We start from the raw sequence: 111399 nt of genomic DNA, 5'->3' as shown, positions 1-111399 counted from the left end.
GTCACCACGACGGTCACTACTCATTCGCATTGGACTGTATCGTCCGCCCACCCACCGGCTTGGACACCTTAGAACGACCACGGCCCACACAACACACCAGACCTTCCCCCTTGGGGAAGGTGGGCTCATAGCTCAGCGGTAGAGTGCCTCCCTTGCAAGGAGGATGCCCTGGGTTCGAATCCCAGTGAGTCCATGTCCGTTCGAAGCGAATCCGTCCCCTTAAGTGGGAGACGCGACTCGGTTCGAACACGACGACCGATGCACCATCCCGGGAAACCGCGGATGGGAAGGGTTCGACGAACGCCCCGTCACACCCGGGGCGATTCAATGACAACCGTGTATACGTGCGATCCAGACGTCCACTGAACTCATCCGAGTTCGTGGAACGTCAGTGAACCATATACAGTCGGGTGACACTATGTCACTTGACACCGTCAGCACTCTCCTCTGGAGAGTTGACTGACACACTACTGGCTACTGTGCCAGCTGGTGAATGGCTCGGCTCGAGAGCCGACGAAGGACGTGCCAAGCTGCGAAAAGCTCATGGGACCCGCATGGAGGGAAAGAACATGAGATTTCCGAATCGGAATCCGTTTTACAATTGCCACGCGCAATAGGGAACTCCCTGAATTGAAACATCTCAGTAAGGGAAGGAAAAGAACGCAACAGCGATGTCGTCAGTAACCGCGAGTAAACGCGACACAGCCCAAACCGAAGGTCTTCGGACCAATGTGGTGTTCGGGTTGACAACCAAATCTCGACACTCTCTCAGAAGTCTCCTGGAACGGAGCGTGAAACAGGGTGACAACCCCGTACGAGAGAACAGTACAGATGGCGTCAATACCAGAGTAGCAGGGGTCGGATATCCTCTGTGAACAGCTCAGGCATCCCCTGAGAAGGCTAAACACTCCTCGAGACCGATAGCGAACAAGTAGCGTGAGCGAACGCTGAAAAGCACCCCGAAAAGGGCGGTGCAATAGGGCCTGAAATCAGCTGGCGATCGAGCGACAGGGCGTACAAGGCGATTCTCAAAACGACAGAGGAGCGATCCTCCAGTAGGAAGAGAGTCGAGCCGGCGTCGTGTCGTGCGTTTTGAAAAACGACCCAGGGAGTGCACTTGATTGGCGAGTCTAACCCGTGAACCGGGGAAGGCGCAGGGAAACCGATACGGCCGCAGCATTGCGAGGGCCACCGTGTTCAAGCGCGGGGAGTCAATCGGGTGCGACCCGAAACCAGGCGATCTACGCGCGAGCAAGGTGAAGCGTGGCGAAAGCCACGTGGAGGCCTGTTAGAGTTGGTATTCTACAATATCCTCTCGTGACTCGTGTGTAGGGGTGAAAGGCCCATCGAGCCTGGCAACAGCTGGTTCCAACCGAAACATGTCGAAGCATGACCTCTTCCGAGGTAGCCCGCGGGGTAGAGCTACCGATTGGATGACCCGCCTCCGAGAGGAGTCGGCCATCCTGTCGAACTCCAAACCCGCAGGCGCCGCAGACGAAGGGAGTCCGGTGCGCGGGGTAAGCCTGTGTACCGTGAGGGGAACAACCCAGAGCCGGGTTAAGGTCCCAAAGTGTAGATTAAGTGCGATTCGAAGGTGGTCTCAAGCCCTAAACAGCCGGGAGGTGAGCTTAGAAGCAGCTACCCGCTAAGAAAAGCGTAACAGCTTACCGGCCGAGGTTTGAGGCGCCCAAAATGATCGGGGCTCAAATCTACCACCGAGACCTGGCCGTGCCCTTGACAGGGGCAACCGCGTAGGTTGGCGTACTGGTCGGACGGAAGCCCGGGCGAGAGCTCGTGTGGACCGTCCAGTAACGACAATCCTGGTCACAGTAGCAGCGATAGTCGGGTGAGAACCTCGACGGCCTGAAGAGCAAGGGTTCCTCGGCACTGCCGTTCAGCCGAGGGTTAGCCGGTCCTAAGGTGTACCACAACTTGACTACACCGACGGGAAGCTGGTTAATATTCCAGCGCCATCGTGCAGTAAACGCCGACGCCGTGTGGAACGCTGAGCCGGGCACTCGCCCGGTCAAATCGTGGAAACTCGTGAACGCCGTCACGGCACGAAGCGAGCGAAACGCGAGATAGCGAAAGTCAGCCGTACATAGGGCCCGTGAAAAGGCAAGCACGATGTCCGTACCGAGATCCGACACAGGTGCTCTGCCAGCGCAAGGCAAGGCCTGTCGGGAGAACCGACGTTAGGGAATTCGGCAAGTTAGTCCCGTACCTTCGGAAGAAGGGATGCCTGCTCTCTGAGGAGCAGGTCGCAGTGACTCGGGCGCTCCGACTGTCTAGTAACAACACAGGTGACCGCAAATCCGCAAGGACTCGTACGGTCACTGAATCCTGCCCAGTGCGGGTATCTGAACACCTCGTACAAGAGGACGAAGGACCCGTCAACGGCGGGGGTAACTATGACCCTCTTAAGGTAGCGTAGTACCTTGCCGCTTCAGTAGCGGCTTGCATGAATGGATAAACGAGAGCGCCACTGTCCCAACGTTGGACCCGGTGAACTGTACGTTCCAGTGCGGAGTCTGGAGACCCCCAAGGGGAAGCGAAGACCCTATAGAGCTTTACTGCAGGCTGTCGCTGAGACGTGGTCGCCGATGTGCAGCATAGGTAGGAGTCGTTACACAGGTACGTGCGCCAGCACGCCACCGAGACAGCATTGAAATACTACCCGTCGGTGACTGCGACTCTCACTCCGGGAGGAGTACACCGGTAGCCGGGCAGTTTGACTGGGGCGGTACGCGCTCGAAAAGATATCGAGCGCGCCCGAAGATCATCTCAGCCGGGTCGGGAATCCGGCGAAGAGCGCAAGAGCAAAAGATGGTCTGACAGTGTTCTTCCCAACGAGGAACGCTGACGCGAAAGCGTGGTCTAGCGAACCTACGAGGTTCCGGAATGGGACCCGTAGATGACAGAAAAGCTACCTTAGGGATAACAGAGTCGTCACTCGCAAGAGCACATATCGACCGAGTGGCTTGCTACCTCGATGTCGGTTCCCTCCATCCTGCCCGTGCAGACGCGGGCAAGGGTGAGGTTGTTCGCCTATTAAAGGAGGTCGTGAGCTGGGTTTAGACCGTCGTGAGACAGGTCGGCTGCTATCTATTGGGGGTGTGAGGTACCTGACGTGAACGAACGTATAGTACGAGAGGAACTACGTTTGGTCGCCACTGGTGTATCGGTTGTCCGGAAGGGCAGATGCCGAGTAGCCACGCGACACGGGGTAAGAGCTGAACGCATCTAAGCTCGAAACCCACATGGAAAAGAGGTACCACAGAGGTCACTCGTAGAAGACGAGTTCGATAGACTCGGGGTGTACGCACCGAGGCAACGAGGTGTTAAGCCCACGAGAACTAACAGACCGAGCCACATTCATTGGCGCTGACGCGTCACGACTCGCATGAGTTCAGGCGGTAACTGGATCGCACGACATACACGGTTGGTATCGAACCAGACCGACACAGGAGTCTCTCAGTAGAGAGTCTCGGTTCGAGTCCGAGAGTCGGCGTAAAGGCGGCCAAAGCGGTGGGGGAACACCCGTACCCATTCCGAACACGGAAGTTAAGCCCACCAGCGTATCGTGAAGTACTGGAGTGAGCGATCCTCTGGGAACCACGAGTCGCCGCCTGCCCACTCATACGGGAGTCAACTCCCATCTAGCCCACGGACAACGCGTCCGTGGGCTTTTTCCATATATAACGGACTGTACGCGCTCACACGCGACCCGTTCGTCCGACAGTAGCGGTCTGCGCTCAATGCGCGATCTGTGAACGGGTCCGCAGATGACTGTCACTATTCGCTGCGGTGCCGACACGCTTCTGCGCCGGACGGAACCTCTCGGCTACTGATCGAGAGCCATATCAGTACTGATACTACTATGCGTAAGTTTATCACTTTTGTCGGTGAAGTCAACTTGTCATGGACGGACCGGAAAACGCCGACGCCACGGCGCGACTGGCTTGCGGGGATCCCCCCGCTGTTCGCGACGAGGTCGCCTCCGAGCGCGTGGTGTCGGTGTTGTTCGGGACGGATGTCGAGACCTGGCGAGCCGGTTGGGGTCGGGCGACGACGGGGGCGCCGAACCGGGAGGCGGTGGTAGACGCGAGCGACATCGCCCGGAGCGGGGCCGCCGCGTCAACGCAGGTGGTGGCGAACGCCGGACTCGCGTACACGGTACTCGGGCGCGCGCCCGAGACCGAACGGATTCTCGACGCCGTTGCCGACCATCTCAACGGCGCCTCGGTGGGGACGGTCGATCTGCTGGTCGATGACCTCGCGCCCGTGGCCGTTCGGGAGGGAGCGGACGCCGCTGTCGCGCTTGTGGGCGGTCTCTTGGACAGGTTCGGGGGGCAAGCGAATCGGATCGCGGTGGGGCTCTCGTTCGAGGGTCCGGCAGAGTTGGTGTCGCGGGTCGGCACTCGGATGGATTCTGTGGTCGGCGGGGACTCGGGGGCGGCAGCGGTCGAGGGACTCTCCGCGGAGGACCCCACGACCTTCGGGTACGTCCGTCGGCACTGGGCCGAGGCCAAGCGGGGGATCGAGGCGTGCGACCGGAACTACCCGCAATCGAAGCAGGTTCACGCCGTGTTGGAGGACCCAGAGACTACGCCGCGAACGTTGGGGGCGACGTTGTCCGGCTTTGTGACGCTCGGCGCGCTTGACACGTGGAGCGAGACCGTCGGACCGACTCGATACGATCTCACCGCCTACCGACCGGAGCGAGCGTGGGCGCTCGGCGTCGCGATCCAGACCAGAACGTCCAGCGACTGAACACCGAGGCGCGTCGGCCTCGTCTCTCGACCTGACCCCTCAGTCGTCCGCCGCTCTGATGCGGTTGAGATCGGTGTCCACCACGGTGCCGTCCGGTTCGATCGTCACGCTACCGAGTGAGGCCGTTTCGCCCGTCTCGTACCGCGCGGCGACGGCCTCCAGCGTCGGGCGTCGGTCGAGCCGCTCCCACACGGTCTCCGTCACGAGCGACTGAAACGCCTCGGGATCGGTCCACCCGGCGTCGATGTCGGAGGGAACGCCGACGACCACCCGGAACTCCGCCTCGGTGACGCGGATACCGACTCCGAACGTGTCCGCACACATGTGTCGCCGTTCGCGCCGGGCCGTCATATCTCCGTCGGCACGCCTATCGGGGTACGAATCCCTCTGCTAATCGACCGGTCGCCTCTCGAAACCGGTAAGCGCCCGCCGCTCGAACGACCGCGAGACTCGATGACCTCGAAGCCGGCGGTGTCACCGAAGGCGGGGCTCGCGGCCGCGGTTACCGCCGTGAGCGCGGGCGCGATTCTCGTGCGCCTGAGCGGCGCGCCCAGTTCGGTCGCCGCCTTCTATCGCGTACTGTTTACGACGCTGCCGCTGGCTTTGGTCGGCGCGTGGCGGTACCGGGGAGAGTTTGTACGGATCCGCTCGCGGGACCTCGGGTTCGCGGTTCTGTCCGGAATCGCGCTCGCGGTCCACTTCGCCGCGTGGTTCGAGAGCCTTCGATGGACGAGCGTCGCCGCAAGCGTGACGCTCGTCCAGGCCCAGCCGGTGTTCGTCGCGCTCGGCGCGTGGCTGGTGCTGCGGGAGCGCGTCACGCGCCGCATGGCCGTGGGTATCGCCGTCGCGGTCGCCGGGATGGCCTCGATGTCGATCGGCGACTTCCTCGGCGGAGTGGCGGTCGGTCCTCGTCCGCTGTACGGGAACGCGCTGGCGCTGTCCGGCGCGATTGCCGCCGCGGGGTACGTGCTGGCCGGGCGCTCGTTGCGCCAGCGAATCTCGCTCGTCCCCTACGTCACGGTCGTGTACGGCGTCTGTGCGTTCGTTCTGCTCGCGTTCGTCCTCGCCGCGGGGCACTCGCTCGGTGGATATCCGCCCCGAGAGTGGCTTCTGTTCGCGGGGCTGGCAGTCGGTCCGGGGCTGCTCGGACACACAGTTCTCAACTGGGCGCTCGCACACCTCGAATCGAGCGTCGTCTCCGTCTCGCTCCTCGGTGAGCCGGTCGGCGCGACGCTGCTCGCGCTCGTGCTGCTGTCGGAGGCGCCGACGCCGGCCACCGTCGGCGGCGGCTGTGTTGTCCTGGTAGGGATCTACGTCACCGCGGCCGCGGACCGGTGATAGCGTTTTCAGCGCCGATATTTTGGGATAAACGTTGAAGCCCGCGGACCGACTTGAACGGATATGGAACGGCGAACGGTCGTCGCGTTCGTGGGCGACGACGCGAGCGCCGGCGAACGCGTATCCCGCGCGGTCGACACCGCCTGGGAGGGACCCGACGGCCCGACGTTTCGCACGCTCGCCCCCGCCGACTTCGGCGCTGATCGTGACGGTGAGGAGTTGCTGAACGCGACCTGCGGTGTGGTCGTCACCGCCGCGGCCGCGACCGACGAGACGGTGAGGGATCGACTCGCGATGCTCCCGTCGAACGTGCCGGTGATCGCCGTCGTCGAAGACGCGACGACGGCGACGGTCCGAACTCTGCTGTCGGCAGGCGTCGACGACGTGGTCGACGCCACGGACGGGGACGGCCCCGCCGACTCTGACCCGCTCGTCGAGCGCCTCGCGAACAGGGTGGATCCCGACCGAGTTCGGCTCGGTGACGACGACGTCGCTCGCCTCGCGGAAGTGCTGCTCGATTCGGGAACGACGCTGATGAGCACGCGCACCGACGAGGTCGGAACGAAGATCGAGTGGACGATGGAGAACGTGGGCGAACACGCCGAACTCGATCGGATCGTCTGCTACCGAGAGCAGGACGGGCGGTTCGTGCCCGCGTACAGTTGGTGTCCCGACGGGTTCGAGCCGGCGTCGAGACCGTTCAAGGAGTTCCCCGACCCGGACCGCCTGTCGACGTTCGGCAACGTCGCGCGTCCGTCCGCTCCCGCGGGGTCTTTCCACGGCGGAAACGGGAGCGCGGTCGAGGCGCCGCCGGCGACGGTTCACGTGCCGCTCGTCGTCGACTGGGAGCTGAGCGGGATCGTCGCGTTCGAGTCCGAGGACCGCCGCGTCTGGACCGACGGCGAGGTGGACCTGTACCGTACGCTGGGTGACTTGATCGCGCACACGATCGCCCGGAACGACCGCCGGGCGGCGCTCCGCCGTCAGGCCGAACAGCTCGAACAGTTCAGCGCGGTCGTCTCACACGACCTCCGGAACCCGCTCAACGTGATTTCGGGGTACCTGTCGCTCTCCGAGGAAGAGCTGTCGCCCGCCCGCCACGAGGCCATGAGCGGTGCGGTCGACCGGATGGAGACGCTGATCGACGACCTCCTCATGCTCGCGCGCCGGGGGGAGGCGATCGGTGACACGGAACTCGTTCCGATCGAGGCTATCGCGGAGGACGCGTGGCAGTCGGTGCGCGCGCCGGACGCGACGCTCACGATCGCGGACGAGGTCGGCCGCGTCGAGGCCGACCCCAGTCGACTTCGTCAGGCGTTCGAGAACCTCTTTCGGAACGCGATCGATCACGGCGGTCGAGACGTCGCGATAGAGATCGGGCCGCTCGGTACCGACGGCACCGACGGCGGGCTGTACGTCGCGGACGACGGGCCGGGGATCCCGGTCGAAATCGTCGACACGGTGTTCGACTCGGGCGTCTCCTCGGCCGACAGCTCCGGGATCGGCCTGGCGATCGTCGACCGGATCGTCGAGGCGCACGAGTGGGACATCGAGGCGCGAAACGACGACGGTGCCGTCTTCGAACTCACGTTCGGAGCGGACGCGACCCGGGCGGCGTCGCCGTAGGTCGACTGATTCCGCGTCCCTCGCTCCGCCGGGCTCAGTTCTCCGAGAACCGCTCGACCGTCCGCCGGTGTCGGTCGCGGAACATCCCCTCGAATCCGATCTTCGCCGGCGGGCCGGCCGCGTCGCCGAGCGGGCCGAGCGGAAGCCGGTAGGCGACCGTGTCGACGAGCAGGGTCTCGTCGCCGTCGGCGTAGAACGCGTGGGTGTGCTCCCAGCGACGGAAGGGACCGCCCTCCATCTCGTCGACGAACCGAGCGGAGCGCTCGGGCGGGGTCACCCCTTCGGGATCGCGTTCGACGATCCGCGAGGTCCACCGCTGTCGCGGTCCGACCCCGAACGGCCTGATCGACATCCCTATCGTCGACCCGGCGACGAGGACCTCGGGATCGGGCGAGCCGTCCGGCCCCTCGACGCCGCTGATCCGGAGGCGCATCCAGTCGGGGGTGAGTTCGCGCAGTCCGTCGACCGTGGAGTGAAACTCCCACACGTCTTCGATCGGGGCCGGCACCCGAGTCGTCCGCCTGTACGTCGGCATATCTCCGATACGGGTCGGGCGGACAAAAAGCCGTCTTCGGCGGCGGTCCGCGACCGAAACCCGCATGTCCGAGCGCGTCCTGACCGAAGACGATGGAACGCGGGGCGATCGACGTCGGCGATCTGGCTGGACCGTTCGACCTTCAGGCGACCCTCGAGAGCGGGCAGAGCTACCTCTGGAACCGCGCTGACGGCGATACGTACGACGAGCTCCACGCGCGCGGCGGCGACGCGTGGTACGAGACGGTCGTCGACCCGGTCCCCGGCGTGACCGAAGACCGGGTCCCGGTCCGAGTTCGACAGGAGGGCGGCGTCCACGACGGGACCCTCCGCTGGGAGTCGTCGATCGACGCCGAGCCGCTGTTGACGCACCTGTTGCGACTCGACGACGACCTCAACGCGGTCTTGGACGCCACGCCAGACCTCCCGCTCCTCGAACGCGCGTACGACGCCTACGAGGGGATGCGGCTGACCCGCGACCCCGTCTTCCCCTGTCTGGTCTCGTTCATCTGCTCGGCACAGATGCGAGTCGCCCGCATCCACGGCATGCAGCGTCGGCTTCGGGAGACGTACGGCGACGCGGTCGCGCTCGACGGCGAGACGTACCGGGCCTTTCCGACGCCCGAGCAACTGGCCGCCCGCACGGAGGACGAACTCCGCGACCTCTCTCTGGGATACCGCGCGCCGTACGTCCGGCGCACGGCCGAGATGGTCGCGAGCGGCGAGGCGGACCCCCTGGAGGCGGCCGACCTGCCGTACGAGGAGGCCCGCGAGTCGCTCACGCGGTTCGTCGGCGTCGGGGAGAAGGTCGCGGACTGCGTGCTGCTGTTCTCTTTAGGCTTCCTCGAGGCGGTGCCGCTCGACACCTGGATTCGAACCACCATCGAAGAGTACTACCCCGACTGCGACCGCGGGAGCTACGCGGCGACCTCCCGGGCGATCCGTGAGCGGTTCGGCGGCGAGTTCGCCGGCTACGCGCAGACGTACGTGTTCTACTACCTCCGCGCCGGCGGCGAGTGAGCGAGGGAGCGCTCCGCGTGGCGACCGCGGCCGAAGTTTGATACTCGTTCGCGTGGTATTCTCGGGCGTGATGGACTGTCGAGTCGTCGTCGAGGCCGCAGTCCCGGTGTACGACGTGGAGACCGCCGACGAGGCGGTCCGGATCGCCATCTCGAAGACCGGAGAGATGCTCAACCCCGACCTCAACTACGTCGAGATCGACACCGGAACCCGAACGTCACCGAGCGGCGAGCAGCTCGATCCGGCGTTCGTCGCGGCCGACGAGGCGCTCGTCGCCTTGGAGCTTCAGATGGACGTGTTCAACGTCGACCGGGGTGAACACGCCAGCCGCGTCGCGCGCAAGGAGATCGGGAAGCGACTCCGAAACATCCCGCTGAAGGTGTTGTCGGTCACCGAAATCGACTCCGAGGAGAGCGACCGCACCGACGGCACGCCGGCCTCCGACCGAGGCTCCGCGTCCGGCGACGACGAGTCGGAACTCCGCGGTGACGGAGAGCCCGTCGGGTCCTGACCGCGGCCGCGACGCTGTCCGGTGATCGGTGCGGGCGGCGAGGAACGGGACGCGGTAAACGGTTCAGTCGGCGGTCGGGGCCAGCGGCTCCGACTCGGACGACTCCATCGGCTCGGTGATTCCCTCGGTCAGCTTGAAAACGGCCGCTTTGTGGTCGGTCTTCGACTTGTGAATCGATGTCGGTTTGACGCCCAGTTCCTCGTAGGCTTCGAGGTCAACGTCGTCGTCCCAGAACTCGCACTGTTTTCGTACCTCCGCGAGGAGACCGTGAAGATGGATGAGCTCCTGCTTCTTCATGAGTACCAGTCCTTTGCTACTGGAGGTATATATTATTATCTTGAGTCACGTTACCATGGTATTCGCGTATTTCGCGAGTAGCGGGGCGGAGAAGTGGTTTCTCGACGAGACGTTCAGGATCGTTGTAGGTACATCCGCGGATACCGGGGCCGGTGAACCACGGGCGACTCACAGCCCGGCGGACTCGACGTGGGGGCGGCGTGGAAGGGGCCGCGGCCACCGAGTCACCGCTGGTTCCGGGTCGCTCTCGGTTACTGAAACTGCCTGACCGCTTCGAGGTCCCGCTCGGTCCGCATGAACTCGGTCAGGCGCCGCGTCGCGTGACACGCCGAACAGCTGAAGTTGGACCGAAGGTCCTGAAGCTCGGCGGGGTTCTCCTGCCACTCCTTGCCGCACTCCGGACAGACCAGTCTGACGAACGCGTCGACCATGTTCTCGCCTACAGCGGGCCGCGTTAAAAACGTGGGTGGCGAACCGGCGCGGGCGTCGGATCAGGCGGACACGTCGCCGCTCGCTTCGAGCAGCTCCTTGTACCGGTTCCGGATAGTGACCTCGGACACGTCGGCCACGTCGGAGACCTGGCTCTGGGTCACCTTCTCGTTTGACAGCAGGGCGGCGGCGTACACCGCGGCGGCGGCGAGTCCCACGGGCGACTTGCCGCTCGTGATCCCCGCGTTCGCGGCGTCGTCGAGCAGTTCGCGGGCCCGGCGCTCGGCCTCGTCCGAGAGGTCGAGCCGCGAGGCGAACCGCGGGACGTAGCTCGTCGGGTCCGCCGGCTTCACCTCCAGCTTCAGCTCGCGGACGACGTAGCGGTACGTCCGCGTGAGTTCCATCTTCTCGACCCGCGAGACCGCCGTGAACTCGTCGAGGCTCCGGGGGTTCCCCACCTGTCTGGCGGCCGCGTACAGCGCCGCGGTCGCGACGCCCTCGATGGAGCGGCCGGGGAGGAGGTTCTCGCTCAGCGCGCGGCGGTAGATGACGCTAGCGGTCTCGCGGACGTTGTCCGGGAGGCCGAGTGCACTGGCCATGCGGTCGATCTCACCGAGCGCCTGCTTGAGGTTGCGCTCCTTGGAGTCGCGGGTGCGGAACCGCTCGTTCCACGTCCGCAGCCGCTGCATCCGGCGCCGCTGCCGCCCGGAGAGCGACTTACCGTAGGCGTCTTTATCCTGCCAACCGATGTTCGTCGAGAGCCCCTTGTCGTGCATCATGTTCGTCGTCGGGGCCCCGACCCGCGACTTGCTGTCCCGCTCGCCGGAGTTGAACGCTCGCCACTCCGGTCCGCGGTCGACCGAGTCCTCCTCGACGACGAGTCCGCAGTCGGTACAGACGGTCTCGCCGTGTTCCGTGTCCGTCGCTAACTGGCCGCCGCACTCGGGACAGGTCGTGCTCCGCTCGCGCTCGCTCGCCGTCTCCTCGGCGTTCGCCGTTTCCTCGGCGCTCGCCGTCTCCTCGGTCGTTGAGTCCGTCGCCCTCGTTCGCGTGCGCTCCCCGCTTCCGGTCTCGTCGGCCGAGTCAGTCAGTCGTTCTCGCTCCGTACCGCCGCCGCTGTAGGTGTCTGTCTCTGTCATGGGTTGGCTCCGACGATCCCCCGACGGAAATACAGCGAGGTCCGCGAATCGCCAGTCTGTTAACGTATAGTTAGTTGCGAGGATATATAAAACTTTCTTCCAGATGCCATCGACGAGAGACAGACGAGACCAGTTCTAACGCGCATTCAGCCCGCGAAACGCCTGACTCCCCTCTACCACAGAAGGACTGGAGAGCGCGACCGCTGATGTGTGACGGTATATATACCTCTCTTTCGAGGTCGCAACGCCGCGGCAGGGACCGGCCGCGACCGGGGCGTACTCAGAACCGGCGGCCGGTCACCGACGCCGACACGGAGCCGATCGATTCGACGGTCGCTCGCACCTCGTCGTCGGGTTCGATCGGCGCCGCGCCCGGAGTTCCGGTGCTGAACAGGTCGCCGGGGCGCAGCGTCGACACCTCGGAGTGGAACGAGACGATCTCCGCGGGCGGGAACAGCATGTTCCGCACCTCGTTTTCGGCCTCGACCTCGCCGTTGACCCGCGTCGTCACCGTCGCGTCCGCGAGATCGACCGGCTCGTCCGGGACCGCGATCGCCGGCCCGACGACGAGGAACGTGTCGTAACTCTTCGCGCGCGTGAGGAACCGGGGGTTCCGCCGGAGCACGTCCTCGGCGGTCATATCGATCACCGGGAGGTAGCCGGCGACGACGTCGTCCACCTCTCGGGTCGCGACCGATCGACACTCTCGACCCAGCAACACCGCCAGTTCCGCCTCTGCGGTCACGCGCTCGCTCTGCTCGCTCGGCGGCAGCCTGATCGGGCCGCCCGGCCCCGTCAGGGCCGTGGACGGCTTGATGAAACTGGCCGGTTCCTCCGGGCGCTCCTCGTCGAGGTCGCCGGCGTGGTCGGCGTAGTTGAGACCGATCCCCCAGAGCTTCCCGAACCGCTCCAGCGGCGGCCCGAAGGTTAAGTCCTCGGCCGGCACGGGCTCGGCGGGCGCGTCCTCGACGCTCGCGAGGTCGCCCGCGGCCGCCAGCGGGAGCGCGTCGCGAACGCTTTCGGCTCGCGGCTCAGCCGCCGCGAGCGGCACGTACCCCTCCTCGTCGCCCAGCAGCGGCCGGCCGCTCGCGGTGCGTGCGAGGTAGTTCACGCGGTAGCCCCTCCGTTCACCGTCGAGTCACTCCTCCCGGTCGGTCCAGAAGTCGAACGAGCGACCGGGCGCGAACACGTCGAGTCCGACCGCCCGCTCGTCGCCGGTGTTCTCGACGCGGTGCGGCTCGCTCGCCTCTAGGTAGACGGAGTCGTTCGGACCGAGCGTGGCCGACGCCCCCTCCTCCGTGACGACGGTCAACTCCCCTTCGAGACAGAGGCACACCTGCTCGTTCTCGTGGTCGTGGAGCGGCGAGGAGTGCCCCGGCGGCTTCTCGAACCACTCGAACGAGAAGCGGTCGCTGCCCGCCATCGACACCCGCCGCCAGCCGTCTTCCGGCTCGTACGTCTCGGCCTCGTCGAACGGGACCGCTCTCATAGGTTCGCGCCGGTCGCGCCGCCGTCTATCGGGAGCGCGGTGCCGTTGATGAACCCGGACTTCGGCGAGGAGAGGAACGCGACGGTGTCGCCCAGCTCCATCGGGTCGCCGATGCGTTCGAGGGGGTTGCCGGCCCACTCGGCGAGCCCCTCCTCGTAGGTGTCGTACTCGCCGCGGTCGACGGCGTCGTTCACCAGCTCTCGAATCCGCGACGTCTCGTGCGGCCCGGGCAACACGGCGTTGGCCCGGATCTCCGGCGCGAACTCCTTCGAGAGCGTCTTCTCTAACCCGATTACGCCCATCCGGACCGAGTTCGACAAGACGAGGCTGTCGAGCGCCTCCTTCACGCTCCGAGAGGTGACGTTCACGATGGTGCCCCCGTCCCCCTCGCGGAGGTGCGGCTCGGCCGCGCGCGCGAGCCGGACGACGCTCATCACGAGCAGTTCGTACGCCTCCTCCCAGTCATCGTCGTCCGTCTCTAGGAACGCCCCCGAAGGCGGACCGCCCGCGCTCGTGACGAGGTGGTCGAGTCCGCCGAACTCGTCGACGGCCGTCTCGACGAGCGCCTCGACGTCGTCCGGCTTGGTGAGGTTGCCGGGCTGAGCGACGACCTCTCCGTCCGCGACCGATTCGACCTCCGACTTGGCGTCCGCCAGTCGGTCCTCGTCGCGGCCGTTTATCACCACGTTCGCCCCCTCGCGGGCGAGCGCCTTGGCCGACGCCTTGCCGAGTCCGCTCGACGACGCAGTGACGAGCGCCGCGTTCCCCGCTATCTCCAGATCCATGTGATCGATGTGCGCGGTCACCGTGGAAAACGTTTCCCCGGAGGCAATCCGCCCGCACTCGAGCAGCGGACCCCACCCCGTCGTCCCGGAATTGTCGGCTCCGGTCCACCGACGCCGACTCGCCCGCTCCGACTCGCCGACGCCGACTCACCGGGTCGGCCCTATCGGCTCCGGCTCACCGGGAACGCCACGCGGTCCGGGTTCTCGTTGAACCGCGCTCGGATCCGCTCGTACAGTCGGTTCTTCACGCGCTGTCCGCGGCGCGGGTGCGTGAGGTACCGGACCCGAAGCTCGACCCACGACTCCTCTTGGCGGACGTTGACGCTCGGGCCGTCGTGGACCTCCAACTCGACCGGCGTCTCCGCGAGCGCGGCGAGTTCTCCTCCCCGTCAGTCATCTATCTCCGCTCGCGACCCGCGCGAGCGACCCGGCGAGCACCTCGGTCGCGGCGGCGCAGTCCGCCCAGTCCGTCCACTCTCGGGGGTTGTGCGAGATCCCGTCCCGCGACGGCGCGAACAGCAGCGACGCGTCCGTGACACGCGCGACCCGCATCGCGTCGTGGGCGGCGCCGGAGTGGAGGTCGATCGCCTCGCGGTCCGCGGCGTCTGCGGCCCCGTGGGCGGCCTCGCGCAGCCGGTCGCTCATCAGCGTCGGCGCGACGTCGAACGGGCGCTCGAACTCGGTCTCGACGCCGCGCTCTCGCTCCAGCCGGTCGAGGGAGCCGCGCGCGGCGTCGACGATGGCCTCCATCGACCCGGCCTCAACGTCGCGAATGTCGACGCTGGCCTCGACGCGCCCGGGCACGACGTTCGTCGCGTTCGGCTCGACCGACAGTGACCCGACGGTCCCGACCGCCGAGGGCGACGAGGAGTCGACGACCTCGTCCGCGGCGCTTTCGACGTCCAACACGAACTCGCTCGCGGCCGCGAGCGCGTCGGTGCGCTCGTCCATCGCGGTCGCGCCCGCGTGGTTCGCCTCCCCGTCGATCGCCGCCTCGCAGTGGGTGATCCCCGTGATCGTCGTTACGATACCGGCGGCCGCGCCCGCCGTCTCCAGCGTCGTGTCCTGCTCGATGTGAAGCTCGTAGAACGCCGCCCACGACGCGGGGTCGAGCGTCGTCGCCGCGCCGTCGTCGTCGGTCGGTGTGGCGGCGTCGAGCGCGCTCCCCCCGCGGTAGCCGATCCGGTCGAGCGCCTCGCCCAGCGTCTCCCCGTCGGCGTTCGCCGGCGCGAGCGCCTCGTCGAGCCCCTGCTCGCCCGTCGCGACCGTCGAGCCGAGCAGCCCGTTCCCGAACGTACCGCCCTCCTCCTCGGTGAAACTGACGACGCCGACCGGCCGCTCGGGTTCGAACCCGTCGTCGCGCATCGCGCGGACCGCCTCCAGCGCGGCGTACACGCCGAGCGGGCCGTCGAAGATACCGCCTTCCGGGACGCTGTCGAGGTGGCTCCCCGAGACGACCGGCGCCGCGTCCGGGTCGGCGCTCTCCGGGGTCCACGTCCCGAGGACGTTGCCCACCGCGTCGACGGTGACGTCGAGTCCGGCGTCGCGGAGGCGCTCGACAAGCCGGTCTCTCGCCCGCCGGTTCGCCTCGGTGCCGGTGCGGTTCGTTCGCGCGTGCGCCTCCGGGTCGTCCGTCTCGACGCGGCCGAACGCCGCGTTCGCCTCGATGTCCGCGCGGAGCCGGTCCGCGTCGACTGGCAGCTTCATACCGGGACCGGGCGCCGCGGGATCAAAACGGTTCGGTCTCCGGCGGTCTCGGGAGCCGTCCGAGTCTCACTCCCCTCGCCGCGTGAGCCAGTACGCCGCCGATCCGATCCCGACTCCGGCCGCGTACGCCCGACTCGCAGCCGAGTCGCCCATCGAACGGTCGACCGCGACGCCCAACGCCCCCCACGCCAGCGCGACGCCGAGGCTCCGTCCCGGCCCGCCCCGGAACCGGCGACAGCCCGCGGCTGCCCGCGCGTGTCGGTAGAGGTAGCCGGCGGCGAACCCGACCGCGAGCGGCCCGGTCCGGACCTCGCCGTCGACGAGCGACGACGCTCCGAGCAGGGCGATGCCGCCGAGACACTCGACTCCGGCGCCGAGCGCGCGCACCGCGTTTCCCATGCGGCGTGTTCGCACTACGCTCGAATATCGGTTTCGGCGGGCTCACCGCGACCGATCCCGAAGACACTTGTTTCCGGCCGCTGTTATCTCGGCCGGCATGTCCCCGTTGCTCCTCCAAGGCGCGGCCGCCGGCGGCATCGCCCTCCTGATCACGCTCGTCTTCTTCGTCGTCCACCTCGCGATGATCGTGTGGACGTACTCGGACGCGCAGTCGCGAAGCGACCACCCGCCGATCCTCTGGGCGCTCATCGTCTTCTTCGCGCCGATCCTCGGGGTGCTGCTGTACCTCATCATCGGTCGGGACTCGTACTGAGCCGTCGTCCTTAGCGGTCACTCGCGGGTGACGGCCGCCCGGACGCCGGCTCACACGCCCCTGAGCACGCTCGTCGCTCCGACCGCCTCGGAGACGACCCACGCGACGAACAGCCCGTAGGCCGCGAGCAACGCGTACGACTCGCGCTCGGTGAGCGCGAGGCTCGTCCGGAGCGTCACGAAGAGCAGGACGGTCGCGGCCGTCAACACCCCGAGCATCGGCACCGCCGTCGAGAGGTTGACGGCCACCTCCCCGACGATCAGCACTCCCAGCGGGATCGCGACGAGCAGGTCGAAGGTGTTCGACCCGAGGACGTTGCCGAGGCTCGTCGCGCCGCGGCCCTGACGCGCGGTCCGAACGCTCACGAGCGCGTCCGGGATGCTCGTCGCGGCCGCGACGATCGTGACGCCGGCGAGGAACTCGGGGATTCCGAAGGTGACCCCGAGCGACTCCACCGACGCGACGAGCCGCTCGACTGTGACGACGATGAGCCCCAACCCGGCCGCCAGCTTCGCCCACTCCCGCCGGACGTCGACCCCGTCGCGCACGCGCTCTATCCCCGCGTCACCGACGTCTTGATACTGGATGAAGAGGTAGAGGCCGTACAGCGCGAGCGGGACGACCGCGAGCGAGCGCGGCAATCTCCCGACGATCGGGTCCGCCGACACGGGGAAGTAGATGACCGCGAGCGCGAACGTCACGACCAGCGCGGAGACCGCGAGCATGTAGAACTGCGCCTCCTTGTACACGATCGTCCGGCTGGCTTCGAGCTCGTCCTCGCCGCCCAGCCCGGCGGCCGCGGGGATCACGAGGACGTTGAAGATGGCCGAGCCGACGAGCGCGCCCACGCCGATGTCGAAGACCCCGGTGACGGCGGTGACGAGCACGCTCACCAGCTCCGGAAAGCTCGACCCGACCGCGACGACGATCGACCCCTGAACCACCGCCGGGAGCCCGTAGTACCCCGAGAGCGTCTCGGCGGCCTCCGCCAACCAGCCGCTGCCGAGCCAGATGAACCCGGTCGCGGCGGCGACGACGAGGGCGTGGACGACCGGCGCGTCGGGGACGATTCCGGCCACGCCTCACCGCACGTGCGTCCCGCCCAGCTCCCACAGCCGGTCCGCGATCGCGTCGTCGAGCGCGTCGCGGCTGACCCGCCACTCCCAGTTGCCCGCCAGCGTGCCCGGCTCGTTGAACCGCGCCTCGCTGCCGAGTCCAAACAGGTCCTGGACCGTCGTCACCGCGAGGATCGCGTCCGAGCTCCACACCTCGTCGATGATCGCCCACTCGGTCGGCTCGTCGGGGTCGGAGCCAACGTTGTACCGGAAGCAGTCGCGCTGCTCGGCCGGGAGGTCCCCGAAGTAGCCGACCCACGTGTCCGTGTCGTGCGTCGAGGTGTAGCCGACGACGTCCTCGCCGTAGTGCATCGGCTGGTACTCGTTCCCCTCCGCGCACCAGTCGGCGTACTGCGGGACGCGCATCCCCGGGAACCCGAACTCGGCCATCAGCTCGTCCATCGCCGGCTCCTCGAAGCCGAGGTCCTCCGCGATGAACGGGGCCTCACCGAGCTCGCGCTCGACCGCCTCGAACAGGTCGCGCCCCGGTCCCTCGCGCCACTCGCCGTCCGCGGGGTCGCCCCCGTCGGCGGGGATCGCCCAGTACTTCACGAACCCGAGGAAGTGGTCGAGCCGCGCCACGTCCGCCAGTTCGAACAGCCGGCGGAAGCGGTCGAGCCACCAGTCGTAGCCGGACTCGGCCAGCCGCTCCCAGTCGTACAGCGGGTTCCCCCAGCGCTGGCCGGAGTCGCCCGCGTTCGGCGGGACGCCCGCCACCGCGGTCGGGCGGTTCCCCTCGTCGAGCTGGAACGCCTCCGGACTCGCCCACACGTCGGCCGAGTCGAGCGCGACGTAGATGGGCACGTCGCCGACGATCGACACCCCCTCCTCGGCCGCGACCGCGCGGAGGTCGCGCCACTGGCGGTCGAACGTCCACTGCACGAACTCGCGGAACCGGACCTCCCGCGCGTGCTCCTCGCGCGCCGACGCGAGCGCCTCGGGGTCGCGCGTCCGCAGCGGCTCGGGCCACTCGGTCCAGACGTCCTCTGGCCGCGCGTCGGAGAGCGCCCGGAACAGCGCGTAGTCGGGGAGCCACGGCTCGCGCTCGCGGAACTCGTCGACGGCCGCCCGGTCGGCGTCGGTCGCCCGCTCCTCAAACCGCTCGAAGGCGGTCCGCAACAGCGGGAGCTTGTACTCCCGAACCGCGTCGTAGTCGACGCGGTCGGCCGGGAACTCGGGGACCGGCTCCAGGTCTCCCTCGTCGAGCCAGCCGTCCGCGACGAGGCCGTCGGGGTCGACGAAAAGCGGGTTGCCGGCGAACGCCGACGGCGACTGGTACGGCGACTCCCCCGCGACGGAGAGCGTCGGACCGATCGGACATATCTGCCAGTGGTCGACGCCGGCGTCGCCGAGGAACGAGAGGAACTCGCGCGCGCCTTGCCCGAGGTCGCCGATCCCGTACGCCCCCGGCAGCGAGGTGACGTGACAGAAGACGCCGTCGGAGCGGTCGAATCGCATACGCCACCCTGCGACCCCCACCGACTCAAGCGTTGCGTCCGGACGGGTCGCGGTCGCGGCCGATCTCGCCCGGCGGGCTGCCGACGGGGCCGCCCACGGAGCCGACCGCCCGGCCGCTCACTCCGACTCGACCCGCACCACGGCCACGTCGTCGACGCGGATCCGCTCGGTGCCCTCGCCGTCCTCGACGACGCACCGCTCGCCGGCGACGAGGTCGCGCTCGCCGTGGTCGACCCCGACCGCGACGCTCGCGTCGGCGGGCGCGAAGTTGAGGACGACGACGAGGTCCTCCTCGCCGTCGGTCCGGCGGAACGCGACCACGTCGTCGGGGTGGACGTCGCCGCTGGCGACGACCGGGCGCTCGGAGAGGTCGCCGCTCGCGACGTGGTAGCCGACGCGGTCGAGGTCGCCCGCGGGACCGAGCGCCGGGTGGTCCCGGCGCGTTTCGAGCAGTCGCTCGTAGCGCTCGCGGACGTCTTCGCGCGCGTGATCCCACGCGATCGCGTCCCGGCGGCCGCGCTGGCCGATCTCCTGACCGGCGTACACCATCGGCACGCCCGGCAGCGTCATGATCGCCGCGCCCGCCGCGGCCGCGGCCGCGTCGCCGCACTCGACGCGGTAGCGGGTCTCGTCGTGGTTCTCGATGTACTGGAGGAACTCGGCGTGGTCGGGGAACCCGATCTCCGCGCGCTGGTCGACCGCGTCGAGGACGGTCGCCGCGGGCTCCGCGCCCCGGCCGACCTGCCGGAGCTGGAAGTACAGCGTCGCGTCGAAGTGCACGTCGAACATCCCCTCGTGGAACCCGGGGATGTACGGGATCGTCTCGTCCATCAGGAGGAACTCCCGGTCGATGTCCTTCACGCGGTCGCGCAGTTCGCGCCAGAACGAGTCGGGCACGGCCCACGCCATGTCGCAGCGGAACCCGTCGACGAGCGGCGCCCACTCGTCTATCACGTCGAGCAGGAACCGCCGCACGTCGAGGTTGGCGTGGTCGAGGTTCGCGATCAGTTCCCAGTCGAAGTAGGTGCCCGGCTCGCCGGAGTCCTGCCACTCGTAGCGGTCGCGGAACGGCGAGTCGGGATTTTGGTAGGCGTCCCGGAACCACTCGTGGTCGCGCGCGGTGTGGTTGGCGACGAAGTCGAACAGCACCCGAATTCCGTGGTCGTGGGCGGTCTCGACGAGCGCCTCGAACTCGTCGCGGTCGCCGAGGTCGTCGGCGGTGTCGAAGAAGTCGACGATGTTGTAGCCGTGCGGCTTCCCGTCGTGGCCGAGGACCGGGGTGAGCCACAGGGTGTCGACGCCGAGGTCCGCGATCTGCGGTATCCGCTCGGCTATCGCGTCGAACGCCGCCCCCTCCTCGGCGTCAGCGAAGGTGCGGACGAACACCTCGTAGACGGAGGCGTCCCGGGTCCACTCGGGCGGCTCGTTGAGCCGCCGCGTCCGGAAGTCGGGCGTCTCCGGCGTCAACACGGCCTCGCCGCCCGCCCCCTCGTCGAGCGCGGCCGCGGCGTCGTCGACCCGCTCGACGGCGGCCGCGTCGGCCACGCTGACCCGCGGGTCCTCGCCCGGGTCGCGCGCGACCGCGACGGCGTGGACCCGGAGCCGGTCCGGCACCGCGTCGAGCGGCACCCGGAGTTCCCGGCCGTCGCCGCTCACGCGGAGCGCGTCCCGGGGGTTCCTGCGCCCCGCGCCGACCGCGGTCTCGACGTCGCGGTCGTCGACGACGAACGTCACGGCCAGGTCGTCCGCGCCGAGCGTCGACTCCGGGTTCGGGGTCGGAACCGCGGTGAACACCGCCTCGCCGGCGCTCTCGTCCGCCGGACTCCCGGTCGCTCGGTCCGTCGACCCGTCTCCGTCGGCCGCGACGTCCGCCTCCACCCGGACCCGGGGTCGACCGACTCCCTCGTGTCGCTCCCGCGCGGCGTAGTCGCTCGGGACCTCCTCCGCGTCGCGGTCGCGTATCGCGGTGCCGCTCCCGCCGGCGACGTCGACTCCCTCGTAGCTCGCGGGGAACGCGCGCACCGTGAGCAGGTGGTCGCCGTCCGGGGCGTCGAGCCCGAGCAGGTAACGGCCCGGCACGTCGGGCGTGAACTCGGTCACCGGGTCGTCGCCCACGGTCGCCTCGCTGTCGGGCGGCGCGTCCGCGACGCGCCACGCGTACGTCGCGTCGGGGTTCGGGTCTCTCGGTGCCAACTCCGTCCGCTCGCCGGTCGCGAGGAAGCGCGGGGGTCCGGGGTGGTACATGTGACGGCCATCGACGCCCGGGGCCTTCGGTGTTGCTCTTGTTTCGGCCCGTTCGACCCGCCCTGCCCGGTCCCGCGTCTCGTTTGGCTCGCCGGCCTCCGGGTCCCGCTCGGGCCGGGGACACTCGACGGCGATCGATACGCCGCCGCGGTCGTCAAGGCTTTTACCCCGGCCGGCGCAGAGCGGGTATGCGACTGCGTACCGCCCTCACGGAACACGAACGTCGGCGCGGGGAGCGCTACCCGGCGGAGCACCCGATGACCGCCGGCGCGTTCACCGGCGACGACGGCCGGCTGGTCCACGTCGGGCCGGACGGGACCGTCCACGACTGTTCGTACTCCCTCTCCGGCGTCGGCGGCGCGGACCGCCTCCGGATGGGGATCACCGCCGGGCGGGGCGTCCGGTGGTTCGACGACCTCGAGACGACCCGCCAGCACTACGACGGCGACACGCCCCTAGTCGAGACCGAGTACGACGCCGGCCGCTACACGATCCACCAGTTCGACCTCGTCGTGAGCGACACGCACCTCACCCACGTCGAACTGCGCGGCTCGCCGCCGGCCGACGCCGAACTCGTCGCCGCCTACGCGTTCTCGCCCGACATGGTCGAGGGCCGCGTCGGCAACATGGTCCACGAGTCCGCCGGTCCCGCCGACGGCGGCGTCGTCGAGGTGTACCACCGGACGGAACACGACTTCCTCACCGCCTCCACGGGGCTCTCGAACGCCCACGGGCAGCGGCTCCGGACGATCCCGGAACTACTCGGGGAGGGGGAGGACGGCTTCCCGCACCGCGGCGAGATCGACCGCCGCGAGGACTCGCGGCTCACCCCCGACGTCGTCGTCCGCGCGCCCTTCGAGCGCGACGGCCGGACCGAGCGCGTCACCCTCGCCGGCCGCGCGGTCGTCGACCGCCGCGAGGCCCGCGACACCGGCGACGACGCGAAGGACGCCCTCACCGACGGGGTCGACCGTCAGCGCCGCATCGAGGCGGTGTCGAACATCGCCACCGCCTACCCCGACGCCGACGACCTCCGCGAGGCCGCGGACGGGCGCGGGCCGAACGTCCCCGAGGACGCGCCGCGCCGGTCGGTGATCGCGAGCGACCTCCGCGCGCTCGACCTGCTCACCGCGGAGTCCGGGGCCCGGATCGCCGCGCCCGAGTTCGACCCGTTCTACTCCACCTCCGGGGGATACGGCTACACCTGGTTCCGCGACGAGGCGACGGTGTCGACCGCGCTGCTCGACGCGAGCGGGGAGCTAGGTCTCGACGCCGACGAGGAACTGCTCGCGACCGCGACCTTCTTCTGTCGCACGCAGGACGCCGACGGCTCGTGGCCCCATCGGGTGTGGGCGGACTCCGGCAAGGTCGCGCCCGGCTGGGCGAACGCCCGGATCGAGGGCGCCAACGGGACGCCCGGCCCGAACGACCAGCTCGACCAGCCCGCGACGGTCGTCGCCTTCCTCGCGGCGCTGCGCCGCGAGGCCGACCTCCCGGCCGAGTGGCGCGACCGGATCGACGAGACGATAGCCGACGCGGTCGACTTCCTCCTCGAAACCACCGAGGACGACGGGCTTCCGCGCCGCTGTCAGAACTGCTGGGAGAACGCTTTGGGCCGGTTCACCCACGCCGGCGCCGAGTACCTCCGGGCGTTCGCCGCGGTGGCGCGCGCGCCGGTCGACGAGGAGCTCCGGGCCGACGCCGCGGCCGCCGCGGACGCCGCGCTGTCGGGGCTCGACGCGCGCTGGAACCCCGAGACGGAGCGGTTCCTCCAGCGCGCGAGCGAGGAGAGTCAGGACGCCCGCGCCGACGCCAGCACCTTCGCGCTCGCGACCGCGGCCGCGGAGTACGCCGCCCTGCTCGACGACGAGTCCGCGACCGCCGCCGGTGACGCGGCCGCCGACGGCGAGACCGACGACGCCGCTGCGACCGACGGCGCCGGGTCGGTCGAGTCCGTCGACGCGAGCGAGTTCGACCGCTTCCTCGACCGCGTCAACACCCACGTCCGGCGGTCGATCGACGCGCTCCGACGCGAGACTTCCTCGGTGGAGGGGCTCGTCAGGTTCACCGGCGACGACTGGCGCACCGCCGAACAGGGCGCCGCGAAGGTGTGGTCCATCGCGACGCTGTGGGGCGCGACCGCGGCGGCGACGCTTGCGGGCGTCGTCGAGGAGCGCGGCGGCGCCGCCGGCCCCCTGTTCGCGGACGCCCGCGATCTGTACGCGCTCTGCGAGCCGGACGGGCACTTCGTCAACGAGGCGGGGCTGTTCGCGGAGCAGGCGTTCGACGACGGCGACCTCGACAGCGCGACCCCCATCGCGTGGTCGCACGCGCTCCGGATCGACGCGACGGTGACGCTGGCGAGCCACGGCGAGCTTCCGGTCCCGCACGACCGCGAGGCGGGTCCCGAGGCGGCCCCCCACTGGACGACCGGGCGGAAGTTCGGGCTCGGTACGCCCGCCGACTACGAGACCGACGACCCGGTTCCGGTGTGGTTCACGCTTACCGAGGGGGCGCTCACCGAGGCGCGGTTCCCCCGGATCGACGTGATGAACGTTCGGACGTTCGACTTCCTCGTCGCGGACCCCGACTCCGAGTACGCGGTCCGGACCTTCGACGAGACCGACCACGTCGCGACGACGGAGACGGTCGAGCGCACGACGGAGCCGGCGGCCGACGACGCGCTCGCGTACGTCCAGACGATCCGCGAGACGGGCGACGGCCACGGCCACACCTGGACGCTCACCGTCGAGTACGCGGTCGACACCGACGGGACCGCGATCCTCGCGGACGTCCGGTTCGAGGGGAGCCGCGAGTACGACGTGTACGCCTTAGTCGACACGACGATCACGAACGTCGGCACGAACGACCGCGCCGAGCGCGTCGACGGCGACGACGGCTACCACCTGCTCGCGCGCAAAGACGACGACGACCGCGATGCGGGCAAGCTCGTCGACGACGACGGCGACCCCTTCGAGGTCGCGCTCGCGCTCGACAGCGCCGGCGGCTTCGACTGGGCGAGCGCGCTCGCGGCGGCCGGCTACGAGATCGACGCGCTGTTCGCCGAGGGAGAACGCGGCGTGGGGATCACGGAGGCGACCGGTAACGTCGTCCTCGCCGGACTCGTCGGGAGCGGGACCGCCGTCTCGGACACGGTCGCGCTCGGGTTCGCTGAAGGGTCCGACACCGCGGCCGCGCTCGGGGCGGCCGAGGGGGCGCTCGCCCGCGGGTTCGACGACGCCGCGGACGCGTACGCCGAGACGTGGCGGTCGTGGCACGCGGACCGCGAGCTCCCGGACTCGGTCGCGGACGACTCCGACCTCGCGGCGCAGTACCGCTTCGCGCTGATGACGCTGGCGGCCGTCGAGGACAAGGCCCACGACGGCGCGGGGATCGCCAGCCCCTCGGTCCCGTGGGGCGAGACCGAGTACGCCGCGGAGGACCGCGGCTACGGCTACAACTTCGTCTGGTCGCGGGACCTCTACCAGGTGTTCACGGCGCTGATCGAGATGGACGAGCTGGAACGCGGCGCCGACGCCCTCGCGTACCTGTACAACACTCAGCAGGACGACGACGGGTTCCTCCCCCAGAACACCTACATCGACGGGCGGACCCGGTGGGGCGGCGAGCAGATGGACAACATCGGGTTCCCCTCGGTGATGGCGTGGCAGCTGTACGAGCGCGGCGTGACGCTCGACGACGCCGACTACACCTACGATCAGGTGCGCCGCTCGCTCGATTACATCGCCCGGCACGGTCCCGAGACCGCTCAGGAGCGCTGGGAGGAGGAGGCCGGCTACTCGCCGTCGAGCATCGCGGCCGAAATCGCCGGGCTGGTCTCCGGCGCGGCGCTCGCGCTCTCGGAGGCCGACCGACGCGAGGACGGGGACCGGAGCGGGGAGACCGAAGCGGCAGGCGGGGAGTCGCCCGACTCGCTCCGCGCCGACGCGCTCGCGTGGCTGGCGCTCGCGGACGACTGGACCGCGCGCGTCGAGGAGTGGTGCGCCACCGCGACCGGCACCGACCGCCACAGGGAGACGCCGTACTACCTCCGGATCACGGCCGACGGCGACCCCGAGGCGGGGCGGCCCCGCACCATCGCCAACGACGGGCCGACGTACGACGAGCGGGAGATAGTCGACGGCGGCTTCCTCGAACTCGTCCGGCTGGGGATCAAGCCCGCCGACGACCCGGTCGTCCGCAACTCCGTCTCCGTCGTCGACGACTCGATCCGAGTGGACACGCCACACGGCGCCGCCTGGTACCGCTACGTCGGCGACGCCTACGGCGAGATCGCGGTCGGAGATCCGGGCGCGCCGTGGGCCGGCACCGGCGACGGCCGCGGACGCCTCTGGCCGATATTCACCGGCGAGCGCGGCGAGTACGAGCTACGCGCCCGCGCCGACGGTCCCGACGCCTTCGGCGGCACCGACGACGAGAAGCTCGAACCGGAGGCGCTCTTGAAGACGATGGCCGGCTTCGGCAACTCCGGGCGCATGCTCCCGGAGCAGGTGTGGGACCGCGAGCACCCGACGAAGTACGGCTGGGAGTTCGGGGAGGGAACCGGGGGGGCGACTCCGCTCGCGTGGTCGATGGCGGGCTTCGTCCGACTGGCGCACGGCGTCGACGCCGGCGAACCGGTCGAGACGCCGGCCGTCGTCCGCGACCGCTACGTGGAGCGCGACCGTCCGGCCCGACCCGATCTGACCGCCACCGCCGAGTTCGTCGAGGACGCGGTCGCCGTCGCGGGCGAGACGGACGCCGAGCGCGTCGCGGTCCACACCCGTGAGACCTCGCGGCTCGTGACGCCGGCCGCCGACGGTACGTTCGAGGTCGACCTCGACGCCGACACCGACGCGGACACCGTCGTGGTCGCGGCCGCGACGGGCGACGACTTCGAGGCTGCCGGCACCGCGGTCGAGCGGCTGCGACTGTAGCCCGAGCAGTTCCGTTTCTCCCGACCGCTTCAGCCGAGCGCGACCACGTCGACCGCGCGGGACTTCCCGTCGACCTCGATTTCGACCGTCGAGCCGACGCGCTCTCGGACGCGCTCGCGCCACGACTCGACCGCCTCGGCGTGTCGCTCCCGCCGGGTCTCGAGGTCGGCGTCCGGGTACTCCGTCGCGGTGTCGTCCGGCTCGGGGTACGGCGGGACGGCTGAGACGAGGTCTCGGGGGTCGACGTGGATCGGTGCGGGCGCGTCGGAGTCGTCGCCGCTCTTCGCGTCTTCGCCGTCAGCCTCTTGCCCGCCAGCGTCGAGCGCGTGGAGGCGAGCGCGCATCCGCCCCGAGAAGGGCGGCGTCGCGCGCAGGACGACCTCGCGGTCGCTCCGGAGGGTGGCTTCGAGGGCGCTCGCCACGTCGTCGCGGTGGACCGCGACCGAGCGGATCCGGTCCGGGCCGGGGTCGCCGCCGTCTCCCTCAGTCATCGTTCCCCGCCCACTCGGCGTCCGAGAGCGTTCGCTGGACCGCCTCCTCCCCGACCGCGCCGGCGAGGTGCTCGAATCCGGCGCGGACGCCCCGGTCGCCCGCGTTCGCGACCAGCCGCGAGACGATGAACTCCGGCGTCGACTTCCCGACCGTCTCGAACCGCGGCTGGTAGTCGACGCGGAGGTCGAGGTCGTTCGTCAGCCCCTCCGCGAAGATGCCGTCGATGCGCGCCGCGCCGGGCAGCGGGCTGAGGTCCTCCGCGAGGTGGGTGACGTAGACCCCGAGCGCGCCGCGGTCGACGGTGAGCGTCACCAGCCCGTTCAGCAGGTCGGCGGCGCGGCCCGGCTCCGTGATCGCCTCGAACTCGTCGACCAGCATGAGCGTGCGACCGTCCGCGACCAGCGGCGGGACGACCGACTTCAGCGTCGACTCCAGCACGCCGGCGTTGAACGAGGCGTGCCGGCGGTGGAAGACGACCCGGTCGAACGTCCCGACCTCGGCCGCGTCGGCGGGCACCGGCAGCCCCATCGAGGCGAGCAGCGCCACCGCACAGAGGGTCTCGAGGAGCGTCGTCTTCCCGCCCGAGTTCGCCCCGGTGAGGACGCTCACGCGGTCGCCGGTCGGCGGCGCGTCGGCGCTCGCGACGCCCGCCTCGTCCGCAAGCGAGTGGGAGCCGACGCCGTAGGAGACGGGCTGGACGTCGCCGTCGAGGAACGGGTTCCGCGCGCCGCGCACCGCGATGCCGTCGTCGACGAGCGTCGGCCGGACGTGGCCGTTCTCGGCCGCGAACCGCCCGAGGGACAGGAGGAACGCGGCGTCGGAGACGGCCGTCGCGGCGCGGGCGACGGTGGTGTCGCCGGCCTCGTCGCTCCCAGCCCCGTCGCTCGCGTCCGCCGCGGGTTCCTCTCCCAATCGCTCGCGGACGTCGGCCGCCACGGCCGCCTCGCGCTCGTCGACCGCCGCTTCGAGTTCGACGACGAGGTCCCGCAGCGTCCCGGAGACGAAGTCGGCCGCGTCCAGCGCCTCGTCGGGGGCCGCGGCCCGCACGGTCGCCGGCTCGACGCCGGTCTCTCGCGCGACGTGCTCTATCGTCGCCGCCTCCAGCGCCTCGAAGTCGCGGAGGCTCCCGTCGCGGACCGATTCGAGCACGTCGAACGCGGAGTCCGCGAGGTCGCGCGCGGCCACCAACTGGTCGCGCAGCTGGTCTAGCTCGTCGTCGGCGCCCGCGGCGATCTCGATGTCGTCGCCGTCGAGTCCGCCGGCGGGGTCGATCGCGCCGCGCACGTCCGCCAGCGCGTCGGCCGCGTCTCGGAGGCGGTCGCCGTCGAGCGCGCCGACACCATCGAAGGGGCCGTCCGTCAGCCCCGCCCCGCGGAGCGCGACGGCCGTCTCGACGGCGGCGAGGTCGGAGCCGTCGGCCTCGTCGTAGGCGGCGAACGCGTCCTCGACCGCCTCGCGCTCGGCGTCGTCGAGCGCGGCCCACGCGTCGCGGGCGGCGACGACCCGGTCCAACCGCTCCTCGACGGCGTCGCGGTCGAGGAGCGGGGTCAACACCCGGATCCGGTCGGCCGCGTGCGCGGTCAGCGCCTCGCCCGCGGCGAGCGCGAGGAGGTCGTCGTACACCGAGCGCGCGTCGCTCGTCGCGAGCACGTCCATCCCCGCCTCGCCGTTCGCTCGGCGGAGGATGCGGGTCGCCCGACCGCGGTGGAGGCCGGCGTCGACGAGCGCTCGGACGTCGGCCGACTCGATCGCCGCGACCGCCCGCTCGGCCCCGAGCGCCTCGGTGAGCCGCTCGCTCGTCTTCGGGCCGATCCCCCAGTAGTCCTCCAGTCGCATACGCCGTGGTGTCGCCCCGGCGTCTTGGCGCTTTCGTCGCGCGCGCCGTCGCCGCCGTCGTCCGCGTCGTCGACGCCACCCGGGCCGTCGGTCCGCTCCCGCCGCCGTCGCGTTCCCCGCCTTCCGCCACGGCAGCGTTCATTCCGCTCCGGGCCGTACGCCTCGGCATGGTGACGGAGATCGCGGACGGCGTCTGGCGGTTCGACACCCGCGGAGTCAACGCGTACCTCGTCTTCGACGACGTGCCGACCCTCGTCGACGCCGGCACGCCGTGGGACGAGGGGGCGATCCGGCGCGGCCTCGACGAGGCGGGCGTCGAGGTCTCCGAGATCGGTCGCGTCCTGCTCACGCACTACGACCTCGACCACGTCGGGACGCTCGCGGCGCTGGCGCCCGACCTCGACGCGCCGGTCCGCGCGTACGGCTTCGACGCGCAGCTGCTCCGCGGAGCGCGGTCGCCGCCGCTCCGGAACCACAAGGGGCTGATCCAGCGGCTCGGCGGACTCGTGACGGACCTCCCAGAACTCGACGTCGTCGGCGTCCGCGACGGCGAGGGGATCGGCTCGTTCACCGCGTATCACACGCCCGGGCACACGCCGGGCCACGTCGCGTACGTCAGCGAGACGCTGGGCGTGGGGGTGCTCGGCGACCTCGTCTCGGAGTCGGACGGCGAACTGGTCCCCTCCGGATGGGTGATAAGCTACGACACCGGCGCGGTCGAGACGAGTGCGCGGGACCTCGCGGCGCGCGCGCCGACTTTCGAGGTCGCCTGCGTCGGGCACGGCGACCCGCTCGCAGTCGGCGGCCACGACGCCCTCCGGCGGCTGGTCGCGACGCTCTAACCCCTCCTGACGGGACAAAAAACGCGCTTCGACCGCTCTCGATACGACCGGTCTCAGCGCGACTGCCGGTAGATGAGGTTCCGCTGGATGTCGTTCGCGCCCTCGTAGATCACCGGGATGCGCACGTCGCGGTAGACGCGGGCGATGCGACGGTCGGTGAAGTTCGACCGGCCGCCGTGGAGCTTCATGCCCTTCTCGGCGCAGTCGGTGGCGACCTCGGTGGACTTCGTCTTCGCGAGGGCCGCCCAGTAGCCGGCGTCCTCGCCGTTCGCGACCTTCTCGCAGGCGCGCCAGTTGAGCGCGCGCGCCGACTCGAACCCGATCCGCATGTCCGAGATCGTGTGCTGGACCGCCTGGAAGTCGTCGATGGTGCGGCCGAACGCCTCGCGGTCGCTGATGAACGCCTCGGCCTCCTCGATGGCCGCCGCCGCCAGCCCCAGCCCGTGGCCGCCGACGACGACGCGGCCGTGGTTGAAGAAGTCCGCGAGGGCGTAGAATCCGCCGCCCTCGCTGCCGACGACGTTCTCCTCGGGCACGAAGCAGTTCTCGAAGACGATGTGGCCCTGCTTGGAGGCGCGCATGCCCATCTTCTCCGGGATGTGCTCGGCCTCGTAGCCGTCCGAGTCGGTCTCGACGATGAACAGCGTGTAGTTCGAGTAGCGGTCGTCGCTCTCGCCCGTCTTCGCGTAGACGGTGAGCCAGTCGGCCTCGACCGCGTTCCCGACCCAGTACTTCTCGCCGGTCAGCTCGTAGCCGCCCTCGACCTTCTCGGCCTTCGTCGTCATGCCCGCGAGGTCGGAACCGGTCTGCGGCTCCGAGACCGCGAGCCCCGATATCTGGTCGTTCTCGGCCACGGGTCGGAGATACTTCTCCTTCTGCTCGTCGGTGCCGTAATCCTCGACCATCTCGGCGCCGAAGCTGGCGAGCTGAAGCGTGAGCGCGATGCCCGCGTCGGCCCGGTAGAACTCCTCCGCGACGGCGAGCATCTGCGCGAGGTCGAACCCCTTCCCGCCGTACTCCTCACCGATGTCCTGGGCGACGAGTCCGGCGTCCATGCCCGCTTCGAGCACTTCCCAGGGGTACTCCCCCGACTCGTAGTACGCCTCGGCGTTCGGGGCGATGTGCTCCTCCGCGAACTCGCGGGCCTCCTGTTTGACGTCTCGCGCACGCTCCGGAACGATGCTGTCGTCGAGTAGCTCCATACGTCACGTGAGGACCCCGCAGTCAAAACCTTCGTGGAACAACGGAGAACGACGGGTGAGTTTACTCGTCGCTCTCGTCGACCGCATCCGCCTCGTCGCCGTCGTCGTTCGACGCCGGAGCGCCCTCGTCGGGCGCTGCCTCGCCTTCGGAAGCGACGTCATCGGGCGCGGCGTCGACGTCCGAGGTCGTCTCGGTTTCTGGCGGCGTGTCGCTTTCGGGCGCCGCGTCGCCGCCGGCGTCGTCGCTGTCTCCCGATTCGGTCGCTCCCTCGCCGGCGTCGTCCCCCGGCGCCGCCGACGCCTCCCCCTCTGGCGGCTCGGTCGGATCGGCCGGCCTGAACCCCGCCGTTTCGAGGTCCGCGTCGACGCTCTCGCGGGGGTCCCCGCCGCGCTCGCGGAGGACGGCGCGCGTCGCCTCCCTGTCGACCGTCCCGGAGACGGTCCGCGGTAGCTCCTCGACGTACGCGACGGTCTTCGGCATCTTGAACCCGGCCAGCCGCTCGCGGACGAACTCGACGAACGCGGCCTCGTCGACGGGAGCGGGACCGATGCCGTCGACGCCGACGGCCGGCTTCTCGACTTCGCTCGCGTCCGACTCGGAACCGTCCGTCTCGGAACCGTCCGTCTCGGAGCCGTCCGTCTCGGAGCCGTTCGCTTCGGAGTCGACTTCCGCGGACTCGTCTCCCGAGGCCGCGTCGTCCCCGGGTGCGTCGGCCGCGGGGGCGTCGTCGGGTGCGACCGGCGGGAACCGGTCTCCGACCGCGAGCAGCGCCGCGACGCGCTCGCCCCACACGTCGTCGTCGAGCCCCACCACGGCCACGTCGTCTACTCCCCCGTACTCGCGGAGCACGTCCGCGACCTCCCCTGGTTCGACGTTCTCGCCGCCGGTGATGATCCGGTCGTCGACGCGGTTGAGCACGTGGAGGTATCCCGACTCGTCGAACCGCCCCACGTCGCCGGTGTGGAGTCCGTACGGGCCGAACTCGGACCGATCGAGGGCCGCGGAGCCGATCCCGTTCACCTCGACCGTCTCGGACGCGGAGGAGCCGTCGCCGTCGGCCGCTGGCGAGTCGCCCCGGTCGCCCGAGTCGGGACCCGACGCGTCGCCCTCGTCTCCGACGAGGTACCCCGGCGTGATCGTCGGTCCGCTGACGACGATTTCGCCGGTCTCGCCGGGCTCGACCGGGTCGCCGTCGCCGTCGACGACCGCCACGTCGGTGCCGAAGAGCGGTCGGCCGACCGTCCCGATCCGGTCTCTGGTGTGTCGGGGCGTCGCGGTCGTGATCTGCGAGGCGGCCTCCGTCATCCCGTACGTCGGGTAGACGGGGACCGAGTAGTCGCGACAGCGCTCCAACAGCTCCCCCGGCGCGGGAGCGCCTCCGAGCAGGACGACGCGGAGCGAGTCCGACAGCGTCCCGCGCCGGTCGAGCATCCGCCTGAGCATCGTCGGGACGAGCGACACGCCGGTCACGTCGTACGTGTCGATGTCGTCCGCCGTGCCGCCCGCGTCGAACCCCTCGCGCAAGACGACCGTGGTCCCGTACAGCACCGACCGGTACACCGGCGCCAGCCCGCCCATGTGGTGAAGCGACAGCGACACCAGCCACCGGTCGTCGGCCTCGACGCCCAAGCGGAACGCGGAGGCGACCGCGGAGCTGTACACGTTGCCGGCGGTCAGCGGCACGGGCTTCGGTTCGCCGGTGGTCCCCGAGGTGAACAGCACGCAGAGCGGGTCCGCGAACGACCACTCCGGCGGGTCGAGCGAGGCCGGGTCGACGTCGTGGATGCCGGTCACGCCCGCGCTCGACGGGTCGTCGACGGAGTAGACCGGAACCCCCTCGATCCGCGACGCGGCGTCGGTCGCGGCCGACTCGGTCGGCTCCGCGCAGACGACCGCGTCGAGGTCGGTCCGCTCGATCCGCGCGGCGATCTCGCGGGCCGTCAGCTCCTGTCCGAGCGGGACGAACGTCGCCCCGATCCGCATCGTCGCGTGAACGAGCCCCACGGTACCCACGTAGGGGGGCGTGAGAACCCCGATCCGGTCGCCCTCGCCCAGCCCGTGCGCGACGAGGCGGCCCGCCGTCTCCGCGACGAGCCGGTCGAGGTCGGTGTAGCTCCACGCCTCGCCGTCCTCGGCGCGGACGAGGGCGGTGTCGTCCGGTGACGAGACCACGCGGTGAGAGAGCCAGTCGCGCATCGGTGTCACCCGCGTTCGCCGGGAGCGGTGGAGCTACTCATCCGCCGGCTGTCGGACGGTCAACACCGGGACCTCAGAGGTGCGGACGACGCGCTCGGTGACGCTCCCCAGCAGGTAGCGGTCGAGCCCCTTCCGGCCGTGGGTCCCCATCACGACGGCGTCGATGCCGTTCTCGTCGACGTAGTCGCGGATCGACCGGTACGCGGTCCCGGACGTGACGGTGGCGACGCACTCCACCCCGGCCTCGGCGGCGGCGTCCGCCACGCGCCCCGTCGCCTCTTCGCCCTCGGACTCGAGCGCGTCGACGACGACCTCCGCGCCGGCCTCGATGCTGGAGTACGCTCCGCCGTCGACGACGTACAGCGCGTGGAGGCGGGCGTCGTACCGGTCCGCGAGGTCGATCGCGTGTTCGATCGCGGCGTCCGACGCCGGGCTGCCGTCGGTCGGAACGAGGATCTCTGAGTACATCTCACTCGGTGGTACAGCGGGTACCGATTAAAAACCCGATCCAACTGCTCGGGGTCGCGTTAAGTTAGAGGATGAGGCGGACGAGTTCTGAGTGTCTATGACAGAATTCGACCGCCTCAGCGAACGTATCGCGTGGATCGACTTGTCGTTTGTGGAGCGGGATCGAACTCCACGCTGGGCGATTGAAATAGGAATCCGCTGTCATTTGTCCGGTATGTCATTACATGAGGTAAGTAAACATGTTGAACTATTTGGGATCAAGCGGAGTCATGTTGCGATCCATAATTGGGTTCATAAATCCGATTTACAGCCGATCTCGACCGTTTCAGAGGATCAACTCCCGGTTGACGAAAAGATGATCCGCCTTCACGGCCAGCAGTTCTGGCTGTACGGCGCGGTTGATCCACAGACGAACGAGATCCTCCACGTGATCCTCTATCCAACCGCAAATAAACAGACGACCCGCTGGTTTCTCACCGAGCTCCACTAGTGCTATCTGCTCGATAACGTCGAATTTCTCGTCGATGACGCAGACTATCTCGGATCAGTACTCGCTGAAGACGGCTATCGATCTCAAGTCATTCGACATGGAAATCGGAACGCCATCGAACGTGTCTTTTAGGAGATAGAACGACGAACACCATCGTTTGCGAATAGTTTCAGCAATGTCGCGTTAGAGACAGCTCAAAACTGGCTCAAAGCCTTCGCCGTCTACCACAATCCACGTCAAACTTAACGCGAGGCTGCTCGGAAGTCGGAGACGGGGCGGGTCACCTCGTCGCGACCGTCGAACCGTCCTACCGGAAGCCCATCGCTTCGATCTGCTCTTGGTACCGGTTGCGGATGGTGACCTCGGTCACCTGCGCGACGTCCGCGACCTCGCGTTGGGTCTTCTTCTCGTTACAGAGCAGCGAGGCCGCGTAGATGGCGGCGGCCGCGAAGCCCGTGGGCGACTTCCCGGAGAGGAGGCCCTGCTCGGCGGAGACATCGATGATCTCGGTCGCCTTCGACTGGACCTCCTCCGAGAGCTGGAGCGAGGACGCGAACCGCGGGACGAACTGCTTGGGGTCGACCGGCTTCAGCTCGAGCCCCAGCTCCTGTGAGATGTACCGATACGTCCGCCCGATCTCCTTTTGCGGCACTCGGGAGACGTCCGCGACCTCGTCGAGGCTCCGGGGGATCCCCTCCTGCCGGCAGGCGGCGTACAGCGCGGCGGTGGAGACGCCCTCGATGGAGCGACCCCGAATCAAGTCCTCGTTGAGCGCGCGTCGGTAGATGACCGAGGCGACCTCGCGTACCGACCGCGGGACGCCGAGCGCCGAGGCCATCCGGTCGATCTCCGAGAGCGCGAACTGGAGGTTGCGCTCGCCCGCATCCTTGGTCCGAATCCGCTCCTGCCACTTGCGCAGGCGGTGCATCTGCGACCGCTTCTCGGAGGAGAGCGACCGCCCGTAGGCGTCCTTGTCCTTCCAGTCGATCGTCGTCGTCAGCCCCTTGTCGTGCATCGTCTCCGTGATCGGGGCGCCGACGCGCGACTTCGACTGCCGCTCGTTGTGGTTGAACGCGCGCCACTCCGGGCCGCGGTCGATGTTCCGCTCGTCTAAGACGAGCCCGCAGTCCTCGCAGACCAGCTCCTGGTCGGCGTCGGTAACGATATTCTCCGAGTCACACTCCGGACAGGAGACCGTCGATTCGTCCGTTTCCTGCTCCGTGTCTTGCTCCTGTTGCCGCTGGCGACTCGGACGTTCCATTAAAAGGTTTCTGGTCATTCGCGTATTTAAATCTTTTCCACCCCCATCAACGACCCTGACAGATCCGAGACCGTTGTGAAATGCGGTAAAACGGTCTTTAGGCGCTTCTAATGCCCGAATGACGGACTCGGGGTTCGGCGTTCGACCGCCCGTCGGCCCGCCGCCGTCGCCGCCGTGACGCACGAAACGTGACCGTACTCGAACGTCGCAATTTCGCTCTCACGTCGCCTTGACGGCTCCGACGCCGACGGTCGGGAGCGCCTCGGCGCCGCGACGCCCGGTCCTTCGCCGCTCCCTGTATATTACCATGAAACATCTATAAAGACTTTTGTATAACTAATACCAATGTACCTGTATGAGCACGACCTCCTCAGCCGGCATCGAACGCGCGCTTCGCGGCTGTCGCCCCGCCGACGTCGACCCCGTGGTCATCGACGCGTCGGACTTAGAGAGCACCGCGCCGGAACACCTCCGGGACCTCAAGCAGGGGCTCGCGGCCCGGGGCTACCAGCCCGCCGCAGTCGCGGCCGAGGCCGCGTTCGACGCCGACGGCACGCTCGAACGCCAGCGCGAGGTCGACCGGCTCCGCGGGCTCGTCCGCGCCGCCTCGTTCCTCGGCGCCGGCCGCATCGAGGTCAGCGTCGACGGGGCGGAGCGCGAGGAGGTCCGCACCGCGCTCGCCGCGCTCTCCGAGCGCGCCGACCGCGAGGGCGTCGAACTCGTCCGCGTCGGCGCCGACGGCGCCGCCTGACCGATGGCGACCAAGCGGTCGCTCGCGACCAAGCTCGGCGTCGTCGCCGGCTTCGAGCGGCCCGACGCCGCCCTCGAACAGTACCCGACCCCGCCCGAACTGGCCGCCCACGTCGTCCACCTCGCGGACCTCCACGGCGACGTCGACGGCCGGACGGTGATCGATCTGGGCGCCGGCACGGGGATGCTCGCGCTCGCCGCCGCGCTTCGCGGCCCCGCCCGCGTCGTCGGCCTCGAACTCGACGGCGACGCCCTCTCGACCGCCCGCGACAACGAGCGCCGCGTCGCCGCCAGCGCCCCGGTCCATTGGGTCCGCGGGGACGCCACGCACCCGCCCCTCGCCGTCGCGGAGCCGGCGACCGTCGTGATGAACCCGCCGTTCGGCGCGCAGGACGGGAACCGCAACGCCGACCGCGAGTTCCTCGCGGTCGCGAGCGACCTCGCGGACGTCTCCTACTCGGTCCACAACGGCGGCAGCCGGGAGTTCGTCGAGGCGTTCGCCGCCGACGAGGGCGGTGAGGTGACCCACGCGTTCGCCGCGGAGTTCCCAATCGACGCGCAGTTCGACCACCACACCGACGAGAGGCGCGACATCGACGCCGAAGTGTACCGGATCGAGTGGCCCTGAGAACGTCCCCGGCCCGCTCCGGCACCGAGCGCGCCGGCCGCGCTACTGCCGCCCCTCGTACCGCTCTCGGTGGGCGATCCGCACGCGCGTCTCGCCGCGCTCCGCGAACACCGCGTCGCCCTCTCGAAGTAGCTCGACGCCGCGGAGCGTCACGGACTCGTTCTCTCCGGGGAGCGGCGCGCTCGCGTTCCCGCCGGGACCCGTGACCCGCAGTTCGAACTCCCCCCGCGTCGCCGCGACGGTGACGTTGCGGCCGTCGATCCGCGGCTCGGCCCGGGCCGGGTCGCTCGCGAACAGCGTCCGTCTGGTCTCGTTCCGGACCGCGTCGACTCGGTAGGTCGGGCCGCCGTTCGCGGCCACCCAGCCGACCCGCTGGACCCACACGGTCTCGCGCCAGCCAGTTCCCCCCACGTCGACAGCGCGGTAGCCCCAGAACGCGAGGTTCCCCTTCGAGACCGCGGTCGTCCATATCTCGCGGTCGGGGTCGCTGACGATCACCCCCGAGGTGTTGACCGACGTCGAGCGCCCGAACGCCTCCACGTCGATGACGCCCACGAGCTGGTCTTCCACGCCCTCCGCGTACGTCACCTGATACCCCTCCACCTCGATCGGGTCGCCCGGGAGGTCGCCGTCGTCGACGGCGACGAGGTTCGGGACGACGCCCGGTCCCGCGACGACCGCCAGCGCCCCGACGAGCAGGAGGAGACCGACCGCCGCCGGCGTCGCGGACCGGATCCCCGCTCGGAGCGTCTCCGGCTCCGGGGTCGCCAGAGCCGGCCACAGGGGCTCGTCGCGCGAGACGGCGGCGACGGCGACGACCGCAGCCAGCAGCGCGAGCAGCCCGACCCCGACCGCGCGGTACAGCTCGTACCGCTCGTTGCCGAGGTACCAGTACACCGCCCACAGCCGCCGCGAGGCGCCGAAAAGGAGCAGGGCGCCGAAGACGACGAGCGCGGAGCGCTCGGTCGCGTCCGCGTCGGAACCGGCGCCTTCCGCGGCCGCACTCGGGTGGTTTCCCCATCTCCCCGGGCTCGCCTCGTCGTCGTGACGCTCGTCGGTCGGGCCGCGACTCCGCCGGCGAAGGAGCACGACCGCGACCAGCGCGCCGCCGATAAGCCCGAGCGCGTGCCCCTGAATCGCGACGTTCGCCCACCCCGGCGCGCCGTACGAGGGGGACGCCTCCGCGAACGCCACCGGGACCCGGACGGCGTCGTAGAGGACGCCGACGAGCGTCGTCCCCGCCATGGCGACGACCGCGGCGACGGGGCGCGCAACGAGCGCGAACCCCCAGTACGCGAACACCACGACGGAGAAGCCGATCACCGGGCCCAGCGCGAACAGCGCGGATGCGAGACCGAACGCGACCGCGGCGCCGGGGACGACCAGGAAGGCCCGGACGTAGGGGTTCGCGCCCGAGAAGTCGACGCCGGCGATTCTGCCCGGAACACGTCGGACCCGCCCCGGGAGGCGCCGCGCCCGACTCGGGAGCCGTCGGAGGCGACCCGGAAGCCGCCGAAGCCGGACGGCGAGCCGGTCCGCGTCGTCGACCTCGCGTCCGTCGGGGAAGTGGCCGTACGCGTACTCCGCGAGGCCGCCGGCGACGAGCGCGGAGAGGAGGTTCCCGGTGATGTGCCCGCGGCTCGAATGGGCGAAGCTGGACCAGAGGAGCCCCTCCGGGTAGAAGTACGACCACGACCGGAACGGGATCACGACCGGTCGGTTCGGGTCGTCGACCCCCGACTGGACGAACAGGTACACCCCGATCACGCCCGCGACGACGACGAGCGTCCCCCACGGAACGCCGAGGAGCAGCCGCGAGCGGAGCGCCCGCGTCCGGTCGCCGGTCGGCCGGTCGACGAGGTACACGGCGGCGAGCGCGGCGGCGACGCCCGCCGCCCCCGCGGCGAGGTGAACGGCGTCCGACGCCAGCGCCTCCGCGATCATATCACGACGGAGGGGTCCGCGCGCACATCAATTCGGGGGTAAGGGAGGGGATCGAGCAAGGGTGTCGGTCGAGACGACTGCGCCGCTCAGATCTTGTTCTCGGCGTCGTCGGCGAGCTCCTCCATGCGCTTGCCGACGCGGCCGGCGGGGGAGAACTCGTCTTCGCTCATCGCGCTCGCTAGGGCGTTACCGAGGACGAACACCGCGTGTTTGTGCTCGCTCTTCGACTTGTGGACGTGGGAGGGGTCGACGTCGAGCTCGTCGTACGGGTCGAAAAGCGAGCCGTCCACGGTCTCCTGCGCGCGGAAGTGCTCCATGATCGTCACCATCTGTTCGTGGAGTTCGAGCAGCTCGTCTTTATGCATACCCTCGGATACGGTCTGTAGGCCCTTTAAGCGTTGTTGAGGCCGATACGCACGGTTCTGCGTTCGCGGCCGGACGAACTCTCGCGGCGTTGGTCAGAAGACGTACTCGTCTTCGTGGCCCATCATTCCCTCGTCCTCGAAGCCGTTGGAGTCGTCGTCGTCTCTCGGGCCGCTCGTCTTGTACGCCTTGATGCCCGTTGACAGCAGCTCCTCGACCGCCTCCTCGCGGTTGAGGAACTCCCCTTCCTCGACCATCTGGGCGATCTGCATCTCCAGATGCTCCGGCACCGTTATCTTCACTCGTGGCATTTGCTGTTCGGCTCTTGTAGCATAGTACATATAAAAGTGGCGTCGTAGATGAGCGTATTGAGAATTTTAGAACTGATCTGTAGAACTCTATTTATTGTAGATAAAACTCATATTTTGATACACCGAACAGCGTCGGCGTCGCTACCGGAGGTGGCAGTCCGCGTGCGGTGTCGCCTCCGAGAGCGACATTCATACGTCGGTCCGGGCCGTATCGGATCTCATGACCGCATCTCGGACCGACTCCGTGGAGGACCTCACGGACCTCTACCGCGAGTACGGCGACGACCGGCTCCCGCCGGGCCAGCGCGAGACGGACGGGTTCCCCGTCCTCTCGAAGAGCGGAACGCCGTCGTGGGGCCCGGAGACGTTCGAAATTGACGTGTGGGGCGCGGTCGAGGAGCCGCTCGCCCTCTCGCTCGACGAGTTCCGCGACCTCCCGGCCGTCACCCAGCGGCAGGACTTCCATTGCGTGACGGGATGGAGCAAGTTCGACTGCGAGTTCACGGGCGTCTCCTTCGTCGAACTCGCGGAGCGGGCCGGCGTCCGCGACGACGCCGAGCACGTCATGTTCCACGCGCTCGACGGCTACACGACCGACCTCCCGCTCGACGAGTGCACGAGGCAGGGCGTCCAGCTCACCTACGGCTACGACGGCGACGACCTCCCCGCCGACCACGGCGGCCCGATACGCGTCGTCACGCCGCACAAGTACGCCTACAAGGGCGCGAAGTGGGTCTCCGGCGTGGAGTTCCTCACCGAGAAGGAGCTCGGATACTGGGAGAAGCGGGGGTACAGCGACACCGCGAACCCTTGGAACGAGGAGCGCTACAGCTGACGAGGCCGCCGTCGCCGCTCGGGCCGCCCCACCGTCGCTGTTCAGGCCGCCTCGCCGCCGACCGACCGCCCTCGACGCGCCACTTCCCCCGTTTCCCCGCCCCGATAGTCAGGATAAAGGGTCCGCGGTCCCGACTCGACACGCATGGAACGGGCGCGCTCTCGGTCGTCGTCGCCGCTGGTCAGCCGGACCACAGGGATCGACGAGCCGGCGTTCGCGGCGGCGTTCGACGCGCTCCCGTCCCCGAGCACGACTTGGAGCGCCCCCGACGACGCGCTGGTGCTCGGCGGCGGCGCGGCCGCGACGCTGACCGCCTCCGGCGGCGACCGGTTTGCGTCGATCCGCGAGGCAGCGACGGAGCTGTTCGAGGCCGGCGACGTCCACGCCGGCACCGAGGCGGCCCGCCCCCGCGTCTTCGGCGGCTTCTCCTTCCACGAGGGCGCGTGCGACGGCGACCCGTGGGAGCCGTTCCCGGAGGCGCGGTTCGTGTTGCCGCGGGTTCAGCTGACGGTCGCTGACAACGGCGCGTGGCTGACGGTCAACGCGGTCGGCGCCGACGCCGACGTCGCGGCCGTCGAGGACCGGTTAGCGCACGAGGTCGACCGGTTCGCCGCGCTGGACTCGGTCGAGACCGCACGCGGGGCCGGCGCTCCCGGCTCGCGTCCGCCTCGACCGGGAATCCGCGAGAGCCACCGGACGACGAGCCCCGAGGCGTGGCGGGAGAGCGTCGCCGCCGCGGTCGACAGGATCCGCGACGGCGACCTTCAGAAGGTGGTGTTGGCGCAGGCGCTTGAGACGGACCTCGCGGCCGACTTCTCGCGCGCGGCGACCCTCGAACGCCTCGCGGAGAAGTACCCCGACTGCCACCGCTACTGGTTCGAGCCCCCGGCCGGCGACAGCGCCTTCTTCGGCGCCACGCCCGAACGGCTGGTCTCGCTCCGCGGTCGGACGGTCGAGACGGACGCGCTCGCCGGGACGACCGGGCGCGGCGAGACGCCGGCCGAGGACGAGTGGCTCGCGCAGGAGCTGCTCGACGACGAGAAGAACGTCCACGAACACGAGCTGGTCGCGGAGACGGTCCGCGACCAGCTGGAGCCGTTCGCGGCGTCGACCTCGGCGGGCGAGCGTCGCGTCCGCCGCCTCGCGACCGTCCAGCACCTCCACACGCCGATCACCGCCGAGCTCGACGCGGACCGCCACGTGCTCGACCTCGTCGAGGCGCTTCACCCGACGCCCGCGGTCGGCGGGCTGCCGCCGGACCGCGCGCTGGCGACGATCCGCGAGACGGAGCCGTTCGACCGCGGCTGGTACGCCGCGCCGGTCGGCTGGATCGACGCCGCGGGCAACGGCGCGTTCGCGGTCGCGATCCGCTCGGCCGTCGCGAGCCGCCGCCGCGCCACGCTGTTCGCGGGCGTCGGCATCGTCTCCGACTCCGACCCCGACCGCGAGTGGGACGAGGTCCAGCTGAAGTATCGGCCGATCCTCGACGAGTTGGAGGACGACGCCGCGGGCGGGTCGTCCGATCGGTAGCGGGGTCGGCCGGGATTCGCTCGCCCGCCGATGGGGCGGCCGGTCGTCGCCCCTATTGGAACATCTTCAGCGGCTCGGCCTGCGAGCTCTCCTCGGTCGCCCGTCGCATCTGTTCCGCGAGCTGCTGTTTCGCGTCCCGGATCTCGCTCGCCTGCTCGACGAGCCCGTCGGTCGGCGTCTCGACCCCGGTGATGGGGTCGATGCCGTCGAGGATGAGCACGCGCGCGGCCTCGGGGTCGGGGAACTGCGGGTCGGACTCGACGACGAGACCGACCGCGTCGCGGTCGTCCTCCAGCGCGGCCGCGAGCATCGCGCCCGTCGGGCCGGAGACGAGCCCGGACTCGGACGGCTCCGACACCTCGGCGCGCCCCAGCGCCTCGCCGCCGTCGCCGGTCGCGATCCCGTACAGCTCCGGGGGCGACTCGTCCTTCTCGCGGCCGAGTCCGGACAGGAACACCGGGAACAGGTCGACCTCGTCGAACCACGAGCCGAGACACGCCGCGACCTCCGTCGCCGCGCCCGGCTTCACGGGCACGTCGCTGCGGAGCGCGACGAGGTCGTTCTCGGGGTCCGCGTACAGCCGCACCGGCGTCGTCGCGGCCGTCTCGGACTCGCGGTAGACCGCCACCGGCGGGAGGGCGTCGCAGTGGACGTTCGCGTAGTGGGTCATCCCGTGGGCGTCGATGAGGTGGTCGGTCGCGATCTTCCCCACGAGCCCGACGCCGGGGAACCCCTCCACCAGCGTCGGCTCCTTCAGCGATACGTCGTTGACGACGGAGATGCGCGCCATGCGCGGCGCTACGCGCGGACCGGACCTAAAGATGGGGCGCGAGGCGAGCGCGCGAGTCCCGAAACCGTCTAACGGCCCGCCGCGAAAGGGGAGCCATGAATCCGCTCGACCGATACGAGTCGCTCGTCGACGACGTCGACGCGTTCCGGGCGGCGTGCGACCGGCCCCTCCCCTCGGTCGTGCGCACGAACCGGATCGCGGCGACTCCCGACCGCGTCCGCGAGGCGTTCGACGAGGCGGGGGTGGCGTACGAGCCGGTCGACTGGCACGACGGGCTCTTCGAGCTCCTCGACGGGAACCCCGGCGGCAACTGGCCGTACGTCCACGGCTGGACCCACGGGCAGGAGGAGGTGTCCGTGCTGCCCGGACTCGCGCTCGACCCCCGGCCGGGCGAGCGCGTCTGGGACGCCTGCGCGGCGCCCGGCAGCAAGACGACCCAGATCGCGGACGCGATGGACGACGAGGGGACCGTCGTCGCCAACGACAACAACCTCGGGCGGCTCTCCGCGCTCCGCCACAACGCGGAGCGGCTCGGGATCACGAACACGATCGTCACGAACCAGGACGCGCGCAACTTCTCGACGAAGCCGCTGGCGTTCGACGAGTTCGACCGCGCCTTAGTCGACGCCCCCTGCTCGTGTGAGGGCACCTGCCGCAAGAACCCGGACGTGCTCGACCAGTGGACGCTCGACCACGTCCACGCGGTCGCGGGCATCCAGAAGGGGATCTTGGTCCGGGCGGTTCAGGCGACTCGCCCCGGCGGGGTCGTCGTCTACTCCACCTGTACGTTCGCGCCCGAGGAGAACGAGGCCGTCCTCGACCACGTCCTCGACGCGGAGGACTGCGAACTCGTGGCCTTCGACCTGCCGCTCGACACCGACCCCGGCGTCACCGAGTGGGAGGGCGAGACGTACGACGAGTCGGTGACGCGCGCGAAGCGCGTCTACCCGCACCGCAACGACACGGGCGGGTTCTTCTGCGCGAAGCTTCGCGTGGGCGGGGAAGGAGAGGAGGGCACGAGCGACGGCGAGGTGGCCGCATGAGCGACGGCGATTCCGGCGGCGACGCCGGCGACGCTCCCACCAACGACGGCCAGCAGTTCGACCGGTTGCCGGAGACGCCGGCCGACCGCGAGGTAGAGGGCCGCGCGAGCCGCGAGGAGGTCCTCGACTGGTGGGACGAACGGTTCGGAATCGGCAGGGAGGTCTTCGCGGAGTACACCTTCTGGGAGAAGGGGGCCGGGAAGATCTGGATCTTCAACGGCGAGGCGACCGACCCGAGCGAGGTGGAGGCGGTCGGGATGACGTTCCTCCGCACGCGACAGGAGCACTGGAAGCCGACCGGGCGGGCGGTCTCACGGTTCGGCGCGCGCGCGACGAAGAACGTGATCGAACTGGGTCCGGAGCAGGCGTCGACCTTCGCGGCGGGCGACGACCAGGACATCCCCGAGTGGGAGGGCGACTGGGGGTACCTGATCGCGACCCACGAGGTCGCGGGTGAGAGCGTGCCGATCGGGGTCGGGCTGTACCTCTACGACGAACTGCGTTCCGTGGTTCCGAAAGGGAGTCGAGCGGACCTGCCGATCGTGGAGTGAGGGATCGTGTTAGCAAGTCGGTTTACTGCTTATAAATAGTCGATAGCTGATCGGCGGTGAACACCTCCAAAGCCCCCAGCCGCTTGCTTATAAACAGTTGCTCGCAGATCGGCGGTGAACACCTCCAAAGCCCCAGCCGTGAGGCGGCCGTACGCTCGCTGCGGTTCTCAGTCGCTCGCTTCGCTCGCTCCTTCCGGTCCTTGCGTCGCCTACGCCCGCCTCACGGCTGCCCCTTTGAGTCCCACCCGACCGTAGGAAGACGGTCCTGCTCGCTCACTCCGTTCGCTGCGCGGGCTGCGACTTCCGTGCTCCCGCTCGCTTCGTCGCCGGCACTGCGCGCCGGCTGCTGGAGGGACCGAAGGTCCCTCTCTGCTCGCGGGAACGCGACCGCACAGCACCTCACACCTCCCCAGCCTCGTCGGTCGGCCTCCGCTTCGCTCCGGCCGCCCGACTCCCTCGCGCGTGCTCCTCGCGGCCGCCGAGGGCGGCCGCTCGCAGGCACGCGCCACCGCGACGGTTTAAATACTCTACCCGGACTTCTCCCGGACCGTCCCGCCGCCGAGTCCCTCCCACTCGACGCGGTAGCCGAGCCGCGAGAGCGCGGCGCTCGCGTCGTCGACGCCGTGCTCGTCGAGGACCGCTTCGGCCTCCGAGAGCGACATCCCGGCCTCGATGTCGGCATCGAGCGCTTCTAATACCGCGGGCCGCACGAGCGTCCGGCCGATCCGCTCGTGGTCGGGGAACGCCTTGTCCGCTATCGCCTCGACGCTCACGCCGCGTTCGTCCGCGAGGTCGTCGAGCCCGATCGCGTCGGCGTCGGGCGAGAGCGAGTCGGGGAGGGCCGCGGCCGCGTCCGCGACGAACTCGGCCTCGTACTCGTCGAGCACGTCGACCACGTCCTTCACCCGGACCGTCCCGGAGTAGGTGACGACGCGGTGGTCGCGCGCGGCTATCTCTTCGCCCACGCCGAGGCTCTCGTCGACGGCGACGAGGAGGTCCACGTCCTCCACGTCCGCGAGCTGGCCGAGCTTCTTTGCGACGTACTCGGGCGTCCAGAAGCCCATCACCTCGAAGAAGAGCCGGAAGTCGGCGTGGTCGTAGTCGAACGCGAAGTCCGGGATCATCACGCTCGCCCCTGTTTCGAGCGGCTCCGGCTCGCGCACCAAGGTCCAGTCGAGGTCGAGTCCGCGGACCCGACCGGCAAAGTCGGCTTCGACCCCGCTGTCGAAGTCGGGCTCCGCGACCGGCTCCACGTCGGGCACGGTCACGTCGCTCTCGGAGAGGCGCATCGTGCGCTCGCGGCCGCGGTCGTCGATCGTCGCCGTCAGCTCCCACTCCGCCGACTCCGCGACCGTCCGGAGCAGTCTGGCGAACGCGGTCCCGTAGCGTCTCGTGCGCGAGAACAGCCGGTCCGGGCCCGTCACGACGAGTTCGCGTCCCTCGGGGGTCTTCTCCACCTCGTACATCAGCCGGAGGCGCTTGACGGCGGAGACGAGCCGCTTGGGGTCGTTCGACCGCGCCCTGACCTCGGTGGCGTCGAACAGCGCGGTCTGGGCCAGAGAGAGGTCGTACTGCTCCAGCAGGGTGTCGGGGTCCCAGCGCACGTCGGCGCCAGCGAGGACCTGCTCGACGTCGCGGTCGGCGTACAGCGACGCCTCCACGTCCGCCGGGTCGATCCCGAACGCGTCGGCCGCGCGGTCGACCGCGTCCTCCCGCTCCGCCTCGCTCGCGACGCCGACCGCCTCCGCGGCCTCGAACGCGGCCCGCCGGACGCGACGCGGCGGGACCGCCGCCCGCGTCTCGAACTCGCACTCGCGCTCGACGAGCGCCGCGAGCCCGCGGACGAGCTTGAAGTCGCCGTTCCGCGCGGCGGCGTCGGCCTCCAGCTCCGCCAGCGCGTCGTCGAGGTCGCCGCGGCGCTCGCCGACGTGCGACTCGAACGTCCCGAGGACCCGCGCCGCGAGCGGGCGGTGTTCGCGCCCCGTGAACTGCGGGCGGTAGCCGTCGCCAGCCCGAGAGACGCGCAGGAGGTCCTTCCGTAACACGGAATGGAGAACGCTGCGGCCGAACTAAAGCGAGCGGGTTTGGTCGTAAAGCCCTGCCGAGCGGTTGCGGCGGCGCGTGCCCGCGAGGCCGCACCGCGGCCGAGTGGCGCGCGCGAGGGAGTCGGCGGCGACCGTCGGGAGCCGCCGACGAGGCTGGGGAGGCGTGAGGTGCGGTGCGGTCGCGTTCCCGCGAGCAGGGAGGGACCTTCGGTCCCTCCAGCAGCCGGCGCTGCGCGCCGGCGACGAAGCGAGCGGGAGCACGGAAGTCGCAGCCCGCGCAGCGAACGGAGTGAGCGAGCAGGACCGTCTTCCTACGGGCGGGTGGGACTCGAAGGGGCAGTCGGGAGGCGGGCGCAGGCGTTCACGAGAGCGGAGCTCTCGTGAGCCAATCAGAACGCTTCGCGTTCTGATGACGACGCAAGGACCGCAACGAGGAAGCGAACGGAGTGAGCGACCGAGTGAGGACCGCGGCGAGCGTGCGCCCGCCTCCAGGCTGGGGCTTCGGTGGTGTCGTCGGCAATTCAGAAGATATAACACCACTATACAGCCGAGCGGCCGAGGACTCTGAGCTCGTGTCGTCGAGGCGGAAAACGCGGCGTTGAGCGATCGAACCCGTGGCGCCGACTCTCACCCTTCTGCGGACACTCACTCCTCTCACGTATCGGTGCGACACGCTTAACCCCGAAACCCGTCGATCGGAGGGTAATGAGTACCGACGCGGCAGGTGACGCGGCCGCCGAAGCGGAGTCCGACGACGCCGACTCCGAGGCGTTCGTCCGCACCTGCGAGCACCTCGTCGACCGCATCCTCGCGGGCGAAATCGAGCGCGACGACCTCGAACGCGCCAAGCTCGACGCCTGCTCGGAGTTCGGCTCCCCGAAGGTGCCGAAGAACACCGAGATACTCGACCACGCGCCCGCCGAGGCCCGCGACGACGTGATCGAGGTGGTCCAGCGCAAGCCGGTCCGGACCGCCTCGGGCGTCTCGCCGGTCGCGATCATGACCTCGCCGGAGCTGTGCCCGCACGGAAAGTGCCTCTACTGCCCCGGCGGCCCGGCCTCGGAGTTCTCCTCGGCGCAGTCGTACACGGGCCACGAGCCGGCCGCCGCCCGCGGCGAGCAGAACGACTACGACCCGTACGGACAGGTCACCCTCCGGCTCGAACAGCTCCGGAAGATCGGCCACCCGGTCGACAAGGTGGAGCTCATCCTGATGGGCGGGACGATGACCGCGCGCTCGCACGACTACCAGGAATGGTTCGTCAAGCGCGCCCTCCAGGCCATGAACGACTACGACCTCAACAAGGAGCCGGAGCCGGCGGAGGGCGAGTCGTTCGCGCCCGCCCCCGAGGAGACTTCGTTCGAGTACCTCGAGGACGTGATCGCGGAAAACGAGACGAACGCGATCCGCAACATCGGCACCACCTTCGAGACGAAGCCGGACTGGTGTGACCCAGAGCAGATCGACCGCATGCTCGACTTGGGCGGGACGAAGGTCGAGGTCGGCGTCCAGACCACCTACGAGCGCATCAACCGCGAGATGCACCGCGGGCACGGCAACGAAGCGAGCCGGAACGCCAACCGCCGCCTCCGCGACGCCGCGTTCAAGGTTGGCTTCCACATGATGCCCGGCCAGCCGGGGATGACCCGGGAGATGTGTCTAGAGGATTTCCGGCAGCTGTTCGACAACCCCGACTGGCGCCCCGACTACCTGAAGATCTACCCCACCCTCGTCGTCGAGGGGACCCGGGTGTACGACCGCTGGCGCCGCGAGGACTTCGATCCGCTGACGAGCGAGGAGGCGGCCGACGTCGTCGCGGAGGTCATGGACCTCATCCCGAAGTACACGCGGCTCCAGCGGGTCCAGCGCGACATCCCCGCGGACTTCATCGACGCCGGCGTCCAGAAGTCGAACCTCCGCCAGCTCGCGGCGCAGCGCGCCGAGGAGAAGGGGATCGTCCAGCGCGACATCCGCGCCCGCGAGGTCGGCCACAACGACGCCGACCCGGACCCGGACGACGTCGAACTCTCGGTCACCACCTACGAGGCCGGCGGCGGCACGGAACATTTCCTCGCCTTCGAGGACCCCGTCCGCGACCTCCTCGTCGGGTTCTGTCGCCTGCGGTTCCCCTCCTTCGCGCCCGACCAGCCCGGCGCGCCGGGCACCGAGAGCGACCCGATCCGTCCGGAACTCGAAGACGCCGCGCTGGTCCGCGAGCTACACGTGTACGGCAACGAGGTCGGCATCGGCGGCGACGGCGACTGGCAGCATCAGGGGTACGGGACTGAGCTCTTAGAACGCGCAGAGGAACTGGCCCGCGAGGCCGGCTACCGGAAGATCGCGGTCATCTCGGGTATCGGCGCCCGCGAGTACTACCGGAACAAGCTCGGCTACCGACAGGACGGGCCGTACGTGTCGAAGCGGATCTGATCGGTCCGAACCGCTCCGGGCGCCGCCCCCGCCGCACCCACAACGACACGCCTTTTCCGGCCCGCCGGTCTCTATCGAGTATGGACCAGAAGCGGGAGCTGTCGAGCATCGACCTCGCCGCGCTCGTCACCGAGCTGAATCGGTACGAGGGCGCGAAGGTCGACAAGGCGTACCTCTACGACGACGACCTGCTCCGGCTGAAGCTGCGCGACTTCGACCGCGGCCGCGTCGAGCTCATGATCGAGGTCGGGGAGATCAAGCGCGCGCACGCCGCCGATCCCGACCACGTCGCGGACGCGCCGGGCCGCCCGCCGAACTTCGCGAAGATGCTCCGCAACCGGATGTCGGGCGCCGACTTCGCGGGCGTCGAGCAGTACGAGTTCGACCGCATCCTCACCTTCGAGTTCGAGCGCGAGGACCAGAACACGACGCTCGTCGCCGAGCTGTTCGGCCAGGGGAACGTCGCCGCGCTCGACGAGACGGGCGAGGTGATCGGGGCGCTGTCGACGGTCCGGCTCAAGTCCCGCACCGTCGCGCCCGGCTCGCAGTACGAGTACCCGGCCTCCCGGCTCAACCCGCTCGACGTGAGCCGCGGCGGGTTCGACCGCCACATGCGCGAGTCGGACAGCGACGTGGTGCGCACGCTCGCGACACAGCTGAACCTCGGCGGCCTGTACGCCGAGGAGGTGTGTACCCGGGCGGGCGTCCCGAAGGAGACCCCCATCGAGGAGGCGACCGACGACCAGCTCGGTGCGCTCCACGACGCGCTCGCTCGGATCGACGAGCGGCTCCGGTCGGGCGACGTCGACCCCCGCGTGTACGAGGAGTCGGTCGACGGCAGCGGGAGCGACGACGACGGGAGCGATGGAGACGACGATGTCGACCCCCGCGTCGTCGACGTGACGCCCTTCCCGCTCGCGGAACACGAGGGGCTGCCGAGCGTCGGGTTCGACTCCTTTAACGCCGCGGTTGACGAGTACTTCCACCGGCTCGGGAGCGAGGACACCGCCGAGGGCGAGGCGCCCGCGGACGCCGGCGCCTCCCGCCCGGAGTTCGAGGAGGAGATCGCCAAACAGGAGCGGATCATCGAACAGCAGCGAGGGGCGATCGAGGGGTTCGAGGAGCAGGCGCAGGCGGAGCGGGAGCGCGCCGAACTGCTGTACGCAAACTACGACCTCGTCGACGAGGTGATCTCGACGGTGCGGGAGGCCCGCGAGAACGAGGTCCCGTGGGACGAGATCGGTGAGACCCTCGACGCGGGAGCGGAGCGAGGAATTCCGGCCGCTGAGGCCGTCGTCGACGTCGACGGCGGCGAGGGGACGGTAACGGTCGAACTCGACGAGGAGGGCGACGACGGCGGCACGACCCGGGTCGAACTCGACGCGAGCGAGGGCGTGGAGGTCAACGCCGACCGCCTGTACCGGGAGGCGAAGCGCGTCGAGGACAAGAAGGAAGGCGCGATGGAAGCGATCGAGTCGACCCGCGAGGAGCTTGAGGCCGTCAAGGAGCGGAAGGCAGAGTGGGAGGAGAAGCAGGCGGCCGACGACGGCGGCGACGGCGAGGGCGACGACGAAGACGAGGAGTACGAGACCGACTGGCTCGCCCGCTCCTCGATCCCGATCCGGAGCCCCGACGACTGGTACGACCGGTTCCGGTGGTTCCACACCTCGACGGGCTACCTCGTCATCGGCGGGCGCAACGCCGACCAGAACGAGGAGCTGGTGAAGAAGTACATGAGCAAACACGACCGGTTCTTCCACACGCAGGCGCACGGGGGGCCGGTGACGATCCTGAAGGCGTCCGGCCCGTCGGAGTCGGCCGACCCGGTCGACTTCTCGGAAGAGACGCTGCGGGAGGCCGCGCAGTTCGCGGTCTCCTACTCGTCGGACTGGAAGGACGGCCGCGGCGCGGGCGACGCGTACATGGTCGAGCCGGATCAGGTGTCGAAGACGCCCGAGAGCGGCGAGTACATCGAAAAGGGGAGCTTCGTGATCCGCGGCGACCGCACGTACTTCGAGGACGTCCCCTGCCGGATCGCGGTCGGCGTCCAGTGTGAACCGATCACCCGCGCCATCGGCGGCCCGCCGTCGGCCATCGTCGACCGCGCGGCCGCGCACGTCACCTTCGAGCCGGGGATGTACGCGCAAAACGACGCCGCGATGATGGCCTACCGGAACCTGAAAGAGCGGTTCAACGACCAGTCGTTCGTGCGGAAGGTCGCGAGCGCGGACCTGCTGCAGGAGTTCCTCCCGCCGGGCGGGTCGGACATCGTGGACTGACCCTGTCGAGGACCGATTTCCCGCCCCCGAGCGCGACGTTTTCAAGCCTCCGCGACCGAGGGGGCGCCATGGCCTTCGAATCGCTGCCGGAGGGGTGGCGGGTGTGGAACGAGGAGCCGAGCGGGCGGGCCATCCTCGTCTACCGCCCCGACGTCTTCGGGACCGGCGACCTCCCCGACGAGTGTCTCCCGACGATCTACCTGACGAACGGCGCCCGAAACGCGCGGCCCGGCTCGGGTCAGTACGCGACCGAGGAGTGGCACGTCGTGCTCTTCTTAGAGCCCGAGATAGAGGCGGTCGCGGAGACGTACGAGAGCCGCGAGGCGGGCGCGGCCGGCGTGGTCGACGCCGCGGAGCGGTTCGTCGCGGGGGAGGTCGACTACCGGGCGGCGTATCAGGTGCCGCGAGAGGACTACTTCGCGCGCCTCGACGAGTTCGTCGGCGGCGAGGGAACCGCGTGACCGCTTTCAGTCGGACCGCGTGACGGCGGGCGGACGCCCGTCGTTTTGTCCACGATTGTGTATAAATAGAGCCAAGAAGCAGAGCGATACGCCACGAACACGAGGATTTTTATCGCCGCCCGCCTCACCCTCGGGTACATGAACGCCGGTGGGGACTACGGCGGCGACGAACCGCGGGAGAAGTGCGGCGTCGTCGGCGTCTCGCTCGAGGACCGGGAGGCCGCGCGACCGCTGTACTACGCGCTGTACGCGCTCCAACACCGCGGCCAGGAGTCGGCCGGGATCGTCACGCACGACGGGTTCCAACAGCACAGCCACGTCGAGCGCGGCCTCGTCGGCGACGCCTTCGAGGAGGGGGACCTCGCGTCGCTGTCGGGCGGCACCGGTATCGGTCACGTTCGCTACCCGACCGCCGGGAGCCTCGACAAGAGCTGCGCGCAGCCCTTTTCGGTCTCCTTCAAGTCCGGCTCGCTCGGGCTCTCGCACAACGGCAACCTCGTCAACGCCGACGAGGTGCGCGAGGAGCTGGCCGCGGCGGGCCACGCATTCACCTCCGACGGCGACACCGAGGTGATCGCTCACGACCTCGCGCGAAACCTCCTCGAAGAGGACCTCGTGCGCGCCGTCAAACACACGATGAACCGCATCCACGGCTCCTACTCGCTGGCTATCACCCACGACGACACCGTGTTAGGCGTGCGGGACCCGCTCGGGAACCGCCCGCTCTGTCTCGGGAAGATAGACGGCGGCTACGTCCTCGCCAGCGAGTCGGCCGCCATCGACACCCTCGACGGGGAGCTGATCCGCGACGTGCGGCCCGGCGAACTCGTCGTCTTAGACCCCGACGGCACCGGCTACGACACGTATCAGCTCGTCGAGCGTGACTCGACCGCCCACTGTTTCTTCGAACACGTCTACTTCGCCCGCCCCGACTCCGTCATCGACGAGAGCCTCGTGTACGAGGTTCGACGGAAGCTCGGCCGGAAGCTCTGGGAAGAGTCCGGCGTCGAGTCCGACGTGGTGATGCCAGTCCCCGACTCCGGGCGCGCGTTCGCCTCCGGGTACGCGGACGCCGCGGGCGAGACGACCGCCGACGGCGAGCCCCGCGAGGCGGACGACGGCGGCGTGGAGTTCGCGGAGGGACTGATGAAGAACCGGTACGTGGGCCGGACGTTCATCATGCCCACGCAGGACGAGCGCGAGCGCGCGGTCCGGCTGAAGCTCAACCCGATCAAGTCGACGGTGGAGGGGAAGTCGGTCACCATCATCGACGACTCCATCGTCCGCGGGACGACCTCGACTCAGCTGGTCGAACTGGTCCGCGAGGCCGGCGCCGAGGAGGTCCACCTCCGGATCGGCGCGCCGCCTATCCTCGCGCCCTGTTACTTCGGCATCGACATGGCGACGCGCGAGGAGCTGATCGCCGCGGACGCCTCGACCGAGGAGATACGGCAGGAGGTGGGCGCCGACTCGCTCTCGTACCTCTCCATCGACGCCGTCGCGGACGCGGTCGGGGAGAGCCGCGCGGACCTGTGTCTCGGCTGCGTCACCGGCGAGTACCCCTTCGACGTCGACGGCGAGGCGACCGACCGCGACGTCGACGCACCGGTCTCGGACCCGGCGCCGGCTGACGATTAGGGTCCCCTCTCGGCGTCGATCCCGCACGCGTTCGTCGCCGGTCCGGCCGCTCGGAACGTATCGGGGGCTTAAATACGCTCACCGTTCGACGTGGGGGTATGACACGGAACGCCGACGCTGCCGCCGAGGGCGACGACGCCGGGTCGATGAGCCGTCGCGGGTTCTTCCGCGCCGGGGCCGCCGGGGCGGCGGTCGCCGCGGGAGTCGCCGCCGGAAGCGGGACCGCGGCCGCCCAGTACGACGGCTGGCTGGAGGGCGTCAGCAACTACGACGGCACCCACGACTACCGCGGGCAAGGCGAGGTCACCGTCGAGGTCGGGGCGGGCGAGAACGGGCTCCTGTTCGGTCCCGCCGCTATCCTCGTCGATCAGGGGACGACCGTGGTGTGGGAGTGGACCGGGCAGGGCGGCGGCCACAACGTCGTCGCGGACGACGGCACCTTCGACAGCGGGTCTGCGGTCGGGGAGGAGGGGACGACCTTCGAGCATACCTTCGAGGACGCGAGCGACGGGGACACGTTCAACTACTACTGCGGCCCGCACCAGTCGGTCGGCATGAAGGGCGTCGTCGCGGTCGGCTCCGTCGACGACGACCTCGTCGACCCGCAGGCGGAGGGCGGCGACGGAGGGGACGGCGGCTCCGGCGGGGGCGGCGCGTCCGGTTACGGCGACTGGTTCGAGGACGTCGGCAACTACGAGGGGACACAGGACCTCCGCGGTCAAGACGAGGTCTCCGTCTCGGTCGGCGCGGGCGAGAACGGCCTGCTGTTCGACCCGCCCGCGATTCTGGTCGATCAGGGGACGACCGTGGTGTGGGAGTGGACCGGGCAGGGCGGCGGCCACAACGTCGTCGAGGAGAACGACGCGTTCTCCAGCGGCGAGCCGGTGGCGGAGGAAGGGGAGACCTTCGAGTACACCTTCGAGGACGCGAGCGAGGGCGACGTGTTCCGCTACGCCTGCGCGCCGCATCAGGGCGTCGGAATGAAGGGCGCGGTCGCGGTCGGCGCCGTCGACGACGAACTCCTCGGCGGCGAGGGCGGTGAGGGCGGCTCCGGCAGCGGGAGCGGCCTCTCCGCGAGCGACATCGGGACGCTGGCGCTCGGGTTCGGCTTCGCGGGTGCGCTGCTCGTCCCGCTGTTCTACGCGGCACACCAGAAGGCCGAGCGGAACGCGTAGTCGACCCGCCTGTTCTGTCGTGTCCGGTCAGTAAACGTGGTACAGCAGCAGGTAGACGCCGATACCCATTGAAAAGGAGACCAGCCAGAGGACGGCGCCGACCATTCCGACCTGCGAGTGCCGAGTGTGGTACAGATCCTCGTACGGCCGGGTCGCGGCGAGGAAGAGCGCGTGGAAGACGAACGGGACGCAGACGATGGCGAGCAGGATGTGGACCGCGAGGAAGGGGAGGTAGACGTACGAGTAGACGGCCTCCGGGCCGGGGAACTCGGTCGTGCCGACGAGGATCAACCGGTAGAGGTACGCGCCGAGGAACGCGGCGAACAGCGCGAACGAGGTGACCATGAAGTTCCGGTGGCGCTCCACGTTCCCGCGAGAGATCGCGCGCCAGCCGAGGACGATCGTGGCGATGGCGGTCGCGGAGACGGCGGCGTTGAAGTGCGGGATCGCGGCGAGGACGGCGTCGCTCGCCTGTGGCAGCAGGGAACTCGGAATCACGCCGCCCACCGCGCCGAAGACGAGCGCGAGCGCGACGACGGAGGCGACGGCGGTCAGGACGGAGACGTTCTCGCGGGCCCAGTCGGACATGATCCGGCATTCGGATGCGACCCCCAAACGCGTGCCGGTTGCGGTCGACGCGTTTCGACCGGGATCGCTGAGTCGCGGGCGTCCGGCGGTCTGCGAAACTCCGCCACGGTCCCGCCAAATGGAAGGGCTTTTAATTAGGGGAAGGGTACGTGGAGACGCGACAGAACACCGCGAGCGTGGGTAGCCAAGCCAGGCCAACGGCGCAGCGTTGAGGGCGCTGTCCTGTAGAGGTCCGCCGGTTCAAATCCGGTCCCACGCATCGCAGGGGTACACCCCCGAACGATGCACGGTGTTGTCTCTACGACAGCACCCACGCACAATTCCTTTCGAACGTTACGTGACGAGTGACGAGTACGATCGGAACGCTGTGGTCGTGAACACCTCCAAAGCCCCAGCCGCTCGCTTATAAATGATTGAACGCAGATCGACGGTGAACACCTCCAAAGCCCCAGCCGGGAGGGCGGCGCACGCTCGCTGCGGTCCTCAGTCGGTCGCTTACGCTCCCTCCTTGCGGTCCTTACGTCGCCTGCGCCGCCCTCCCGGCTGCCCCTTTGAGTCCCACCCCGCACCGCTCCGCACAGCGCCTCACACCTCCCCAGCCTCGTCGGCCTCCCTTCGGTCGGCCGACTCCCTCGCGCGTGCACCTCGCGCCCAAGGGGCGCTCGCAGGCACGCGCCACTGCCAATTCATTTATAAGTACCATCGGTAGTCTCGACTCTTCTCGCTCGCGCGAACTGCCACCCTTTTAGTCGCGCGCCGTCGGAGTGAGGCGTAATGAGTACGGACGCGACCCCCGAGTACGACTACGAGGAGTTGGGGCTCGTCGCCGGGCTGGAGATCCACCAGCAGCTCGACACCGAGACGAAGCTGTTCTGTGACTCCCCGACCGTCGAGCGCGACCCGGACGAGGCCGAGCGGTCGATCACCCGGCAGCTCCACCCGACGAAGAGCGAACTGGGCGAACTCGACGACGCGGCGATGGAGGAGAGCCGCGTCGACCGCGAGTTCACCTACCTCGCGTACGACACCACCTGCCTCGTCGAGGAGGACGACGAGCCGCCCCGGCGCGTCGACGGCGAGGCGCTCTCGGTGGCGCTCCAGATAGCCGACCTGCTCGACCTCTCGGTGGTCGATCAGGCCCACGTCATGCGGAAGCTCGTCATCGACGGCTCGAACACCTCCGGCTTCCAGCGCTCGATCCTCCTCGGACAGGACGGCGAGATCGAGACCGAGTCCGGCTCGGTGTCGGTCGTCGACCTCATGCTCGAAGAGGAGTCCGCGAAGCGCGTCGAGGAGACGGAGGAGGGCGTCGTCTACTCGCTCGACCGGCTCGGGGTGCCCCTCGTCGAGATCGGGACGGGCCCCGACATCCGCAGCCCCGAGGGCGCGCGGCGGGCCGCCGAGCGGATCGGGATGCTGCTGCGCTCGACGGGCGCGGTCAAGCGCGGCCTCGGCACCATCCGGCAGGACGTGAACGTCTCCATCGCGGACGGCGCCCGCGTCGAGGTGAAAGGCGTTCAGGATCTTCAGGGGATCGAGGACATCGTCCGTGGCGAGGCCGGGCGACAGGCCGAGCTGCTCGCGATTCGGGACGAACTCCGCGAGCGCGACGCGAGCGTGGGCGACGTCTCCGACGCGACCGACGTGTTCGCGGACACCGAGTCGGGAGTCATCCGCGGCGCGCTCGACTCCGGGGGGAAGGTGACCGCGGTCCCGCTGTTCGGCTTCGACGGCCTCGTTGGGCGGGAAATCCAGCCGGACCGCCGGCTCGGCACGGAGCTGTCGGACCACGCGAAGCGCCACGGCGCGGGCGGCATCTTCCACACCGACGAACTGCCCGCGTACGGCGTCACGGCCGAGGAGGTCGGCGCCCTCCGCGACGCGGTCGGGGCGGGCGAGGACGACGCCGTCGCCATCGTCGCCGCCGACCCGGAGACCGCCGACCTCGCGATCGAGGCGGCCGCCGAGCGCGCCGAGACCGCGATCGAGGGCGTCCCCGAGGAGACCCGCGGCGCGAACGACGACGGGACGACGCGGTACCTCCGGCCGCTGCCGGGCGCGGCGCGGATGTACCCCGAGACTGACGTGCCGCCGGTCGAGCCTGACCCCTCCGACGTGGAGACCCCCGAACTGCTCGACGAGAAGGCGTCGCGGTACGCCGAGGAGTTCGGGCTCGACGCCGGGCTGGCCGAGCAGGTCGCGTTCGGCCAGCGGTTCCCGCTGTTCGAGGCGGCGGTCGAGCGGGGCGTCGACCCCACCTTCGCGGCCTCGACGCTAGAGTCGACGACGACGGAGATCCGCCGCGACGGCGCGCCCGTCGAGAACCTCACCGACGACCACTTCCTCGACCTCTTCGACCTCGTCGAGGACGGCGACCTCGCGAAGGAGGGCGTCCCCGAGGTGTTAACCACGCTCGCGGAGGAACCCTCGCTGTCCGCGGCCGAGGCCGTCGAGGCGGCCGGGCTCTCGGGCGTGAGCGAGGACGAGGTCCGCGAGGCGGTCGTGGAGGTCGTCGAGCGCAACGCCGACCAGATCGAGGCCGAGGGGATGGGCGCGTTCTCCGGCCTGATGGGCGAGGCCATGGGTGCGCTCCGCGGCAAGGCGGACGGCGAGGTCGTCTCAGACGTGTTACGCGAGGAGATCGGCGAGCGCTCGTAACCGGAACGCGGTCCCGGCGCGCCGCGTCGGTTAGGCCCGTTCTTTAGGTGGCGGGAGTTCCTGATTCGATCTGAGGGACACCAGATGGCAGACTCGTCCGCGGTCGACCCGTCCGACGACCCGTCAGGGCCGGAACACGCGTCCGACTCGGCCGCAGCGAAGACGCGCGGCGACCGCGTCTCCGACGCGACGAACCGATTCATCCACGGCGTCGAGCTGGCGGCCGCGGCGCTTTTCGCCCTGTTGTTCGGCATCGGCGTGGTCGACCTCGCGATCCAGATCGTCGAGTCCGTCCCGACCGGCGCCATCACGGACCCGAACGTCGTCATCGGCTTCATCGAGACCGGACTGCTGCTGCTCATCATCGTCGAGGTGTACGAGACGGTCGTCGCCTACATCGAGCAGAGCGACACCCGGCGGATCGTTCGGCTGGTGATCTACACCGGTGTCATCGCCATGGTCCGGAAGGTAATCATCTTCCGCACCACGGAGTATCCGTCGACCCAGGACGCCCTGTTCGCCGCGGTGTCGTACACCATCATCATCGGCGGCCTAGTCGCGCTGCTGTTCGTCGAGCGCTCGGTCGGGTCCTCGCTGATGGCCGAGTGAGACGCGGTCGGTTCGCGAGGGGTCGCCCCACCGACACTTTTTATCCTCGGCGCGGAAGTCGGCGCCATGAGAGAGCCGTTCGACCCGGGGTTCGACTTCGACCGCGGGACGGTCGCGGCGGTCACCGCGACGACGATCCTCCTGTGTGCGACCGTGATGTTCGTGTTTGACCGCCCGGCGTGGATGCTCCCCGTCGCCATCACCGTCGGCGGGGTCGCGACGATGCTCGGCGGGTTCTACGACGCGAGCGCGAACAACGCGCTCCTCGGCGTGGGGGTCGCGGCGGCCCCGCTGTACCTCCTCGCGTTCGTCTACCGGATCGGGGGCGTGCCGACGCCGGGGACCGACCCCGACCTGCTGTTCGCGACCGCTGTCTACTCGATGGCCGACATGCTCGGCTACATACCCATGATGGCGGTGTTCGCCTACCTCGGCGCCACCGCCACCGACCGCGCCCGGCGCCGCTTCGAACCGCCGGTCGGCTACCGGGACCGGGGCGACGCCCGGCGGGTGACCGGTCTCGACGAGGAGACGCGCTGACCGGGCGACCGCCGACCCGCCCGCTCAGTCCGTCAGCTCCTCGATTAGCGTGTCGAGGTCGTACGTCGCCGGCGCGCGCGACTCGTCGCGCAGGGTCGCGATGGTGAACGTCGAGTTCGTGCGCTCCACCTCCGGGATCGCCTCGAAGTCGCTGATGAGCCGTTCGACGGTGTCCGACGAGGAGAGCCGCGCGAGGACGACGAAGTCCGTCTCGCCCATCGTGAAGAACGCCTCCGTGACGCCCTCCACCGCCAGCAGTTCGTCCGCGAACTCCTCGTAGGGGCCCTCGTAGCTCGCGAGCACCTCGACGATGACGGTGACGCCGAGTCCGAGCGCCTCGTGGTCGAAGTCGTACAGGTCGTTCTCGATGACGCCGTCCTCGCGCAGGTTGTTCAGCCGGTAGTGGATCGTCGACACCGGAATCCCGGTCTCCTCGTGGAGCCGCTCCGGGCTCCCGGTGCCCAGATCGGAGATGGCCTTCAACAGCCGCACGTCGCGCTCGTCCATACCCCGGGATCGACCCCCGATCGGTTGTATATGTCGACCGACAGGGTTGGAGTCCGCTCTAAGATACGGTCGCAGTTCGGCCGTCGAATCGGACCTGATTCGTATGTCTGATTCTTCATTCCGAATATCGGAAGTTCCGAGAGTATTATTTAACTACACTCGTGAATTTCGAACTGATAACCAGTGAATCTCAGAAACCTCCTCTCTACTCCGGAAGCCATCGTCGCCGCGTTCCTCCTCCTCGCGACGCTGTGGGGGACCTCCTTCGTCGCCATCGAGGCCGGCCTCCACTACTTCCCGCCGCTGCTCTTCGCCGGCGTCAGGTACGTCGTCGCGGGGGCGGTCGTGCTCGGCTACGCCGCGGTCGCCGCGGACCGGTGGGTCCCGCGGGGCCGCGACGAGTGGCTCGGCGTCGCCGTCGCCGGCACCTTCGTGATCGCGGCGTACCACGGGTTCCTCTACCTCGGGGAGATCCGGATCTCCGGCGCGGTCGCCGCGGTCGTCGTGAGCCTCACGCCGGTGTTGACGGCCGTCTTCGCGGCCGTCCTCCTCCCGAGCGAGCGGCTCGGCCCCGTCGAGATCGGCGGCTTCGCGCTCGGGATCGTCGGGGTGGTGGTGATCGCCGACCCGGCCGCGGCCGGCCTCGGCAGCGCGGCGGTCGTCGGCGTCGCGCTCGCGTTCGCGGGCACGGTCGCCTTCTCGCTGGGCGCCGTCCTGTTGCGTCCGCTCCGCACCGACCTCCCGATCGCCGCGCTCCAGGGCTGGGCGATGGTGATCGGCGCCGGCCAACTGCTGGTCGCCGCCGTCGCGATCGGGGAGTCGCCCGCCGCGATCGTCTGGAACCAGACGTCGGTCGCGTCGCTCGCCTACCTGACGCTGCTCTCCGGCGTGATCGCGTTCCTCCTGTACTTCGCGCTGCTGGACGCCGTCGGCCCGTCGCAGATCCACCTCGTCGGCTACGCGGAGCCGGTCGTCGCCGCGGTCGGTAGCTGGGCCCTCCTCGGTCACCTCGTCGACGCCGAGGCGTTGGTCGGGTTCGTCGCGATCCTCGCCGGCTTCCTGGCCTTGGAGCGCCGAGAGATCGCAGACTACGTCGGTATCGATCGGCTGACGCGGTAACGACGGTTGGAAGGAATTCGCCGGCGTTCCGGCGGACTCACCCCTCGACGTCCTGACTCAGCCCCGCGCGGAGGTCGCGCCCGAAGTAGTGGCCGAGCAGCGCGAGGACGAGTCCGACCCCGCCGCCGACCGCGACGAGCGGGAGGCCCCACTGCGAGAGGTAATCGATCCCGATCGGGAGGAAGCCGACGCCGAGGACGCTCGTGACCGCGCTCACCGCCCCCGCCGCGCCGCCGGCGATCCCCGTCTCGACGTACCGGCGCGTCGATAAGACGAGACCGAGCAGGAACGCGGCGAGGAACACGCCGCCCGCGGTCCCCACCGTCCCGCCGATGAGCGGGATCAGGCTCCCGGCGAACACGCCGACCGCGACTGTGACGAGCGCGAGCGCGAACGCCTTCCCGGAGAACCATCGACCGGAGACGCCGACCCGGCCGGCGTCACCGGCGCCCCGAGCGCTCCCCGCGCTCGGTCCGGCCGTCGCGGCGCCCGCCTCGGCCGCACCGTTCTCCTCGGCGCCGGCACCGGCATCGGCGTCGGCATTCCCCTCGCCGTCCGCGAGGTCGTCGTCGAGGAGGTCGTCGAGGTCGTCCATCGGGTCGCCCTCTGACGACTCGCGCTCCTTGGAGGGTTGCATACCGGAGAGTTCGGCCCCGCGGACTTGGCTTTTGCGCCGCGACCGGCGCCCGCGTCGCCCGTCGCCGCGTCGTCTCGTGTGACTCGGTACCGTTCGCCGTTTCACCGGAAACGAGGTGTGGGGGCCGCCGCTTTCCGGTGCTCAGCGGCCCTCGTCCGAGTCGTTCCCCGCGGGGGGCGCGTCGGTCCGTCGTCCGCCCCACACGCGCTTGTCGACGAGCGCGACCGTCATCGGGCGGTCGACCGCGATCTGACAGGAGAGCCGCGGGTAGCCGAACCGGTCCGCGAGGCGGTCGTGCCAGTGGTCGGCCGGCGGCCCCTCTCGGACGCGGACGCCGCAGGTGGCGCACAGCCCCCGCCCGCCGCAGTTGAGTCGGCGCGTCGCGGGCGCGTACGGCGACAGCCCGGCGTCGAGGAGGACCTCCCGGAGGTTGCGACCGCGCTCTGCGTCGAGTTCGATCCGCTCGTCACCGTCGACGACGACGAGCGGGACCGTCTCGCCGCCCCCCATATCGTCCCCGTCGCCCTCGCCGGCTCTCTTACCGGCCTCGCCCTCTGTCATCGTCGTCCCTTCGCGCGCCGGACACAAAGCGTTCGGGACCCGGAACGGCTTTCGGCGCGGGCGGCGATCGGCCGGTATGAACACGCGGCGCGCGCTGTTAGACGCCCTCGCTGCCGACGACGGCCCCGTCTCCGGTCCCGCCCTCGCGGAGTCGCTCGGCGTCTCGCGGGCGGCGGTCTGGAACGCCGTTGAGGGGCTCCGCGAGGAGGGGTTCGCGGTCGAATCGACGCCGGCGGGGTACGTCGCCCCCGACGACCCGGGCTACTCCGGGGCGGGGATCGCGTTCGGACTCGACGCCCCCTACTCGGTGGAGTACCGCGACCGGATCGCGTCGACGAACGAGCGGGCCCGCGAACTCGCCGGAGCGGGGGCGACCGACGTCGCCGTGGTCGCGGACCAGCAGACCGGGAGCCGAGGCCGCCTCGACCGCGAGTGGGTGGCGCCGAGCGGGGGGGTCTGGCTGTCGACGCTGACGCGCCCCGACGTGCCGACCGCGCGGGCGCCGCTTTTCACCCTCGCGGCCGCGGTGGCGACGACCGACGCCGCCCGCGAGGCCGGCGTCGACGCGCAGATCAAGTGGCCGAACGACGTGCTCGTCGGCGGTGGCGCGAGCGAGGAGGGGGACGACGACGCGGACGCGACCGGCCGCGGCGGGCGGAAGCTGGCGGGGATCCTCACCGAGATGGAGGGGGAGGCCGACCGCGTCGGCTGGCTCGTCGTCGGCGTCGGCGTCAACGCCAACCTCGACCCGGAGACGCTGCCCGCGGGCGCGACGTCGCTGTCGGCCGAGCGCGGCGAACCGGTCGACCGCCGCCGGTTCGCCGCGACGCTGCTCGAACGCTTCGCGGAACTGACCGAGTCGCCCGAGGCGCTCGACCGAGTCCTCCCGGCGTGGCGCGAGCGGGCGAGCACGCTCGGACGGCGCGTCCGCGTCGAGGCCGCGGACGGGGTGATCGAGGGCACCGCGGTCGACGTCGTGGAGCCGGGCGCGCTGGTGGTCGACACGGACGCGGGGCGGCGGCGCGTCCACGCCGGCGACTGCGAACACCTCCGCGACGCGGCCTGAACCGCGTTACGCGGGTCACCCGGTTTCGGTCACGTCGGAGGCCGGTCCGTCCGCCCCGGTCCCGCCGGCGGTCGCGGACTCGGCCGCCGTCGCGGCCTCGTCGTCCTCGTCGCCGATCCGGACGGTCAACACCGGGACCGACGAGCCGCGGACGACCTTCTCCGCGACGCTCCCGAGGAGGAGCCGGTCTATCCCGCCGCGCCCGTGGGTCCCCATCACGACGAGGTCACAGCCCGCCTCCTCGGCGTGGGTGATGATCTCGCGGCTGGGCGACCCCTCGACGACGGCCGTCTCGACGTCGATGTCGCGGTCGGCGGCCAGCTCGCACACCGTTTCGAGCGCCGCCTCCCCGTCGTCGTACAGCAGGTCGCCCACGCCCTCCCAGGTCGTCTCCATCGGCATCCCGGCGTACCGTGCGGTGTCGACGACGTAGATGGCGCGGACCGAGGCCCCGTGGACCGCGGCGAGGTCGAGCGCGTGACACACCGCCAGCTCCCCCTCCGCGGAGCCGTCGGTCGGAACCAGAATCCGGTCGTATAGGGGCATGTTCACGTGTACCATGACACCGGGGACTCATAACCCTTTGCGGTTCTTGCCGGTTTCTCGCCGGCGTTCGGCGGCGTCCGGCCGCGTCGCGGCGGTCGCGGCGGTCGCGTGCGTGCGGGAGAAACGCGGATCGACCCCGTCGAAGCGAGGCGCGCGCTTATGTCGCGTCCCGTCGACGGGACGGTATGCCCGACGAGATCAACCTCTCCCGGCTCGAACCGACCCTCGAAGCCCACGCGTACCCCGCCGACCGCGAGGCGCTCGCGGAGTCGTTCGCGGGGACGACGGTGCTGTTTGCCGACGGCGACGCCGACCTCGGGGACCTCCTCGACGACGTCGAACAAGCGACGTTCGAGAGCGCCGCGGACGCGGTCGCCGCGCTCCAGAACGTCCTCCCGATCGAAGCGGTGGGCGAGCCGGGGCAGTCCGACGGCGACGCCTGACCGGGCGGCCGCGGACGCGTCCCCGGCTCTCCGCCGTTCGTCACCGCTCCCCACGCCACGGCGCGTCTCGCATCGCTTTTTACGCCGGGTCGCCCACCGGTGGTAATGAGCTACCGGATCGGACTCGTCGGCAAGCCCTCGGTGGGGAAGTCGACGTTCTTCAACGCCGCGACGATGAACGACGTGCCCGAGGGCGCGTACCCGTTCACCACCATCGACCCGACCGTCGGCGAGGCGTACGTCCGCGTCGACTGCGCCGCCCCCGAGTTCGACGAGACCTGTACGCCGAGCGTCGGCGTCTGCCGCGAGGGGACGCGGTTCGTCCCCGTGAAGCTGGTCGACGTGGCCGGGCTGGTCCCCGGCGCCCACGAGGGGCGCGGCCTCGGCAACCAGTTCCTCACCGACCTCAACGAGACCGACGTGCTGATCCACGTCGTCGACTTCTCGGGCAAGACGGACATCGAGGGCGAGGCGACCGAGGGCCACGACCCGCGCGAGGATATCGACTTCTTAGAGGAGGAGCTGGACGCGTGGTACCTCGACGTGTTAGAGAAGGGTCTCGAAAAGTTCGAGACGCGGTACCACGGCGCCGACGCCGCCATCGAGAAGGAGCTGGCCGAGCAGATGTCCGCGTTCGGCACGGACAAAGACCGGATGAAGCGGACCATCCTCGCGCAGGGACTCGAACTCGACCCCGAGACGTGGAACGAGACGGACAGGGTCGAACTCGCCCGCGAGATCCGGAAGCGGACGAAGCCGATGGTGATCGCCGCCAACAAGATGGACACGCCCGAGGCGCAGGCCAACTGGGAGGAGATAACGAGCGACCCCGAGTACGACCACCTGTCCTTCGTCCCCGCCAGCGCCCACGCGGAGAAGGCCCTCAAAAACGCGGACGACGCCGGCGTCGTCGACTACGCGCCCGGCGAGAGCGGCTTCGAGGTCGTCGGCGACGTCTCCGGCGAGCAGAAGGCCGGTCTCGACCGGATCGGCGAGTTCGTCGACGAGTACGACGGCACCGGCGTTCAGGGCGCGCTCGAAGCCGCCGTCTTCGACGTGTTAGGCTGTATCGCCGTCTTCCCCGGCTCCGCGAACGGGAGCAAAGACGAGAAGGGCGTCTTCCGCGACTGCTTCATCCTCCCCGAGGGGTCGACCACCGAGGACTTCGCGTACCACATCCACTCGGACATCGGCGAGGGACTGCTCCACGGCACCGACTGCCGGAGCGGCCGGCAGGTCGGCGCCGACCGCGAGCTCTCCCACCGCGACGTGATCGAACTGGTCTCGACGAACCAGGCGGCGCCGTAGCCGGGACGGCGGCGTCGTCGGGCCGGCGACTTCGGGGAACTCCGATCAGCTATTACCCGCCGGGAGCCAACCCGGGCCCATGGAACGAACCGTGACGGTCGAGCCCGAGGCCGGACTCCACGCCCGACCCGCCTCGAGGCTGGTACAGACGGCGAACCGATTCGACGCCGACGTGTCCATCGGGCGCGCCGCCGACGGCGACGACGGGCCCGTCCGCGCCGACAGCATGCTCTCCGTGAGCGGGCTGAACGTCGAGCACGGCGAGTCGGTCCGCGTGGTCGCTGAGGGCCCGGACGCCGAGGCGGCGCTGGACGCGGTCTGTGACCTGCTCACGAGTTCCGTCGGAGAGTCCGCGGACGCCGACGCGGAGGACGCCCCGTGAGGACGCTCGACGGCGTCGGGAGCACGCCGCGCTCGGGAGTCGGAACGGTGCGCTGGTACCGCCCGGACGCCGACCTGACGCTCCCCGACCGCCCCGACCCGGAGTCCGTCAACGCCGACGCCGAACTGGCCCGGTACGAGGCGGCTCGCGACGCCGTCAGGTCCGCCCTGCGCGACGCCCGCGACCGGACGGCGGAACGCGTGGGCGAGGACGAGGCGGCGGTGTTCGAGGCCCACGAGGGGTTCCTCGACGACCCGACGATAGTCGAGGACGTCGAGGCCGCAGTCCGCGACGGGACGCCCACGGAACACGCCGTCGCGGACCGGTTCGACGCCGCGGTCTCGCAGTTCGAGGGGATGGAGGGGCGGATGGCCGAGCGGGCCGACGACCTGCGCGACGTCCGCGACCGCCTGCTGCGCGCGCTCCTCGCGGAACCGGGCGAGGCGTCGGACGGCGACGAGCCGTCGGACGCCGAATCCGACGCCGGCGAGCCGTCCGGACCGGTCGCCGCCCGGTCGCCGGCCGACCTCGCCACGCTCCCCGACGGGACGGTGCTGCTCGCGGAGCGGCTCACGCCGAGCGACACCGCCGCGCTCGACCCCGACGCGATCGCCGGGATCGCGACGGCCGAGGGCGGCCGGACCTCCCACGCCGCGATCATCGCGCGGTCGCTCGCGATCCCCGCCGTCGTCGGCGTCGGCGCGGAACTCGATTCGATCGCGGACGGGGAGACTGTCCTCGTCGACGGCGAGGCCGGCGAGGTCGTCGTCGACCCCGACGAGGAGCGCCGCGCCGCGGTCCGGGAGGCGGGCCCGGAGGCGATCCGCGAGCGCGTCGCGACCGCCGACGCCCGGCCCGTCGAGGTCGCGGCCAACGTCGGCGGGGAGCCGGAACTGGCTCCGGCCGCCGAGCGCGGCGCCGACGGGGTCGGGCTGTTCCGAACCGAGTTCCTCTTCGTCGACCGCGAGGCGGCGCCGACCGAAGAGGAGCAGTACGAGGCGATCACGGCGGCGCTGTCGGCGTTCCCGGACGACCGCGTCGTCGTGCGCACGCTCGACGTCGGCGGGGACAAGCCGGTCCCGTACCTCGACCTCCCCGACGAGCCGAACCCGTTCCTCGGGCGGCGCGGGATCCGGCTGTCGCTCGACGAGCACGCGGACCTCTTCGAGACGCAGCTCCGGGCGCTGCTGCGCGCGGCCGCGACCGAAGACGGCGACGGACTGGCCGTGATGTTCCCGCTGGTCACGCGGGTCGAGGAGGTCGAGCGCGCGGTCGACGCCGTCGAATCGGTCGCGGCCGACCTCGCGGACGAAGGGGTCGACCACGCGGTGCCCGACCTGGGAGCGATGGTCGAGACGCCGGCGGCGGCGTTCGTCGCGGACGCGCTGGCCAAGCGCCTCGACTTCCTGAGCGTCGGGACGAACGACCTCGCCCAGTACGTGATGGCGGCCGACCGCGGCAACGACGCCGTGGCCGAGTACCACGACCCGCTCCACCCGGCGGTGCTGCGCGCGCTCGACCGCGCGACCGCGGCCGCCGAGGGGACCGACGCGTGGGTGGGGATGTGCGGCGAGATGGCCGGCGACCCGGCACTGACGGCGCTGCTCGTCGGGCTGGGCTTCGACGAACTCAGCATGAGCGCGGTGACGGTGCCGGACGTGAAACGGCGGGTGCGCGAGGTCGACGCCGAGGAAGCGGCGTCGCTCGCGGCCGCCGCGCTCGCCTGCGAGACGCGCGGCGAGGTGCTGGACGTGCTGGGACTCGACGACCGGGCGGCGTAGACCGAACCGGAAGGAGGGGGTCGGCGGCGATTCGGTCCGACTTACAGCTTCTCGATGTCGCGGGCCGCCTCCGCCTGCTCGCGCACGGACTCGACCGTGGCCGAGGGGTCGGTGGCCGCGACCGCCGCGTTGACCGCGCCTTCGAGGACGGGCGCGTCCGCGATCACGGCCTCCGCGTCGCTCAACTCGACGGCGACGTCCGCGTTCATCACCGCGCTGCCGAGGTCGACGAGGACGACGACGCCGTCGCCCTCGCTTCCCTCGGTACCGTTACCCTCACCTCCGGCCGCGGCGTCGATCGCGTCTTCGATAGCGTCGGGAACGGTGCCGATCCCGCCCTTCCCGTCGCCGCCGACCGGTTCGATGCGGGTGCCGCCGGCCATCTCGGCGGCGACCTCCGCGATCCCCTCGGCGGCGCGCTCGCTGTGCGAGACGACGACGATCCCGACCATCAGTCGTCCCCCGGGTCGGCGGCGGCGCCGTCGCGTCCGGATCCTCGTCCGGGATCGTCGGTGAGGCGGCGTCCGTCTCGGGGACGTCGACGTCGAGCCGCTCCGCGGCGACGGCGAGCAGCTCTTCTACGATGAACAGCGCGCTCGTCGCGCCGGGGTCTTGGTGGCCGACCGAGCGCCAGCCGAGGTAGGAGGCGCGTCCCTTTCTGGCTCTGATCGGAACGGTGAACGCGACGCCGCGCTCCGCGGCGTCGACGGCCTTCGCGAGCGCCTCGATCGGCTCCAAGTCGTCCACCTCGATCGACTTCTTGAACGTGTGGACCGCGGGCGTCAGCGCGTCGACCATCGTCTGGTCGCCGACGCGCGCGTCGCCGCGGTCCTCGACCTTCTCCAAGTACGTCTCCGCGAACGCGACCGCGGTCGCCGGGGTGATCCCGTCGTCGAGCTCGCCCGCCGCGAACACGAGCGACCCGCCGAACAGCGGGCCGGAGGCGCCGCCGACCTCGGCCATCAGCGTCTTGCCGACCGTCTTCGCGACGGTCTCCGCGTCCGGGTCGTCGAGGTCGCGCGCGGCGTCGGCCGCCTTGGCCCAGCCGCGCGCCATGTTCCCGCCGTGGTCGGCGTCACCGATGGCGGAGTCGAGCTGGGTCAGGCGGTCGCGCTCCGCCTCGATGCGCTCGGCGACCGCCTCGACCGCCGCGACGACCGCCGCGCCGTCGTCGGTCATGTCGTCGTCAGCGCCGGGGTGTCGGCCGGCGCGTCGAACAGCTCCTTCAGTTCGTCGTCAACCGCGCACACCGTGATCGACGCGCCCGCCATGTCCAGCGAGGTCATGTAGTCCCCGACCCACGCGTCGTGGGTCTCGAGGCCGCGCTCGCCCAGCAGTTCCTGAAGCCGACGGTTGAGCACGAACAGCTCCATCTGCGGGGTGGCGCCCATCCCGTTGACGATCGTGAGCACCTCCTGGCCCTCGTCGAGGTCGAGGTCGTCGAGGACCGCGTCGGTCAGCTTCTCGGTGATCTCGTCTGCGCTCATCGTCTCGGTGCGCTCGGTGCCCGGCTCGCCGTGGATCCCGATGCCGAGTTCGATCTCGTCGTCGCCCAGCTCGAAGGTCGGCTCGCCCTTCTCGGGGGTGACACAGGAGGTGAGCGCGGTGCCCATCGTCCCCACGTTGTCGACCACCTTCTCCGCGACGCGCTTGACCTCAGAGAGGTCGGCGCCCCGCGCGGCCTTCGCGCCCGCGGCCTTGTGGACGAGGATCGTCCCGCAGACGCCGCGACGGCCGGAGGTGTACAGCGAGTCCTCGACGGCAACGTCGTCGTCCACGACGACGCTCTCGACCTCGACGCCCTCCATCTCCGCGAGTTCGATGGCGGTCTCGAAGTTCATCACGTCGCCCTCGTAGTTCTTGATGACCGCGAGGACGCCGTCGCCCGCGTCGCAGGCGCCGATCAGCTCCTCGAACTCGTCGGCCGTCGGGGAGGAGAACACGTCGCCCGCGGCCGCCCCGTCGAGCATCCCGTCACCGATGTACCCCGCGTGGGTCGGCTCGTGGCCGCTGCCGCCGCCCGTGACGATCCCCACCTTCCCCTCGACCGGCCCGTCGTCGCGGACGAGCACCTGCGTGTCCGACAGGCGCCGCAGCCGGTCGGGATGCGCCGCTGTCATCCCGTCGAGCATCTCGTCGACGACGTCGTCCGGGTCGTTGATCAGCTTCTTCATGATCGACCGAAGTGACTCGCCCGGACCGGTTAAGCGTAGTGGGGAACGGGGGTCGACACTTCCGCCCGCGGGCGGTCCCCCTCTCCGCCCACGGGCACCCCCGTCACCGTTCGCGGGGGCTCAGTTCGGTTCGAGGTCGGGAGTGCCGCACTCCCGACAGCGGTACACTCCCGCGTCGGTCCGGTCCGGGACGCGGAACTCGTGGCCGCTCTCGCAGACCCCGCCGTCGTCGAAGGGATCCACACCCCGCCTCACGGAGAACCGCGTGTAAACCGCTGTGGTCGGGGTCGTTCCGGGATTCCGAAACGTGCGATTCCGTGCCAGCGCGACCGGTCACGGCGCTATCTCGCGGACCGCGCCGGGGACGTCCGCCCGATCGATCTCGCGAACCGACCGCGAGTCGACCCCGGACGGTCCGTACTTGTACCCCGACCCGGTCAGTATCACGGCGACGTCGTCCGCGGCGTCGAACTCCCCGGCTGCGGCGAGGTCCCGCACGGCAGCCGTGGCCACGGCGCACGACGGCTCGACCGAGACGCCGGCGTCGGCGGCGAGGCGCTCCCGCTCGGCCAGCATCGCGTCCTCCGAGACGGACGCGACCGCGCCGTCCGTCGCTCGCGCGGCGGCGAGGGCCCGGTTCCCGCTCGGCGGGTCGCCGTTGTTGATCGAGACCGCCGCCGTCGGCTCGCCGTCGACGGACTCGACCCGCGATTTCCCCCGTCGGAACGCCCGCGCGATCGGGTCGCACCGCGCGGCCTGCGCGAGGTAGATCCGCGGGAGCGTCGAGAGCAGTCCCGCCGCCTTCAGCTTTCGGAGGGCCTTCCAGACCCCGCTCGCCTGTCCGCCGCTGCTGACCGGCAAGACGATCGCGTCGGGGGCGTCGGGAGCGAACGCCTCGCAGATCTCGTACGCGACCGTCTTCTGTCCGGCCACCCGGAGCGGGGCGTCGGAGTTGAGGAACGCGACGCCGAGGTCGGCGCCGAGCGTGTCGCGGTAGAGCCGTCCGTACTCGCCGCGAACCCGGAACAGGTGGGGGTCGTGCTGGGCGATCATCGCGAGGCGGGAGTCCGGAGTGTCCTCGGCCACGAGGATGGCGGCCTCCCGGCCGGCCGCCGCCGCGTGCGCGGCCACGCTCAGCGCCATGTTCCCGTGCGAGACGGTTCCGACCGGGCCGTCGAGGCGACTCATCCCGACGGCCGTCCCCCGGTCCTTGAAGCTCCCCGTCGGGTTGGTCCCCTCGACCTTGAGGTGGATCCGGGGCCCGTCCGGCGGTTCGATCGACGGCGCTCGAAACAGCGGCGTGCCTCCGGCGGCGGCCGCGAGGCCGCCCGGTTCCGCCGCCGGAAGCGCGGACTCGTAGCGCCAGAGGGAGTCACGTCCCAGTCGGACGCCCCCGCCCTCGCTCGCGTCGGGCCACGAGAACGCGGCGGCGTCGGTCTCGAACCAGAGCGGCTCGCCGCACGCGCAGCGGGCCGCGTCGCCGGCGGCGTACGTCTCGCCGCAGTCGTAACAGACCAATCGGTCCATACGCCACCCTCTCGGTCGGCTCACAAAGCGTTGGCTACGGGCGACCGATAGCTGTCGACCGGCCGACGCCGGCCGACCGCGTCCCGCGCTCGCTCAGGTCCCACGTTCGATCGCGTCCCGCGGACCGCCGGTCACAGCTCCTTCTCGAAGTGCACCAGTTCGTACGCGCCGGCGGTAGAGGTCCCCGTCCGTTCGTACCCCCGGTCCGCGTAGAAGTCGAGCGCGGCGGCCTGACGCGTCGAGGTCGTCGCGAGGAGCGCCTCGAACCCGGCCGCGCCGGCCCGGCGTTCGAGCTCGTCGAGCAGCCGCCGCCCGTAGCCGCGCCGCTGGTACGGCGGCGCGACGCGCATCCGGTGGAGCTCCGCGGCGCCGGGGCGGTCGCGCTCGTCGTTGCGGCCCGCCTCGCTCGGCACGTAGCCGCCCATCGCGGCGAGCGTCCCGTCGTACGTCGTCAGTTCGGCCGTCTCCCGCGTCGGCGGTGTCGAGTCCGGCGCCGCCGAGTCCGCCGCCGTCGATTCTGGCGCCGTCGAATCCGGCACCGCGTTTCCTGTCACCGACGCGTCGGGCGCGTCGTCCGCGTCGACGACGCCGACGAGGAACTCGCCCCCCGGGTCGAGGTACGACGCCTCGACGCTCCGCAGGTTGTCCGTCCCGGGGACGTCCGACGGGTCGACCCCGGTCTCCCCTATCGCCCACTCGTGGAGCGCCCAGACGGCGTCGTCGTCGCGCGGGTCGTACGACCGGAGCGAAAGCGGGTTCGGTTCCACGGCGAGAGGTGACCGCGCCGCCGGCTTGAACGTGCGGGTCGCGGTCGCGCCCGCCGCCGTCTCTCCGCCGGCTTACCGGTCGGTCGCTACCCCCTCGCCGCCTCACCGCTCGGCAGCCAACTCCCCGATGCGGTCGGTGCCGGACTCGACGTGGCCGCCGTGGAAACAGAGGGTCTCCGCCACGTCGAGTCCGGCGAGGGTCTCGACGCTCTCCCACGCGGTGTCGAGGTCCCGCGTCACCTCGGGGCGGGGGCCGACGAGGTCGCCGTCGACGACGTTGAGGGCGTCGGCGGCGAGGAGCAGCGCCGCGTCGGGGAAGTACGCCGACACGTGACCCGGGCTGTGCCCGGGCGTGGCGACGACCTCCATCGGTCCCGCCGCGGTCGCGAACGTCTCGCCCCCACTCAGGCGGACGTCGACCGTCGTCGGGTCTATCGCCAGCGGGCGCTCCTCCGTGGACTTGACCAACTCTTTCTCGCCTTCGAGGTACGGCGCCTCCGTCTCGTGGGCGAACACGACGGCGTCGGTCCGGCCCGCGACGGTCGCCAGACAGCCGGCGTGGTCCGGGTCCTGGTGGGTGACGAGGATTCCCCACACGTCGCTCAGGTCGAGTCCCTCCTCTTCCAGCGCGGCTTCGAGGACGGGGAGCTTCTCGGGCAGTCCGACGTCGACCAAGAGTAGTCCGCGCGGCGTCTCGACGGCGGCCGGACGGAAGGTGGCCTCGCGGTCGTCCATCGATACGTGTAAGCGCAGTTCGTACACGCCCGGCGTGAGTCGCATAGTGATGGTTGGCAATCGAGCGACTTGAAACGGGGGACCAGATCGGGTTCCGGCGTCGCTTATCGGTTGTCCGGAGACAGGTCCGCCTCGCCGCGGAATCGGAATCCAGCCAGTCCGACGACGCCTGCGTTCGTCTCTGACCGACTCCCGGCAAGTCAGTACGAAGGGGGGCCGGGCCCCGCTCAGAGTTCGCGCGGGTCGACGGTGGTGATCTCGTCGATCGACGGGTACAGCGTGTCCGTCGAAACGAGGATCTCATCGAGGACGTCCGCCGTTCCGAGGTGGACCGCGTCGAAGAGGTTGAGCCGATCGTACGTCCGTTGAAGCGCTCCGCCGGCGGCTATGTGGGGTTCCCGAAGCGGGACGAGTAAGACCCCCTCGTCGGCCAGCGATTCGTTTACCGTGGTGAGCCGCTCGCGACCCCACTCTCCTTCCATCGCGTATTGGACCTCGATACAGGTCGAGACCGAGGTCTTCGGGTCGTCGATCGCGGTGAGGTCGACGGCCGAACTGAGCCAGTCGTCGGCTTTCAACACCGCGAGGACGACGTCCGTATCAAGGTACACGCTTGCGGTCCAGTCGCTCCTCGATGTCGTCCGCCGCCTCCGCTGCCGTGCGGTCGTGGAGCCGTTTCTGGAACTCCTCGCGAACCACCAGCCGAGCACCGTATCGGAGCGCCTCCGAACGCGATCCGAACTGTCCCTCCTCCACGAGGGCGTCTAACTCTTCGACGAGCTTCGGCGGAAGCGACACCGGTACGGGTTTCCTGTCTGCGCTCATAGTATACAGCTCGTATAGACGGCGTATAAATTTTGCTCGGATATCGATACTATCGCTGTACGGTCTAAGGGAATCCTCGCGAACTTGCTATCCGCTGGTCTCCGACGGTCGCACTACGTAATAGTCCAAAATCGACCGATAGCTACCGGACTACTCGAAACTCCACACTAATATCGAGACACGACTCGCTGAGGAAGTAGCGACGAGACGGAAATTGGGTGGCTGGGGAGTCCCAGCCCACCAATCCCGCACGGCCGAAGACCGTGCGCGTTGTAGGTGGGCCAACACGGATTTGAACCGTGGACCTCCCGGTTATCAGCCGAGCGCTCAACCTGACTGAGCTATTGGCCCAGGTGAGCGCATTCAGTCGTTGCGCGGGTAGGATTTTAAGGGTTTCCTTTCGGGAGCCGGCCGCCGTGTGGCGGTTTCACGGACGTTCGCGACGCCCGCGCCGTCAGTCGGTCCGCCGCTGCTCCTCGTCTTCGACCGTGTACTCCACGTCGACCACGTCGTCGTCCGCCGACGCGTCGCCGGGGTCCGCGCTCCCCCCGACGCCGCCGTCGCCGTCGTCTCCCTCGCCGCCGGAGAACCCGTCGGGACCACCGCCCGAGGCGCCGCCGGGACCGCCGCCGGGGAAGCCGCTCCCGCCGCCCATCGAGAAGCCGCCTTCGCCGTCGCCGGGGAAGCCGCCGATGTAGACGTTGCCCGAGAGGAACCCGTCCGTCTCGCGTTCGATGTACGGGACGACGACGTACTTCTTCAAGGCCATCCGGATCGGGACCCGCGAGAGCGGGAGCGCGAACAGGAAGCCGACCGCGTCGGTGACGAGCCCCGGCGTGAGCAGGAACGCGCCCGCCGCGATGAGCAGGCCGCCGTCGAGCAGTTCGTCGGTCGGCGGCGCCCCGCGCGACACTTTGCGCTGGATACGCGCGAGCGTCGCCCGGCCCTCGGCGCGCAACAGGAGCATCCCGAGGACGGCCGTCAACACGACGAGCGCGACCGTCACGGCCCACCCGAGCCGCGTCGCGACCACGATCAAGAACAGCGCGTCCACGAGGGGGACGACGAGCAGCAGCGCGAGCAGCGTTCGCGGGCGCATACCCCCGCCTTTCCGCCGGGCGCCCATAGCCCTTTTCGTCGCGGCCGTGGGTCGGGCGGGACGACTCCGCTCGCGGCCCGCCCGCGCTAGCCGGTCGCGTCCGCCGCGACCGCCACGGCTTTGCCCGCCCGGTCCGAGCCGGCGGTATGGACCTCGTCGGCGCGCTCGGCCGTGACCCGCCGGACCGCGAGTCGCTCCCGCGGTGGGTCGCGCCGCTCCCGAAACGGCTGGAGGACGTCGCCTTCCGGTTCGCGTGGGTCATCGTCGCGATCAACCTCGTCGGCACCGCGTTCGGCTTCTGGTACTACCGGTTCCAGTTTCGGGCGCTCCCGACCGAGATGTGGATCTTCATCCCCGACAGCCCCGGGGCGACGCTGCTCATCGCGCTCGCGCTCGGCGCGTGGGCGCTCGGGCGGTCGAGCGACACCCTCGCCGCGCTCGCCTTCTTCGGAAATATCAAGCTCGGGCTGTGGACCCCGTACGTCCTCGTCGCCTTCTACCCGGAGTTCCTCGCGGTCAACGGCCCGGCGCTGTACGCGTTCCTCCTCTTCAGCCACCTCGCGATGGTGGTCCAGGCGTTCGTCCTTCACCGCATCACCGACTTCCCGCTCCGCGCGGTCGCGGTCGCGACCGCGTGGTACACCGTCGACCTGCTGATGGACTACTTCGTGCCCGTGATCGGCGACGTGACCCACACCTCGCTGCCGTACGCCGACGGCGCGCCGTGGTTCACCACGACCGTCCTTCAGGTCGCTGCCGCGGGCGCGGTCGCGCTCACCGTGACCCCGCTGTTCTGGGCGCTCGGGACCCGGATCGCGACGCTCCGGAACCGCGCGAGCGACTCCGGAGCCTAGTCGGGTCTCGCGCGAGGCCGAACCCGACCCCTCCGCGCTCACCGATTTAAGTGACCGGCCGCCGTCGGGTCGGTCATGAGCCATTACGAGCGGATCGCGGAGCTGTCGGTGACGATCGAGTCGGTCGGTCGCCGCCGGCGGACCGCCGACACGACGAGCGGGTTCGAGCGCACGACGACGGAGTACCGCCTCTCCGGCGACGGTCTCGTCGGGCGCGGCGAGGACGTGACCTACGAGACCGCCGACCACGACGCGCTCGCCGGGACCGACCCGATCGACGTCGAGGGCGAGTGGACCATCGACGCGCTGTCGGACCGGCTCGACGAGGTCGACCTCTTTCACGGACACGAGCCGGAGAGCGAGGCCTCGCGCAACTATCGGCGGTGGGCGGTCGAGAGCGCGGCGCTCGACTTGGCGCTCCGGCAGCAGGAGGAGTCGCTGGGCGAGCGGCTGGGCGTCGACCCCGAGCCGGTCCGCTTCGTCGTCTCCACGCGGCTCGGTGACCCGCCGTCGACCGACCGCGTCGAGGCGCTGCTCGCGCGCAACCCCGATCTGGAGTTCAAGCTCGACCCCACGCCGGAGTGGCCAGACGAGGCGTTCGAGACGCTCCGAGAGACCGACGCCGTGCGCGTCCTCGATCTAAAGGGTTGGTACGAGGGGACCGACGTCGACGTCGAGCCGGACCCGGAGCTGTACCGCGACGTGTTCGCCGCGTTCCCGGCCGCGGTCGTGGAGGACCCGGCGTTCACGCCCGCGACGAGCGCGCTCGTCGAGCCGCAGGCCGACCGGCTCTCCTTCGACTACCCGATCGACGGCGTCGAGAGCCTCGAATCCCTCCCGGTCGAGCCGGGGTGGTGTAACGTCAAGCCCTCGCGGTTCGGCACGCTCGAATCGCTGTTCGAGACGATCGCCTACTGCGACCGGAACGGGATCGAGATGTACGGCGGCGGGCAGTTCGAGCTCGCGAGCGGCCGCACCGCGATCCAGACGCTCGCCGCGCTCTGTTACCCCGACGGACCGAACGACGTGGCGCCGCGGGCGTACAACGACCCCGACGCCGAGCCGCCGTACCCGAAGGGCCCGCTCCGACCGAGCCGCGACGCGGTCGGCTTCGAGTTCTGAAACGATGCGACCCTAACCGGTGACTGGGTCAACGATTTATAAATAACTCTGCGGTGGCGCGTGCCTGCGAGCGGCCGCTCACGGCGGCCGCGAGGCAGCACGCGCGAGGGAGTCGGGCGCGCCGAGGGCGACCGGTGGGAGCCCGAAGGACGCGCCCGACGAGGATGGGGAGGTGTGAGGTGCTGTGCGGTCGCGGTCGGGCGGGACTCAAAGGGGCAGCCGCGAGGGCGAAGCACGCCGCAGTAAGCACCGCAACGAGGGAGCGGTAGCGACCGAGTGAGGCGCGCAGCAAGGCGCGCGAGCCGTCGCGGCTGGGGCTTTGGAGGTGTTTCCGATCGATCTACGGTCGACCACGTATCGCCGAGCAACTGGGGATTTGGAGGCGCTTCCCGCCGCTCCGATCGTAATTACTTATAAACAGACGACCGAAGTCACGGAGCAACCGATCCCACCGCCGCACATTGATATTTAAGAAACGAACTTCAGCAGGTCGTCGCGGTTGTGGTCGTGGAAGCGCGTCCGGAGGCACTCCTCTAACGCCTCGATGTCGCCCCGCTTCGCGCAGATGGGCGCCACCCGGTCGGACCACTGCTGCCACGGCGGGTAGAGCCCGAGACGATCACAGATCTCGTCGAGCCGCTCGTCGACGTCGTCGATCTTGTCGGTCTTGTTGACGGCGACGATGGGCTCGACGCCCACGTCCTCTAAGAACCCGAACATCTCCACGTCGTGGGGGATGTTCCCGCGCTCGGCGTGGCGGTCGATGATGTCGACCGCGGCCTTGCCGTCCATCACGACGACGCCCGCAAGGATCGAGTCGGCGTTGTCCTCTAGGTAGCGCACGATGTCCGTCTTGATCTGCTCGCGGTGCTCGTCTTCGACGCCGGACATGAAGCCGAACCCGGGGAGGTCCGTGAACATGAAGCTCTCGCTGGCCCAGTCGAAGTGGTTCGGCTGGCGGGTGACCCCCGGCTTGCCGCCGGTCGAGAAGTCGTGGCCCGTCAGCTCGCGCATCAGCGTGGACTTGCCGACGTTCGAGCGCCCCACGAGGACGACCTCGGCGTCGCGGTCCGGCCGGTCTTCGAACATACCCGACCGTGCGCGCCTGAACGGGTTAAAAGGCGCGTCGCGGAGCGGACTGTAGAGCCGACGACCCCTGCGGTCTCCTCAGTCGGTCGACGGACTCATCGACCGCCCCTTGGCGACGCCGTCGGCGATCACCTTATAGATGGCACCGAATATCCCGGCGAAGACGACCACCGCGCCCAGAAGCGCCACCAGGAGGCCGAACAGGGCGAGTCCCCAGTTCGGTCCCTGTCTGAATCCGGTCTCCGTCGCCGCGGCCAACATCCCGCCGCCGACGGCGGCGATGACCTGCCCGACGATCACCACCGCGATGTAGTAGACCATGATTCGGAAGCCGTACGTGATTCCCTCGGTCACCGAAACGGTGTCCATGGGTGCGAGAACCATCACCCGAACATAATAGTTACTTCTGATATGTTTAACATCCGATCGGACGCGACTCCGCCGGCGGAACGTTGATGCCCGCGAGCGGTCAGGTCGGCGCATGGACAAGCAGGCCGTCCGGGAGGCGGTGTGGGACGCCTTCGACGAGGGCGATCAGGCGCGCTTTCCGTTCCCGCCGCACGACCGGATCCCCAACTTCGCCGGCGCGGACGAGGCGGCGGCGCGGCTCGCGGAAACCGAGGCGTGGGAGTCGGCGGCGACGCTGAAGGCCAACCCCGACGCGCCGCAGCTCCCGGTCCGCCGGGCCGCGCTCCGCGCCGGGAAGGCCGTCTACGTCGCGCAGCCGCGGCTCCGCGACCCGAACCCGTTCCTCCGGCTCGACCCGGCCGAGATCCCCCCCGAAGAGATAGACGACGCGACGACCGTCTCCGGCATCTCCGAGTACGGGACGCCAACGGCTCCCGAGGACGTCGCGCACGTCGACCTGATCGTCGCCGGCTCCGTCGGCGTGACGACGGACGGCGCCCGGATCGGCAAGGGGGAGGGGTACAGCGACTTGGAGTGGGCGGTCCTCCGCGAGCTCGACGCGGTCGACAGCGAGGCGCAACGCGCCTCTGGCGGCGAGGGACGGAGTCCCTCTGACAACCGGGCTCCGCCCGGTGACAGCCGGACGCAGTCCGACGACGGAGTCACGACGGTCGCGACGACGGTCCACGAACTCTCCGTTCTCGACGGCCCGGAGTCCGCGGTCCGCACCGCTCTCACCGACCCCGACGCCGAGCTCCCGGCGCCCGACGCCCACGACGTGCCGCTCGACCTCGTCGTCACTCCCGAGCGGACGATCCGGACCGACACGCCGCACGCGCGACCGGAGGGGATTGACTGGGACGCGCTCGACGCGGAGAGGCTGTCGGAGATACCCGTCCTCGCGAACCGGACCCCGGAAGAGAAGTGACTAGTCCGCGTGCTGCGGCGTCGGCGCGGAGCGCTCCGACCGGTGGTCCGCGACGTGGCCGCACTCCGGGCAGACGACGGTGCGCTCGTCGCCGTCGCTGACGACGAGCCACCCGTCCGACAGGGCGCTCTCGAAACGACACTCCGGGCAGAAGAGGACCGACTTCCGGCGGGAGGGCGGGGAACCGCTGGCGTCTGCGTTCATGATAGGATACAAGAACCGGAGCTATAAGGGTCTTTTTCGACCTGATCGTTCAGCATACACGGGCGTAGTTCGCGTGTCTGTCACGCGTTCTCAGTCGAAATAGATCGTTTATTTCTAAAAATAGAGAAATACTGATCGCCATCTGTCATAATCGTTCGAGGGCGGCTGACCACCGCCCCGGGGTCCCGGCCGTCTCCGGACACCCGGCCGTCTCCGGACACCCGGCCGCCGCCGAGTTCTCAGGCCTCCGAGCTACCGCGCCAGCGGCATGTTGTAGCTCGTTTCCTCGTCCATCACGTACTCCCAGGTGGCCTCGCACTCGCAGGACACCTGCTCGAAGACGCTCGGGTCCTGCCGCTTGTCGAAGTCCTTGATCGCGGTCTGGACGCGGTCGTCGCACTCCCCGCAGTTGTGCGCGCCGCGGTCGGAGCCGTGGCCGACCGGGTCGGAGACGACGATGGCGTCGACGTCGGCGGTCTCCTCGAGGACGTGCGCGACCGACCAGAGCCACGGCGGCCGGTAGCCGCCCTCGAAGAACAGTTCGTCGACCATCGTGTACCGCTGGACGTTCGTCGGGTTCATCGAGACGGTGTGACAGCCGTCGACGTCGGCGCAGCGGCGGATGGAGTCGACCATGTCCGCGGCCGCCTCCGGCTCCGCGAGGAAGGGCGGCTTCATCAGGAGGTACGCCTTCACCCCCACGTCGGCCGCGAACTCGCCGTCCGCCGCGGCCGCCTCCGCGCAGGCGTCCTCGAAGTCCGCGAAGTCGAAGTACTTGTTCACGCAGTCGTGGCGGACGCGGTCGGTCGCGGTCTCCAACCCGACCGCCACGTCCGTCGCGATCCCGTGGTCCGCGAAGTCCGCGATCTTCTCGCGGTCGACGAAGTCCGGCAGCGACTCGACGACGATCCGGTCTCGGTCCGCGAACGTCTCGGCTATCGCCCGCCGCGTCTCCGCGGGCACCTCGCGCTCGTCGAGGAAGGAGCCGGAGGTGTAGATCTTGATCAGCTCGGCCGGCTCGTCGGCCTCTTCGGCCTCGTGGTCGAGGCACGCGTCGATCTGCGTCATCAGGTCCTCGTGGGCGACGCTGCCGCCCTCGACCGACTCCGCGACGTAGCCGCACATCGTACAGCCGCCGGCGCGCGCCCAGCGACAGCCGCCCGTGTTGAGGATGATAGTGAGGGAGTTCACCACGCCGTCGGGCGTGTTGTCCTCGTCGATCCACACGCGGGTCGGCTCCGTCGGGTCGTACGTCTCCGAGCGCTCGGCGCGGATGTCGCGCATCACGGCGTTGTGCGCGTCCATCCCGCGCCCCTGCTCGTACGCGTCGGGGCTCGGCTTACTCATTGTCGGAGGAAGCGGCCGAGCGCGTAAAGCCGTGTCGTCATCGCCGCTCGCCGTCGGCGTCGCGGCCGCCTCGGTCCCCCCGATCGCCCCGCCGCCGCAGGGCGACCAACGTCCACACCCCTGCGACGCCGACCGCCGCGCCGACCGCGTTGACGGCGGCGTCCGTCCACGCGAACGACCGCCACGCCACCTGCGACTGGAGGAGTTCGACGCAGAATCCGACCGCGACCGACGCCCCGGCGGCGAGGGCCCGACTCGTCGCCCGGGTCGCGAGCGCGGCCAGCCCCGCGTAGCCGATCAGGTGGAAAGGGCCGGTGGGACCGAGGGCCGCGAGGGGACCGACCGCCGCGCCGCCCGAAGCGCCCCCGGAACCGACGAAACCGTCCGGCACCGGGAGCAGCGACGCGACGAGGACGACCGCTACGCCCGCGAGAAACGGCGTCCACGCCCCGCCGGGCGTCCGCGGTCCGCTCCGACCGCCCCGCGACCGGCCCCCGTCCGCGCCGCTCATCGCCTGCCGAGGAGGGCCGCCGCCGCGAGCACGCCGAGGACCGCCGCCCCGACCGGCGCCGGGGCCTCGCCGCCGGTCGGGTCCGCCGGGTCGCCGCTCTCGTTCGCGCCGGCGCCGCTCCCGCCGCTCTCGTTCGCGCCGGCGTCCCCGGTGCCGTCGCTCGCCTCGCCGTCCGCGCCGTCGCTCGCGTCCTCCGCGGTCGAGCCGTCTCCTGCGTCCGCGAACGCCGCGTCGTCGTACGCCGGCGTGACGACCGACCCGTTCCCCCCGCCGGAGATGTTGAACGTCGCGGCGGGCGTCGACAGCGGCTGCGGGTAGTCGCGCCGGCTCGTGAGGTCGGTGCTCGTCTCGCGGGTCCCGACCTCCGCGACCGCCGGCTCCGCGTCCGGCTCGACGCGGACGGTCACCGTCGCGACGGGCGCCTCGCCGGTGACCCCGCTCGTCGGGTCCGCGAGCGACTGACGCAGCCGCGCGGCCCCGCGCTCGTCGTCGTACTCGACCGACTCGCGAACCTCGATCGAGTCTCCCGACGCGGCGCCGTCCCCCGGCGCCTCGCGGAACCAGTCCGCGGGCTCGACCGCCGTGACGGTCAGGTACTCCGTCGGGTAGTCGAGTCGGAGCGTGAACCCGTACACGGCGTCGTCGCCGCGCTCGCCGTCGTTGACCATCGCGACCTCGAACGTGACCGTGTCGCCCGGCTCGACGTCGAACTCGTCGGGCGAGACCGAGAGCGCGCCAGCGGTGTCGCCGGCGCTCGCCGGTCCCGCCAGCGCGCCCGCGGCGCCGACCGCCAGCGCGACCGCGGCGAGGGCGACGAGCGCGACTCGGGACGGCCGCGGGGCGTTCCGCCCGCCCCCTCGCTCCTCCCGGTCTCCCGAACGCCCCGAGGCGCGGCTCACTCGTCCACCTCCAGGGCGAGCGACACCTCGCCGGTCTCCAGCAGCGCCGTCTCGTAGCCCGCGTGCCGCGAGGCGTTCGAGGGAGTCGTCACCGAGAGGGTCAGTTCGTCGCCCGACGCGGCGTCGCCCAGCGCGGTCCCGTAGTGGTGGCCGACCTCGTCGTCGAGCGCGGGGTCGAGCGACCCCGACGCGACGGTCTCGCCCTCCCGCCGTAGCGCGTAGTCGATCGCGGTCATCGGGAGCATCGACCGGTTGTACGGGGTCCGCGGCGAGACGGCGAGGTACCGCTCGTCGCCGTCGACGAACCGCGAGCCGGGGGAGAGCAGGCTGGCGGCGAGCAGCGCGTCACCGAGGACCGGCTCGCCCTGAAGCGTCCCCGGGAGGTGCGCCGCGGGCGGCAGTTCCCCCTCCTCGGGCGGCCGCCAGTAGGTCCCGTAGCGCCGGTCACCGACGCGGGCCTCCCAGCGCGGCTCGCCGCGGTGGTCGCGGTCGGCGTCCTGCCGCTGCGCGTCGACGTGGTCCGGGCCGTCGCGGTCGGCGTCGCCGTAGCTCCGGCCGCCGCCGCGTCCGACCGCGCCGTTCGCCATCGCGCCGCGGGCGCCCCAGTCGGACTCCTCTCGGACGTACGCGATGTCGCCGATCACCGACTCGCGGAACGATCGGTCGTACTCGAAGGTGAACGACCCGGTGGCCGGCTCCTCGAACCGACCGGCGAACGACCCCGTCTTCCGGGCGTCGATGGCGCCCACGCGCACCGTCGCCTCGTAGGTGCCGTCGCCGTCGAGCGAGAGGTTGTCCCCGAAGTGGAACCCCATCTCCTGTGAGACCATCGGCCACGGGGCGTTCGGCGTCCCGGACTCGCCCTCGCGACCGACGGTCACCCGGAGCCCCGTCTCGGCCGGGAGGATCCGCCCGGTCTCGGCGTCGCGGACCGTCACCATCAGGTGGACGTCGTGCTCGTCGGTGGGCGCCGCCTCCTCGACGCGGTCGCCGGTGACGTTCCAGAACCGGTGCGGGTACGTGACCATCGGTTCGAGCAGGTACTCGCCCGCCTCCACCGGGTCGAGGCGCCGCATCGCCTCGAAGTGCGTCGGCACGTACGTCGCCGCGGGCGGGTCCTCGACCCGCGGGAGCGACGGCGCGGCGCCGCCTCCGCCCTCCCCCTCGGATCCGCCGTCAGCGCCGCTCCCGTTCTCGCCCCCGGAGCCGTCGTCCGCGCCCCCCTCGCTCACGATGTCGGAGCCGGAGTCGGTCAGACACCCCGAGAGCGCGCCCGCCCCGGTCGCGGCGAGCGCCAGCGCGCGGCGGCGGCTGTGCGTTCGCGTCGGTTCCCCTCGGTCGGTCGGCGTCGTGTCGCGTGTCATCTGTCGTGTCTCGGATTCGGGTCGGGAAGCGCGCGCAGTCCGCGGGGCGGCACGAGGAAGTTCCCGCGGCTCCGGACGAACAGGTACTGGAGGATCCCGTTGTTCACCCGGCTTCCGACGGCGGTCTCGTCGGTGATGTCCGCGCCGGTCATCGCGTCGCGGACGGCGACGAAGTCGGCGATCGACTCCTGTAGCGTGAGGAAGTGGATCCCGGTGTGGTCGCCGTCCGTCGTCGGGAAGTCGCGGCGCAGCAGCCGCGGCTCCCCGTCCTCGCGGGCGCGGGCGGCCTTCTGCGCGTGGCCGACCACGCCCTCCTCGCGGGCGTACGCGACGGCGTCCTCCGGGAGGTCCGCCACCCCCGGGTCGTCCCCGAGGCGCTCGCCGTACTCCCCGACGCGCTCCTCGTCGGCGTGCGTCGGGCTGAACAGCTTCGCCACGCGCTGCGCGTGGCTCTCCTGTGACCACCAGGCGTCGAGCTGCGTCCGTATCGTCGAGACCTGTTGCGTCGTCCCGCCCGCGAACGGTCCCGCCCCGATCGTCACGCGGCCCTCCGTGGCCTGCGACGCCGCGAAGCCGTTCGCGAAGCCCATGAACAGCGGCGCCCCCTCCGGGACCGGCGCGTCGTCCGGGATCCCGTCGACGTCGCGTCGCTCGCGGGGGAGGCCCGGTCCGTGGAACCCGGTCCGGCGGTCGACCGGCTCGAACAGGTCGCCGGCGTCCGTCACCGCGACGCCGTTGGCGGCGGTCGCCCCGCCGAACAGCGCCTCGTCCGCCGCGAGCACCGCCGCGGGATCGTCGGCGGCCAGGTGGACGAGCGCGTCCGCCTCGTCGAACGACGGGTCCTCCAGCCCGGTCAGCGGCCGCGGCGCCGGGAGGTCGACCGACTCCGGGAGCGACCCCGACAGCCGGTCGAAGTACGACGGCGAGTACCCCACCGTGAACAGCAGTCCCGCCGGCGAGCGCTCGAAGGCGCGTTCGAGGTCGGTGAACGCGGCCTCGACCCGTTCTCGCGCCGCCGCCAGCGTCTCGTCGCCGCGGTCGACGTCGACGTACCTGAGGACGTGGTGGGTCGGCGGGACGGCGTTGCCCGCCTCGTCGCGGTCGAGCGCGTCGTTCCACGCGTGCTGGCGCTCCGGGGCGTCGCCGGGGTCGCCCGCGGGTACGCCGTCTAACGGGCCGCCCTCGACCGCGTCCTCGTCCGAGTCGCCGTCGCGGCCGAGGCAGGCGCTGAGTCCGGCGACGCCGCCGAGCGCGACGGCGGCCTTACAGAACTCGCGGCGGGGTACCGAGTCGGGGTCCGGGAGGTCCATTCGTGTCGTGTGATCCGTTCGTCGTCCGGGCTAAAGACGGCGTCGGCGGGCGGACCGACCGCCCGCCGGGGTTCTCGCCCTCTCGCCTGTCGCTCCGCCTCCTCGTCCGTCGGTCCGACACCTCTTCCGTCGCCCTGTCTACTCGCCAGCCGTCTCGTCTACTCGTCCGAGTCGTCGCTCCCGCCGTACTTCTCGTAGAGGTACGCCGCGCCCGACACGCCGGCGGCGCCGGCGAGCGGCCCGAAGCCGGGCGTGCTGTCGGCGGTCTCGCCGCCCTCTCCGCCGGTGTCGTTCATGTCGGACCCGTCGTCCGACCCGTCGGAGCTGTTCATGTCGCCGTCGCTCCCGTCCGACCCGTCGGAGTCGCCGTCGCTCCCGTCGGAGTCGCCGCCGTCAGACCCGTCGGAGCCGTCCCCGCCGACGGTCTCTCGGACGCCGTCGGCCGCCACCGAGGTCCGTAGCTCGTAGTAGTCGTAGCTCGCGTTGACGGGGAGTTCGACGGTCTCGCCGTCCTCGTTCTCGTAGCCGTAGTGCTCGCTGTTCGGGTCGAAGCCGCCGACCAGCGACAGCGCGTCGGCCTCCGTCGCGTCGAACGCCTCGACGACGGCCTCCGCGCCGAGTTCGACGATGACCTCGCCGTCGGCGGACGCGGCCGACGCCTCCACGACGCCGTGGCCCGGCGCCACGAGCCGGAAGGTGCCCTCGACGAGCGACTCGACCGCGTCCGTCGGCGCGAACGAGACCGAGAGGGTCCCCTCGGAGGCGTCGACGCCCGCGTCCTCGATCACCTCGTCGACCCGGATCATGCGCTCCTCGCGCTCCGGCGCGATGGTGTCGTACTCCGCGTCGAGCGTGTCCTTGACGAACGGTCCCTGGAACTGCCCGGAGTTGAACACGCGGGAGTCCTCGACGAACTCCTCGCTCCGGCCGGCGACGAAGTCGTTCGTCGAGACGAGGTACGTCGCCTCGGGGTCGAGCGGCTCCCCGCCCACCCAGACGTTCCGGACCTGCCCCTCCCCGTCGTGGCCCGTCCACTCGTAGGAGACGCCGGACACTTGGATCGCCGGCTGCGCCCCGTAGTCGCCGGGCATCGGCCGGACCGAGCGTTCGAGGTACGACCGGACCTGCTCGCCGGTCAGCTCGTAGACGACGATCTCGTTCGGGAACGGGAGGATGTTCATCACGTCGCTGCCGGTGAGCTCGCCGGGACCGTACGTGGACCCCGACCGGATGCCGCCGGCGTTCTGGACCGCAACGTCGATGTCCTCCTCGAGGTTGCCGACCTGTCGCATCAGGTCCGCCATCAGGTTCCCCCACCCCGTCTCGATCTCGTAGTTGTCGAAGCTGGCGTTGAGTTCGACCTCGGTCTCGACGACGGGCTGCCCGAGGCGCTCCTCGAGGTCGGAGAGGTAGCCGTCGGCGATCTCCGCGACGGACTGGTCGCGCTCGATCGACCGCACGTCGCGCGGCGTGTAGTTCTCAGTCTCCTCCGGCGGCGACTCGTCCTCTTCGAGCGCCTCGGAGTCGTACAGGTCGACGCGCTCCCACTCCGCCAGATCCCCCGTCTCGACGTCGAACGTCAGCCGACCGATGTGGTCGAACTCGTCGCCGAACTCGGCCACGGTCGTCCCCTCGATGGTCTCGGGCTCCTCGTAGACGACGCCCGAGTGCGAGCCGACGATGGCGTCGACGCCGTCGACCGCCGCGATGGTCTCGTGGACGCCGCTGGAGACGTGCGAGGCGCAGACGATGAAGTCGGTTTCGGGTTCGAGCGCCTCGACGGCGGCCTCCGCGGCCTCCGTGTAGCCGAGCACCTGCCAGTCCTCGGGGTAGTCCGTGATGTCGTAGAAGCCGGTGGTCCCCATGCCGAAGACGCCGACGGTGTAGCTCCCCACCTCGATCGTCGTCCACCGCTCCGCGCCGGGGACCGGCTCCCCCTCGGGCGTGAGCAGGTTGGCGATCACCCACGGGAACTCCGAGGCCTCGAAGCGCTCGCTCGCGGTGTCGACGCCGAAGTCGAACTCGTGGTTCCCGGCGCCGACCGCGTCCGGCCCCATCTCGTTTAGCGCCTCGACCATGTGCTCGCCCTCGAACTCCAAGCCGAGCACCGAGGGCGCCAGGTCGTCGCCGTTCCCGAGGAACGCCGCGTTGGGGTACTCGGACCGGAACTCCTCGACGACGGCGTAGTACCGCGCGATGTCTATCGCCTCGTTGCCCGCGTCCTCGAACCGCCCGTGGAAGTGCGTGTCGTGGACGAGGGTGAGCGTCCCGTCGTCCTGCGCCGCCGCGCCGCCGGTCGCCCCGGTGCCGAGGGCGCCGACGGTTAAGCCGCCCGCGGCCGCCGCGAGCAGGCGACGACGCTTCTCGTCTACGACCTCTCCGGACCGCGTGTCTTCCAACATACTATCGAAAGGTGGAGAGACGGTATTAAGCATTTGCGTGCCGGATATATGGAGGTACCAAGCCCTATATATACACGAATATGTGGTTCTCGGTCCGACGGCGGCGACGGGGCGACGACGAGGCGGCGCGCGAGGTGTCAGCGGATATGATTTTCTATCGGGCGGCGATGGGGTCACAGGTAACTGTTTCACGTTACTTCGGGGTGTGAAGGAATATTTGTGCGGAGTCCTAACATAACGAACGAGCATTACATGACTGAAATGGGCGGCTACAGAGACCGAGTGGCACAGGTCGATCTCGGTGACGGCGAGGTCAGCTACCGCGGAATCGACGACGAGGACGCGGAGAAGTACATCGGCGCGCGCGGACTGGGGGTCAAGTACGTCTTCGATAAGGGTCCCGACGTGGACCCGCTCGGTCCGGAGAACCGACTGGCGTTCATGACCGGCCCGCTCACGGGCACCCAGACCGTGATGAGCGGTCGGATCGCCCTCGTGACAAAGTCCCCGCTGACGGGGACCGTCACCGACTCGCACCACGGCGGCTGGTCCGGCGCGCGGCTCAAGTGGGCCGGGCTGGACGGGGTCCTGCTCGACGGCGAGAGCGACGAGCCGGTCTACCTGTTCGTCGAGGACGGCGACGTCGAGGTACGCGACGCCTCCCACCTCTGGGGGCAGGGCGTCCACGACACGATCGACCAGATCGGCGAGGAGGTCGACGGGAAGGTCGGCCGCAACGTCTCCGTGATGGCGATCGGTCAGGGCGGCGAGAACCAGGTCCGCTACGGCTGCGTGATCAACGAGGACGACCGCGCCTCGGGCCGCGGCGGCACCGGCGCCGTGATGGGCGCGAAGAACGTGAAGGCGGTCGTCGTGAAGTCGGGCACCGACATGCCCGCGCCCGCCGATCCGGAGACGTTCCAGGAGGGCTACCAGCAGGCGATGGAGGTCATCCGCGAGTCCGACGTGACCGCGCCAAACGAGGGCGGCCTCTCGATGTACGGGACGAACGTCCTGATGAACGCGACCGAGGAGATGGACGGGCTCCCGACCAAGAACGCGAAGTACACGTCGACGGAGGAGTACGGCGAGACCGAGGGCGTCGACATGCAGGCGGAGCGCGTCTCCGGCGAGAACGTCCGCGAGAACATCCTCGTCGACGAGCCGACCTGTCACTCCTGTCCGGTCGCGTGTAAGAAGGAGGTCGAGGTCAACGTCACCCACAAGGGCGAGGACATGAACGTCCGCACGGAGTCGTACGAGTACGAGTCCGCGTGGGCGCTCGGCCCGAACTCGGGCCACTCCGACCGCGACGAGATCGCCGTAATGCTCCAGCGGTGCAACGACCTCGGCATCGACACCATCGAGGCCGGCAACATGATGGCAATGGCGATGGAGATGAGCGAGGAGGGCAAACTCGACGGCGTGGGCCACCTCGACTGGGGCGACTCGGAGACGATGATCGACCTCATCGACGAGATCGGTCACCGCTCGTCGGATCTGGGCGACCTCCTCGCGGAGGGTCCCGAGCGCGTCGCGGACGCGAAGGGCGCGCACGGCAACAAGCTCTCGGTCAAGGGCCAGACGATGGCCGCCTACGACCCGCGCTGCATGAAGGGCATGGGGATCGCGTACGCGACCTCCAACCGCGGCGCCTGCCACCTGCGCGGCTACACGCCGGCCGCCGAGATCCTCGGGATCCCGGAGAAGGTCGACCCGTACGAGTGGGAGGGCAAAGGCGAACTCACCGCCACCTTCCAGGACCTTCACGCGGTGTCGGACTCGTTCGACATCTGTAAGTTCAGCGCGTTCGCGGAGGGGATCGAGGAGTACGTGCTCCAGTACAACGGCATGACCGGCCGCGACCTCTCGGAGGACGACCTCTTCGAGGCCGGCGAGCGCGTGTACAACCTCGAACGCTACTACAACAACCTCGTCGGCTTCGACGGCGCGGACGACACGCTGCCGAACCGGTTCATCGAGGGGCACCCGGACGCCATCCCCGGCACGGGCGCCAGCGAGGGCGAACTCGTCGAACTCGACCAGCTAAAGGCCGAGTACTACGAGACCCGCGACTGGGTCGACGGCGTCGTTCCCGACGAGAAGCTCGACGAACTCGGCATCGACGTCGGTCCCGGCACCGGCGTCTCCGCCGGCGACTCCGCGGCCCCGGCCGACGACTGAGGACGGTCGCCGTCGCGAACGCGGTCCGTCCCGCGTTCGCGGTCCGTCCGCACGGTCCGTTTATTTTTAAGTGATTCCCGCCGGTAGCGCCGCGCATGGCGCACGACCCGCTCTCGCCCTCCGAGGCCCTCCGCACGCCGATCGGCGCCGTCCTCGCGGCCCTGAGTCTCCTCGTGTTCGTGTACTCGCTCGTGATTATCGGGCAGATCCTGTTCGGCGTGATCGTCGTCCTCACGCTCTCGGTCGGCCCGTACCTCTCGTACCGACTGTTCGCCGCGCTCGACGCGCTCGCGGACGGCGCGCAACGTCTGGCCGACGCGCGCGAGCGCGAGGTCGAAGGCGACGCCCGGTTCGACCGCCCCGTCGACCGCGAGGCCTCCGAGACGCGCGAGCGCTCCTCGGAGCGCGTGACCGAACGCGAGCGGTAGGCGAGACTACGCGCTCCCGTCGCGGAACCGCTCGATCGGAACGCTCTCCACGGCGTCGTAATCGTCGTCGCCGCCGACCAGTAGGGTCGCTCCGGCGCGGTCCGCGGTCGCCAGCGCGAAGGCGTCACCGAGCGCCGGATTATGCGCGAGCACGTGTTCCGACGCCTCGAACCACGTCTCCTCGACGTCGACGGATTCGACGCCGAGCGCGGTGAGCCAGCCGAGGTACTCGTCGGCGGTGTCGCGATCGTACTTCCGCGCGATCGCGTATCTGACTTCTGTGCGGTTCACCCGGCTGAGGTACCCTCTCGCGCCTCCAGCCGCCACGGCGTCGAGGTACTCTTCGACCGCGGCGCTCCCGGGTTCGTCGTCGGCGTGCGCGATCAGCGGCTCGGCGTCGAAGACGACGCGGTCCGGAACCGTCATCGCTCTTCCGCCGAGCGGTCGGTCTCGCGCTCCTCTCGCTTCCGCTCGCGTTCCGCCCGGTCTCGGGCCCGCTTCTCTCGAAGGACCTCGGTCGCGGGGTCGTCGGTAGACGCCTCGTTCCGAGCGGCGAACCCACGCATTTCGCTCGGTGACCGAACGCGCTCGACTATCACCTCACCGTCGGCCGTCTCTCGGAACTGTACTTTCCCGGGCGCCTCGACCCCGAGTTTCTCGCGGAACCGCTTCGGGATCGTCGCCTGCCCGTGTTTGGTCACCGCCACGACGGCCCTTTCAGATTCGTCCGATTTTTCTGACTTGCTCATTATTCATAATTTGTTATTATTCATAAGTAAGCGTTTCCCCGACCCGGTCGCTGGGCCGTTCCCGCGGGGTCCGTCGTGACTATTTAAGCCCGCTCGCCGCGACCGGACGGGTATGAACTGGCGACTCGTCGCGACGCTCGGCGTCGGCGTGACCGCGTTCCTCCTCGCGGCCGCCGCCGTCACCGAACTCCTCGCGGCGACGATCGAGTTCTCCGCGCTCGTCGGACTGCCGGTCGGAGTCCTCGTCGGTGCCGCGGCTGCGGCCGCGACGTGGCTCCGCCTCTGGAACTCGGCGCGCGCTCGACCCGCGCTGCTCGGCGTCGCCGCCGTCGGCTACGCGGTCGTCGCCGTCGCGGTCGCGTCGTACGCGGTCCCGTCGGTCCGCGGGCCAGTAACGGTCGAGCGCGCGCTTGCCGTCGCCCTCGTCGGCGTCGTCGTCTTCGCGGTCGCGAGGCGGCGTCCGGACCGACTCGACTGACTCGACGCCGAAAGCGCGCCGCTCACGCGAACACGACGAACCGGAACAGCCACAGCGCCCCCATCCCGGTCGCGATGGTCGCGAACACGTTCTCCGTCCGCCACGCGACCGCGCCGGCGACGAGGCCCGCGATCAGCCGCTCGTCGAGCAGCGTCGCCGGGACCGACGGGCGCAGCGTCACGAGATCGGGGAGGACGAGCGCCGCGAGCACCGCCGGCGGGACGTACCGGAGCGGTCGCTGGACGCGCGTCGGCACCCCGTCGATCCGCCCGAACAGGTGGATGAAGGAGAGCCGGATCCCGTAGGTGATCGCGCCGATGGCGAGGATCGCGACCCAGGCGCGCGGGGAGGCGACGAGGCCGCCGAGCGCGCCCGTCACGGCGTCGTCACCTCCGCGTCGACCGCGTCCCTCTCGACTGCGACCGTCACGACGCCGTCACCTCCGTCAGCAGCCCGGCCGCGACCCCGCACAGCGCGCCGACGAGCAGCCCGAGGTTGAGCGGGAGCCCGCCCGCCGCGACCGCGACCGCGCCGCCCGCCGCGCCCGCGACGGTCGTCGGTCGGTCCTTCATCGCGGGGACGAGGAGCGCGAGGAACACGAGCGGCACCGCGAAGGTGAGCCCCCACGCGTCGGGGACGCCGGCACCGAGGACGACGCCGGCGACCGTGCCGATCTGCCAGACGATCCACAGCGACGCGGCCGCACCGAGGTAGTAGCGCCACCGGCTGCGGTCGGGGTTCTCGTCGAACTCCGCGACGGAGAGCGCGTACGCCTGGTCGGTGAGGAGGTACGCCAGCCCCGCGCGGAGCCGGCGGCCGTACTCCGCGAAGTGCGGCGCGATGGACGCCGAGTACATCAGCATTCGGAGGTTGATCACCGCGGCCGTGCCGACGACGACCGCGAGGGGGGCGTTCTCGCCGAGCAGCTCCAGGGCCGCGAGCTGAGAGGCGCCCGCGAACACGATCACGGACATCCCGACCGCCTCCGCGAGGCCGAGCCCGGCGTCGACGGCGGCGATGCCGGCGACGAGCGCGAACGGCGCGATACCGAGCATTAGCGGCGAGACGTCGCGGACGCCCGCCAGGAGGTCCTCGTCGACGAGGGGGTCCCGCACGGCTACCGCTCCGCGGGATACGGCGGCTCGTCGTACTTCGCCGCGAGGTGGTCGGCGTGCTCCAGCTTGGCGTTCGCCTTGCGGAACGTGCCGAGCAGCGAGTGAATCTCGCGTTCTGTCGGGTGCGCGCGCCCGAGCAGCCGGCGCATCAGCAGGGCGTTCTTCCCGCGGACGTGGTCGCGCTGGCCGGTCGCCGCGAGGAACTCGTCGAAGAACTCGTGGAAGCGCTCCACGTCGGGCTCGGGGGCGCGCGTGACCTCGGTGTCGGGGAGCTGGGTCTCGTCGACGGTGAGGTCGCGGAGCTCGTAGAGGAGGACCGTCGCGGCCTGCCCGAGGTTCAAGACGGGGTAGTCGTCGTCGGCCGGGATCGAGCACACCTCGTCGAGCCGGGAGAGCTCCTCGTTGTTGAGGCCGCGCCCCTCGCGGCCGAAGACGATCGCGGTGGGCGCGTCGACCGCCTTCAGCGACTCGCGGAGTTCGGCGGGCGTCTTGAACGGGAAGCGCTCGTGGCTGCGGTCGTCCTCGCCGGTGATCGCGGTGGTACCGACGGTGTGGTAGTTCGCGACGACCTCGTCGAAGGTCACCTCCTCGGCGTTCGGGAGCACGTCCTCGCGGGCGTGGCCGGCGAAGCCGTACGCCTCGCCGTCCTCCTCGATCGGCGGCGGGTTCACGAGCTTGAGGTCGGAGAGCCCGAAGTTCTTCATCGCGCGGGCGATGGTGCCGACGTTGCCCGGCGTCTCCGGCTCGACGACGACGACGACCGGCTTCCGCCGGGCTCCGGCGTCGTCGGCCGTCTCGTCGTCGTCGGTCCCGGCGTCGTCGACTCCCTCGTCGATCGCGTTCCCTTCGCCCGCCTCGTCGCCGCTCATCGGTCCGACGGGTACTCCGTCGAGAGGTCGAGGTCGGCCTCGACGACCTCCTCGTCGGTCAGTTCCTCCTCCTCGGTCCGCTCTTCGCCGGCGAGCTCCAAGATGTCGATCCGCTCGCCCTCGAACCCCTCTTCGAGCCGCTCTTGGACCTCCTGCTGGTCGGGCAGGTCCGGCAGACCGTCGGGGTCCTCCTCGACGTGCTCGACGGAGCCGTACCCCTCGGGCGCCTCGTTGCCGGCGGCGACCCACTCGTGGAAGCGGTCGGCGAACTCGACCGAGCCCGTGTGGTCGCTGCCGCCCGCCTCGCGGAACCAGTAGAGCAGGTCTGACTCGTGTTCGGGGCAGAGCAGCACCTCGCCGTCCGGCTCCCCGTACACGATCTCGGCCTCCCGGCAGCGGTGGATCTCCTCGTCGCCGTACTCGAGGTAACAGACGTCGCAGGGCTCCTCGACGAGGCTGACGAGCCGGAGGAGCCGCTCTCGCGGGTCCTCGGGGATCTCGTCGAGGGGTTTCAGCTCCTCGTCGTCGGTGAATATCTCGTCCTCCTCGAAGCGCCACCCGCGGAGGCCGATGCTCACTTTCGCCATGTCGCACGCTACGCTCCGGCGGCGATAAAAGCGCGTCCTTCCCGGCGCGAGGGCGGACGCGAGCGCCGAACGCCGGTGCCGGCGAGCGGCGCGGGACCGCGGCGCCGACGCGGCCGCTTATACCCTCGGCCCCCTTGGTCGCAGTCATGAGACGGCGGCGACTCCTCGGACTGACCGCGGCCGCGACTGCCGGCGCCGCCGCGGGCTGTCTCGGGGATAGCGACGGCGACGGAGGCGACGGGAACGGTTCGGTCGACAACCGGAGTCCGGATGACGGGGAGGGGAACGACGAGACCGACACCGAGTGGCCCACCGGAACGTACGCCGACTACGAGACGGCGACCGTGACCGTCGAGAGTCCCGAGGGAGAGACTCGCGGCTCGGTGACCGCGGCGATCGCGGACGGCGACGACAAGCGCGTTCTCGGCCTCAGCGACGCCGAGGCGCTCCCGGAAGACGGCGGAATGCTGTTCGTGTATGACGCGCCACAGGACTCGCTCACCTACGTGATGCGCCGGATGAGCTTCGGCATCGACATCGTCTACGTCGACGCCGACCGGGAGATCACCCGGATCCACAACGCGCCCGAGCCGGGACCGAACGAGGACGGCGAGGAACAGGGGTACGACGGCTCCGGTCAGTACGTGTTGGAACTCCCCTACGAGTGGACCGACCGCCACGGCGTCGCGGTCGGTGACTCGTTGCGCTTCGATTTATAAATAGCGCTCGGAGCGCCGTGCGCTTGTTTATAAATAGCTGTTCCGGAGCACGGCGGACACCTCCAAAGCCCCAGCCGGGAGGCGGGCGCACGCTCGTTGCGCTCCTCGGTCGGTCGCTCGTTTCACTCGCTCCCTCCCTGCGGTGCTTACGTCGCCTGCGCCCGCCTCCCGGCTGCCCCTTTGAGTCCCGCCCCACACAGCACCGCAACCGCACCTCACGCCTCCCCAGCCTCGTCAGTCGCCGTCGCTTCGCTCCGGCGACTGACTCCCTCGCGCGTGCGGTTCGCGCCGCGGTGCGGCGCTCACCGGCACGCGCCGCCGCACCGCCGACCATTTATAAGCGATCGCGTGGTCGGTTCCCCGGCGAGCGCGTCGGGTACTCGCCCCGTTTATGTCGCTCGCGCCCGTGCTGATCGTATGCGAAACGTGGACGCCGCAGGGATGGGGATCGGCGACGACCACCCGCCCCGGATCATGGGCGTACTCAACGTCTCCGAGGAGTCGCCGTACGACCCCAGCGTGTACGACGACCCCGGCGAGGCCGCCGCCTACGTCGACGAGGAACTGATCGGTGAGGGCGCCGACATCGTCGACGTTGGTCTCGAATCGGCCAACAAGGACCTCGACGTGCTCTCCGCCGAGCAGGAGTTAGCGCGGCTCGACACCGCGGTCGAGACGCTCGAATCGACCTCGGGCGACGCCGTCTGGTCGATCGAGACCCGCTACCACGAGGTCGCGGACGAGGCGCTCTCGCGCGGCTTCGACATGGTCAACGACATCTGCGGGTTCGCGGACCCCGAGATGCCCCGGGTCTGCCGAGAACACGACGTCGCCGTCTCGAAGATGGCCTCGCCGCCCGATTTAGAGCGGCCGGGTGCGATCGAAGCCGTGGACGACATCTACGAGGCGCTGTCGATGAACGGCTTCACCGACAAGACCATCCTCGACCCCGCGTTCGGCGGCTGGTCCGAGGCGAAGACCCACGAGGACGACCGCGAGACGTTCCACCGCCTCCGGGAGTTCCGGGGGTACGGCCGCCCCCTGCTCGTCTCGATCAACCGCAAGAGCTTCCTCAGGACCATCGCCGGGCGCTCGACCGAGGAGGCGCTCCCGGTCTCGCTGGCCGCCACGTCGATGGCGGTCGAGCGCGGCGCCCACGTGATCCGCACCCACGACGTGGCCGAGACCAGAGACGCCGCCTTGGTCGGCGCCCAGTTCGCTCGCGACCGGTACCGCTCCGGCGACTCCGGCGCCGTCGCCGTCGAGGAACTCGACGTGACGACGGTCCGCGAGGCCGCGCGCCACCTCGACCGGATCGGCGCGACGGGGGCGACGCGGGGCGACCGCGACGCCGCGGACAGCGCGGTGGTCCGCACCTACGAGCTCTCCGGCCTCGACGACCCCGCCGTCGGCGCGCTCCGCGCCGCGACCGTCGGCGGCGACGCTCCCGGCGCCGCGTTCGCGCTGGGCGACCCGGGCCGCGAGCCGACCGAGGCGTCCGCCTCCGCGACCGACGGCAGCGGGACCGACGGCGACCGACGCGGACTCCTGATCGGGACGTCGTCGGCCGTTTCGGCGGTCAGAGATGCGGTTTCCGGGGCCTCGGAGCCGCTCGACGCCGCTCTCGACGGTATCGACCGGAACGTGAATTAAGAGAAAGTTTATGCCCTCGTGTAGACAACCGATCGAACGGACGCCGGAGGGGCACGCGGGTAGGGGTACTCTGTGCCACTCCGGTCCATACCATATCGAAACCGACGAGCGGCGGCGCCGTCCCGCCGCGAGCGCGACCGGCTCCCGGAGCGTGACTCCACCGTGAACTTCGCGACCTTCGAACCGGCCTACGAGGCGATCCTCGCGGACTTCGGCTTCGAACGCGCGGCCGACGAGCGCGCCCGCGACGCCGCCGCCGACCTCGCGACGCCGTTCCCGCTCGACCGCCTCGGAGACTGGGAGGCCCGGACCGTCGCCGTCGCGGGCGCGGCCCCATGCCTCGCGGACGACGTCGCGCTCGCCCGCGACGCCGACGTCGTCGTCGCGGCCTCAACCGCGGTCGACGTCCTCGCGGACCGCGGCGTCGCCGTCGACTGCATGGTGACCGACCTCGACAAGAACCCGGAGACGGCGGTCGAACTGACCCGCGAGGGCGTCCCCGTCGCCGCCCACGCCCACGGCGACAACCTCCCCGCGGTCCGCGAGTGGCTCCCGCGCTTCGCGGACGAGTGGACGCTGGCGACGACGCAGGCCGCCCCCGTCGGGCCGGTCCGGAACGCCGGCGGGTTCACCGACGGCGACCGCGCAGCGTTCCTCGCGGACCACGTCGGGGCCGGCGAACTCGTCTTCCCGGGCTGGGAGTTCGACGACCCCGACGTGGACCCGATGAAGGCGCGCAAGCTCGACTGGGCCGCCCGGCTGCTGCGCTGGCTCGAACGCCGCCGCGACGAGCGGTTCGCGGTCTTAGACGACCGACGCGAGGAGGCCGACGCGGCGCTGAGCGAGGCCCTCGGAGAGGGACTCGAATCGGACGCCGCCGACGGTTAGCGGGTCGCCGCCTCTCGCTCCACCCGCGGTTCCGGGAACAGCTCGCCCTCGTCTCTGTCGCCGATCCACTCCGCTAACTGGACGAGCTGGTCCGCGGCCGCCTCGAACAGGCGCTCGGCCTTCGCCGGCGTCACGTCGGTCGGGTCACCGAAGGCCCCGTTGGGAGAGTTGTCGACCGCGTCGTAGAACGTCCGGGCGCCGTGGACCATCGTGTCGGCGTCGTCGAGGTCGACGAGGCCGCCGTCGCGAGCGTCTTCGAGCCGGTCCTCGCGGACGAGGTCGGGCGCGAGGTGGGTGATCATCGCCGTCTCCTTCGGGCCGGCGTGCGGGCCGTTGCGCTCGAACAGGTCGTCGACCAGCTCCGGGATCGACTCGTCCCACATCCACTCGACGGCGTAGGCGACCTCGTCCTCGTGGAGCCGGCGGCCGACCTCCCGGAGGTGCTGGACGTTGCCGCCGTGGGCGTTGACGAACACCACGCGGTCGATCCCGTGGTACGCGAGGTTCCGCGAGAACGACTCGACGTAGTCGCGGAACTCGGGCGGATCGACCCACATAGTCCCCGGGAACTGCCGGTGGTGCGGGCTGACGCCGACGTTTATCGTCGGCGTCCGGAACGCGTCCGAGCGGTCCGCGGCCGCGGTCGCGAGCCCCTCCGCGATCAGATGGTCGGTCGCCAGCGGGAGGTGCGGGCCGTGCTGTTCGGTCGAGCCGAGCGGGACGAGCGCGACGGAACCGTCCGACAGCGCGTCGCCCAGCTCCGGCCAAGTGTGGTCCGCGAGGTACATATCCCCGCCTCGCGCGCGACACGTATCAACCCAGTCGTCTCGGTCGGGTTCTCCGGCTCCTCGCGCCGTGTCGACACCCTTTTTGTGTCGTCCGCCCGAACCGAGGGCCATGTTCGGAGGAGGCGGCATGAATCCGCGGAAAATGAAGCAGATGATGAAGCAGATGGGGATCGACGTCGAGGAGCTCGACGCCGAGCGGGTCGTCATCGAGACGGCCGACGGCGACGACCTCGTCTTCGACGGCGCCCAAGTCACCAAGATGGACGCTCAAGGGCAGGAGACCTACCAGATCGTCGGCTCGCCCGACTCGGTGGCCGACGCGGGCGCTAGCGGCGCGACCGCGGTTGAGGGCGGCGACGCGGACGACCCGGCGCTCGACGGCGCCGAAGACGCGGACGACGGCGGCATCCCGGAGGAGGACGTCAAGCTCGTCGCCCAGCAGGCCGGCGTCTCGAAGGAGGCCGCCCGCGAGGCCTTGGAGGCGGCCAACGGCGAGCCGGCCCGGGCGATCTCGGACCTGCAGTGACGGACGCCGCGTACCTGCTCGTCCACGACGACCGCGAGTACTTACTGGAGCCGGGCGAGGAGTTCGGCACCGACCTCGGCGTGCTCGAGGTCCCCGGGGACGTCGCGGCCGGCGACGAGGTCGAGACGCACCTCGGCACCGTCTTCGAGGTCCGCGCGCTCCGCGGTCCCGACCTGTTCAACCACCTCGAACGCACCGGCGCGCCGATGATGCCCCGCGACGTGGGGCTGGTGATGGGCCACACCGGCGCGTCCGGCGGCGACCGCGTCCTCGACGCCGGCACCGGGACGGGGATCCTCACCGCGTACCTCGGTCGGGCCGGGGCCGACGTGACCTCTTACGAGGTCGACCCCGAGTTCGCCGAGGTCGCCCGCGACAACATGGAGACCGCGGGCGTCGCAGACCGGGTCGAGGTCCGGACCGGCGACCTCACCGAGGAGCTGGACGCCCTCGCGGACGGCGAGCCGTTCGACGCGCTCACGCTCGACACGGGCGACGCCCCGGCCGTCGTCGAGCGCGCCGACGAACTGCTCGCGCCCGGCGGCCGCCTCGCGGTGTACTCCCCGTTCGTCGAGGGGACTCGGGAGGCGGCCCTCGCGGCCCGCGACGCGGGCTTCTCCGAGGTCGAGACGCTCGAAACGATCCAGCGCGAGATGGACTTCTCCGACCGCGGCTCCCGCCCCTCCACCGCCGGCGTGGGCCACACGGGCTACCTCGTGTTCGCGCGGGCGCCCTGACGCCGGCGCAACGCTCTTTCGGCTCGCGGCTGTCACCGACTGTGTGACCGACGACGCGACGACCGACTCGGACTCCGCGAGCGACGACTTCGGTGACGGGTCCGAGGTCTCCGACGTCCTGCCCAGACCCGACGACCCGCTTGCCGAGGCGGTCGAGACGGCGCTGTCGGGTCGGTCGGAGGTCGTCGCGGTCGGCGTCTCGACCCGGCTGCTGCCGGCGGTCCTCGCTGCTCGCGAGCGGTCGTCGGGACCGGCGTGGCGGGTCGCGTGTCGCCCCGGCGTCGTCGACGCGCTCTCCCGCGCGCTTGTCCTCGGCACCGCGGCCGCCGAGGCGGTCGAGACGGGCGCGGTCCGGGTCCGGACCGGCGAACCGCACGGCCACGGGACGGGCGGCACGCTGTTCGCGAGCCCCGACCGCGCCGACGCGGTCGTCGGCCCGCGCGGGGACCGGACGCTCGCGACGACGAGTCCTGATTCGAAGCCGGCCGACGGCGCCCGCGCCGCCGCGGCGGCGCGGTTCGCCGCGGCGACGACCGAGCCGGTCGGGATGCCCTCGCGGCGCCGACTGCTCGCCGCGGCGCGGGAGGTCCTCGACGACCGCTTCGCAAACGACGTGGCGGCCGTGCTGGCGTCGCTCGCCCCCGGCGAGTTCGGGCGAACCGCCGAGCTCTCGGACCGGACGCTCCTCGTCTCGCTCGCGGCGCGACACGACCATCTCTTCCGTGACCTCCGGACGTGGGTCGGGACCGACGGCGTCGGCATCGCGCCGGCACAGGAGTTCACGCGGGACCGCCGAGCGCTCGTCGAGCGGGAGCTGATCGAGTCGATCAAGGTCCCGATGGGACCGGGGCGACCGATGCTCCGGCTCCGCGCGGTCGACGACGCGCTGTTGCGCGCGCGGCCCGAGGAGGTGCCGAGCGTCCTCGAAGGGCGGTTCGCGCTGCCGACCGACGCCGACGGCCGGCTCCGCCACGACGCCGGCCGCGACGGCCGTCGGCCGGTCTGGGAGCGGCGTCGGTGGTAGCTCCCCGGCTCCGACCGGGAGATCCGGAGCGGCCGTCGGCCCGACGTGACAAGAACTAACTCTCGGCGGCGCCCTCCGTCGAACATGACGACGTTCTCCGAACGGGTCGAGCGGATCTCGATAAGCGGGATCCGCGAGGTGTTCGAGGCGGCCGGCGACGACGCGATCAACCTCGGGCTGGGCCAGCCCGACTTCCCGACGCCCGAGCACGCCCGGCGGGCGGCGGTCGACGCCATCGAGTCGGGGAAGGCGGACGCCTACACCGAGAACAAGGGCACGCCGGATCTCCGCGAGGCGATAGCCGAGAAACACCGCGCGGACCAGGGGATCGACCTCGACCCGGGAACGTGATCGCCACCGCGGGCGGCAGCGAGGCGCTCCACATCGCCCTCGAAGCGCACGTCGACGCCGGCGGCGAGGTGCTGATCCCCGACCCGGGGTTCGTCTCCTACGACGCGCTGACGAAGCTGACCGGCGGCGAGCCGGTCCCCGTGCCGCTCCGCGACGACCTCACGATCGACCCGGCGGCGATCGAGGACGCGATCACCGACGACACCGCGGCGTTCGTCGTCAACTCTCCCGGCAACCCGACGGGCGCGGTCTCCTCCGAGGCGGACGTGCGCGAGTTCGCCCGCATCGCGGACGAGCACGACGTGCTCTGCGTCTCCGACGAGGTGTACGAGTACACCGTCTTCGACGGCGAGCACCGCTCCCCGATGGAGTTCGCCGAGACGGACAACGTCGTCGTCGTCAACTCCGCCTCGAAGCTGTTCTCGATGACCGGCTGGCGGCTCGGGTGGGTGTACGGCGCCGCGGAGCGCGTCGAGCGCATGCTGCGCGTCCACCAGTACGCGCAGGCGTGCGCCTCGGCGCCGGCCCAGTACGCCGCCGAGGCCGCCCTCCGAGGCGACCGCGGCGTCGTCGACGAGATGACCGCCTCCTTCGAGCGACGGCGCGACATCCTCCTGGACGGCTTCGACGAGATCGGTATCGACTGTCCGACGCCGCAGGGCGCCTTCTACGCGATGCCGCGGGTGCCCGAGGGGTTCGTCGACGAGTGCCTCGACCGCGGCGTGGTCGTCGTCCCCGGCGAGGCGTTCGGCGAGGGCGGGGGCGGCCACGCGCGGATCTCGTACGCGACCGACGAGGCACAGCTGCGCGAGGCCCTCGACGTGATGGCCGAGGCGTACGAGGCGGTCCGCTGAGCCGGCCCGGAACCGCCGCCCCTCAGTCGTCCGCTCCGTCCACGACCCGGAGGTAGCGCTCGTAGTACTCCTCGCCGTACCGGATCATCTCCTCTTCGGTCTCGCTGGCGCCGGCGTCCTTTCGGACGTTCCCGTCGATGTACGGGCGCGCGTCCATCGCGCGGAGCAGTTCGACGTAGGCGTCGGAGTACGGGTGCGTCTCGGCGTACTCTTCCATGTCCGCCTGCTCGACGATCCGTCTGGCCTCCGCGGAGAGGTCGCCCCGCTCGATTCTCGGGCCGACGAACCTCGCCCGGAGGATCGCCTCCATCCGCTCGGGGCGCTCTGCGACCGCCGTCGCGGCCGGTCGGTAGACGGCCTCGTGGAACCGCTCGCGCTCGATTTCGACCCGATACGCGGTGTCCCGGTAGCTGACGCGGTCGGGACCGTCGTCGTCGAGCAGCGCGCTGTCGTCGCGGGCCGGGTCGGTCCGGTAGGCGTAGCCGCCGCGCTGGACCAGGCCGACGGGATACCCCCCTTCGTCCCCGCGAGCCCGCGCGGCGAAGTACGCGATCCGGACCGCGCGCTGGTCGGCCTCGGGGAGGCTCCCGTCCTTGCTGCCGTCGACCGCGGACTCGACGTCGCCGTCGGTCTCGAAGAGCCGGAGGACCGGATACGTCTCGCGGACCTCGTCGACGACGACGGAGCCGAGTTCGCGGTAGGTCCCCTCGTCGAGGACGTACGCCGGGTCGTCGGGGGCCGCGAAGAACGGCTTGCGGCCCTGCGTCGTGTACGACTCGCCAGCCAGCGCGGCGTCGAGCGCCGACCCGTCCCAGCCCTCGGGCGGGTCGTCGGGGTCGCGAACGTAGCGGTCGCGCAGCGTCCCGTCGACCCGCGAGAGCGAGAGCCGGAGTTCCGCCCCGTCGCCGTCGTCCGCGTCGCCGTCGCTGCCGGTTCCGAGACAGCCCGCCGCGGCGCCGATACCCCCCGCGAGCGCGCCGGCGAGGAGCCGCCGGCGGGAGGGTGTGAGTCCGTCCATAGGGACGCGTCTCACGGGGAAGGGAAAGCCGTTGGCGAGACACAAACGAGCGCTTGTGCGACGGGGAGTGCCGCCGGCGCTCCGGCGTCTCGCGGAGTCGCTCCGTATATTACTAGAGGTAATTCGGCATCGTCGGAGAGTTTCCGCAAGTTATACCGTCGCCCGCGGAGTATCCGGCGACAATGGACCGGAACATACAGGTCAGCCGCCTCGACCGGCAGGCGGTCGAGGACCAAGAGGTCGAAATCGTCGAGCGAAAGGGGATCGGTCACCCCGACTCTATCTGCGACGGCGTCGCGGAGTCGGTCTCGCGGGCGCTCTCGCAGCTCTACCTGGACCGCGTCGGCAAGGTGCTCCACTACAACACCGACGAGACGCAGCTGGTCGCCGGCCGCGCCGCCCCCGCGTTCGGCGGCGGCGAGGTCGTCGAACCCATCTACATCCTCATCGTCGGCCGCGCCACGAAGGAGTACGACGGCGAGCAGCTCCCGGTCGACTCGACCGCGCTCGCGGCCGCCCGCGACTACCTCGACGAGGCGATCCCGGAGCTGGAGTACGGCACCGACGTCGTCGTCGACGCCAGGCTCGGCGAGGGCTCCGGCGACCTCCAGGACGTCTTCGGGGAGGAGACCCAGCAGGTCCCGATGGCCAACGACACCTCCTACGGCGTCGGCCACGCTCCGCTCACGGAGACGGAGACGATCGTCCACGAGGCCGAGCGCGCGCTCAACACGACCTACCACGACGAGCATCCCGAACTCGGTCCCGACGTGAAGATCATGGGCAAACGCGAGGGCGACCGGATCGACATCACCGTCGCCGCCGCGATGGTCGACGCCTACGTCGACGGCCTCGACGAGTACGACGACGCGGTCGAGAGCGTCCGCGAGTACGTCGACGACCTCGCGCGGGAGTACACCGACCGCGAGGTCCACGTCGACGTCAACACCGCCGACGACTACGACGAGGGGTCCGTCTACCTCACCGTCACCGGCACCTCCGCCGAGCAGGGCGACGACGGCTCGGTCGGTCGCGGCAACCGCGCGAACGGGCTCATCACCCCGAACCGCCCGATGTCGATGGAGGCGACCTCCGGGAAGAACCCGGTCAACCACATCGGGAAGATCTACAACCTCCTCTCGACCCGCGTGGCCGAGTCCGTCACGAGCGAGGTCGACGGCATCCGCGACCTTCAGGTCCGCCTGCTCTCGCAGATCGGCCGTCCGATCGACGAGCCGCACGTCGCGGACGCGCAGATCGTCACCGAGGAGGGCGTGGCGCTGAACGACATCGAGGCGGAGGTCTTAGACATCGTCGACCGCGAACTCGCGGACGTGACGGACGTGACCCGCAGCGTCATCGAGGGCGACGTCTCGACGTTCTGAGCCGGTCGACCGATCGCTCGGGACCGGAACCGCCCGCCCGACGACCGCAACGGATTTGCGCCGGCCGGTCCGAAGTGCGCCCATGACGCGGGTGTGTCTCCTCGGCGACCCCGACGTGGAGCTCTCCTACGAGCTGCTCTCCCGCGAGACGGCTCGCGACGCGCTCGCCACCTACGCGATAGAGGAGCCCTTCGAGAACAGCGTCGCCGTCGACACCGTGAGCCTCGGCGCCGCGGTCTCGCTGTGTAACGACCTCAACTGGTACCTCGTCCGCTTCGTCGAGGAGGCGCTCGTCTTGGAGCCCTCAATCGCGACCGACGAGTGGCTCTCCCGGGACCTCGCCCGCGAGGTCCGCGACGGCGACGTGCCGCCCGAGGAGACCGACCAGCGCCTGAAGGTGTTCGGGCTCGTCGACGGCCGGCCGGTCGAACCCCTCTTCGTCAGGCGACGACAGGGCGAGACGCCGGAGTACGACCTCCGGGACGTAGACGAGACCGTGACCGTCCGCGTGAGCGAGTCCGAGTTCTCGGGCTGATCCGGGTGCGGAGAGCCCCCGGACCGAGCGGGGGACGGAACTCGGGCCGAGCGCTCACCCCTCGTAGCCGGCCATCTGCATCACGGAGGCGAACTGCTCGGAGTCCATCACGCTCTCGTAGACCATCCCGCCGATCATGCCGCCCGGGTAGCTCTCGCCGTTCATCGCGTGGTTCACCTTGTGGCAGTGGAGCGCGTAGACGCCGGGGTCGGCGCCGGCGGTGAACTCAATCGTCTTGCGCTCGGCGGGCGCGATGGGGATCACGTCCTCGCGGTGCCGAGCGGCCTCGGGGATGACGCCACCGTCCTTCTCGACGATGGTGAAGCCGTGGTTGTGCGTGTGCATCGCGTGCGACTCGTAGCCAGCGTTGACGTAGTGGATCCGCACGGTGTCGCCCTCCTCGACGATCAGGGGAGACCCCTCCTCGGGGTGGAACGTGTACGGCGCGCACCGCCCGTTGACCGTGAACACGTCGGGGTTGCGGTCGCGGTGGCTGAACTCGACGTCGCCCCCCGCCGTCGAGGCCGACAGCCGGCTGTCCCAGTCTTTGATCGTCATGAACGCCTCCTTGTCGGGGGCCTCGTACCCCTCCGGATCGACGCGGAGAATGCCGTACATCCCCATGTCGAGGTGGTTCTGCGTCTGGTAGTGACAGTGGTACAGGTGCGTCCCCGGCTGGTTCGCGCTGATCTCGTAGGTGTACTCCTCGCCCGGCGCGACCTGCTGGCCTGTCGTCGTCGGGACGCCGTCGTCCATCCAGTCCTTGCTGAGCCCGTGGACGTGGAACGTGTGCGGTCGGTTGTGCTCCGTGTTGTCGTAGGTGATCTCGAGCTCCGTGCCCTCGGTCACCCGGAGCAGCGGTCCCGGAATACTGGGGTCCGTGTCCGGCGTCTGCCACGCCCAGACCTCCGGCAGCTCCCAGGGGCCGCCGCTCGTCTCCTCGCCCAGGAGCCGGTGGCGGCACGGCGTCGTGGACACCGTGATCTGGCCGTCCCGCTCGTCGAGGTCGACCGTCGTCCGCGGCGACGTGAACGGGTGGTCCGTCTCGACTGCCGTCGAGTCGCTCCCGGCCCAGTCGTCGACCTGTTCGGCCGAATCGCCGTCGTCTGACCCGCCCCCGACGGCGTTGTCCGCGCCGCCGTCGCCCTCGGCCCGCGGAGCGCCGCACCCCGCCACGCCGACGGTTCCGAGCGCCGCCGCCCCAGCGAGGAATCCGCGTCTGGACGTCGCGCGTCGACCGAAGATGTTCCCGTCGTTCATCACATCCCCGGCTCGGAACCGGAGCGAGGGAAAGACGTAATCGGATGTTTCGACCGTGAGAATCCGGTCGAAGGCCGAAACCGTTTCCTTCCTTCGACCGCGCGAACCGGTATTTTCCGCCGCTCAGGCGTCTCCGTCCGCTTCCGCGAGGATCCGCGTCCGGACCGGGTCGACGTCGACCGGCGCCCACGCCTCCACGTCGTAGGTCACGTCCGCGAGCGCCTCCAGCCGCTCGGCGTCGCCCTCGTCTATTGCCGCCACCGCCTCCTCGCGGAGCCGGTCGAGCACCGCGTCCGCGAGCGCCTCGCGGTCGACCCCGCGGTCCGGCACGTCGAGGATGTGCGGGAGGTCCTCCGCCCCCTCCGGGAGCGTCGGGAACGCGGCCGGCCCGACCGCGAGGGCGGTCGCCGCCGACGCGGTGCCGTCGGCGTCGTCCGCCTCGTCGTCGTCCGCCCCCGTACCGCCCGAGAGCGCCGCTTCCGGGGCCGGCACGAGCGCGTACTCCGCGACCGCGAGGTCGATGGCGGCGTCGATGGCGTCCCCGTCGACCTCGGCGCGACGCTTGAAGGCCAACTCCGAGAGCGCTCGCGAGAGCTCCGCGCGCGTGAGCCAGCCGAACAGGTCGACGACGCCCGCGAGGTCGTCGCGCGCGGCGACGCTCGGCCCCCCCTCGTCCGCCATCTCAGTCCTCCCCCGGCGCCGGCTCCGTCTGTCCCTCCTCGGCCACCGATCCGCCGACCGCTCCCCCGCCGACCGCGCCGCCGTCGCGGACCCCGGCGAGGTCGTCGCGCGCGGCCTCGCGGACCTCTTCCGGTTCGACGGGGGCGTTCCCCCACGCCGGCAGGCGGGTGTCCGGGCCGGGCCGGGCGAGCGACTCGGCGTACGTCGCCACCTGCGAGCGCTCGTCGCCGGCGTCGTACGAGAGGCCGTTGAACGCGGCGTCCGCGGCGTAGCCGTCGACTAGCGTCTCCGCGGCCTCGCGATAGCGTCCCGGGAGGCCGTCGTAGTCGACCTCGACGCCGGCGTCCTCGACCGCGCGCAGCGTCGCCTCACCGACCGCCCGGCTCATGTCCGCGAGGCCGGTCGGTCCCTCGACGGAGCGGTGGTCGTGCTCGTACCGGCCGAGGTCGACCTGCGCGCTGTCCGCGAAGCCGGCGTGGCCGAACGCCTCGCCCAGCGTCCCGACCTCCAGGCCCCAGCCGCGCTGGACCCGGAGCCGGGAGACGAGGTCGCTCGTCGCCGCGAACTCGCCGGCGAGCGCGTAGCGGAACGCGGAGAGATACGCGAGCACGTCGGGCTCGCGACCGGGGGCCGCGTCCCCGAGCGCCCGGACGAGCGGTCGGAAGAACAGCCGGAACAGCCGCCCGTACAGCGAGCCGTCCTCGACGCGGGCGTAGTACCCCTTCGAGAACGAGTACCCGCGCCCGAGCGGGAACAGCAGCCGGTTCACGAACGCCGGCGAGTAGGTCTTCGTGTCGGCGTCGTGGACGACGACGAACTCCTCGTCGAGCGCGCGGCCCAAGGCGAGCCACACGTCGCGCCCCTTGCCGCGCTCGCCGTCGAGGCCGCGCGCCTCCAACAGCGACGCGAGCCGCGGGCCGTCACACCAGAGCGTCTCGACGTCGAGGTCGAACCCGTCGAGCCAGTCCGCGAACGGCCCGGCGCGGTCGGCCGAGGCCCGCAGCGGGACGATCACCCGGGCCGGGTCGACGGTCTCCAGCGTCGAAAGCACGCGCTCGGCCGCGAGCGTCCCGTACTCGCGCTCGGTCATCGGCACGACGACCGCCGCGCGGTCCGTCGGGGCGTCGGGCCGGTCGTCGGTCAACGCGTGGAGGGTTGTCACGCGTTCCTGAACGTACTCCATTTACCGATTACACGGGAGCGACGCCCAAAACAGGTGCGGTACCGCCGACCCGTGCCGGTCTCCGGCCGCGGGCCGCGCCGGCCGTCGCCGCGACACCACCGGGCCGATGACACCTCACGCCGCGCCCGCGGCGCCCGCGGCGCCCCCGGGGACGCGCCCGAGCCGGTACAGGGCCGCGTACGCGGCGACGAGGACCGCCAACCCGCCCGCGAGCGCGAGGAAGACGGCGTCGTACGTCGCTCCCGCCTCGATAGCCTCGCCCACGACCCACGAGCCGGCCGCCTGCGTGGACATCATCCCCGCGGAGAACATCGCGTACGCCGACGCGCGCGACTCGTCCGGCAGCGACGCCAGCAGGTACGTGTCGCCGGCCGGGAACAGCATGTGGATGGCGAAGCCGACGACGACGCTCGCGGCGATCACCGCCGCCAGCCCCTCCGAGACCACGACGAGGACGACGCCCCCGATGAACGCCGTCACGATGCCGAGCAGGTACGGGACGTGGGGCAGCCGGTCCGCGAGGTCGCCGGACACGAGGAAGGCGGGCACCCCGGCGGCGAAGATCACCGTCAGCAGGTTCCGGGCGGTCGAACGCGGCAGCCCCTTGTCGATCATGTACAGCTCGTAGAAGTTGAACAGGCCCTGCCAGACGAAGCTCGTGAGGCCCATCAGCACCACGCCGGCGGCGATCAGCTTCCATTCGCCGCGGGCGGCCGCGAGGAAGTCGGTGTCGCCCGCGCCGGCGTCCGGGAGGTCGGTCCGCCTCGCGAGCGCGACGAACAGGAGTGTGCTGGCGGCCGCGGCGACCGCGAGCGCGTAGAAGGCGTACCGCCAGTCGTACCACAGCGCGACGGTGACCGCGGGCGCGGCGATGACCGCGGAGAGCTGGCTGGCCATGCCGTGGACGCCCATCACCCGCCCGACGCGCTGCGGGAACAGCTCCGCGATGAACGGGTTCGCGGCCACGAAGTAGACGCCCGAGGCCAGCCCTATCGCGAAGGCGGCGACCATCAGCGCCAGCACGTTCGGCGCCAGCGCGACGCCCAGCGCCCCCGCGGTCAGCATCGCGCCGGAGACGAGGATCACGCCGCGGCGCGTGAACCGCGTGAGCGCCCAGCCCGCGGGGAGCCGCGGGGCCGCGGAGCCGAGCCACGCGAGCGTGACGATGAGCCCGGCGGTCCCCTCGCGGATCCCGAACGCGTCGATGAACTCGCCCACGAGGGGGGCGAACACCACGCGCGCGAAGTTGACGAGGAAGACCAAGGCGCAAAGCGATCCGAACAGCCGAGTCCGTGACACGGCGGCCGTTCCGCGCGCCGGGACACAAGCGTTGCGAAAGCGGGCCGCCGCGGAGTCCGAACGCGTCGCCGCGTCTACCGTCGGTTTCGCCCGCTGCGTCAGACCGGCGTCGTACGGGGTTTTTATCCGCCCCGACCCCGAACCCCGGGGTATGAAATCCACGCGCAAGGGGCTCCGCGACGGCGACCTGATGAAGGACACCTACGAGCGGCTCAACTGCGCCGACTGCGAGCAGGTGTTGAAAAAGGAGAACGATCCCGACGAGGTGTTCTCGGTCCGCATCTGTCCGGAGTGCGGCGCGCGGTTCAAGGAGCTTCGCTGAGCGCCCGCGGCTCTCGCCCGCCGCCCCGTCGCCTCGCCAACCGCCTCGCCCGCCGCCCCGTCGCCTCGCCAACCGCCTCGCCCGCCGCCCCGTCGCCTCGCCAACCGCCTCGCTCGCTGCCCTCTCTTCTCCCGTCGCCGCGGTCGCGTTCGCTCCCGGTTCGGTCACCGCCCCGGTCACTCGAAGGCGGCGTCGAACGCCGACGCGCCGAGCGGGTCGAAGGTGCCGGCCGCGACGTTCTCGCGGACGTGGTCCGGGTCGGTCGTCCCGACGAGCGACGAGGTGACGCCCGGCGCGCTGCGCGCGAAGTTGAGCGCCCGCTGGGCCGGCGTCTCCCCCGCGAGCGTCGCGTCGACGTCGGCCGGAATCGCGCCCTCGACCGCCAGCTCGCCCTGCCCGATGCTCGCGCTCGTCACCACCGAGAGCCCGGCCTCGTGGGCGAATTCGAGCGTCGAGACGGGACCGCCGGCGTCGGCGCCGGGCGGCGCGGGCTGGTTCCGCCGCGTGAACGCGTCCGCCATCGCGACGTTGAAGGGGAGCTGGACCGCCTCGAACCCGTGGTCGTCGTCGGGACCGACCGCCTCGCCGGCGGCCTCGGCCCGAGCGAGGACCGCGGCGAGCGAGAGGTACTCGTCGTCGCCGTCGGGGACCCGGAACGCGTCCCACGTCGCGACGCCGTAGGCCCCGATGTCGCCCGCGGCGCGCCGGCGTTCGAGGGCCTCGAAGGCGGCTTCGAGCGCGTCGTACACGTCCGCCCGCGGGCGGGCGGCGAGCTGCGTCTCGGGGTTGTGGACGTAGAAGCAGTCGACGGAGTCGAGGCCGAGCCGGTCGAGCGAGCGGTCGAGCGACCACTCCAGGTAGTCGGGCGTCATCGCGTGCGCGCCGTTCGCGAGGTCGCCGGGGTCGACGACCCCCGGCTCGACGAACCGCTCGCGGACGTACGCGCTCGGGTCCGCCGGGCGCTCGCCGTCGAACGGGAGGAACCCGCCCTTCGTCGCGACGACGACGGACTCGCGGTCGACGGGGGCGCCCCGAACCGCCTCGCCCACGACGCGCTCTGCGCGGCCGCACCGGTAGTTGGCCGCGGTGTCGACGTGGTTCACCCCCGACCGGAGCGCCAGTTCGATCGACTCGCGCGAGGCGTCGTCGACCGCGGGCGTCGGCTCCCCGAGGTACGTCCCGACGCCGACGCTGGAGACGACGCCCGGCCCGAACCGGCGGAAGTAGGTGCGCCCGAAGGCGTCGCCAAAGCGGTTCCGGTACCCCCAGAGGGCCTCGCGAGTCGCCATGTGGTCGGGGTAGTCGGCTCGGGGGGAAAAGTCGCGCGGGAAGTCGGTTCGGGGTGAAAGCCGGGCGGAAGGTCGGCTCTCGGTAACGACTCGGAAAGGGACTGGTAACAACCGACTTGCCGCTGATCGATAACGTCGTACGCATGGGAGACACGAGGGAGTTCTACTACGAGCCGGACGAGGGCGAGGAGCTGAGCACGGAGGTCGTCACGGCGGTCGCGAAGGCGCACGACGAGGACGTGCTCGAACAGCTGTGGCTAATCAGCGAGGACATCAACACGGACGCGCTCGACGGGCTGTTCCAAGAGAACAACCTCAAGATGACGCTCCAGTTCGAGGCGGACTCGACGACGGCGACGATAATTGCCGACAGAGACGGCAGCCCGGTGGTCAAGATCGAGTCACACCGTTGAGGTCCCGTCCGCGACCGAGTTCGCCTCCGAGCCGACCGCGCGTTCGTCAATCGCGTCCCGCGTCCGCTCTCCGCCACACGAACACACTTAATTGACCTACTCTCGCATGATTGTCCATGACAGACGAGGAATACGACTACGTCGTGGTCGGCGCCGGCTCCGCGGGCTGCGTCCTCGCGAATCGACTCACCGCGGACTCGGACGCGAGCGTGCTGCTCCTCGAGGCGGGCACGCCCGACGACGATCGGAACATGAAGATTCCGGCGGCGTTCCCGGAGCTGTTCGAGACCGACGCGGACTGGGAGTACCACACCGAGCCGCAGGACGGGTGCGCCGGCCGAGAGCTCTACTGGCCGCGCGGCAAGACGCTCGGGGGCTGTTCCTCCACGAACGCGATGATCTACGTCCGGGGCCACCCGTCGGACTACGACGGTTGGGCCGACCTCGGCAACGACGGGTGGGGGTACGACGCGATGCTGGAGTACTTCAAGCGCGCCGAGACGTTCGAGCCGTCGGCGTCGTCGTACCACGGCTCCGCGGGGCCGCTCAACGTCGCCGACCAGTCGTCGCCGCGGCCGGCCTCCGAGGCGTTCGTCCGCGCCGCCGCGCAGGCGGGGTACGACCGCAACGACGACTTCAACGGAGCGGACCAGGAGGGCGTGGGCCTCTACCACGTCACGCAGAAGGACGGGAAGCGCCACAGCGCGGCCGACGCGTACCTCAAGCCGGCGCTCGACCGGCCGAACCTCACCGCCGAGACCGGCGCGCAGGTGACCGAGGTGACCATCGAGGACGGCCGCGCGACCGGCGTCGAGTACGAGCAGGACGGGCGGACTCGGTCCGTCGGGGCGAGCGAGGAGGTCCTCGTCAGCGCCGGCGCGGTCAACTCGCCGCAGCTGCTCATGCTCTCGGGCGTGGGCGACCCCGACCACCTCGCGGCCCACGACATCGACGTCGAGGTCGCGTCGCCCGGGGTCGGTCGGAACCTCCAGGACCACCTGTTCGTGTTCACCGTCTACGAGGCCGCCGCCGACGTCAGCACGCTGGACGACGCCGGGAGCCTGAAGGACCTCCTCAACTGGTTCGTGCTGAAGCGCGGGAAGCTCACCTCCAACGTCGGTGAGGCCGGCGGGTTCGTCCGCACCGACGACGGCGAGTCCCGTCCGGACCTCCAGTTCCACTTCGCTCCCTCGTACTTCATGGAGCACGGCCTCGCGAACCCCGAGACCGGACGGGGGCTGTCGATCGGTGCGACCCAGCTCCGCCCGGAGAGCCGCGGCCGGGTCACGCTCCGGTCGGCCGACCCGTTCGAGGACCCGGCCATCGACCCGAACTACCTCGCGGAGCGCGAGGACGTCGACACCCTCGTCGAGGGGGTCAAGCGCTCCCGGGAGATCGCTCGACAGGACGCGCTCTCGGAGTACGTCGGGCGCGAGGTGTGGCCCGGCGAGGAGGCGCAGACCGACGAGGAGATCGCCCGCCACGTCCGCGAGAAGTGCCACACCGTGTACCACCCCGTCGGGACGTGTAAGATGGGCGACGACGAGGCCGCGGTCGTGGACGACGAGCTCCGCGTCCGCGGCGTCGAGGGGCTCCGCGTCGTCGACGCGAGCGTGATGCCGGCGCTCGTCGGCGGCAACACGAACGCCCCGACGATCGCGATCGCCGAGCGGGCGGCGGACCTCATCCGCGACCGCCCGGCGCCGACCGCCGAAGCGCCGCCCGCGGCCGGCGACGACTGATCCGATTCGCGCCGCTCGACCGGCCTGCGCGTCGATCCCGATCCGGTGTCAGACGGTCGCATGACACCGACGCAACGACTATACGCCCGCCGGGAGTCACGTCTCCCAATGGCCTCGCTCACCGACCACCTGGCGGACCTCGTCGCGGACGTCGACGCGGCGTTGCTGTTCTCTCCGACGAGTTCCTTCTACGAGCGATTCGCGGACGACGAGGGCGACGTCGTCGTCGTCGCGCCCGACAACGACGTCGACGCCGAGACGTTCGTCGAACTGCCGCTCCCCTTCGACAACGTCAAAGACCGGATCCGGTTCGGCATCGAGGGCGCGATGGACGAGG

At 70.4% G+C, this 111399-nt stretch carries 106 protein-coding genes, 3 tRNA genes, 2 rRNA genes and 4 pseudogenes (1 of these 115 running past the window's edge); 52 read left to right on the top strand and 63 right to left on the bottom strand.

Annotation, left to right across the window (positions count from 1 at the left end):
* Nucleotides 1-121 precede the first annotated feature (121 nt).
* The 4 genes from KI388_RS06635 to KI388_RS06620 all read left to right on the top strand — a co-directional run bounded on the left by KI388_RS06635 (nt 122) and on the right by KI388_RS06620 (nt 4773).
* A tRNA-Ala gene (locus KI388_RS06635) sits at nt 122-193 on the top strand.
* Between the two features lie 272 nt (nt 194-465).
* Nucleotides 466-3380: ribosomal RNA gene (locus KI388_RS06630) — 23S ribosomal RNA — on the top strand.
* Nucleotides 3381-3512: 132 nt separating this feature from the next.
* A 5S ribosomal RNA gene (gene rrf / locus KI388_RS06625) occupies nt 3513-3634 on the top strand.
* Nucleotides 3635-3921: 287 nt separating this feature from the next.
* A complete protein-coding gene (locus KI388_RS06620) occupies nt 3922-4773 on the top strand; it encodes a hypothetical protein (RefSeq protein ID WP_251133226.1) in 852 nt (283 codons plus the stop codon).
* Nucleotides 4774-4812: 39 nt separating this feature from the next.
* On the opposite strand, the gene KI388_RS06615 is transcribed toward KI388_RS06620, so the two are convergent.
* A complete protein-coding gene (locus tag KI388_RS06615) occupies nt 4813-5097 on the bottom strand; it encodes a hypothetical protein (protein WP_215088556.1) in 285 nt (94 codons plus the stop codon).
* Nucleotides 5098-5226: 129 nt separating this feature from the next.
* On the opposite strand from KI388_RS06615, the gene KI388_RS06610 reads away from it, so the two are divergent.
* Nucleotides 5227-6111, top strand: coding sequence for a DMT family transporter (locus KI388_RS06610; RefSeq protein WP_215088555.1), 885 nt, complete (start codon nt 5227-5229; stop codon nt 6109-6111).
* 63 nt (nt 6112-6174) lie between these two features.
* Nucleotides 6175-7737: a HAMP domain-containing sensor histidine kinase gene (locus KI388_RS06605; protein ID WP_215088554.1), complete on the top strand. Its 1563-nt coding sequence runs from the start codon at nt 6175-6177 to the stop codon at nt 7735-7737.
* A gap of 34 nt (nt 7738-7771) precedes the next feature.
* On the opposite strand, the gene KI388_RS06600 is transcribed toward KI388_RS06605, so the two are convergent.
* Entirely contained in the window at nt 7772-8272 is a 501-nt protein-coding gene (locus KI388_RS06600) for an SRPBCC family protein (protein ID WP_215088553.1), read from the bottom strand.
* A gap of 92 nt (nt 8273-8364) precedes the next feature.
* On the opposite strand from KI388_RS06600, the gene KI388_RS06595 reads away from it, so the two are divergent.
* The gene (locus KI388_RS06595; RefSeq protein ID WP_215088552.1) at nt 8365-9291 is read left to right on the top strand and encodes a DNA-3-methyladenine glycosylase; all 927 of its coding nucleotides are present in this window, start codon (nt 8365-8367) and stop codon (nt 9289-9291) included.
* Between the two features lie 70 nt (nt 9292-9361).
* Entirely contained in the window at nt 9362-9802 is a 441-nt protein-coding gene (locus KI388_RS06590; protein ID WP_215088551.1) for a DUF555 domain-containing protein, read from the top strand.
* A gap of 63 nt (nt 9803-9865) precedes the next feature.
* Here the strand turns inward: KI388_RS06590 and KI388_RS06585 are convergent, their stop codons facing one another.
* From KI388_RS06585 to KI388_RS06545, 9 genes and pseudogenes are all read right to left on the bottom strand, one after another.
* The gene (locus tag KI388_RS06585; protein ID WP_004598519.1) at nt 9866-10099 is read right to left on the bottom strand and encodes a UPF0058 family protein; all 234 of its coding nucleotides are present in this window, start codon (nt 10097-10099) and stop codon (nt 9866-9868) included.
* A gap of 251 nt (nt 10100-10350) precedes the next feature.
* Nucleotides 10351-10530: a hypothetical protein gene (locus KI388_RS06580; protein ID WP_215088550.1), complete on the bottom strand. Its 180-nt coding sequence runs from the start codon at nt 10528-10530 to the stop codon at nt 10351-10353.
* A 60-nt stretch (nt 10531-10590) separates the two neighbouring features.
* Nucleotides 10591-11667 (bottom strand): transcription initiation factor IIB, encoded by a 1077-nt coding sequence (locus tag KI388_RS06575; protein ID WP_215088549.1) that lies wholly within the window; start codon nt 11665-11667, stop codon nt 10591-10593.
* Between the two features lie 280 nt (nt 11668-11947).
* The gene (locus tag KI388_RS06570) at nt 11948-12778 is read right to left on the bottom strand and encodes a fumarylacetoacetate hydrolase family protein (protein WP_215088548.1); all 831 of its coding nucleotides are present in this window, start codon (nt 12776-12778) and stop codon (nt 11948-11950) included.
* Nucleotides 12779-12805: 27 nt separating this feature from the next.
* Entirely contained in the window at nt 12806-13156 is a 351-nt protein-coding gene (locus KI388_RS06565; protein ID WP_215088547.1) for a cupin domain-containing protein, read from the bottom strand.
* The gene (locus tag KI388_RS06560) at nt 13153-13941 is read right to left on the bottom strand and encodes an SDR family oxidoreductase (RefSeq protein ID WP_215088546.1); all 789 of its coding nucleotides are present in this window, start codon (nt 13939-13941) and stop codon (nt 13153-13155) included. Before KI388_RS06560 ends, KI388_RS06565 begins: the two co-directional genes overlap by 4 nt.
* Before the next feature lie 161 nt (nt 13942-14102).
* Nucleotides 14103-14312, bottom strand: a pseudogene (locus tag KI388_RS06555) (mechanosensitive ion channel family protein); the annotation flags it as partial.
* Nucleotides 14313-14334: 22 nt separating this feature from the next.
* Nucleotides 14335-15648, bottom strand: coding sequence for a Zn-dependent hydrolase (locus KI388_RS06550; protein WP_215088545.1), 1314 nt, complete (start codon nt 15646-15648; stop codon nt 14335-14337).
* 66 nt (nt 15649-15714) lie between these two features.
* On the bottom strand, nt 15715-16047 hold the full coding sequence (locus tag KI388_RS06545; protein ID WP_215088544.1) for a hypothetical protein: 333 nt from the start codon (nt 16045-16047) through the stop codon (nt 15715-15717).
* 97 nt (nt 16048-16144) lie between these two features.
* On the opposite strand from KI388_RS06545, the gene KI388_RS06540 reads away from it, so the two are divergent.
* A complete protein-coding gene (locus tag KI388_RS06540; RefSeq protein ID WP_215088543.1) occupies nt 16145-16360 on the top strand; it encodes a PLDc N-terminal domain-containing protein in 216 nt (71 codons plus the stop codon).
* A gap of 50 nt (nt 16361-16410) precedes the next feature.
* Here KI388_RS06540 and KI388_RS06535 read toward each other — a convergent pair whose 3' ends face one another.
* The 3 genes from KI388_RS06535 to malA all read right to left on the bottom strand — a co-directional run bounded on the left by KI388_RS06535 (nt 16411) and on the right by malA (nt 21177).
* A complete protein-coding gene (locus KI388_RS06535) occupies nt 16411-17439 on the bottom strand; it encodes a sodium:calcium antiporter (protein WP_215088542.1) in 1029 nt (342 codons plus the stop codon).
* Nucleotides 17440-17442: 3 nt separating this feature from the next.
* On the bottom strand, nt 17443-18933 hold the full coding sequence (malQ, locus tag KI388_RS06530) for a 4-alpha-glucanotransferase (RefSeq protein ID WP_215088541.1): 1491 nt from the start codon (nt 18931-18933) through the stop codon (nt 17443-17445).
* 117 nt (nt 18934-19050) lie between these two features.
* Nucleotides 19051-21177, bottom strand: coding sequence for an alpha-amylase MalA (gene malA, locus KI388_RS06525; protein ID WP_215088540.1), 2127 nt, complete (start codon nt 21175-21177; stop codon nt 19051-19053).
* A 188-nt stretch (nt 21178-21365) separates the two neighbouring features.
* Between malA and KI388_RS06520 the strand changes: the two genes are divergently transcribed.
* Nucleotides 21366-26114: a glycoside hydrolase family 15 protein gene (locus KI388_RS06520; protein ID WP_215088539.1), complete on the top strand. Its 4749-nt coding sequence runs from the start codon at nt 21366-21368 to the stop codon at nt 26112-26114.
* Between the two features lie 29 nt (nt 26115-26143).
* Here KI388_RS06520 and KI388_RS06515 read toward each other — a convergent pair whose 3' ends face one another.
* Nucleotides 26144-26605, bottom strand: coding sequence for a hypothetical protein (locus KI388_RS06515; protein WP_215088538.1), 462 nt, complete (start codon nt 26603-26605; stop codon nt 26144-26146).
* A complete protein-coding gene (locus tag KI388_RS06510; RefSeq protein WP_215088537.1) occupies nt 26598-28442 on the bottom strand; it encodes a DNA mismatch repair protein in 1845 nt (614 codons plus the stop codon). The genes KI388_RS06515 and KI388_RS06510 overlap by 8 nt, the downstream gene beginning before the upstream one ends.
* 167 nt (nt 28443-28609) lie before the next feature.
* Here KI388_RS06510 and KI388_RS06505 point away from each other — a divergent pair, with 167 nt between their 5' ends.
* Nucleotides 28610-29284, top strand: coding sequence for an MBL fold metallo-hydrolase (locus KI388_RS06505; protein ID WP_215088536.1), 675 nt, complete (start codon nt 28610-28612; stop codon nt 29282-29284).
* A gap of 53 nt (nt 29285-29337) precedes the next feature.
* On the opposite strand, the gene KI388_RS06500 is transcribed toward KI388_RS06505, so the two are convergent.
* From KI388_RS06500 to KI388_RS06490, 3 genes are all read right to left on the bottom strand, one after another.
* On the bottom strand, nt 29338-30486 hold the full coding sequence (locus KI388_RS06500; protein WP_215088535.1) for an acyl-CoA dehydrogenase family protein: 1149 nt from the start codon (nt 30484-30486) through the stop codon (nt 29338-29340).
* A gap of 61 nt (nt 30487-30547) precedes the next feature.
* Complete coding sequence (locus KI388_RS06495; protein ID WP_215088534.1) at nt 30548-32683, bottom strand: AMP-binding protein; 2136 nt, start codon at nt 32681-32683, stop codon at nt 30548-30550.
* Between the two features lie 33 nt (nt 32684-32716).
* A complete protein-coding gene (locus tag KI388_RS06490) occupies nt 32717-33151 on the bottom strand; it encodes a universal stress protein (RefSeq protein ID WP_215088533.1) in 435 nt (144 codons plus the stop codon).
* A 97-nt stretch (nt 33152-33248) separates the two neighbouring features.
* On the opposite strand from KI388_RS06490, the pseudogene KI388_RS06485 reads away from it, so the two are divergent.
* Nucleotides 33249-33887: pseudogene (locus KI388_RS06485) on the top strand (IS6 family transposase).
* Between the two features lie 61 nt (nt 33888-33948).
* Here KI388_RS06485 and KI388_RS06480 read toward each other — a convergent pair.
* Nucleotides 33949-34902, bottom strand: a complete 954-nt coding sequence (locus tag KI388_RS06480) for a transcription initiation factor IIB (protein WP_215088532.1) — start codon at nt 34900-34902, stop codon at nt 33949-33951.
* A 355-nt stretch (nt 34903-35257) separates the two neighbouring features.
* Here KI388_RS06480 and KI388_RS06475 point away from each other — a divergent pair, with 355 nt between their 5' ends.
* On the top strand, nt 35258-35653 hold the full coding sequence (locus KI388_RS06475) for a hypothetical protein (protein WP_215088531.1): 396 nt from the start codon (nt 35258-35260) through the stop codon (nt 35651-35653).
* Between the two features lie 3 nt (nt 35654-35656).
* A complete protein-coding gene (locus KI388_RS06470; protein ID WP_215088530.1) occupies nt 35657-36280 on the top strand; it encodes an METTL5 family protein in 624 nt (207 codons plus the stop codon).
* Nucleotides 36281-36322: 42 nt separating this feature from the next.
* Here the strand turns inward: KI388_RS06470 and KI388_RS06465 are convergent, their stop codons facing one another.
* From KI388_RS06465 to KI388_RS06455, 3 genes are all read right to left on the bottom strand, one after another.
* On the bottom strand, nt 36323-38224 hold the full coding sequence (locus KI388_RS06465; protein ID WP_215088529.1) for a rhomboid family protein: 1902 nt from the start codon (nt 38222-38224) through the stop codon (nt 36323-36325).
* An 86-nt stretch (nt 38225-38310) separates the two neighbouring features.
* On the bottom strand, nt 38311-38589 hold the full coding sequence (locus KI388_RS06460; protein WP_215088528.1) for a UPF0058 family protein: 279 nt from the start codon (nt 38587-38589) through the stop codon (nt 38311-38313).
* Between the two features lie 93 nt (nt 38590-38682).
* Entirely contained in the window at nt 38683-38898 is a 216-nt protein-coding gene (locus KI388_RS06455; RefSeq protein WP_004598554.1) for a ribbon-helix-helix domain-containing protein, read from the bottom strand.
* 220 nt (nt 38899-39118) lie between these two features.
* On the opposite strand from KI388_RS06455, the gene KI388_RS06450 reads away from it, so the two are divergent.
* On the top strand, nt 39119-39733 hold the full coding sequence (locus tag KI388_RS06450; RefSeq protein WP_215088527.1) for a molybdopterin-dependent oxidoreductase: 615 nt from the start codon (nt 39119-39121) through the stop codon (nt 39731-39733).
* 144 nt (nt 39734-39877) lie between these two features.
* A complete protein-coding gene (locus tag KI388_RS06445; protein WP_215088526.1) occupies nt 39878-41263 on the top strand; it encodes an isochorismate synthase in 1386 nt (461 codons plus the stop codon).
* A 52-nt stretch (nt 41264-41315) separates the two neighbouring features.
* Here KI388_RS06445 and KI388_RS06440 read toward each other — a convergent pair whose 3' ends face one another.
* Entirely contained in the window at nt 41316-42053 is a 738-nt protein-coding gene (locus KI388_RS06440) for a PAC2 family protein (RefSeq protein ID WP_215088525.1), read from the bottom strand.
* Between the two features lie 95 nt (nt 42054-42148).
* On the opposite strand from KI388_RS06440, the gene KI388_RS06435 reads away from it, so the two are divergent.
* Complete coding sequence (locus tag KI388_RS06435; protein WP_215088524.1) at nt 42149-43096, top strand: RsmB/NOP family class I SAM-dependent RNA methyltransferase; 948 nt, start codon at nt 42149-42151, stop codon at nt 43094-43096.
* Complete coding sequence (locus KI388_RS06430) at nt 43093-43647, top strand: hypothetical protein (protein WP_215088523.1); 555 nt, start codon at nt 43093-43095, stop codon at nt 43645-43647. The genes KI388_RS06435 and KI388_RS06430 overlap by 4 nt, the downstream gene beginning before the upstream one ends.
* A gap of 527 nt (nt 43648-44174) precedes the next feature.
* On the opposite strand, the gene KI388_RS06425 is transcribed toward KI388_RS06430, so the two are convergent.
* The gene (locus KI388_RS06425) at nt 44175-45692 is read right to left on the bottom strand and encodes a DUF790 family protein (RefSeq protein ID WP_215088522.1); all 1518 of its coding nucleotides are present in this window, start codon (nt 45690-45692) and stop codon (nt 44175-44177) included.
* A 705-nt stretch (nt 45693-46397) separates the two neighbouring features.
* Between KI388_RS06425 and KI388_RS06420 the strand changes: the two genes are divergently transcribed.
* The 5 genes from KI388_RS06420 (at nt 46398) to KI388_RS06400 (ending at nt 53675) form a co-directional block, all read left to right on the top strand.
* A complete protein-coding gene (locus tag KI388_RS06420) occupies nt 46398-48122 on the top strand; it encodes a tRNA uridine(34) 5-carboxymethylaminomethyl modification radical SAM/GNAT enzyme Elp3 (protein WP_215088521.1) in 1725 nt (574 codons plus the stop codon).
* An 80-nt stretch (nt 48123-48202) separates the two neighbouring features.
* Nucleotides 48203-50401: a ribosome rescue protein RqcH gene (gene rqcH / locus KI388_RS06415; RefSeq protein ID WP_215088520.1), complete on the top strand. Its 2199-nt coding sequence runs from the start codon at nt 48203-48205 to the stop codon at nt 50399-50401.
* 68 nt (nt 50402-50469) lie between these two features.
* The gene (locus KI388_RS06410; RefSeq protein ID WP_215088519.1) at nt 50470-50862 is read left to right on the top strand and encodes a DUF5820 family protein; all 393 of its coding nucleotides are present in this window, start codon (nt 50470-50472) and stop codon (nt 50860-50862) included.
* 138 nt (nt 50863-51000) lie between these two features.
* Nucleotides 51001-52500 (top strand): amidophosphoribosyltransferase, encoded by a 1500-nt coding sequence (purF, locus tag KI388_RS06405; protein ID WP_215088518.1) that lies wholly within the window; start codon nt 51001-51003, stop codon nt 52498-52500.
* Nucleotides 52501-52598: 98 nt separating this feature from the next.
* Nucleotides 52599-53675, top strand: coding sequence for a halocyanin domain-containing protein (locus tag KI388_RS06400; RefSeq protein WP_215088517.1), 1077 nt, complete (start codon nt 52599-52601; stop codon nt 53673-53675).
* Between the two features lie 27 nt (nt 53676-53702).
* On the opposite strand, the gene KI388_RS06395 is transcribed toward KI388_RS06400, so the two are convergent.
* The gene (locus KI388_RS06395; RefSeq protein ID WP_215088516.1) at nt 53703-54263 is read right to left on the bottom strand and encodes a DUF420 domain-containing protein; all 561 of its coding nucleotides are present in this window, start codon (nt 54261-54263) and stop codon (nt 53703-53705) included.
* Between the two features lie 174 nt (nt 54264-54437).
* On the opposite strand from KI388_RS06395, the gene KI388_RS06390 reads away from it, so the two are divergent.
* From KI388_RS06390 to KI388_RS06375, 4 genes are all read left to right on the top strand, one after another.
* Nucleotides 54438-54522, top strand: a tRNA-Leu gene (locus tag KI388_RS06390).
* Nucleotides 54523-55037: 515 nt separating this feature from the next.
* On the top strand, nt 55038-56921 hold the full coding sequence (gatE, locus tag KI388_RS06385) for a Glu-tRNA(Gln) amidotransferase subunit GatE (protein ID WP_215088515.1): 1884 nt from the start codon (nt 55038-55040) through the stop codon (nt 56919-56921).
* Between the two features lie 84 nt (nt 56922-57005).
* Nucleotides 57006-57530, top strand: a complete 525-nt coding sequence (locus KI388_RS06380; protein WP_215088514.1) for a phosphate-starvation-inducible PsiE family protein — start codon at nt 57006-57008, stop codon at nt 57528-57530.
* A 66-nt stretch (nt 57531-57596) separates the two neighbouring features.
* Nucleotides 57597-58070 (top strand): hypothetical protein, encoded by a 474-nt coding sequence (locus KI388_RS06375; RefSeq protein WP_215088513.1) that lies wholly within the window; start codon nt 57597-57599, stop codon nt 58068-58070.
* A gap of 24 nt (nt 58071-58094) precedes the next feature.
* On the opposite strand, the gene KI388_RS06370 is transcribed toward KI388_RS06375, so the two are convergent.
* Nucleotides 58095-58577 (bottom strand): Lrp/AsnC family transcriptional regulator, encoded by a 483-nt coding sequence (locus KI388_RS06370; protein ID WP_215088512.1) that lies wholly within the window; start codon nt 58575-58577, stop codon nt 58095-58097.
* A 183-nt stretch (nt 58578-58760) separates the two neighbouring features.
* Here KI388_RS06370 and KI388_RS06365 point away from each other — a divergent pair, with 183 nt between their 5' ends.
* The gene (locus tag KI388_RS06365; RefSeq protein ID WP_215088511.1) at nt 58761-59696 is read left to right on the top strand and encodes an EamA family transporter; all 936 of its coding nucleotides are present in this window, start codon (nt 58761-58763) and stop codon (nt 59694-59696) included.
* Between the two features lie 37 nt (nt 59697-59733).
* Here the strand turns inward: KI388_RS06365 and KI388_RS06360 are convergent, their stop codons facing one another.
* Nucleotides 59734-60333 carry a hypothetical protein gene (locus KI388_RS06360; protein WP_215088510.1) on the bottom strand — a complete coding sequence of 200 codons (600 nt, stop codon included), beginning with the start codon at nt 60331-60333 and terminating at the stop codon, nt 59734-59736.
* A gap of 141 nt (nt 60334-60474) precedes the next feature.
* Nucleotides 60475-60843, bottom strand: coding sequence for a 2Fe-2S iron-sulfur cluster-binding protein (locus KI388_RS06355; RefSeq protein ID WP_215088747.1), 369 nt, complete (start codon nt 60841-60843; stop codon nt 60475-60477).
* 127 nt (nt 60844-60970) lie between these two features.
* On the opposite strand from KI388_RS06355, the gene KI388_RS06350 reads away from it, so the two are divergent.
* On the top strand, nt 60971-61960 hold the full coding sequence (locus KI388_RS06350) for a biotin--[acetyl-CoA-carboxylase] ligase (RefSeq protein WP_215088509.1): 990 nt from the start codon (nt 60971-60973) through the stop codon (nt 61958-61960).
* A 15-nt stretch (nt 61961-61975) separates the two neighbouring features.
* On the opposite strand, the gene KI388_RS06345 is transcribed toward KI388_RS06350, so the two are convergent.
* Complete coding sequence (locus tag KI388_RS06345) at nt 61976-62506, bottom strand: universal stress protein (RefSeq protein ID WP_215088508.1); 531 nt, start codon at nt 62504-62506, stop codon at nt 61976-61978.
* A 185-nt stretch (nt 62507-62691) separates the two neighbouring features.
* Here KI388_RS06345 and KI388_RS06340 point away from each other — a divergent pair, with 185 nt between their 5' ends.
* From KI388_RS06340 to ptsP, 4 genes are all read left to right on the top strand, one after another.
* Nucleotides 62692-62949: a hypothetical protein gene (locus KI388_RS06340; RefSeq protein WP_215088507.1), complete on the top strand. Its 258-nt coding sequence runs from the start codon at nt 62692-62694 to the stop codon at nt 62947-62949.
* Between the two features lie 105 nt (nt 62950-63054).
* Nucleotides 63055-64257, top strand: coding sequence for a redox-regulated ATPase YchF (locus tag KI388_RS06335; protein WP_215088506.1), 1203 nt, complete (start codon nt 63055-63057; stop codon nt 64255-64257).
* A gap of 79 nt (nt 64258-64336) precedes the next feature.
* Nucleotides 64337-64639, top strand: coding sequence for an HPr family phosphocarrier protein (locus tag KI388_RS06330; RefSeq protein WP_215088505.1), 303 nt, complete (start codon nt 64337-64339; stop codon nt 64637-64639).
* The gene (gene ptsP, locus KI388_RS06325; RefSeq protein ID WP_215088504.1) at nt 64636-66420 is read left to right on the top strand and encodes a phosphoenolpyruvate--protein phosphotransferase; all 1785 of its coding nucleotides are present in this window, start codon (nt 64636-64638) and stop codon (nt 66418-66420) included. Before KI388_RS06330 ends, ptsP begins: the two co-directional genes overlap by 4 nt.
* Nucleotides 66421-66461: 41 nt before the next feature.
* Here ptsP and KI388_RS06320 read toward each other — a convergent pair whose 3' ends face one another.
* From KI388_RS06320 to KI388_RS06275, 11 genes and pseudogenes are all read right to left on the bottom strand, one after another.
* The gene (locus KI388_RS06320) at nt 66462-66872 is read right to left on the bottom strand and encodes a PTS mannose transporter subunit IID (RefSeq protein ID WP_215088503.1); all 411 of its coding nucleotides are present in this window, start codon (nt 66870-66872) and stop codon (nt 66462-66464) included.
* A gap of 34 nt (nt 66873-66906) precedes the next feature.
* Nucleotides 66907-67599: pseudogene (gene dhaL, locus KI388_RS06315) on the bottom strand (dihydroxyacetone kinase subunit DhaL); the annotation flags it as partial.
* The gene (gene dhaK / locus KI388_RS06310) at nt 67596-68594 is read right to left on the bottom strand and encodes a dihydroxyacetone kinase subunit DhaK (protein ID WP_215088502.1); all 999 of its coding nucleotides are present in this window, start codon (nt 68592-68594) and stop codon (nt 67596-67598) included. The gene dhaK and the pseudogene dhaL, both read right to left, overlap by 4 nt.
* A gap of 120 nt (nt 68595-68714) precedes the next feature.
* The gene (locus KI388_RS15500) at nt 68715-68837 is read right to left on the bottom strand and encodes a hypothetical protein (RefSeq protein WP_256441523.1); all 123 of its coding nucleotides are present in this window, start codon (nt 68835-68837) and stop codon (nt 68715-68717) included.
* Nucleotides 68838-68927: 90 nt separating this feature from the next.
* Complete coding sequence (locus KI388_RS06305; RefSeq protein WP_215088501.1) at nt 68928-70121, bottom strand: pyridoxal-phosphate dependent enzyme; 1194 nt, start codon at nt 70119-70121, stop codon at nt 68928-68930.
* 131 nt (nt 70122-70252) lie between these two features.
* The gene (locus tag KI388_RS06300; protein ID WP_215088500.1) at nt 70253-70888 is read right to left on the bottom strand and encodes a GNAT family N-acetyltransferase; all 636 of its coding nucleotides are present in this window, start codon (nt 70886-70888) and stop codon (nt 70253-70255) included.
* A gap of 102 nt (nt 70889-70990) precedes the next feature.
* A complete protein-coding gene (locus KI388_RS06295; RefSeq protein WP_215088499.1) occupies nt 70991-71668 on the bottom strand; it encodes an MBL fold metallo-hydrolase in 678 nt (225 codons plus the stop codon).
* A gap of 182 nt (nt 71669-71850) precedes the next feature.
* Nucleotides 71851-72234: a PIN domain-containing protein gene (locus KI388_RS06290; RefSeq protein ID WP_215088498.1), complete on the bottom strand. Its 384-nt coding sequence runs from the start codon at nt 72232-72234 to the stop codon at nt 71851-71853.
* Nucleotides 72224-72448, bottom strand: coding sequence for a ribbon-helix-helix domain-containing protein (locus KI388_RS06285; protein ID WP_215088497.1), 225 nt, complete (start codon nt 72446-72448; stop codon nt 72224-72226). The genes KI388_RS06290 and KI388_RS06285 overlap by 11 nt, the downstream gene beginning before the upstream one ends.
* 277 nt (nt 72449-72725) lie before the next feature.
* A tRNA-Ile gene (locus KI388_RS06280) sits at nt 72726-72799 on the bottom strand.
* Nucleotides 72800-72902: 103 nt separating this feature from the next.
* Nucleotides 72903-73547 (bottom strand): FxsA family protein, encoded by a 645-nt coding sequence (locus tag KI388_RS06275; RefSeq protein WP_215088496.1) that lies wholly within the window; start codon nt 73545-73547, stop codon nt 72903-72905.
* Between the two features lie 146 nt (nt 73548-73693).
* Between KI388_RS06275 and KI388_RS06270 the strand changes: the two genes are divergently transcribed.
* Together KI388_RS06270 and KI388_RS06265 are read left to right on the top strand one after the other, a co-directional pair.
* Nucleotides 73694-74401, top strand: coding sequence for a DUF1405 domain-containing protein (locus KI388_RS06270; RefSeq protein WP_215088495.1), 708 nt, complete (start codon nt 73694-73696; stop codon nt 74399-74401).
* A gap of 75 nt (nt 74402-74476) precedes the next feature.
* A complete protein-coding gene (locus KI388_RS06265; RefSeq protein WP_215088494.1) occupies nt 74477-75523 on the top strand; it encodes a hypothetical protein in 1047 nt (348 codons plus the stop codon).
* A gap of 468 nt (nt 75524-75991) precedes the next feature.
* Here KI388_RS06265 and engB read toward each other — a convergent pair whose 3' ends face one another.
* The gene (gene engB / locus KI388_RS06260) at nt 75992-76612 is read right to left on the bottom strand and encodes a GTP-binding protein EngB (RefSeq protein WP_215088493.1); all 621 of its coding nucleotides are present in this window, start codon (nt 76610-76612) and stop codon (nt 75992-75994) included.
* A gap of 78 nt (nt 76613-76690) precedes the next feature.
* Nucleotides 76691-76981: a hypothetical protein gene (locus KI388_RS06255; protein ID WP_215088492.1), complete on the bottom strand. Its 291-nt coding sequence runs from the start codon at nt 76979-76981 to the stop codon at nt 76691-76693.
* A gap of 112 nt (nt 76982-77093) precedes the next feature.
* Here KI388_RS06255 and KI388_RS06250 point away from each other — a divergent pair, with 112 nt between their 5' ends.
* Complete coding sequence (locus KI388_RS06250) at nt 77094-77948, top strand: 5-formyltetrahydrofolate cyclo-ligase (RefSeq protein ID WP_215088491.1); 855 nt, start codon at nt 77094-77096, stop codon at nt 77946-77948.
* On the opposite strand, the gene KI388_RS06245 is transcribed toward KI388_RS06250, so the two are convergent.
* From KI388_RS06245 to KI388_RS06215, 7 genes are all read right to left on the bottom strand, one after another.
* Entirely contained in the window at nt 77949-78152 is a 204-nt protein-coding gene (locus KI388_RS06245; RefSeq protein ID WP_215088490.1) for a transposase, read from the bottom strand.
* Between the two features lie 252 nt (nt 78153-78404).
* Nucleotides 78405-79499, bottom strand: a complete 1095-nt coding sequence (locus KI388_RS06240; RefSeq protein WP_215088489.1) for an archaeosine biosynthesis radical SAM protein RaSEA — start codon at nt 79497-79499, stop codon at nt 78405-78407.
* Between the two features lie 37 nt (nt 79500-79536).
* Complete coding sequence (locus KI388_RS06235; RefSeq protein ID WP_215088488.1) at nt 79537-80010, bottom strand: hypothetical protein; 474 nt, start codon at nt 80008-80010, stop codon at nt 79537-79539.
* On the bottom strand, nt 80007-80909 hold the full coding sequence (locus KI388_RS06230) for a cellulosome anchor protein (RefSeq protein WP_251133225.1): 903 nt from the start codon (nt 80907-80909) through the stop codon (nt 80007-80009). The genes KI388_RS06235 and KI388_RS06230 overlap by 4 nt, the downstream gene beginning before the upstream one ends.
* Nucleotides 80906-82273: an iron transporter gene (locus tag KI388_RS06225; RefSeq protein ID WP_215088487.1), complete on the bottom strand. Its 1368-nt coding sequence runs from the start codon at nt 82271-82273 to the stop codon at nt 80906-80908. The genes KI388_RS06230 and KI388_RS06225 overlap by 4 nt, the downstream gene beginning before the upstream one ends.
* Nucleotides 82270-83583, bottom strand: coding sequence for a Dyp-type peroxidase (locus tag KI388_RS06220; RefSeq protein ID WP_215088486.1), 1314 nt, complete (start codon nt 83581-83583; stop codon nt 82270-82272). Before KI388_RS06220 ends, KI388_RS06225 begins: the two co-directional genes overlap by 4 nt.
* A 158-nt stretch (nt 83584-83741) precedes the next feature.
* Nucleotides 83742-85985, bottom strand: a complete 2244-nt coding sequence (locus tag KI388_RS06215; protein WP_215088485.1) for a bifunctional UDP-sugar hydrolase/5'-nucleotidase — start codon at nt 85983-85985, stop codon at nt 83742-83744.
* A 252-nt stretch (nt 85986-86237) separates the two neighbouring features.
* On the opposite strand from KI388_RS06215, the gene KI388_RS06210 reads away from it, so the two are divergent.
* Together KI388_RS06210 and KI388_RS06205 are read left to right on the top strand one after the other, a co-directional pair.
* The gene (locus KI388_RS06210) at nt 86238-88169 is read left to right on the top strand and encodes an aldehyde ferredoxin oxidoreductase family protein (protein WP_215088484.1); all 1932 of its coding nucleotides are present in this window, start codon (nt 86238-86240) and stop codon (nt 88167-88169) included.
* Between the two features lie 95 nt (nt 88170-88264).
* The gene (locus KI388_RS06205) at nt 88265-88597 is read left to right on the top strand and encodes a hypothetical protein (RefSeq protein WP_215088483.1); all 333 of its coding nucleotides are present in this window, start codon (nt 88265-88267) and stop codon (nt 88595-88597) included.
* Between the two features lie 6 nt (nt 88598-88603).
* On the opposite strand, the gene KI388_RS06200 is transcribed toward KI388_RS06205, so the two are convergent.
* Both KI388_RS06200 and KI388_RS06195 read right to left on the bottom strand, forming a co-directional pair.
* Nucleotides 88604-89023 carry a PIN domain-containing protein gene (locus KI388_RS06200; protein WP_215088482.1) on the bottom strand — a complete coding sequence of 140 codons (420 nt, stop codon included), beginning with the start codon at nt 89021-89023 and terminating at the stop codon, nt 88604-88606.
* Entirely contained in the window at nt 89020-89346 is a 327-nt protein-coding gene (locus KI388_RS06195) for an AbrB/MazE/SpoVT family DNA-binding domain-containing protein (RefSeq protein WP_215088481.1), read from the bottom strand. The genes KI388_RS06200 and KI388_RS06195 overlap by 4 nt, the downstream gene beginning before the upstream one ends.
* 112 nt (nt 89347-89458) lie before the next feature.
* Here KI388_RS06195 and KI388_RS06190 point away from each other — a divergent pair, with 112 nt between their 5' ends.
* A complete protein-coding gene (locus KI388_RS06190; protein ID WP_215088480.1) occupies nt 89459-89824 on the top strand; it encodes a hypothetical protein in 366 nt (121 codons plus the stop codon).
* A gap of 22 nt (nt 89825-89846) precedes the next feature.
* Here KI388_RS06190 and KI388_RS06185 read toward each other — a convergent pair whose 3' ends face one another.
* The 4 genes from KI388_RS06185 to KI388_RS06170 are packed head-to-tail and all read right to left on the bottom strand — an operon-like array spanning nt 89847 to nt 92395.
* Nucleotides 89847-90203 (bottom strand): AzlD domain-containing protein, encoded by a 357-nt coding sequence (locus KI388_RS06185; RefSeq protein WP_215088479.1) that lies wholly within the window; start codon nt 90201-90203, stop codon nt 89847-89849.
* A 46-nt stretch (nt 90204-90249) separates the two neighbouring features.
* A complete protein-coding gene (locus tag KI388_RS06180; protein ID WP_215088478.1) occupies nt 90250-90939 on the bottom strand; it encodes an AzlC family ABC transporter permease in 690 nt (229 codons plus the stop codon).
* 2 nt (nt 90940-90941) lie between these two features.
* Entirely contained in the window at nt 90942-91808 is an 867-nt protein-coding gene (locus tag KI388_RS06175) for an RNA methyltransferase (protein ID WP_215088477.1), read from the bottom strand.
* Nucleotides 91805-92395, bottom strand: a complete 591-nt coding sequence (locus tag KI388_RS06170) for a hypothetical protein (RefSeq protein WP_215088476.1) — start codon at nt 92393-92395, stop codon at nt 91805-91807. The genes KI388_RS06175 and KI388_RS06170 overlap by 4 nt, the downstream gene beginning before the upstream one ends.
* 146 nt (nt 92396-92541) lie before the next feature.
* Between KI388_RS06170 and KI388_RS06165 the strand changes: the two genes are divergently transcribed.
* From KI388_RS06165 to KI388_RS06155, 3 genes are all read left to right on the top strand, one after another.
* Complete coding sequence (locus KI388_RS06165) at nt 92542-93114, top strand: DUF192 domain-containing protein (RefSeq protein WP_215088475.1); 573 nt, start codon at nt 92542-92544, stop codon at nt 93112-93114.
* Nucleotides 93115-93531: 417 nt separating this feature from the next.
* On the top strand, nt 93532-94767 hold the full coding sequence (locus KI388_RS06160; protein WP_215088474.1) for a dihydropteroate synthase: 1236 nt from the start codon (nt 93532-93534) through the stop codon (nt 94765-94767).
* 162 nt (nt 94768-94929) lie between these two features.
* Nucleotides 94930-95655, top strand: a complete 726-nt coding sequence (locus KI388_RS06155) for a 6-hydroxymethylpterin diphosphokinase MptE-like protein (RefSeq protein ID WP_215088473.1) — start codon at nt 94930-94932, stop codon at nt 95653-95655.
* Here the strand turns inward: KI388_RS06155 and KI388_RS06150 are convergent.
* Complete coding sequence (locus tag KI388_RS06150; RefSeq protein ID WP_215088472.1) at nt 95652-96443, bottom strand: creatininase family protein; 792 nt, start codon at nt 96441-96443, stop codon at nt 95652-95654. The genes KI388_RS06155 and KI388_RS06150 overlap by 4 nt on opposite strands.
* A gap of 109 nt (nt 96444-96552) precedes the next feature.
* Between KI388_RS06150 and KI388_RS06145 the strand changes: the two genes are divergently transcribed.
* The 4 genes and pseudogenes from KI388_RS06145 to KI388_RS06130 all read left to right on the top strand — a co-directional run bounded on the left by KI388_RS06145 (nt 96553) and on the right by KI388_RS06130 (nt 99935).
* Nucleotides 96553-96969 carry a nascent polypeptide-associated complex protein gene (locus KI388_RS06145; RefSeq protein ID WP_215088471.1) on the top strand — a complete coding sequence of 139 codons (417 nt, stop codon included), beginning with the start codon at nt 96553-96555 and terminating at the stop codon, nt 96967-96969.
* A complete protein-coding gene (locus tag KI388_RS06140) occupies nt 96966-97706 on the top strand; it encodes a tRNA (adenine-N1)-methyltransferase (RefSeq protein ID WP_215088470.1) in 741 nt (246 codons plus the stop codon). Before KI388_RS06145 ends, KI388_RS06140 begins: the two co-directional genes overlap by 4 nt.
* A gap of 43 nt (nt 97707-97749) precedes the next feature.
* Nucleotides 97750-98730: a DUF5821 family protein gene (locus KI388_RS06135; protein WP_215088469.1), complete on the top strand. Its 981-nt coding sequence runs from the start codon at nt 97750-97752 to the stop codon at nt 98728-98730.
* A gap of 84 nt (nt 98731-98814) precedes the next feature.
* Nucleotides 98815-99935: pseudogene (locus tag KI388_RS06130) on the top strand (aminotransferase class I/II-fold pyridoxal phosphate-dependent enzyme).
* Nucleotides 99936-99957: 22 nt separating this feature from the next.
* Here the strand turns inward: KI388_RS06130 and KI388_RS06125 are convergent.
* Nucleotides 99958-100953: a hypothetical protein gene (locus KI388_RS06125; RefSeq protein WP_215088468.1), complete on the bottom strand. Its 996-nt coding sequence runs from the start codon at nt 100951-100953 to the stop codon at nt 99958-99960.
* 182 nt (nt 100954-101135) lie between these two features.
* Here KI388_RS06125 and KI388_RS06120 point away from each other — a divergent pair, with 182 nt between their 5' ends.
* Nucleotides 101136-102338 (top strand): methionine adenosyltransferase, encoded by a 1203-nt coding sequence (locus KI388_RS06120; RefSeq protein WP_215088467.1) that lies wholly within the window; start codon nt 101136-101138, stop codon nt 102336-102338.
* An 82-nt stretch (nt 102339-102420) separates the two neighbouring features.
* The gene (locus tag KI388_RS06115) at nt 102421-102873 is read left to right on the top strand and encodes a DUF5804 family protein (protein WP_215088466.1); all 453 of its coding nucleotides are present in this window, start codon (nt 102421-102423) and stop codon (nt 102871-102873) included.
* A 54-nt stretch (nt 102874-102927) separates the two neighbouring features.
* On the opposite strand, the gene KI388_RS06110 is transcribed toward KI388_RS06115, so the two are convergent.
* From KI388_RS06110 to KI388_RS06095, 4 genes are all read right to left on the bottom strand, one after another.
* A complete protein-coding gene (locus KI388_RS06110) occupies nt 102928-104133 on the bottom strand; it encodes a multicopper oxidase domain-containing protein (protein ID WP_215088465.1) in 1206 nt (401 codons plus the stop codon).
* A gap of 123 nt (nt 104134-104256) precedes the next feature.
* Nucleotides 104257-104814: a hypothetical protein gene (locus KI388_RS06105; protein ID WP_215088464.1), complete on the bottom strand. Its 558-nt coding sequence runs from the start codon at nt 104812-104814 to the stop codon at nt 104257-104259.
* A 1-nt stretch (nt 104815) separates the two neighbouring features.
* Nucleotides 104816-105997: a glycosyl transferase family 2 gene (locus tag KI388_RS06100; RefSeq protein WP_215088463.1), complete on the bottom strand. Its 1182-nt coding sequence runs from the start codon at nt 105995-105997 to the stop codon at nt 104816-104818.
* 114 nt (nt 105998-106111) lie between these two features.
* On the bottom strand, nt 106112-107296 hold the full coding sequence (locus KI388_RS06095) for an MFS transporter (protein ID WP_215088462.1): 1185 nt from the start codon (nt 107294-107296) through the stop codon (nt 106112-106114).
* Nucleotides 107297-107447: 151 nt separating this feature from the next.
* Here KI388_RS06095 and KI388_RS06090 point away from each other — a divergent pair, with 151 nt between their 5' ends.
* Nucleotides 107448-107618, top strand: coding sequence for an HVO_0758 family zinc finger protein (locus KI388_RS06090; protein WP_004595617.1), 171 nt, complete (start codon nt 107448-107450; stop codon nt 107616-107618).
* A gap of 176 nt (nt 107619-107794) precedes the next feature.
* Here KI388_RS06090 and KI388_RS06085 read toward each other — a convergent pair whose 3' ends face one another.
* Nucleotides 107795-108907: an aldo/keto reductase gene (locus KI388_RS06085; protein WP_215088461.1), complete on the bottom strand. Its 1113-nt coding sequence runs from the start codon at nt 108905-108907 to the stop codon at nt 107795-107797.
* Between the two features lie 143 nt (nt 108908-109050).
* Here KI388_RS06085 and KI388_RS06080 point away from each other — a divergent pair, with 143 nt between their 5' ends.
* The 3 genes from KI388_RS06080 to dacZ all read left to right on the top strand — a co-directional run.
* Complete coding sequence (locus tag KI388_RS06080; protein ID WP_215088460.1) at nt 109051-109320, top strand: HalOD1 output domain-containing protein; 270 nt, start codon at nt 109051-109053, stop codon at nt 109318-109320.
* Between the two features lie 116 nt (nt 109321-109436).
* Nucleotides 109437-111062 (top strand): choline dehydrogenase, encoded by a 1626-nt coding sequence (locus KI388_RS06075; RefSeq protein ID WP_215088459.1) that lies wholly within the window; start codon nt 109437-109439, stop codon nt 111060-111062.
* 108 nt (nt 111063-111170) lie between these two features.
* A protein-coding gene (gene dacZ / locus KI388_RS06070) for a diadenylate cyclase DacZ (protein WP_215088458.1) crosses the window boundary here: on the top strand, nt 111171-111399 show its 5' portion. 581 nt of this gene lie beyond the right edge of the window; only the first 229 of its 810 coding nucleotides appear in the window; it begins with the start codon at nt 111171-111173; the stop codon falls past the right edge of the window.

The sequence above is a fragment of the Halorubrum sp. 2020YC2 genome (assembly GCF_018623055.1).
In the GTDB taxonomy this organism is placed as follows: domain Archaea; phylum Halobacteriota; class Halobacteria; order Halobacteriales; family Haloferacaceae; genus Halorubrum.
This window is presented reverse-complemented; position numbering and strand designations above follow the sequence as displayed.

Excerpts from the sequence above, each read along its gene's own strand:
- KI388_RS06620 (WP_251133226.1), top strand. The coding sequence starts at position 3,922 with ATGGACGGACCGGAAAACGCCGACGCCACGGCGCGACTGGCTTGCGGG.
- KI388_RS06615 (WP_215088556.1), bottom strand. The coding sequence starts at position 5,097 with ATGTGTGCGGACACGTTCGGAGTCGGTATCCGCGTCACCGAGGCGGAG.
- KI388_RS06610 (WP_215088555.1), top strand. The coding sequence starts at position 5,227 with ATGACCTCGAAGCCGGCGGTGTCACCGAAGGCGGGGCTCGCGGCCGCG.
- KI388_RS06605 (WP_215088554.1), top strand. The coding sequence starts at position 6,175 with ATGGAACGGCGAACGGTCGTCGCGTTCGTGGGCGACGACGCGAGCGCC.
- KI388_RS06600 (WP_215088553.1), bottom strand. The coding sequence starts at position 8,272 with ATGCCGACGTACAGGCGGACGACTCGGGTGCCGGCCCCGATCGAAGAC.
- KI388_RS06595 (WP_215088552.1), top strand. The coding sequence starts at position 8,365 with ATGGAACGCGGGGCGATCGACGTCGGCGATCTGGCTGGACCGTTCGAC.
- KI388_RS06590 (WP_215088551.1), top strand. The coding sequence starts at position 9,362 with ATGGACTGTCGAGTCGTCGTCGAGGCCGCAGTCCCGGTGTACGACGTG.
- KI388_RS06585 (WP_004598519.1), bottom strand. The coding sequence starts at position 10,099 with ATGAAGAAGCAGGAGCTCATCCATCTTCACGGTCTCCTCGCGGAGGTA.
- KI388_RS06580 (WP_215088550.1), bottom strand. The coding sequence starts at position 10,530 with ATGGTCGACGCGTTCGTCAGACTGGTCTGTCCGGAGTGCGGCAAGGAG.
- KI388_RS06575 (WP_215088549.1), bottom strand. The coding sequence starts at position 11,667 with ATGACAGAGACAGACACCTACAGCGGCGGCGGTACGGAGCGAGAACGA.
- KI388_RS06565 (WP_215088547.1), bottom strand. The coding sequence starts at position 13,156 with ATGAGAGCGGTCCCGTTCGACGAGGCCGAGACGTACGAGCCGGAAGAC.
- KI388_RS06560 (WP_215088546.1), bottom strand. The coding sequence starts at position 13,941 with ATGGATCTGGAGATAGCGGGGAACGCGGCGCTCGTCACTGCGTCGTCG.
- KI388_RS06550 (WP_215088545.1), bottom strand. The coding sequence starts at position 15,648 with ATGAAGCTGCCAGTCGACGCGGACCGGCTCCGCGCGGACATCGAGGCG.
- KI388_RS06545 (WP_215088544.1), bottom strand. The coding sequence starts at position 16,047 with ATGGGAAACGCGGTGCGCGCGCTCGGCGCCGGAGTCGAGTGTCTCGGC.
- KI388_RS06540 (WP_215088543.1), top strand. The coding sequence starts at position 16,145 with ATGTCCCCGTTGCTCCTCCAAGGCGCGGCCGCCGGCGGCATCGCCCTC.
- malQ (WP_215088541.1), bottom strand. The coding sequence starts at position 18,933 with ATGCGATTCGACCGCTCCGACGGCGTCTTCTGTCACGTCACCTCGCTG.
- malA (WP_215088540.1), bottom strand. The coding sequence starts at position 21,177 with ATGTACCACCCCGGACCCCCGCGCTTCCTCGCGACCGGCGAGCGGACG.
- KI388_RS06520 (WP_215088539.1), top strand. The coding sequence starts at position 21,366 with ATGCGACTGCGTACCGCCCTCACGGAACACGAACGTCGGCGCGGGGAG.
- KI388_RS06515 (WP_215088538.1), bottom strand. The coding sequence starts at position 26,605 with ATGACTGAGGGAGACGGCGGCGACCCCGGCCCGGACCGGATCCGCTCG.
- KI388_RS06510 (WP_215088537.1), bottom strand. The coding sequence starts at position 28,442 with ATGCGACTGGAGGACTACTGGGGGATCGGCCCGAAGACGAGCGAGCGG.
- KI388_RS06505 (WP_215088536.1), top strand. The coding sequence starts at position 28,610 with ATGGTGACGGAGATCGCGGACGGCGTCTGGCGGTTCGACACCCGCGGA.
- KI388_RS06500 (WP_215088535.1), bottom strand. The coding sequence starts at position 30,486 with ATGGAGCTACTCGACGACAGCATCGTTCCGGAGCGTGCGCGAGACGTC.
- KI388_RS06495 (WP_215088534.1), bottom strand. The coding sequence starts at position 32,683 with ATGCGCGACTGGCTCTCTCACCGCGTGGTCTCGTCACCGGACGACACC.
- KI388_RS06490 (WP_215088533.1), bottom strand. The coding sequence starts at position 33,151 with ATGTACTCAGAGATCCTCGTTCCGACCGACGGCAGCCCGGCGTCGGAC.
- KI388_RS06480 (WP_215088532.1), bottom strand. The coding sequence starts at position 34,902 with ATGGAACGTCCGAGTCGCCAGCGGCAACAGGAGCAAGACACGGAGCAG.
- KI388_RS06475 (WP_215088531.1), top strand. The coding sequence starts at position 35,258 with ATGAGCACGACCTCCTCAGCCGGCATCGAACGCGCGCTTCGCGGCTGT.
- KI388_RS06470 (WP_215088530.1), top strand. The coding sequence starts at position 35,657 with ATGGCGACCAAGCGGTCGCTCGCGACCAAGCTCGGCGTCGTCGCCGGC.
- KI388_RS06465 (WP_215088529.1), bottom strand. The coding sequence starts at position 38,224 with ATGATCGCGGAGGCGCTGGCGTCGGACGCCGTTCACCTCGCCGCGGGG.
- KI388_RS06460 (WP_215088528.1), bottom strand. The coding sequence starts at position 38,589 with ATGCATAAAGACGAGCTGCTCGAACTCCACGAACAGATGGTGACGATC.
- KI388_RS06455 (WP_004598554.1), bottom strand. The coding sequence starts at position 38,898 with ATGCCACGAGTGAAGATAACGGTGCCGGAGCATCTGGAGATGCAGATC.
- KI388_RS06450 (WP_215088527.1), top strand. The coding sequence starts at position 39,119 with ATGACCGCATCTCGGACCGACTCCGTGGAGGACCTCACGGACCTCTAC.
- KI388_RS06445 (WP_215088526.1), top strand. The coding sequence starts at position 39,878 with ATGGAACGGGCGCGCTCTCGGTCGTCGTCGCCGCTGGTCAGCCGGACC.
- KI388_RS06440 (WP_215088525.1), bottom strand. The coding sequence starts at position 42,053 with ATGGCGCGCATCTCCGTCGTCAACGACGTATCGCTGAAGGAGCCGACG.
- KI388_RS06435 (WP_215088524.1), top strand. The coding sequence starts at position 42,149 with ATGAATCCGCTCGACCGATACGAGTCGCTCGTCGACGACGTCGACGCG.
- KI388_RS06430 (WP_215088523.1), top strand. The coding sequence starts at position 43,093 with ATGAGCGACGGCGATTCCGGCGGCGACGCCGGCGACGCTCCCACCAAC.
- KI388_RS06420 (WP_215088521.1), top strand. The coding sequence starts at position 46,398 with ATGAGTACCGACGCGGCAGGTGACGCGGCCGCCGAAGCGGAGTCCGAC.
- rqcH (WP_215088520.1), top strand. The coding sequence starts at position 48,203 with ATGGACCAGAAGCGGGAGCTGTCGAGCATCGACCTCGCCGCGCTCGTC.
- KI388_RS06410 (WP_215088519.1), top strand. The coding sequence starts at position 50,470 with ATGGCCTTCGAATCGCTGCCGGAGGGGTGGCGGGTGTGGAACGAGGAG.
- purF (WP_215088518.1), top strand. The coding sequence starts at position 51,001 with ATGAACGCCGGTGGGGACTACGGCGGCGACGAACCGCGGGAGAAGTGC.
- KI388_RS06400 (WP_215088517.1), top strand. The coding sequence starts at position 52,599 with ATGACACGGAACGCCGACGCTGCCGCCGAGGGCGACGACGCCGGGTCG.
- KI388_RS06395 (WP_215088516.1), bottom strand. The coding sequence starts at position 54,263 with ATGTCCGACTGGGCCCGCGAGAACGTCTCCGTCCTGACCGCCGTCGCC.
- gatE (WP_215088515.1), top strand. The coding sequence starts at position 55,038 with ATGAGTACGGACGCGACCCCCGAGTACGACTACGAGGAGTTGGGGCTC.
- KI388_RS06380 (WP_215088514.1), top strand. The coding sequence starts at position 57,006 with ATGGCAGACTCGTCCGCGGTCGACCCGTCCGACGACCCGTCAGGGCCG.
- KI388_RS06375 (WP_215088513.1), top strand. The coding sequence starts at position 57,597 with ATGAGAGAGCCGTTCGACCCGGGGTTCGACTTCGACCGCGGGACGGTC.
- KI388_RS06370 (WP_215088512.1), bottom strand. The coding sequence starts at position 58,577 with ATGGACGAGCGCGACGTGCGGCTGTTGAAGGCCATCTCCGATCTGGGC.
- KI388_RS06360 (WP_215088510.1), bottom strand. The coding sequence starts at position 60,333 with ATGCAACCCTCCAAGGAGCGCGAGTCGTCAGAGGGCGACCCGATGGAC.
- KI388_RS06355 (WP_215088747.1), bottom strand. The coding sequence starts at position 60,843 with ATGGGGGGCGGCGAGACGGTCCCGCTCGTCGTCGTCGACGGTGACGAG.
- KI388_RS06350 (WP_215088509.1), top strand. The coding sequence starts at position 60,971 with ATGAACACGCGGCGCGCGCTGTTAGACGCCCTCGCTGCCGACGACGGC.
- KI388_RS06345 (WP_215088508.1), bottom strand. The coding sequence starts at position 62,506 with ATGCCCCTATACGACCGGATTCTGGTTCCGACCGACGGCTCCGCGGAG.
- KI388_RS06340 (WP_215088507.1), top strand. The coding sequence starts at position 62,692 with ATGCCCGACGAGATCAACCTCTCCCGGCTCGAACCGACCCTCGAAGCC.
- KI388_RS06335 (WP_215088506.1), top strand. The coding sequence starts at position 63,055 with ATGAGCTACCGGATCGGACTCGTCGGCAAGCCCTCGGTGGGGAAGTCG.
- KI388_RS06330 (WP_215088505.1), top strand. The coding sequence starts at position 64,337 with ATGGAACGAACCGTGACGGTCGAGCCCGAGGCCGGACTCCACGCCCGA.
- KI388_RS06320 (WP_215088503.1), bottom strand. The coding sequence starts at position 66,872 with ATGGTCGGGATCGTCGTCGTCTCGCACAGCGAGCGCGCCGCCGAGGGG.
- dhaK (WP_215088502.1), bottom strand. The coding sequence starts at position 68,594 with ATGAAGAAGCTGATCAACGACCCGGACGACGTCGTCGACGAGATGCTC.
- KI388_RS06305 (WP_215088501.1), bottom strand. The coding sequence starts at position 70,121 with ATGGACCGATTGGTCTGTTACGACTGCGGCGAGACGTACGCCGCCGGC.
- KI388_RS06295 (WP_215088499.1), bottom strand. The coding sequence starts at position 71,668 with ATGCGACTCACGCCGGGCGTGTACGAACTGCGCTTACACGTATCGATG.
- KI388_RS06285 (WP_215088497.1), bottom strand. The coding sequence starts at position 72,448 with ATGAGCGCAGACAGGAAACCCGTACCGGTGTCGCTTCCGCCGAAGCTC.
- KI388_RS06275 (WP_215088496.1), bottom strand. The coding sequence starts at position 73,547 with ATGCGCCCGCGAACGCTGCTCGCGCTGCTGCTCGTCGTCCCCCTCGTG.
- KI388_RS06270 (WP_215088495.1), top strand. The coding sequence starts at position 73,694 with ATGGACCTCGTCGGCGCGCTCGGCCGTGACCCGCCGGACCGCGAGTCG.
- KI388_RS06265 (WP_215088494.1), top strand. The coding sequence starts at position 74,477 with ATGAGCCATTACGAGCGGATCGCGGAGCTGTCGGTGACGATCGAGTCG.
- engB (WP_215088493.1), bottom strand. The coding sequence starts at position 76,612 with ATGTTCGAAGACCGGCCGGACCGCGACGCCGAGGTCGTCCTCGTGGGG.
- KI388_RS06255 (WP_215088492.1), bottom strand. The coding sequence starts at position 76,981 with ATGGACACCGTTTCGGTGACCGAGGGAATCACGTACGGCTTCCGAATC.
- KI388_RS06250 (WP_215088491.1), top strand. The coding sequence starts at position 77,094 with ATGGACAAGCAGGCCGTCCGGGAGGCGGTGTGGGACGCCTTCGACGAG.
- KI388_RS06245 (WP_215088490.1), bottom strand. The coding sequence starts at position 78,152 with ATGAACGCAGACGCCAGCGGTTCCCCGCCCTCCCGCCGGAAGTCGGTC.
- KI388_RS06240 (WP_215088489.1), bottom strand. The coding sequence starts at position 79,499 with ATGAGTAAGCCGAGCCCCGACGCGTACGAGCAGGGGCGCGGGATGGAC.
- KI388_RS06235 (WP_215088488.1), bottom strand. The coding sequence starts at position 80,010 with ATGAGCGGCGCGGACGGGGGCCGGTCGCGGGGCGGTCGGAGCGGACCG.
- KI388_RS06225 (WP_215088487.1), bottom strand. The coding sequence starts at position 82,273 with ATGACACGCGACACGACGCCGACCGACCGAGGGGAACCGACGCGAACG.
- KI388_RS06220 (WP_215088486.1), bottom strand. The coding sequence starts at position 83,583 with ATGGACCTCCCGGACCCCGACTCGGTACCCCGCCGCGAGTTCTGTAAG.
- KI388_RS06215 (WP_215088485.1), bottom strand. The coding sequence starts at position 85,985 with ATGTTGGAAGACACGCGGTCCGGAGAGGTCGTAGACGAGAAGCGTCGT.
- KI388_RS06210 (WP_215088484.1), top strand. The coding sequence starts at position 86,238 with ATGACTGAAATGGGCGGCTACAGAGACCGAGTGGCACAGGTCGATCTC.
- KI388_RS06205 (WP_215088483.1), top strand. The coding sequence starts at position 88,265 with ATGGCGCACGACCCGCTCTCGCCCTCCGAGGCCCTCCGCACGCCGATC.
- KI388_RS06200 (WP_215088482.1), bottom strand. The coding sequence starts at position 89,023 with ATGACGGTTCCGGACCGCGTCGTCTTCGACGCCGAGCCGCTGATCGCG.
- KI388_RS06195 (WP_215088481.1), bottom strand. The coding sequence starts at position 89,346 with ATGAGCAAGTCAGAAAAATCGGACGAATCTGAAAGGGCCGTCGTGGCG.
- KI388_RS06190 (WP_215088480.1), top strand. The coding sequence starts at position 89,459 with ATGAACTGGCGACTCGTCGCGACGCTCGGCGTCGGCGTGACCGCGTTC.
- KI388_RS06175 (WP_215088477.1), bottom strand. The coding sequence starts at position 91,808 with ATGAGCGGCGACGAGGCGGGCGAAGGGAACGCGATCGACGAGGGAGTC.
- KI388_RS06170 (WP_215088476.1), bottom strand. The coding sequence starts at position 92,395 with ATGGCGAAAGTGAGCATCGGCCTCCGCGGGTGGCGCTTCGAGGAGGAC.
- KI388_RS06165 (WP_215088475.1), top strand. The coding sequence starts at position 92,542 with ATGAGACGGCGGCGACTCCTCGGACTGACCGCGGCCGCGACTGCCGGC.
- KI388_RS06160 (WP_215088474.1), top strand. The coding sequence starts at position 93,532 with ATGCGAAACGTGGACGCCGCAGGGATGGGGATCGGCGACGACCACCCG.
- KI388_RS06150 (WP_215088472.1), bottom strand. The coding sequence starts at position 96,443 with ATGTACCTCGCGGACCACACTTGGCCGGAGCTGGGCGACGCGCTGTCG.
- KI388_RS06145 (WP_215088471.1), top strand. The coding sequence starts at position 96,553 with ATGTTCGGAGGAGGCGGCATGAATCCGCGGAAAATGAAGCAGATGATG.
- KI388_RS06125 (WP_215088468.1), bottom strand. The coding sequence starts at position 100,953 with ATGGACGGACTCACACCCTCCCGCCGGCGGCTCCTCGCCGGCGCGCTC.
- KI388_RS06120 (WP_215088467.1), top strand. The coding sequence starts at position 101,136 with ATGGACCGGAACATACAGGTCAGCCGCCTCGACCGGCAGGCGGTCGAG.
- KI388_RS06115 (WP_215088466.1), top strand. The coding sequence starts at position 102,421 with ATGACGCGGGTGTGTCTCCTCGGCGACCCCGACGTGGAGCTCTCCTAC.
- KI388_RS06110 (WP_215088465.1), bottom strand. The coding sequence starts at position 104,133 with ATGAACGACGGGAACATCTTCGGTCGACGCGCGACGTCCAGACGCGGA.
- KI388_RS06105 (WP_215088464.1), bottom strand. The coding sequence starts at position 104,814 with ATGGCGGACGAGGGGGGGCCGAGCGTCGCCGCGCGCGACGACCTCGCG.
- KI388_RS06100 (WP_215088463.1), bottom strand. The coding sequence starts at position 105,997 with ATGGAGTACGTTCAGGAACGCGTGACAACCCTCCACGCGTTGACCGAC.
- KI388_RS06090 (WP_004595617.1), top strand. The coding sequence starts at position 107,448 with ATGAAATCCACGCGCAAGGGGCTCCGCGACGGCGACCTGATGAAGGAC.
- KI388_RS06085 (WP_215088461.1), bottom strand. The coding sequence starts at position 108,907 with ATGGCGACTCGCGAGGCCCTCTGGGGGTACCGGAACCGCTTTGGCGAC.
- KI388_RS06080 (WP_215088460.1), top strand. The coding sequence starts at position 109,051 with ATGGGAGACACGAGGGAGTTCTACTACGAGCCGGACGAGGGCGAGGAG.
- KI388_RS06075 (WP_215088459.1), top strand. The coding sequence starts at position 109,437 with ATGACAGACGAGGAATACGACTACGTCGTGGTCGGCGCCGGCTCCGCG.